The sequence below is a fragment of the Janthinobacterium sp. Mn2066 genome, from assembly GCF_049319705.1.
Taxonomy (GTDB): domain Bacteria; phylum Pseudomonadota; class Gammaproteobacteria; order Burkholderiales; family Burkholderiaceae_D; genus Janthinobacterium.
Genome location: NZ_JBMOUF010000011.1, coordinates 1 through 112,012 on the forward strand (window position 1 = coordinate 1; position 112,012 = coordinate 112,012).

At 61.7% G+C, this 112,012-nt stretch carries 104 protein-coding genes and 2 pseudogenes (1 of these 106 cut by a window edge); 53 read left to right on the top strand and 53 right to left on the bottom strand.

What is annotated here, in order from left to right; all coding sequences use genetic code 11:
• Nucleotides 1-102, top strand: a pseudogene (locus ACL9RI_RS20660) (IS1595 family transposase); the annotation flags it as partial.
• An 8-nt stretch (nucleotides 103-110) separates the two neighbouring features.
• Here the strand turns inward: ACL9RI_RS20660 and ACL9RI_RS20665 are convergent.
• Nucleotides 111-1,232 carry a metallophosphoesterase gene (locus ACL9RI_RS20665; RefSeq protein WP_422728369.1) on the bottom strand — a complete coding sequence of 374 codons (1,122 nt, stop codon included), beginning with the start codon at nucleotides 1,230-1,232 and terminating at the stop codon, nucleotides 111-113.
• A 4-nt stretch (nucleotides 1,233-1,236) separates the two neighbouring features.
• Nucleotides 1,237-2,055 carry a substrate-binding periplasmic protein gene (locus tag ACL9RI_RS20670; RefSeq protein WP_422728370.1) on the bottom strand — a complete coding sequence of 273 codons (819 nt, stop codon included), beginning with the start codon at nucleotides 2,053-2,055 and terminating at the stop codon, nucleotides 1,237-1,239.
• Nucleotides 2,056-2,342: 287 nt separating this feature from the next.
• Here ACL9RI_RS20670 and hmpA point away from each other — a divergent pair, with 287 nt between their 5' ends.
• The 3 genes from hmpA (at nucleotide 2,343) to ACL9RI_RS20685 (ending at nucleotide 5,629) form a co-directional block, all read left to right on the top strand.
• Nucleotides 2,343-3,524: an NO-inducible flavohemoprotein gene (gene hmpA / locus ACL9RI_RS20675; RefSeq protein WP_422728371.1), complete on the top strand. Its 1,182-nt coding sequence runs from the start codon at nucleotides 2,343-2,345 to the stop codon at nucleotides 3,522-3,524.
• Between the two features lie 126 nt (nucleotides 3,525-3,650).
• Nucleotides 3,651-3,959 (top strand): DUF485 domain-containing protein, encoded by a 309-nt coding sequence (locus ACL9RI_RS20680; protein WP_422728372.1) that lies wholly within the window; start codon nucleotides 3,651-3,653, stop codon nucleotides 3,957-3,959.
• Complete coding sequence (locus ACL9RI_RS20685) at nucleotides 3,956-5,629, top strand: cation acetate symporter (RefSeq protein WP_422728373.1); 1,674 nt, start codon at nucleotides 3,956-3,958, stop codon at nucleotides 5,627-5,629. The genes ACL9RI_RS20680 and ACL9RI_RS20685 overlap by 4 nt, the downstream gene beginning before the upstream one ends.
• A gap of 71 nt (nucleotides 5,630-5,700) precedes the next feature.
• Here ACL9RI_RS20685 and ACL9RI_RS20690 read toward each other — a convergent pair whose 3' ends face one another.
• Nucleotides 5,701-6,150, bottom strand: coding sequence for an RrF2 family transcriptional regulator (locus ACL9RI_RS20690; RefSeq protein ID WP_422728374.1), 450 nt, complete (start codon nucleotides 6,148-6,150; stop codon nucleotides 5,701-5,703).
• Between the two features lie 420 nt (nucleotides 6,151-6,570).
• Between ACL9RI_RS20690 and ppc the strand changes: the two genes are divergently transcribed.
• The 4 genes from ppc to ACL9RI_RS20710 all read left to right on the top strand — a co-directional run bounded on the left by ppc (nucleotide 6,571) and on the right by ACL9RI_RS20710 (nucleotide 12,513).
• Nucleotides 6,571-9,324 carry a phosphoenolpyruvate carboxylase gene (gene ppc / locus ACL9RI_RS20695; protein ID WP_422728375.1) on the top strand — a complete coding sequence of 918 codons (2,754 nt, stop codon included), beginning with the start codon at nucleotides 6,571-6,573 and terminating at the stop codon, nucleotides 9,322-9,324.
• 65 nt (nucleotides 9,325-9,389) lie between these two features.
• Nucleotides 9,390-10,400: a type I glyceraldehyde-3-phosphate dehydrogenase gene (gene gap, locus ACL9RI_RS20700; RefSeq protein WP_422728376.1), complete on the top strand. Its 1,011-nt coding sequence runs from the start codon at nucleotides 9,390-9,392 to the stop codon at nucleotides 10,398-10,400.
• A 99-nt stretch (nucleotides 10,401-10,499) separates the two neighbouring features.
• Nucleotides 10,500-11,960: a pyruvate kinase gene (pyk, locus tag ACL9RI_RS20705; protein WP_422728377.1), complete on the top strand. Its 1,461-nt coding sequence runs from the start codon at nucleotides 10,500-10,502 to the stop codon at nucleotides 11,958-11,960.
• Nucleotides 11,961-12,042: 82 nt separating this feature from the next.
• A complete protein-coding gene (locus ACL9RI_RS20710) occupies nucleotides 12,043-12,513 on the top strand; it encodes a nuclear transport factor 2 family protein (protein WP_422728378.1) in 471 nt (156 codons plus the stop codon).
• A 15-nt stretch (nucleotides 12,514-12,528) separates the two neighbouring features.
• Here ACL9RI_RS20710 and ACL9RI_RS20715 read toward each other — a convergent pair whose 3' ends face one another.
• On the bottom strand, nucleotides 12,529-13,380 hold the full coding sequence (locus tag ACL9RI_RS20715) for an oxidoreductase (protein WP_422728379.1): 852 nt from the start codon (nucleotides 13,378-13,380) through the stop codon (nucleotides 12,529-12,531).
• A 109-nt stretch (nucleotides 13,381-13,489) separates the two neighbouring features.
• Between ACL9RI_RS20715 and ACL9RI_RS20720 the strand changes: the two genes are divergently transcribed.
• On the top strand, nucleotides 13,490-14,425 hold the full coding sequence (locus tag ACL9RI_RS20720) for a LysR family transcriptional regulator (protein WP_422728380.1): 936 nt from the start codon (nucleotides 13,490-13,492) through the stop codon (nucleotides 14,423-14,425).
• A gap of 20 nt (nucleotides 14,426-14,445) precedes the next feature.
• Here ACL9RI_RS20720 and ACL9RI_RS20725 read toward each other — a convergent pair.
• Nucleotides 14,446-14,694 (bottom strand): annotated as a pseudogene (locus tag ACL9RI_RS20725) (IS1595 family transposase); the annotation flags it as partial.
• A 371-nt stretch (nucleotides 14,695-15,065) separates the two neighbouring features.
• Here ACL9RI_RS20725 and ACL9RI_RS20730 point away from each other — a divergent pair.
• Together ACL9RI_RS20730 and ACL9RI_RS20735 are read left to right on the top strand one after the other, a co-directional pair.
• Nucleotides 15,066-18,785: a PAS domain S-box protein gene (locus ACL9RI_RS20730; RefSeq protein ID WP_422728381.1), complete on the top strand. Its 3,720-nt coding sequence runs from the start codon at nucleotides 15,066-15,068 to the stop codon at nucleotides 18,783-18,785.
• A 25-nt stretch (nucleotides 18,786-18,810) separates the two neighbouring features.
• Nucleotides 18,811-19,806 (top strand): HD domain-containing phosphohydrolase, encoded by a 996-nt coding sequence (locus tag ACL9RI_RS20735; protein WP_422728382.1) that lies wholly within the window; start codon nucleotides 18,811-18,813, stop codon nucleotides 19,804-19,806.
• A gap of 18 nt (nucleotides 19,807-19,824) precedes the next feature.
• Here ACL9RI_RS20735 and ACL9RI_RS20740 read toward each other — a convergent pair whose 3' ends face one another.
• The 4 genes from ACL9RI_RS20740 to ACL9RI_RS20755 all read right to left on the bottom strand — a co-directional run bounded on the left by ACL9RI_RS20740 (nucleotide 19,825) and on the right by ACL9RI_RS20755 (nucleotide 23,971).
• Nucleotides 19,825-20,382: an RES family NAD+ phosphorylase gene (locus ACL9RI_RS20740; protein ID WP_422728591.1), complete on the bottom strand. Its 558-nt coding sequence runs from the start codon at nucleotides 20,380-20,382 to the stop codon at nucleotides 19,825-19,827.
• Between the two features lie 124 nt (nucleotides 20,383-20,506).
• Nucleotides 20,507-21,151: a hypothetical protein gene (locus ACL9RI_RS20745; protein WP_422728383.1), complete on the bottom strand. Its 645-nt coding sequence runs from the start codon at nucleotides 21,149-21,151 to the stop codon at nucleotides 20,507-20,509.
• 118 nt (nucleotides 21,152-21,269) lie between these two features.
• Nucleotides 21,270-23,153 carry an esterase/lipase family protein gene (locus ACL9RI_RS20750; RefSeq protein ID WP_422728384.1) on the bottom strand — a complete coding sequence of 628 codons (1,884 nt, stop codon included), beginning with the start codon at nucleotides 23,151-23,153 and terminating at the stop codon, nucleotides 21,270-21,272.
• A gap of 14 nt (nucleotides 23,154-23,167) precedes the next feature.
• A complete protein-coding gene (locus tag ACL9RI_RS20755; RefSeq protein WP_422728385.1) occupies nucleotides 23,168-23,971 on the bottom strand; it encodes a DUF481 domain-containing protein in 804 nt (267 codons plus the stop codon).
• A 244-nt stretch (nucleotides 23,972-24,215) separates the two neighbouring features.
• Between ACL9RI_RS20755 and ACL9RI_RS20760 the strand changes: the two genes are divergently transcribed.
• Nucleotides 24,216-24,590, top strand: a complete 375-nt coding sequence (locus ACL9RI_RS20760) for a hypothetical protein (RefSeq protein WP_422728386.1) — start codon at nucleotides 24,216-24,218, stop codon at nucleotides 24,588-24,590.
• Here ACL9RI_RS20760 and leuD read toward each other — a convergent pair whose 3' ends face one another.
• The 3 genes from leuD to ACL9RI_RS20775 are packed head-to-tail and all read right to left on the bottom strand — an operon-like array spanning nucleotide 24,591 to nucleotide 27,540.
• Complete coding sequence (leuD, locus tag ACL9RI_RS20765; protein ID WP_422728387.1) at nucleotides 24,591-25,208, bottom strand: 3-isopropylmalate dehydratase small subunit; 618 nt, start codon at nucleotides 25,206-25,208, stop codon at nucleotides 24,591-24,593.
• A complete protein-coding gene (gene leuC, locus ACL9RI_RS20770; protein WP_422728388.1) occupies nucleotides 25,205-26,641 on the bottom strand; it encodes a 3-isopropylmalate dehydratase large subunit in 1,437 nt (478 codons plus the stop codon). The genes leuD and leuC overlap by 4 nt, the downstream gene beginning before the upstream one ends.
• Nucleotides 26,638-27,540, bottom strand: a complete 903-nt coding sequence (locus ACL9RI_RS20775; RefSeq protein WP_422728389.1) for an alpha/beta fold hydrolase — start codon at nucleotides 27,538-27,540, stop codon at nucleotides 26,638-26,640. The genes leuC and ACL9RI_RS20775 overlap by 4 nt, the downstream gene beginning before the upstream one ends.
• A 103-nt stretch (nucleotides 27,541-27,643) precedes the next feature.
• Between ACL9RI_RS20775 and ACL9RI_RS20780 the strand changes: the two genes are divergently transcribed.
• From ACL9RI_RS20780 to hmgA, 8 genes are all read left to right on the top strand, one after another.
• Nucleotides 27,644-28,549, top strand: a complete 906-nt coding sequence (locus ACL9RI_RS20780) for a LysR family transcriptional regulator (protein ID WP_422728390.1) — start codon at nucleotides 27,644-27,646, stop codon at nucleotides 28,547-28,549.
• A 200-nt stretch (nucleotides 28,550-28,749) separates the two neighbouring features.
• On the top strand, nucleotides 28,750-29,436 hold the full coding sequence (locus tag ACL9RI_RS20785; protein ID WP_422728592.1) for a winged helix-turn-helix domain-containing protein: 687 nt from the start codon (nucleotides 28,750-28,752) through the stop codon (nucleotides 29,434-29,436).
• Nucleotides 29,437-29,461: 25 nt separating this feature from the next.
• Nucleotides 29,462-30,832, top strand: a complete 1,371-nt coding sequence (locus tag ACL9RI_RS20790; protein ID WP_422728391.1) for an ATP-binding protein — start codon at nucleotides 29,462-29,464, stop codon at nucleotides 30,830-30,832.
• Between the two features lie 193 nt (nucleotides 30,833-31,025).
• On the top strand, nucleotides 31,026-32,000 hold the full coding sequence (gene hemB / locus ACL9RI_RS20795) for a porphobilinogen synthase (RefSeq protein ID WP_422728392.1): 975 nt from the start codon (nucleotides 31,026-31,028) through the stop codon (nucleotides 31,998-32,000).
• Nucleotides 32,001-32,187: 187 nt separating this feature from the next.
• Nucleotides 32,188-33,561: an MBL fold metallo-hydrolase gene (locus ACL9RI_RS20800; RefSeq protein WP_422728393.1), complete on the top strand. Its 1,374-nt coding sequence runs from the start codon at nucleotides 32,188-32,190 to the stop codon at nucleotides 33,559-33,561.
• A 41-nt stretch (nucleotides 33,562-33,602) separates the two neighbouring features.
• Complete coding sequence (gene msrA / locus ACL9RI_RS20805) at nucleotides 33,603-34,115, top strand: peptide-methionine (S)-S-oxide reductase MsrA (protein ID WP_422728394.1); 513 nt, start codon at nucleotides 33,603-33,605, stop codon at nucleotides 34,113-34,115.
• A 315-nt stretch (nucleotides 34,116-34,430) separates the two neighbouring features.
• On the top strand, nucleotides 34,431-34,826 hold the full coding sequence (locus ACL9RI_RS20810) for a DUF1842 domain-containing protein (protein ID WP_422728395.1): 396 nt from the start codon (nucleotides 34,431-34,433) through the stop codon (nucleotides 34,824-34,826).
• Between the two features lie 163 nt (nucleotides 34,827-34,989).
• Nucleotides 34,990-36,285 (top strand): homogentisate 1,2-dioxygenase, encoded by a 1,296-nt coding sequence (gene hmgA / locus ACL9RI_RS20815; protein ID WP_422728396.1) that lies wholly within the window; start codon nucleotides 34,990-34,992, stop codon nucleotides 36,283-36,285.
• Here the strand turns inward: hmgA and ACL9RI_RS20820 are convergent.
• Nucleotides 36,282-36,410: a hypothetical protein gene (locus ACL9RI_RS20820; RefSeq protein ID WP_422728397.1), complete on the bottom strand. Its 129-nt coding sequence runs from the start codon at nucleotides 36,408-36,410 to the stop codon at nucleotides 36,282-36,284. The two genes, hmgA and ACL9RI_RS20820, sit on opposite strands and share 4 nt — an antisense overlap.
• 173 nt (nucleotides 36,411-36,583) lie before the next feature.
• Between ACL9RI_RS20820 and ACL9RI_RS20825 the strand changes: the two genes are divergently transcribed.
• Nucleotides 36,584-39,277, top strand: a complete 2,694-nt coding sequence (locus tag ACL9RI_RS20825; RefSeq protein WP_422728398.1) for a polysaccharide deacetylase family protein — start codon at nucleotides 36,584-36,586, stop codon at nucleotides 39,275-39,277.
• Nucleotides 39,278-39,316: 39 nt separating this feature from the next.
• Here the strand turns inward: ACL9RI_RS20825 and ACL9RI_RS20830 are convergent, their stop codons facing one another.
• On the bottom strand, nucleotides 39,317-40,489 hold the full coding sequence (locus ACL9RI_RS20830) for a response regulator (RefSeq protein WP_422728399.1): 1,173 nt from the start codon (nucleotides 40,487-40,489) through the stop codon (nucleotides 39,317-39,319).
• A gap of 106 nt (nucleotides 40,490-40,595) precedes the next feature.
• On the opposite strand from ACL9RI_RS20830, the gene ACL9RI_RS20835 reads away from it, so the two are divergent.
• A complete protein-coding gene (locus tag ACL9RI_RS20835) occupies nucleotides 40,596-42,662 on the top strand; it encodes a TonB-dependent receptor (RefSeq protein ID WP_422728400.1) in 2,067 nt (688 codons plus the stop codon).
• A 9-nt stretch (nucleotides 42,663-42,671) separates the two neighbouring features.
• Here the strand turns inward: ACL9RI_RS20835 and ACL9RI_RS20840 are convergent, their stop codons facing one another.
• From ACL9RI_RS20840 to ACL9RI_RS20890, 11 genes are all read right to left on the bottom strand, one after another.
• A complete protein-coding gene (locus tag ACL9RI_RS20840) occupies nucleotides 42,672-43,865 on the bottom strand; it encodes a PepSY-associated TM helix domain-containing protein (protein WP_422728401.1) in 1,194 nt (397 codons plus the stop codon).
• Nucleotides 43,865-45,151, bottom strand: a complete 1,287-nt coding sequence (locus ACL9RI_RS20845; RefSeq protein ID WP_422728402.1) for a TonB-dependent siderophore receptor — start codon at nucleotides 45,149-45,151, stop codon at nucleotides 43,865-43,867. Before ACL9RI_RS20845 ends, ACL9RI_RS20840 begins: the two co-directional genes overlap by 1 nt.
• Complete coding sequence (locus ACL9RI_RS20850; protein ID WP_422728403.1) at nucleotides 45,151-45,840, bottom strand: TonB-dependent receptor plug domain-containing protein; 690 nt, start codon at nucleotides 45,838-45,840, stop codon at nucleotides 45,151-45,153. The genes ACL9RI_RS20845 and ACL9RI_RS20850 overlap by 1 nt, the downstream gene beginning before the upstream one ends.
• A gap of 101 nt (nucleotides 45,841-45,941) precedes the next feature.
• Complete coding sequence (locus tag ACL9RI_RS20855) at nucleotides 45,942-46,931, bottom strand: FecR domain-containing protein (RefSeq protein ID WP_422728404.1); 990 nt, start codon at nucleotides 46,929-46,931, stop codon at nucleotides 45,942-45,944.
• Complete coding sequence (locus ACL9RI_RS20860; RefSeq protein WP_422728405.1) at nucleotides 46,928-47,434, bottom strand: sigma-70 family RNA polymerase sigma factor; 507 nt, start codon at nucleotides 47,432-47,434, stop codon at nucleotides 46,928-46,930. Before ACL9RI_RS20860 ends, ACL9RI_RS20855 begins: the two co-directional genes overlap by 4 nt.
• A 94-nt stretch (nucleotides 47,435-47,528) precedes the next feature.
• The gene (locus ACL9RI_RS20865) at nucleotides 47,529-48,647 is read right to left on the bottom strand and encodes a HupE/UreJ family protein (protein WP_422728406.1); all 1,119 of its coding nucleotides are present in this window, start codon (nucleotides 48,645-48,647) and stop codon (nucleotides 47,529-47,531) included.
• On the bottom strand, nucleotides 48,644-49,855 hold the full coding sequence (locus ACL9RI_RS20870) for a hypothetical protein (RefSeq protein WP_422728407.1): 1,212 nt from the start codon (nucleotides 49,853-49,855) through the stop codon (nucleotides 48,644-48,646). The genes ACL9RI_RS20865 and ACL9RI_RS20870 overlap by 4 nt, the downstream gene beginning before the upstream one ends.
• Nucleotides 49,856-49,925: 70 nt before the next feature.
• Nucleotides 49,926-50,174, bottom strand: coding sequence for a hypothetical protein (locus tag ACL9RI_RS20875; RefSeq protein ID WP_422728408.1), 249 nt, complete (start codon nucleotides 50,172-50,174; stop codon nucleotides 49,926-49,928).
• Nucleotides 50,175-50,198: 24 nt separating this feature from the next.
• Nucleotides 50,199-51,698, bottom strand: a complete 1,500-nt coding sequence (locus ACL9RI_RS20880; RefSeq protein ID WP_422728409.1) for a DUF4331 domain-containing protein — start codon at nucleotides 51,696-51,698, stop codon at nucleotides 50,199-50,201.
• A gap of 358 nt (nucleotides 51,699-52,056) precedes the next feature.
• On the bottom strand, nucleotides 52,057-52,698 hold the full coding sequence (locus ACL9RI_RS20885) for an NrsF family protein (protein WP_422728410.1): 642 nt from the start codon (nucleotides 52,696-52,698) through the stop codon (nucleotides 52,057-52,059).
• Complete coding sequence (locus ACL9RI_RS20890; RefSeq protein WP_422728411.1) at nucleotides 52,695-53,276, bottom strand: sigma-70 family RNA polymerase sigma factor; 582 nt, start codon at nucleotides 53,274-53,276, stop codon at nucleotides 52,695-52,697. The genes ACL9RI_RS20885 and ACL9RI_RS20890 overlap by 4 nt, the downstream gene beginning before the upstream one ends.
• Nucleotides 53,277-53,452: 176 nt before the next feature.
• Between ACL9RI_RS20890 and ACL9RI_RS20895 the strand changes: the two genes are divergently transcribed.
• The 4 genes from ACL9RI_RS20895 (at nucleotide 53,453) to ACL9RI_RS20910 (ending at nucleotide 56,161) form a co-directional block, all read left to right on the top strand.
• Nucleotides 53,453-54,256 carry a DUF1223 domain-containing protein gene (locus tag ACL9RI_RS20895; RefSeq protein ID WP_422728412.1) on the top strand — a complete coding sequence of 268 codons (804 nt, stop codon included), beginning with the start codon at nucleotides 53,453-53,455 and terminating at the stop codon, nucleotides 54,254-54,256.
• Nucleotides 54,256-54,861 (top strand): cytochrome b/b6 domain-containing protein, encoded by a 606-nt coding sequence (locus ACL9RI_RS20900; RefSeq protein ID WP_422728413.1) that lies wholly within the window; start codon nucleotides 54,256-54,258, stop codon nucleotides 54,859-54,861. The genes ACL9RI_RS20895 and ACL9RI_RS20900 overlap by 1 nt, the downstream gene beginning before the upstream one ends.
• A gap of 12 nt (nucleotides 54,862-54,873) precedes the next feature.
• The gene (locus tag ACL9RI_RS20905) at nucleotides 54,874-55,644 is read left to right on the top strand and encodes a molybdopterin-dependent oxidoreductase (RefSeq protein WP_422728414.1); all 771 of its coding nucleotides are present in this window, start codon (nucleotides 54,874-54,876) and stop codon (nucleotides 55,642-55,644) included.
• 205 nt (nucleotides 55,645-55,849) lie between these two features.
• Nucleotides 55,850-56,161 carry a pentapeptide MXKDX repeat protein gene (locus ACL9RI_RS20910; protein WP_422728415.1) on the top strand — a complete coding sequence of 104 codons (312 nt, stop codon included), beginning with the start codon at nucleotides 55,850-55,852 and terminating at the stop codon, nucleotides 56,159-56,161.
• A 148-nt stretch (nucleotides 56,162-56,309) separates the two neighbouring features.
• On the opposite strand, the gene ACL9RI_RS20915 is transcribed toward ACL9RI_RS20910, so the two are convergent.
• Together ACL9RI_RS20915 and ACL9RI_RS20920 are read right to left on the bottom strand one after the other, a co-directional pair.
• Complete coding sequence (locus ACL9RI_RS20915) at nucleotides 56,310-56,903, bottom strand: hypothetical protein (protein ID WP_422728416.1); 594 nt, start codon at nucleotides 56,901-56,903, stop codon at nucleotides 56,310-56,312.
• 57 nt (nucleotides 56,904-56,960) lie between these two features.
• On the bottom strand, nucleotides 56,961-57,437 hold the full coding sequence (locus ACL9RI_RS20920) for a GNAT family N-acetyltransferase (protein WP_422728417.1): 477 nt from the start codon (nucleotides 57,435-57,437) through the stop codon (nucleotides 56,961-56,963).
• Nucleotides 57,438-57,585: 148 nt separating this feature from the next.
• Between ACL9RI_RS20920 and ACL9RI_RS20925 the strand changes: the two genes are divergently transcribed.
• Nucleotides 57,586-58,794, top strand: a complete 1,209-nt coding sequence (locus ACL9RI_RS20925) for an MFS transporter (RefSeq protein WP_422728418.1) — start codon at nucleotides 57,586-57,588, stop codon at nucleotides 58,792-58,794.
• Nucleotides 58,795-58,796: 2 nt separating this feature from the next.
• Here the strand turns inward: ACL9RI_RS20925 and ACL9RI_RS20930 are convergent, their stop codons facing one another.
• Entirely contained in the window at nucleotides 58,797-60,617 is a 1,821-nt protein-coding gene (locus tag ACL9RI_RS20930) for a hypothetical protein (protein WP_422728419.1), read from the bottom strand.
• Nucleotides 60,618-60,820: 203 nt separating this feature from the next.
• Here ACL9RI_RS20930 and ACL9RI_RS20935 point away from each other — a divergent pair, with 203 nt between their 5' ends.
• Nucleotides 60,821-61,462: a CatA-like O-acetyltransferase gene (locus ACL9RI_RS20935; protein ID WP_422728420.1), complete on the top strand. Its 642-nt coding sequence runs from the start codon at nucleotides 60,821-60,823 to the stop codon at nucleotides 61,460-61,462.
• A gap of 26 nt (nucleotides 61,463-61,488) precedes the next feature.
• Here ACL9RI_RS20935 and ACL9RI_RS20940 read toward each other — a convergent pair whose 3' ends face one another.
• Nucleotides 61,489-63,057: a metallophosphoesterase family protein gene (locus tag ACL9RI_RS20940; protein WP_422728421.1), complete on the bottom strand. Its 1,569-nt coding sequence runs from the start codon at nucleotides 63,055-63,057 to the stop codon at nucleotides 61,489-61,491.
• A 126-nt stretch (nucleotides 63,058-63,183) separates the two neighbouring features.
• A complete protein-coding gene (locus tag ACL9RI_RS20945) occupies nucleotides 63,184-63,957 on the bottom strand; it encodes an AraC family transcriptional regulator (RefSeq protein WP_422728422.1) in 774 nt (257 codons plus the stop codon).
• 90 nt (nucleotides 63,958-64,047) lie between these two features.
• Between ACL9RI_RS20945 and ACL9RI_RS20950 the strand changes: the two genes are divergently transcribed.
• On the top strand, nucleotides 64,048-64,842 hold the full coding sequence (locus ACL9RI_RS20950) for an alpha/beta fold hydrolase (RefSeq protein ID WP_422728423.1): 795 nt from the start codon (nucleotides 64,048-64,050) through the stop codon (nucleotides 64,840-64,842).
• Here ACL9RI_RS20950 and ACL9RI_RS20955 read toward each other — a convergent pair.
• Together ACL9RI_RS20955 and ACL9RI_RS20960 are read right to left on the bottom strand one after the other, a co-directional pair.
• Nucleotides 64,798-65,439: a LysE family translocator gene (locus ACL9RI_RS20955; RefSeq protein WP_422728424.1), complete on the bottom strand. Its 642-nt coding sequence runs from the start codon at nucleotides 65,437-65,439 to the stop codon at nucleotides 64,798-64,800. The two genes, ACL9RI_RS20950 and ACL9RI_RS20955, sit on opposite strands and share 45 nt — an antisense overlap.
• Nucleotides 65,440-65,493: 54 nt before the next feature.
• Nucleotides 65,494-66,576 (bottom strand): YeiH family protein, encoded by a 1,083-nt coding sequence (locus ACL9RI_RS20960; protein ID WP_422728425.1) that lies wholly within the window; start codon nucleotides 66,574-66,576, stop codon nucleotides 65,494-65,496.
• Between the two features lie 108 nt (nucleotides 66,577-66,684).
• Here ACL9RI_RS20960 and ACL9RI_RS20965 point away from each other — a divergent pair, with 108 nt between their 5' ends.
• From ACL9RI_RS20965 to ACL9RI_RS20985, 5 genes are all read left to right on the top strand, one after another.
• Entirely contained in the window at nucleotides 66,685-67,587 is a 903-nt protein-coding gene (locus tag ACL9RI_RS20965) for a LysR family transcriptional regulator (protein ID WP_422728426.1), read from the top strand.
• A gap of 43 nt (nucleotides 67,588-67,630) precedes the next feature.
• Nucleotides 67,631-68,203 carry a helix-turn-helix domain-containing protein gene (locus ACL9RI_RS20970; RefSeq protein ID WP_422728427.1) on the top strand — a complete coding sequence of 191 codons (573 nt, stop codon included), beginning with the start codon at nucleotides 67,631-67,633 and terminating at the stop codon, nucleotides 68,201-68,203.
• Nucleotides 68,204-68,210: 7 nt separating this feature from the next.
• Nucleotides 68,211-68,747, top strand: a complete 537-nt coding sequence (locus ACL9RI_RS20975) for a GNAT family N-acetyltransferase (RefSeq protein ID WP_422728428.1) — start codon at nucleotides 68,211-68,213, stop codon at nucleotides 68,745-68,747.
• A 168-nt stretch (nucleotides 68,748-68,915) separates the two neighbouring features.
• Nucleotides 68,916-69,179, top strand: coding sequence for a DUF378 domain-containing protein (locus ACL9RI_RS20980; RefSeq protein ID WP_422728429.1), 264 nt, complete (start codon nucleotides 68,916-68,918; stop codon nucleotides 69,177-69,179).
• Between the two features lie 37 nt (nucleotides 69,180-69,216).
• Nucleotides 69,217-69,561 carry a hypothetical protein gene (locus ACL9RI_RS20985; RefSeq protein ID WP_422728430.1) on the top strand — a complete coding sequence of 115 codons (345 nt, stop codon included), beginning with the start codon at nucleotides 69,217-69,219 and terminating at the stop codon, nucleotides 69,559-69,561.
• Nucleotides 69,562-69,570: 9 nt separating this feature from the next.
• Here the strand turns inward: ACL9RI_RS20985 and ACL9RI_RS20990 are convergent, their stop codons facing one another.
• The 3 genes from ACL9RI_RS20990 to ACL9RI_RS21000 form a co-directional block, all read right to left on the bottom strand.
• Nucleotides 69,571-69,879, bottom strand: coding sequence for a hypothetical protein (locus ACL9RI_RS20990; protein WP_422728431.1), 309 nt, complete (start codon nucleotides 69,877-69,879; stop codon nucleotides 69,571-69,573).
• A gap of 138 nt (nucleotides 69,880-70,017) precedes the next feature.
• Entirely contained in the window at nucleotides 70,018-70,449 is a 432-nt protein-coding gene (locus ACL9RI_RS20995) for a c-type cytochrome (RefSeq protein ID WP_422728432.1), read from the bottom strand.
• Nucleotides 70,450-70,571: 122 nt separating this feature from the next.
• Nucleotides 70,572-71,450, bottom strand: coding sequence for an EamA family transporter (locus ACL9RI_RS21000; protein ID WP_422728433.1), 879 nt, complete (start codon nucleotides 71,448-71,450; stop codon nucleotides 70,572-70,574).
• Nucleotides 71,451-71,667: 217 nt separating this feature from the next.
• Between ACL9RI_RS21000 and ACL9RI_RS21005 the strand changes: the two genes are divergently transcribed.
• A complete protein-coding gene (locus ACL9RI_RS21005) occupies nucleotides 71,668-71,883 on the top strand; it encodes a hypothetical protein (protein WP_422728434.1) in 216 nt (71 codons plus the stop codon).
• Nucleotides 71,884-72,103: 220 nt separating this feature from the next.
• On the opposite strand, the gene ACL9RI_RS21010 is transcribed toward ACL9RI_RS21005, so the two are convergent.
• From ACL9RI_RS21010 to ACL9RI_RS21020, 3 genes are all read right to left on the bottom strand, one after another.
• Nucleotides 72,104-72,382, bottom strand: coding sequence for a hypothetical protein (locus ACL9RI_RS21010; protein WP_422728435.1), 279 nt, complete (start codon nucleotides 72,380-72,382; stop codon nucleotides 72,104-72,106).
• Entirely contained in the window at nucleotides 72,379-73,401 is a 1,023-nt protein-coding gene (locus ACL9RI_RS21015; protein WP_422728436.1) for an alpha/beta hydrolase family protein, read from the bottom strand. Before ACL9RI_RS21015 ends, ACL9RI_RS21010 begins: the two co-directional genes overlap by 4 nt.
• 173 nt (nucleotides 73,402-73,574) lie before the next feature.
• Nucleotides 73,575-74,387, bottom strand: a complete 813-nt coding sequence (locus ACL9RI_RS21020) for an APH(3')-I family aminoglycoside O-phosphotransferase (RefSeq protein ID WP_422728437.1) — start codon at nucleotides 74,385-74,387, stop codon at nucleotides 73,575-73,577.
• Nucleotides 74,388-74,545: 158 nt separating this feature from the next.
• Between ACL9RI_RS21020 and ACL9RI_RS21025 the strand changes: the two genes are divergently transcribed.
• Entirely contained in the window at nucleotides 74,546-76,087 is a 1,542-nt protein-coding gene (locus ACL9RI_RS21025; protein WP_422728438.1) for a cryptochrome/photolyase family protein, read from the top strand.
• A 47-nt stretch (nucleotides 76,088-76,134) separates the two neighbouring features.
• On the opposite strand, the gene ACL9RI_RS21030 is transcribed toward ACL9RI_RS21025, so the two are convergent.
• Nucleotides 76,135-77,973, bottom strand: coding sequence for a phytase (locus tag ACL9RI_RS21030; RefSeq protein WP_422728439.1), 1,839 nt, complete (start codon nucleotides 77,971-77,973; stop codon nucleotides 76,135-76,137).
• Nucleotides 77,974-77,990: 17 nt separating this feature from the next.
• Nucleotides 77,991-80,507, bottom strand: a complete 2,517-nt coding sequence (locus ACL9RI_RS21035; protein WP_422728440.1) for a TonB-dependent receptor — start codon at nucleotides 80,505-80,507, stop codon at nucleotides 77,991-77,993.
• Nucleotides 80,508-80,820: 313 nt separating this feature from the next.
• Between ACL9RI_RS21035 and ACL9RI_RS21040 the strand changes: the two genes are divergently transcribed.
• From ACL9RI_RS21040 to ACL9RI_RS21065, 6 genes are all read left to right on the top strand, one after another.
• Nucleotides 80,821-81,714: a GGDEF domain-containing protein gene (locus ACL9RI_RS21040; protein WP_422728441.1), complete on the top strand. Its 894-nt coding sequence runs from the start codon at nucleotides 80,821-80,823 to the stop codon at nucleotides 81,712-81,714.
• An 11-nt stretch (nucleotides 81,715-81,725) separates the two neighbouring features.
• The gene (locus tag ACL9RI_RS21045; RefSeq protein ID WP_422728442.1) at nucleotides 81,726-82,751 is read left to right on the top strand and encodes an AraC family transcriptional regulator ligand-binding domain-containing protein; all 1,026 of its coding nucleotides are present in this window, start codon (nucleotides 81,726-81,728) and stop codon (nucleotides 82,749-82,751) included.
• 279 nt (nucleotides 82,752-83,030) lie between these two features.
• The gene (locus ACL9RI_RS21050; RefSeq protein ID WP_422728443.1) at nucleotides 83,031-84,425 is read left to right on the top strand and encodes a class I SAM-dependent methyltransferase; all 1,395 of its coding nucleotides are present in this window, start codon (nucleotides 83,031-83,033) and stop codon (nucleotides 84,423-84,425) included.
• Nucleotides 84,425-85,777 (top strand): sensor histidine kinase, encoded by a 1,353-nt coding sequence (locus ACL9RI_RS21055; protein ID WP_422728593.1) that lies wholly within the window; start codon nucleotides 84,425-84,427, stop codon nucleotides 85,775-85,777. The genes ACL9RI_RS21050 and ACL9RI_RS21055 overlap by 1 nt, the downstream gene beginning before the upstream one ends.
• A complete protein-coding gene (locus ACL9RI_RS21060) occupies nucleotides 85,770-86,876 on the top strand; it encodes a response regulator (RefSeq protein ID WP_422728444.1) in 1,107 nt (368 codons plus the stop codon). Before ACL9RI_RS21055 ends, ACL9RI_RS21060 begins: the two co-directional genes overlap by 8 nt.
• Complete coding sequence (locus tag ACL9RI_RS21065) at nucleotides 86,869-87,882, top strand: response regulator (RefSeq protein ID WP_422728445.1); 1,014 nt, start codon at nucleotides 86,869-86,871, stop codon at nucleotides 87,880-87,882. The genes ACL9RI_RS21060 and ACL9RI_RS21065 overlap by 8 nt, the downstream gene beginning before the upstream one ends.
• A gap of 61 nt (nucleotides 87,883-87,943) precedes the next feature.
• Here ACL9RI_RS21065 and ACL9RI_RS21070 read toward each other — a convergent pair whose 3' ends face one another.
• Nucleotides 87,944-88,471 (bottom strand): SRPBCC family protein, encoded by a 528-nt coding sequence (locus tag ACL9RI_RS21070; protein ID WP_422728446.1) that lies wholly within the window; start codon nucleotides 88,469-88,471, stop codon nucleotides 87,944-87,946.
• Between the two features lie 189 nt (nucleotides 88,472-88,660).
• Here ACL9RI_RS21070 and ACL9RI_RS21075 point away from each other — a divergent pair, with 189 nt between their 5' ends.
• A complete protein-coding gene (locus ACL9RI_RS21075; RefSeq protein ID WP_422728447.1) occupies nucleotides 88,661-89,446 on the top strand; it encodes a DNA/RNA non-specific endonuclease in 786 nt (261 codons plus the stop codon).
• Nucleotides 89,447-89,473: 27 nt separating this feature from the next.
• The gene (locus ACL9RI_RS21080; protein WP_422728448.1) at nucleotides 89,474-89,728 is read left to right on the top strand and encodes a hypothetical protein; all 255 of its coding nucleotides are present in this window, start codon (nucleotides 89,474-89,476) and stop codon (nucleotides 89,726-89,728) included.
• A 29-nt stretch (nucleotides 89,729-89,757) separates the two neighbouring features.
• Here the strand turns inward: ACL9RI_RS21080 and ACL9RI_RS21085 are convergent, their stop codons facing one another.
• The 7 genes from ACL9RI_RS21085 to ACL9RI_RS21115 form a co-directional block, all read right to left on the bottom strand.
• A complete protein-coding gene (locus tag ACL9RI_RS21085) occupies nucleotides 89,758-90,780 on the bottom strand; it encodes a TraB/GumN family protein (protein WP_422728449.1) in 1,023 nt (340 codons plus the stop codon).
• 119 nt (nucleotides 90,781-90,899) lie between these two features.
• The gene (locus tag ACL9RI_RS21090) at nucleotides 90,900-93,779 is read right to left on the bottom strand and encodes a TonB-dependent receptor plug domain-containing protein (protein ID WP_422728450.1); all 2,880 of its coding nucleotides are present in this window, start codon (nucleotides 93,777-93,779) and stop codon (nucleotides 90,900-90,902) included.
• 525 nt (nucleotides 93,780-94,304) lie between these two features.
• Nucleotides 94,305-97,193 (bottom strand): M16 family metallopeptidase, encoded by a 2,889-nt coding sequence (locus tag ACL9RI_RS21095; RefSeq protein ID WP_422728451.1) that lies wholly within the window; start codon nucleotides 97,191-97,193, stop codon nucleotides 94,305-94,307.
• Between the two features lie 105 nt (nucleotides 97,194-97,298).
• Entirely contained in the window at nucleotides 97,299-97,775 is a 477-nt protein-coding gene (locus ACL9RI_RS21100) for a DUF1348 family protein (RefSeq protein ID WP_422728452.1), read from the bottom strand.
• Complete coding sequence (locus ACL9RI_RS21105; protein ID WP_422728453.1) at nucleotides 97,772-98,368, bottom strand: TetR/AcrR family transcriptional regulator; 597 nt, start codon at nucleotides 98,366-98,368, stop codon at nucleotides 97,772-97,774. Before ACL9RI_RS21105 ends, ACL9RI_RS21100 begins: the two co-directional genes overlap by 4 nt.
• Before the next feature lie 31 nt (nucleotides 98,369-98,399).
• A complete protein-coding gene (locus tag ACL9RI_RS21110; protein WP_422728454.1) occupies nucleotides 98,400-99,410 on the bottom strand; it encodes a diguanylate cyclase in 1,011 nt (336 codons plus the stop codon).
• Between the two features lie 98 nt (nucleotides 99,411-99,508).
• Complete coding sequence (locus ACL9RI_RS21115) at nucleotides 99,509-100,435, bottom strand: sensor histidine kinase (protein ID WP_422728455.1); 927 nt, start codon at nucleotides 100,433-100,435, stop codon at nucleotides 99,509-99,511.
• A 291-nt stretch (nucleotides 100,436-100,726) separates the two neighbouring features.
• Between ACL9RI_RS21115 and queE the strand changes: the two genes are divergently transcribed.
• The 8 genes from queE (at nucleotide 100,727) to ACL9RI_RS21155 (ending at nucleotide 109,291) form a co-directional block, all read left to right on the top strand.
• Nucleotides 100,727-101,362 carry a 7-carboxy-7-deazaguanine synthase gene (gene queE / locus ACL9RI_RS21120; RefSeq protein WP_422728456.1) on the top strand — a complete coding sequence of 212 codons (636 nt, stop codon included), beginning with the start codon at nucleotides 100,727-100,729 and terminating at the stop codon, nucleotides 101,360-101,362.
• A gap of 10 nt (nucleotides 101,363-101,372) precedes the next feature.
• Complete coding sequence (gene queD / locus ACL9RI_RS21125) at nucleotides 101,373-101,819, top strand: 6-carboxytetrahydropterin synthase QueD (protein WP_183677786.1); 447 nt, start codon at nucleotides 101,373-101,375, stop codon at nucleotides 101,817-101,819.
• Nucleotides 101,812-102,312 carry a tRNA adenosine(34) deaminase TadA gene (tadA, locus tag ACL9RI_RS21130; protein ID WP_422728457.1) on the top strand — a complete coding sequence of 167 codons (501 nt, stop codon included), beginning with the start codon at nucleotides 101,812-101,814 and terminating at the stop codon, nucleotides 102,310-102,312. Before queD ends, tadA begins: the two co-directional genes overlap by 8 nt.
• A 190-nt stretch (nucleotides 102,313-102,502) precedes the next feature.
• Nucleotides 102,503-104,875, top strand: a complete 2,373-nt coding sequence (locus ACL9RI_RS21135) for a TonB-dependent hemoglobin/transferrin/lactoferrin family receptor (RefSeq protein ID WP_422728458.1) — start codon at nucleotides 102,503-102,505, stop codon at nucleotides 104,873-104,875.
• Between the two features lie 55 nt (nucleotides 104,876-104,930).
• Complete coding sequence (locus ACL9RI_RS21140) at nucleotides 104,931-106,097, top strand: hemin-degrading factor (protein ID WP_422728459.1); 1,167 nt, start codon at nucleotides 104,931-104,933, stop codon at nucleotides 106,095-106,097.
• Nucleotides 106,098-106,214: 117 nt separating this feature from the next.
• Nucleotides 106,215-107,132 (top strand): alpha/beta fold hydrolase, encoded by a 918-nt coding sequence (locus ACL9RI_RS21145; protein ID WP_422728460.1) that lies wholly within the window; start codon nucleotides 106,215-106,217, stop codon nucleotides 107,130-107,132.
• Between the two features lie 35 nt (nucleotides 107,133-107,167).
• Nucleotides 107,168-108,082, top strand: a complete 915-nt coding sequence (gene ldcA / locus ACL9RI_RS21150) for a muramoyltetrapeptide carboxypeptidase (RefSeq protein WP_422728461.1) — start codon at nucleotides 107,168-107,170, stop codon at nucleotides 108,080-108,082.
• A 3-nt stretch (nucleotides 108,083-108,085) separates the two neighbouring features.
• Nucleotides 108,086-109,291, top strand: a complete 1,206-nt coding sequence (locus ACL9RI_RS21155; RefSeq protein WP_422728462.1) for a DUF418 domain-containing protein — start codon at nucleotides 108,086-108,088, stop codon at nucleotides 109,289-109,291.
• On the opposite strand, the gene ACL9RI_RS21160 is transcribed toward ACL9RI_RS21155, so the two are convergent.
• A complete protein-coding gene (locus tag ACL9RI_RS21160) occupies nucleotides 109,261-109,977 on the bottom strand; it encodes an SOS response-associated peptidase (RefSeq protein ID WP_422728463.1) in 717 nt (238 codons plus the stop codon). The genes ACL9RI_RS21155 and ACL9RI_RS21160 overlap by 31 nt on opposite strands.
• A gap of 144 nt (nucleotides 109,978-110,121) precedes the next feature.
• On the opposite strand from ACL9RI_RS21160, the gene ACL9RI_RS21165 reads away from it, so the two are divergent.
• Nucleotides 110,122-110,343: a hypothetical protein gene (locus ACL9RI_RS21165; RefSeq protein ID WP_422728464.1), complete on the top strand. Its 222-nt coding sequence runs from the start codon at nucleotides 110,122-110,124 to the stop codon at nucleotides 110,341-110,343.
• A gap of 21 nt (nucleotides 110,344-110,364) precedes the next feature.
• Here ACL9RI_RS21165 and ACL9RI_RS21170 read toward each other — a convergent pair whose 3' ends face one another.
• The 4 genes from ACL9RI_RS21170 to ACL9RI_RS21185 all read right to left on the bottom strand — a co-directional run.
• Entirely contained in the window at nucleotides 110,365-110,619 is a 255-nt protein-coding gene (locus tag ACL9RI_RS21170; protein WP_422728465.1) for a hypothetical protein, read from the bottom strand.
• Between the two features lie 110 nt (nucleotides 110,620-110,729).
• Nucleotides 110,730-111,038, bottom strand: a complete 309-nt coding sequence (locus ACL9RI_RS21175) for a hypothetical protein (RefSeq protein ID WP_422728466.1) — start codon at nucleotides 111,036-111,038, stop codon at nucleotides 110,730-110,732.
• 217 nt (nucleotides 111,039-111,255) lie between these two features.
• On the bottom strand, nucleotides 111,256-111,462 hold the full coding sequence (locus ACL9RI_RS21180; protein ID WP_422728467.1) for a hypothetical protein: 207 nt from the start codon (nucleotides 111,460-111,462) through the stop codon (nucleotides 111,256-111,258).
• 88 nt (nucleotides 111,463-111,550) lie between these two features.
• A protein-coding gene (locus ACL9RI_RS21185) for a manganese efflux pump MntP family protein (protein ID WP_422728468.1) crosses the window boundary here: on the bottom strand, nucleotides 111,551-112,012 show its 3' portion. It continues 108 nt past the right edge of the window; only the last 462 of its 570 coding nucleotides appear in the window; the start codon falls outside the window, past its right edge; it ends in the stop codon at nucleotides 111,551-111,553.

Here is a 112,012-nt window from a genome sequence, read left to right on the forward strand (position 1 = left end):
TACCTGGGCTGGCGCTGGATACTCGACGCCAGGCGCATCCTGTCCGCTGAAACATTATTGAAGGCAACCTTGGGAGAGTTCCCACACCTGACGGTGACATAGCCATTAAGCTAGGCGGCGACGAGCCGCAAGCGTGTAATTTCGGCTGGTGCGCCGATGCGTTTCGGCGGGCCCCAGTAGCCGGTGCCGCGGCTGACGTAAATCCATAGCTTGCCGCGCCGGTGCAAGCCGGCTACATACGGCTGCTGCAGCGGCACGAACAGATTCCACGGCCAGAACTGGCCGCCGTGGGTGTGGCCGGACAATTGCAGGTCATAGCCCGCCTGTTCGGCCGCTTCGGCGCTGCGCGGCTGGTGCGCCAGCAGGATGCGGGGTATGCCGGCCGGCGCGCCGGCGATGGCTGCCTGCGGATCGCTCGCTTGCGCGGCGTCAAAGTGGCCCGCGCTGTAATCGGTGACGCCGGCCAGCACCAGGCGCGCGCCATCGTGTTCGATGACGACGTGTTCATTCATCAGCGCCTGCATGCCCAGGCGGCGAAATTGCGCTACCCACGGTGCGGCGCCCGAGTAGTATTCATGGTTGCCGGTCACGAAAAAAGTGCCATGGCGCGAGCGCAATTCGCCCAGCGGCGCCGTATGCGCATGCAATTGCTCCACCGTGCCATCGACCACGTCGCCGGTGATGGCAATCAGGTCGGCATTGAGTGCATTGGCGCGCGCCACGATGGCGTCGACATAGGCGCGCTTGATGGTGGCGCCCACGTGGATATCGCTCAATTGCACGATGGTGACGCCCTGCAGCGCTTTCGGCAAGCCGGCGATCGGCACGTCGATCTCGCGCACGCGGGCCACGCGGCGCGCATTGATGAAGCCTACCAGGGTGGCAAGCAGGGCCAGCACCAGCACGGCCACCGAGGACGCTTCTGCGTGCGGGCGCGCCGGTGGATAAATCAAGACGATTTCACGCAGCAGTGTCAGCACGAACAGCGAGGAAAAAAATCCCATGCACAGCGAACCGGCCCAAGCCAGGCGGTCGGCCAGATGATGATCATTGGTGACGGCGCGCGCAAAGATCGTCATCGGCATCAGCATGGTCGAGGCCAGCAAGACCAGTGCGCCGAAGATCCAGCCGGCCGGACCGACGGGCAGGGCGGGCAGCAATAGCCATCCCAGCAGGGCGTGCAGGGCGCCCAGTATCATGGTGATGCGTAGCAAAGGTGTGCGTGTTTTCATGTGATTATTCCAGTGTTGGGACGCCCAGGTAGGTGGCGCTGATGCGCGCGAAAGTACCGTCCTGGCGCATGCGTTTCAGTTCCCGGTCAAAGGCCGCGGCCAGTGCCGGTGAAGCGGCGTTCTTGCGAAAGACGATGTAGGTATCGAAGCGCGCCAAAGGCGGCGCCAGCCTGCGGATATCGGCCAGTTTCAATTGTTTGAGCGTGTACAGGCCCACCGAGCTGTCGGCCAGCACGGCGTCGATGCGGCGCAGCGCCAGTTTCTGGAAGTTGGCCGTATCGGTAGGCACTTCGGCCAGCGTCCAGCGGCCTTGTGCGGCACCAATTGCGATGGCGTCGGGCAGGCGAAAACCCGCACGCACGCCGATGACTTTACCTGCCAGGTCGTCCAGTTTCGCGATGGTGGCGGCCTTGCCTTCCGGCTGGCGCACGAACAGTGCATATTCAGTCGGCTGCAGGGGCACTTTGCCAAACTCCAGGTATTGCTCGCGCGGCGACGTGCGGCTCATGGCAAACGCGCAGTCGACGCTGCCCTGGGGCTGGGCCAGTTCATTTTCCAGACGCCGCCAGGGCATGACGCGAAACTCGATGGCGATGCCCAGCCGCGTGGCCGCCTCGCGCAGGATATCGACGTTCAAGCCTTCGATATGGCCCTGGTTCAGCATCACATAGGGCACGAACACGTCGTCATGGCAGACCAGCCTGGCCGGCAGCGCTTCAGATATGGGCGCGGGCGCCGTCGCAGGTACCGGCACCGGCACGGTGGCCATCCTGGCCATGGCTGCCGGCGCCATGCCTGCGGCCAGCGCGGCGCAGGCCAGCACAGTCCTGATGCAAGAAAAGACAGGCGGATGTCCGCCTTTGATCAACGTTTGAAGCCGCAAAATAATCATCCCAGGTGGCTCGAAACGTTATCGTTTCGTACGCGCCGATTATAGCCGAAGCCTTATTTGGACAGGTTTATACGATGCTTATCTGGGGCTCCGGCATGAAATTTAAAGATGTAGATGTTTTGCATGTTTAAATAAATTCCTTTACACTGGGCGGGTCCACAAAGGCTGGCGGCCATCTTGCCGCAGCTTTCCATCACCGTTGTTTACAGGAGTTGCCCATGCTTAGCCCATCACATCGCGCCATCATCACCGCCACCGTTCCCATCCTTGAGCAGGGCGGCGAAACCCTGACGCGCCATTTCTATCAGAACCTGTTCCGCGACCATCCCGAAGTGCTGCCGTATTTCAATCAGGCACACCAGCACAGCGGCGAGCAGCAGCGCGCGCTGGCCAATGGCGTGCTGATGTATGCGCGCCATATCGACCAGCTCGAAGCGTTGGGCGGCCTGGTTTCCACCATCGTCAACAAGCACGTGGCCCTGCAGATACGCGCCGAACACTATCCGCTGGTAGGCGCCAGCCTGTTGCAGGCGATCCGCGAAGTGCTGGGGACTGAAATTGCCACCGATGCCGTGATCGAGGCCTGGGGGGCGGCGTATGGCCAGCTGGCCGATATCCTGGCCGGCGAAGAAGGGCGCATTTATGCAGCCCAGGCGGCAGCGCCGGGCGGCTGGCGCGGCGCGCGCGACTTCACGGTGGTGAGCAAGGTGGAGGAAAGCGCGGAAATCACCTCCTTCCTGCTGGCGCCCGTGGATGGCCAGGCCGTGCTCGATTTCAAGCCGGGCCAATATATCGGCGTGGTGGTGACGGTCGATGGTGTTCCCATGCGCCGCCAGTATTCGCTGTCGGCCGCCAGCAATGGCGAAACCTACCGCATCAGCGTCAAGCGCGAGCAGGGCGGCAAGGTATCGAACTATTTCCACGACAGCGTGCAGGCGGGCGACACGGTGCAACTGACGCCGCCTTCGGGTCAGTTCGTGCTGCGCGATAGCGACAAGCCGCTGGTGTTGATCAGCGGCGGCGTTGGCATTACTCCCGCGCTGGCCATGCTGACGGCAGCCCTGCGCGGCAAGCGCCCGGTACACTTCATCCACGCGGCGCGCCACCATGGCGTACATGCCTTCCGGGCGCAGGTCGATGCGCTGGCCGCCCGGCATCCGCAGCTCAAGCGCTTTTACTGTTATGCCGAACATGGCGAGGAAGGCGTGGCGCCCGATGCCGTCGGCTTGCTGGGTACGGAGTTGCTGGGGCAATGGCTGCCAGCCACGCGCGACGTCGACGCGTATTTCCTCGGGCCGCAGCCGTTCATGCGCGCCGTAAAGGCTTCCCTGCGTGAACTGGGCGTGCCGGAACAGCAAACGCACCATGAGTTTTTTGGCCCGGCGTCTGCCTTGAACTGACGCCACGTCGCCGCTCTTCCTTGCGCTGGAGAAAAATATTCGGCGTAAGGGGCGGGTAAGCCTTGCCCTGTAATGTGAAAACAAGCTCGCAAAAGAGCACGTTTTTTCATAACAGGAGACAACACGATGCAGGACGATCTGGTGCAACAAATCAAGGGCGACCCCAACTACCATCAACTGGTCAAGCTGCGTTCCCGCTTCGGCTGGGCGCTGACGGGACTGATGCTGCTGGTGTATTACGGTTATATCCTGCTGATTGCTTTTAACAAGGAATTTCTCGCCAGCAGGACCGGCGAAGGCGTGATGACGTGGGGCATGCCGATCGGCTTGTTCGTGATCGTGTTTACGGTGGTGATCACCGGCATTTATGTGCGTCGCGCCAACAAGCAGTTCGACGACCTGACCAGCGCCATCCAGGCACGGGTGCAGGCATGAGCGCCCGTCCGCAAGTGAAATACGGCCTGCCGCTTGCCGCCTTGCTCGCTGCCAGCGGCGCAGTGTGGGCGGCTGGTCCCGACCTGGGCCAGGCGCACCAGCAACCGACCAACTGGACGGCGATCATCATGTTCGCCATTTTCGTCATCTTTACCTTGTTTATTACCAAGTGGGCGGCCGCCAAGACCAAGTCGGCGTCCGACTTTTATACGGCCGGCGGCGGCATCACGGGTTTCCAGAATGGATTGGCGATTGCCGGCGACTATATGTCGGCTGCATCGTTCCTCGGCATTTCCGCCGCCGTGTTCCTGAACGGCTACGATGGCTTGATCTACGCGATCGGTTTCCTGGTCGGCTGGCCCATCATCACCTTTTTGATGGCCGAGCGCCTGCGCAACCTGGGCCGCTACACCTTTGCCGACGTGGCCGCCTACCGCTTCAAGCAGGCGCCGATCCGCATCTTTTCCGCCTCCGGCACCCTGGTGGTGGTGGCGTTTTACCTGATCGCGCAAATGGTGGGGGCAGGACAGTTGATCAAGCTGCTGTTTGGCCTGGAATACTGGATCGCCGTGGTGCTGGTCGGCACCCTGATGATGATTTATGTCTTGTTTGGCGGCATGACAGCCACCACCTGGGTGCAAATCATCAAGGCAGTGATGTTGCTGGGCGGCGCCAGTTTCATGGCCATTGCCGTGCTGGCACAATTCAATTTCAGCCCGGAAGCGCTGTTTTCCAAGTCGGTGGACGTGCACGCCACCAAGGAAGCCATCATGGGACCAGGTTCCTTCATCAAGGATCCGATCTCGGCCATCTCGTTCGGCATGGCGCTGATGTTCGGCACGGCCGGCTTGCCGCATATCCTGATGCGCTTTTTCACGGTGCCGAGTGCCAAGGAAGCGCGCAAATCCGTGTTCTGGGCCACCACCTGGATTGCCTATTTCTATATTTTGACCTTTATCATCGGCTTTGGCGCCATCGTGCTGGTCAGCACCAATCCCGACTTCAAGGATGCAGCCGGCAAACTGTTGGGCGGCAATAATATGGCGGCCGTGCACCTGGCCAAGGCCGTGGGCGGCAACGTTTTCCTCGGTTTCATGTCGGCCGTGGCGTTTGCCACCATCCTGGCCGTGGTGGCCGGCCTGACCTTGTCGGGCGCTTCGGCCGTCTCGCACGACCTGTACGCCACCGTCTTCAAGAAAGGCAAGGCGACCGGCGCCAACGAGCTGAAAGTATCGCGTTTGACCACTGTGGCGCTGGGCATTATTGCCGTGGTGCTGGGGATTGCATTTGAAAAGCAGAATATCGCCTTCATGGTCTCGCTGGCCTTTGCGATTGCCGCCTCGGCCAACTTCCCCGTCTTGTTCATGTCGGTGCTGTGGAAGGATTGCACCACGCGCGGCGCCACCATCGGCGGTTTCCTGGGCCTGATCACGGCCGTGGGCTTGACGGTGGTATCGAAATCGGTCTGGGTCGACGTACTGGGCCATGGCGAAGCATTATTTCCTTACGCTTCGCCGGCGCTGTTCTCGATGACGGCCGGTTTTGTCGGTATCTGGCTGTTCTCGATACTGGACCGCAGCCCCCGCGCCCGTATCGACCGGGCAGGGTACGAAGCACAGCAGATGCGTTCGGAGACGGGCATCGGTGCGGCGGGCGCGACCGCGCATTAAATTTCACCCAAAGCAATGACCGCGGTCGGACCTTAAGGTCCGACCCCGGTATTTTGCAGTTGGGGTAAGAATTACTTTTCCATGCGCAAAGGAATGACTCCGGGCGCCAGCGCAAGCGGCCTGGGTTCCAGGATCGACGCCAGGGTCACCTTGTCCAGCACGGCCAGGTAAGCCGCCGTGGCCTGTCCCAGCGCCGACTTCAGCTGGCAGCCCGGCGTGAGCGGGCAGGTATTGCTGTCTGGATTGAAACATTCCGCCATATAAAAATCACTTTCCGTTTCGCGCACCACGGTGCCGATATTGATCTCGGCCGGGTCGCGCGCCAGGCGCAGGCCGCCGTTGCGGCCGCGCACGGTTTCCACGATGCCGGACAAGCCCAACTGGTGGACTACCTTCATCAAGTGATTTTTCGAGATCGTGTGCAGGTCGGCGATGTCCTGGATCGTCACGAGCCGGTCGCGGTGCGTGCCCAGATACATCAGGGTGCGCAGGGTGTAATCGGTATAGGCGGTCAATCGCATGGGTGTTCCAGGGCGGTAAAGATGTGGATGACATCTTTGTTCAGGGCGCCAGCATACAGCAAAAGCAAGCCATGGCGTGACGGCGGCAGCGCGTCAGCGCCTCTTTTTCCGTCTTTTCCTTATCTGATTCATGCACACTGTCCTACGCAAAAAATGAAAAGACGATTGCTTTTCGCTCAGATGCGTAGTAAATTTTCATATTGTTGTAGTCATGAATCGATAGCCAGCCCAGTAATGTTGCTTTTCACTCGGTTGTCTTGATGAAAATCAAGGAGATTGCCAAACATTGAGGTAAATTTACTACATTGCGATGTCGATGACTCAAGGATGGGCGTTTTTCGTGACGAGAAGCGCGTGTGATGCAATCTGTGCGGTGCTGCTGTGGCTGCAAATGGGCGTTGTGCCCGTGGAATAAAACCGATGCAAATGAATGAAGTGAAAGACGAGCTGCTCAGCAGCGATATCCGTCAACTGGGCCGGCTGCTGGGCGACGCCATCCGCAGCCACCTGGGCGATCCCGCCTTCGACCGTATCGAGCATGTGCGCCAGCTGGCCATCCGCTTCCGCCGCGACCATGACGAAGCGGCCCGCGTGCAACTGTCGGATGCGCTGCAAGCGCTGTCGCAGGAGGAAACCACGCAACTGATACGCGCTTTCAGCTTTTTCTCGCTGCTGGCCAATATTGCCGAAGACCAGCACCACATCCGCCGCACGCGCGCCCACCTGATCGCCGGCTCGCCGCCGCGCCAGGGTAGCCTCAGCCATGCGGTTGGCAATGTGTTCGATGCGGGCCAGGCCGATGCGCTGGAAGCGTTTTTTAAAGACGCCTTCGTCAGCCCCGTGTTTACGGCGCACCCGACGGAAGTGCAGCGCAAGAGCATCCAGAATTGCCAGATGGCTATCGCCCGCCTGTTGAACGAGCGCGACCGCGTGCAAATGACGCCCGACGAGGCGCAGCAAAATGAAGAAGCGCTGGGACGCGGCATCGTGACCCTGTGGCAAACCCGTCTGTTGCGCACGACCAAATTGTCCGTGCTGGACGAAGTGGAAAACGGCCTGTCTTTCTACGATCACACGATTCTGAGCGAATTGCCGCAGCTGTATTCCTCGCTGGAAACCATGCTGGCCCAGCGCGATGCCCGCTGGGAAGATGCAGAATTACCTAATTTTATGAAAGCGGGCAGCTGGATAGGCGGCGACCGCGACGGCAATCCGTTCGTCACGGCCGATATCCTGCGCGCCACCCTGGCACGCCAGGCCGACAAGGTACTGGACTTTTACCTCGGTGAATTGCGCAAGCTGGCTTCGCAGTTATCCCTGGCGCAAAAACTCAATGGCGGCAGCGATGCGCTGCGCGCGCTGGCCGAAAGCTCGGCCGATACCTCGCCGCACCACGCCGACGAGCCGTACCGCCGCGCCTTGCACGGCATCCATGCGCGCCTGGAAGCGGCCCGTTTTGTCCTGTGTGCCAAGGGGAAATCACAAGAGGCGGTGGCGGCCTATGCGTCGGCCGCCGATTTGCTGGCAGACCTGGACGTGGTGCATCAGTCGCTGGTGGGCAGCGGCCTGCGTTCGCTGGCGCGTGGCCGCTTGCGCCAGCTGCGCCGCGCCGTGAAAGTGTTCGGTTTTTCGCTGGCGCCGCTGGACTTGCGCCAGAATTCGGACGTGCATGAGCGCGTCGTGGGCGAATTGTTTGCTGGCGTGCAACCTGGCCTGGTCTACACGGACCTGGATGAAGAGCAACGTATCAGCTTGCTGCTGACGGAACTGAGTTCGCCGCGCCTGCTGGTGTCGCCGTATGCGCAGTACTCTGAAGAAACCACCTCGGAACTCGACATCTTCCGCGCCATTCGTGAAGCGCACAGCCTGTATGGCCGCGAATCAGTGCCGAACTGCATTATTTCCAAGGCGGCCAGCGTGTCCGACTTGCTGGAAGTCGCATTGCTGCTGAAAGAAGTGGGCCTGCTGCGCCAGGACGCGCTGGAAGTCGATGTCAACATCATTCCTTTGTTTGAAACCATCGACGACTTGCGCGCCGGCCCTGCCATCATGGCGCGGGCCTTCGGCTTGCCGTTTTACCGTGGTTTGCTCGCGTCGCGCGCGGACCAGCAGGAAGTCATGCTTGGTTATTCGGACAGCAACAAGGATGGCGGTTTCCTCACTTCCGGCTGGGAACTGTACAAGGCCGAGATCGAACTGGTGTCGGTGTTCAAGGAACACCAGATCAAGCTGCGCCTGTTCCATGGCCGCGGCGGTTCGGTCGGTCGTGGCGGCGGCCCAAGCTATGAAGCCATCCTGGCCCAGCCGGCAGGCGCCGTACAAGGCCAGATCCGTTTGACGGAGCAGGGTGAAGTCATCACGGCCAAGTATGCGAACCCGGAAGTAGGGCGCCGCAACCTGGAAGTGCTGGTCGCCGCCACCATCCAGTCGACCTTGCTGCCGCAAGCGCAGTTGCAGCCGAGCGCATCCGCCAGCGCCGGCCACCTGGCGGCGATGGAAGAATTGTCGGGCACGGCCCTGAGCGCTTACCGTGCGCTGGTGTATGGCACGGCAGGTTTCGAGCAATATTTCTGGGAATCGACCGTGATCGCCGAGATTGCCGCCTTGAATATCGGCAGCCGCCCGGCCTCGCGCAAGAAATCGACTTCGATTGAAGATTTACGGGCCATTCCCTGGGTCCTGAGCTGGGCGCAATGCCGCTTGATGCTGCCGGGCTGGTTCGGTTTCGGTTCCGCCGTGCAAGCTTACCTGGCTGCCCATCCTGCGGACGGCGCAGAAGTGCTGCGCGGCATGTACCAGGATTGGCCATTCTTCACGTCCCTGCTGTCGAATATGGACATGGTGCTGGCCAAGAGCGATATCGCGATTGCCGGCAAGTATGCGGAACTGGTCAAGGATGAAGCCTTGCGCGTAGCCATCTTTACCCGTATCCGCGCCGAATACACGGCCACCCTGGAAGCCTTGAAACTGATCACGGGCCAGGAAGAATTACAGCAAGCCAACCCGCTGATGCAGCGTTCCATCCGCAACCGTTTCCCCTACATCGACCCGCTGAACCACGTGCAGGTGGAATTGCTGCAACGCTTCCGCGAAGGCAAGCAGGATGCGGCGGCACGCACGGGTATTCATTTGTCGATCAACGGGATTGCGGCAGGGTTGCGCAATAGTGGTTGATACTTTTACGTTTAACTAAGAATGGGGTCAGACCCGACGGGTCTGACCCCGGAAAAGGAGACAGCATGACCATCAAAGTTGCCATCAATGGCTATGGCCGTATCGGCCGCAATGTCTTGCGCGCTTTCTACGAAGGCGGCAAGCAGCAGGATATCCAGATCGTCGCCATCAATGACCTGGGCGACGCCAAGGCGAATGCGCATCTGACGCGCCACGACACCGTGCACGGCAAGTTTCCTGGCACCGTCACGGTGGAAGGCGAGCATATGATCGTCAATGGCGACCCTATCCGTGTGTTCGCGCAGCGCAACCCGGCGGAAATTCCATGGGGCGAATTGGGGGTGGACGTGGTGCTGGAATGCACGGGTTTCTTCACGACCAAGGAAAAAGCCTCGGCCCATTTGAAGGGCGGAGCGAAAAAAGTCATCATTTCCGCACCGGGCGGCAAGGATGTGGACGCCACCATCGTGTTTGGCGTGAACCAGCATGTGTTGAAAGCCACGGACACCGTGATTTCCAACGCGTCCTGCACCACCAATTGCCTGGCGCCACTGGTCAAGCCGCTCAACGACGCCATCGGCATCGAATCGGGCCTGATGACCACCGTGCACGCCTACACCAATGACCAGGTCTTGTCGGACGTGATGCATGAAGACTTGCGCCGCGCCCGTTCGGCCACGCATTCGATGATCCCGACCAAGACGGGCGCCGCCGCCGCCGTGGGCCTGGTCTTGCCGGAATTGAATGGCAAGCTCGATGGCTTTGCCGTGCGCGTGCCGGTCATCAACGTATCGCTGGTCGACTTGTCCTTCATCGCCAAGCGCGATACCACCGTCGAAGAAGTCAATGCCTTGCTGAAAGCAGCCTCCGAAGGCCCGCTGGCCGGCATCCTGACGTACCAGACGGAACCGCTGGTTTCCATCGATTTCAACCACAACCCGGCGTCGTCGAATTTCGATGCCACCCTGACCAAGGTCTCGGGCCGCCTGGTGAAAGTATCGTCGTGGTACGACAACGAGTGGGGTTTCTCGAACCGCATGCTCGACACCACGGTTGCCTTGATGGCAGCCAAGTAATTCGGCCTGAATGCAGGCAGCGCTGATCCAGCGCAACAGAACGGCTGGCCCACAAGGCCGGCCCTTGTAGCACGACTTATTAATAGAAAGCAGCACACCATGAGCACGCAAGTACAACAACGCGCCACCAAGATCGTTTCCACCATCGGCCCCGCTTCCAACGATATCGACACCCTGGTGCGCATGTTCAAGGCCGGCGTTGACGTCGTGCGCCTGAACTTTTCGCACGGCAAGGCGCAAGACCATATCGACCGCGCGCGCATGGTGCGCGAAGCGGCTGCCCTGTGCGGCCGCGAAGTGGCCATCATGGCCGACTTGCAAGGCCCGAAGATTCGCGTCGGCAAGTTTGAAGAAGGCAAGATTTTCCTGGAAAACGGCGACAAATTCATCCTCGACTCGAAATGGGGCGAGAACGGCGAGCTGGGCAACCAGGAACGCTGCGGTCTCGATTACAAGGAATTGCCACGCGACTTGCATGCCGCCGATGTGCTGTTGCTGAACGATGGCTTGATCGTGCTGGTGGTCGATAAAGTCATCGGCAGCGAAATCCACACGACCGTGAAAATCGGCGGCGAGTTGTCGAACAACAAGGGCATCAACCGCCAGGGCGGCGGCTTGACGGCGCCTGCGCTGACGGCCAAGGACATGGAAGACGTAAAAACGGCGATGAGCTTCCAGGCCGATTACGTGGCCGTATCGTTCCCGAAAAACGCCACCGACATGATCATGGCGCGCCAGCTGGCCAATATCGCCGGCGAAGCGTGGGACCATAAGCCGATGATGATCGCCAAGATCGAGCGCGCGGAAGCCATTCCTGCACTGCAGGAAATCCTCGACGCCTCCGACGGCATCATGGTGGCGCGTGGCGACCTGGCCGTGGAAGTGGGCAATGCGGCCGTGCCGGCCCTGCAAAAGCGCATGATCAAGATGGCGCGCGCCTCGAACAAGCTGGCGATCACGGCCACGCAAATGATGGAATCGATGATCGTCAACGCCGTGCCGACCCGCGCCGAAGTGTCCGACGTGGCCAACGCCGTGCTCGATGGCACGGACGCCGTGATGACCTCGGCGGAAACGGCGTCGGGCAAGTACCCGGTAGAAACCGTGGAAGCGATGGCGGCGATTTGCCTGGATGCTGAAAAATGGGATATCTGCAAGCTCGACGCCGATTTCCTGAACTCCACCTTCACGCGCATCGACCAGTCGATCGCCTACGGCGCGCTGTTTACGGCCCACCATCTGCGCGTCAAAGCGATTGCCACCCTGACGGAATCGGGTTCCACGGCATTGTGGATGAGCCGCTATAACATCGACATTCCGATCGTTGCCCTGACGCCGAGCATTGCCACGCGCCGCAAGCTGGCCCTGTACCGCAACGTCAGCACGGTGGAGCTGGGTTCCGGCACCGACCGCGACAAGGTATTGAAACAGGCCGAAGAACTGCTGCTGGAGCACAAGGTGGTCGAGAGGGGCGACACCATCGTGCTGACCTGGGGCGAGCCGATGGGCAAGGTGGGCGGTACCAATTCGCTGAAAATCACCAAGATCGGCCAGCACTGATCGATTGGGATGGGATTGCGCATGGCGTTCTGCTAAGATCGTCATGCGCCGGACCCTGCCTGCCGGCAGGAGAGTGTCCATCATGATGTTGCGTACTTTTTTAGCTGTCAGCTTTTTGGCGGTGACCGCCAATGCCGCCGCCGAAGCGACCCTGGAGCAAACCATCGTGGCGCTCGACGCCCAGGCCTTCGATGCTTTCAATCACTGCGCCGAACCGGGGCGCTTGCAGCAACATGCGAGCTTCTTTGCGCCCGATGTCGAGTTTTATCATGACCAGGGCGGCGTGACATGGAACCGCGACGCCATGCTGGCCAATACCCAGAAATATGTCTGTGGAAAATTTCGCCGCGAAGTCATCGCGCAGTCCCAGCGCGTTTATCCCATCAAGGATTTCGGCGCCATCGAGCAGGGCACGCACCGTTTTTGCCAGTTCGACACGGGCAAGTGTGACGGCCTGGCGGACTTCACGATCGTCTGGAAACAAAGCTCCGCCGGCTGGCAAATGACGCGCGTACTCAGTTACGGCCACCGCGAAAACACAGCGCAAAATTGAGTGGCGCAGGCGGGCCTACTGAGGTTCAGGAAAATCCGCCGATTCCGTTACATCGGCCCAGGCATCGAAGTTGCTGGTCAGCATATCGATTTTCTTGCGGGCGCCGGCCAGGGCGGCCTTGCCCAGCAGCAGGCGCAGCGGCGTATGCTCGGCCTCGACCGCCTTGACGATGGCGGCCGCCGCGCGCAGCGGGTCGCCGGGCTGCTTGCCGCTGTAGCCGCGCATCATGTCGATGCGGGCCTTGGCGCTGGCATGGTAATCGGCTATCGCTTGCGGTGCTTGGTTGGCGGAGCGGCCGGCCCAGTCGGTGCGGAAAGGCCCCGGTTCGACCAGCATGACTTTCAAGCCCATCGGCGCGACTTCCTGTGACAGCGATTCCGACAGGGCTTCTACGGCAAACTTGCTGGCGTTGTAGAAACTCAAGGCAGGGAAGGCTGCAAGGCCGCCCACCGAAGACAGGTTGACGATGGCGCCCGAGCGGCGTTCGCGCATTTGCGGCAAGACGGCGCGCGTCATGTTGGCCAGGCCCCACACATTAATTTCGAACATCTTGCGCACTTCATCGATGTCGCTTTCCTCCAGCGAACCGAAATAGCCGATACCGGCATTGTTGACCAGCACGTCGATATGGCCGAAACGGGCCTGTGCGGCCGCCACGGCGCTGGCAATCTGCTCGGGCCGGGTTACATCGAGTTCCAGCAGCAGAACCTGTTCTTCGTGGCCTGTTTGCAAATCTTCAATTTGCGCGCGGTTGCGCGCGGTGATCACGGTTGGGTAGCCGAGGGCCAGCACATGGCTGGCGATGGCGCGCCCGAAGCCGGTGGAGCAGCCGGTAATGAACCAGACTGGTTTGTTGTTGGTAGTCATGCAGATCCTTTGAATGGTGGGACGCCGAGCGTCATGTCATTATTGTGGGCGCCGCGATTACAAAGAACAATCTGTATAATCGGCACACCCTTTGAAATGAGATTGCATAATGACGCCCGACAGCCTCGACCGCCTGGGCCTGTTTATCCAGGTTGCACAAACGCGCAGTTTCAGCGCCGTGGCCAAGGCGGCCGGCATTTCGCCGTCGGCCGTCAGCTATGCCATCCGGCAGCTGGAAGCGAGCCTGGACTTGCGGCTATTTAACCGCACCACGCGCAGCGTCAGCCTGACGGAGGCGGGCGCGGATCTGTTGACGCGCCTGGAGCCTTTGCTGGGTGGCATCAATAGTGTCATGGCCGAGGCCAGGAAATCGGCGCATGAAGTGGCAGGGTTGCTGCGCATCAATGTGCCGCGCAGCGCAAGCCTTATGCTGGTCGAGCCCGTGCTGCGTGCTTTTCTGGATGCTTATCCGCAAGTGAGCCTGGAAATCATCATCGACAATGGCTTGACCGATATCACTGGCCAGGGTTGTGATGCGGGCATCCGTTTTGGCGATGTACTGGAAAAGGATATGCATGTGGTGCCGCTCAAGAGCGACCTGAAAGTGGCCATCGTCGCCAGCCCCGATTATTTGCGGCGGCACGGCACACCCCTGCATCCGGTTGACCTGGAACAGCACGAATGCATCCATTTTCGCCATGTTTCCTCGGGAACCTTGTATGCGTGGCGGCTGGAAAAGGACGGCGAGCAGCATCAACTGGCCGTCACGGGGCGCTTGATCAGCAATGATTCCATCCTGGTGCTGCAAGCGGCGCTCGATGGCGTGGGCCTGGCCTACCTGTACGAGGATTATGTTGTCCGCCACGTGGCCAATGGCCATCTGGTGCAAGTGTTGCAGGACTGGAGTCCATCGGAAGGCTTGTACCTGTACTACTTTAATCACCGCGGCATGCCACCCAAGCTGAGGGTGTTTATCGAGTTTCTGAAAAACGCCCACTTGCCCGGGCAGCTTGCCGCGCCGCGCGCCCAGGTTGTTGCTTCATGAATCAATGGCGTTATTGTTGGCTATGTCACCGTCAGATGTGGGAGCTCTCCCAAGGTTGCCTTCAATAATGTTTCAGCAGACAGGATGCGCCTGGCGTCGAGTATCCAGCGCCAGCCCAGGTAATTGGGCAGATAACGCGTGGCCACGCCATGAAAGATGCTGAGCCATCCTCGCAAGCGGCTGTGATACGCGTTGACGTTCTGTACGTGAACCGCGCCGCGTACGCGGATGCCAGCGCGCAAGTTGACGGCTTGATGGCTGATGCCCATCAGTCAGACCTCAGCTTTGCAGGCAGGTTCCCCTATTTAATGAGGACAGAACCTTATTTTTCGGATAATGGTCTTGCTGAAGTCCTATGAATATTTTCGTAAAGCAACTATACTCACGAGTTCTTGAAAAATCCTTGTCACGCTGGCCGCCCGTAACACGCGCCAGGGTTTGTATGCATTCCGCTTTTTCTGTCTGAAGAAGCCTACCCCGCGCGCCAGGCGAGGGCGTGATGACCGAGTCATCATCCGGTCGATTCTTTCCGTTGTTATTTTCGCTGTTTTGCCGCTTAGCTAATCAAGTGTGCAGGGCACCTGTGCCTGGTGGCACGTTCATCATCACGCTCACGCGTTACGACATTATGCTCAGTTCCATGTTTGAAGCTCCTTCCGCGACGTTGCCCACGATTTATGGCAGCCACGATCACATGCTGGTGCTGTTTTCCATCGCGATCGCCATCTTTGCTTCCTTCATGGCCTTGCAGATTGCCGGCATGGCGCGCAGCAGCGAACGCGGTTTCCAGCGCCAGACGGCCATCATCACGGGCGCCGTGGCGCTCGGTGGCGGCATCTGGTCCATGCATTTCATCGGCATGCTGGCCTTCGATATTTGCACGCGCGTCTCGTTTGACCCCAGCCTGACCCTGCTGTCGATGCTGCCGGGCATGGCCGCTTCCTGGGTGGCGCTGCACTTGCTGGCGCGGCCGCACATCAACGGGCGGCAACTGGTGGTGGGCGGCGTGCTGGTGGGCATGGGCATCGGTTCCATGCATTACAGCGGCATGGCTGCCATGCAGACCTCGCTGGCGCTGCATTATGATCCCGTTTTGTTCGCGTTGTCGCTGGTGGTGGCGATCGCCATGGCCATGCTGGCCCTGTGGATACGCTTCGGCTTGAATGCCCTGTGCCGCCGCCTGCCGCCGCTGACCTCTTTGCTGCTCAGCAGCGTGGTGATGGGCCTGGCTATTTCCGGCATGCACTACACGGGCATGCTGGCGGCGCGCTTTTCCGGCACGCCGGTGATGGGCGACAATACCTTTACCGTGCACGCTTCGTTCGTGGCGCTGGCCGTGGCCCTGATCACGGTGACCCTCACGGTCTTCGTGGCCGCCGCCAATGGCTTGCTGCGCTACCGCCAGTTGCTGCGCCACGCCAATGCCAGCGAATCGCGTTTGCGCGCCATCGTCGATACGGCCGCCGATGGCCTGATCACGATTGATGGACAGGGCAAGGTGCGCTCCTTCAATCCGGCGGCGGAAAAGCTGTTCGGCTGGCCTGAAGCCGATATTGTGGGACGCGAAGCGAGCTTGCTGCTGCAAGATGCCGACGCGGTGCGCTACCAGGGGTATCTGCGCGATTACCTGGCGACCGGGGTCTCGCATATCCTCGATAGCGGACGTGAACTGGAAGGGCGCCACCGCGATGGCGCCATGCTGCCGATACGCGTCGCCATCGGCAAGATCGATATGCCAGGCAAGCCCCTGTTCGTGGCCTTTGTCACCGACATGCGCTCTTCGCGCGACATGGCGCAGGCGCTGCAGGACAGCGAACGCCAGTACCGCACCCTGATCCGCAATATTCCAGGCGTCTCCTTCCACTGCAATTTTGCCCCCGACTGGCGCATGCTGTTCATCAGCGACGCCGTCTACAACCTGACGGGCTGGATGCCGGAAGACTTCATCGCCGGCCGGGTCGACATGTTCGACCTGGTGCATCCGGACGACCGCCAGCGCGTCAGCGACAACTGTCTGCAGGCGGCCAGCGAGAAACGCGATTTCGAAAACGTCTACCGCATCATGCACCGCGATGGCCGCGAGCGCTGGGTGCGCGAAAGCAGCGGCCCCGTGCTCGACAAGGACGGCGTGGTGCGCTGGATCGATGGCGTGATCCTCGATATCACGGAAAGCGAATTGCGCAATGCCGAATACGAGGGCAAGGTGACGGCCATCTCGCGCGCGCTGGCCGTCATCGAATTCGACCTGCATGGACAGGTGCTGGCCGCCAACGAGAACTTCCTTGAACTGGTCGGCTACAATCTTGATGAAGTGCTGGGGCAGCACCACAGCATGTTCTGTGAAGCCGCCTATGTCGCCACGCCCGCCTACCCGGCGTTCTGGCAGCGCCTGGCCAATGGCGAATTCGACGCGGCCGAGTACAAGCGCATCGGCAAGGGCGGCAAGCCGCTGTGGATACAGGCGTCCTACAACCCCATCTTCAATACGGACGGCAAACCTTTCAAAGTGGTGAAATTCGCCACCGACGTCAGCGACCGGCGCGCGATGCAGGAAAACCTGCGCGCCGCGAAAGACCGGGCCGAACTGGCGGCCGAGTCGAAGACCAGCTTCCTGGCCAACATGAGCCATGAAATCCGCACGCCGATGAATGCCATCATCGGCTTTACGGAAGTGTTGCTGGGTACTGCGCTCGACACCTTGCAGCGGCGCCACCTGACCACGGTGCGCCAGTCGGCCCGTTCGCTGCTGGAACTGCTGAACGATATCCTCGACACGGCCAAGCTGGAAAAAGGCGCGACCGAGCTGGAACTGGTGGACTTTTCGCTGCCGGACCTGGTCGACCACGTGGCCGCTTCGCTGCGCATCACGGCGCAGGCGCGCAACCTGGCGCTGCATGTCGACTACGATCCCGGCATCGGCCAGTTCTTCCTCGGCGACGCGCGGCGCATCCAGCAGGTGCTGACGAATCTGATCGGCAACGCCGTCAAGTTCACCGAAGCGGGCCATGTGCGCGTGGCGGTCGACATGCAGGGCAGCCTGGTGCATATCGCCGTGCACGACACGGGCATCGGCATACCGGCTGACCGCCTGGAAAAAATCTTCGCGCCGTTCACGCAAGCCGATTCCTCGATGAGCCGCCGCTTTGGCGGCACAGGGCTGGGCACGACGATTTCGCGCCAGCTGGTCGAACTGATGAAAGGCACCATCACGGTGGAAAGTACCCTGGGCGAGGGGAGCGTGTTCCACGTGCTGCTGCCGCTGGCGGCGGGCAAATCGGTCCTGCGCCGCAGCGAACAGCCGGTGGTGGCCCTGCCGCCGCTGCGCATTTTGGCCGCCGATGACGTGCCGCAGAACGTCGAACTGCTGCTGATCAGCCTGGGCGCGGCCGGACACCAGGTGATCGCCGCCAGCGATGGCGAAAGCGCCGTGCGCGAATACCGCACGGGCAGTTTCGACATCGTGCTGATGGACGTGCAGATGCCGCGCATGGATGGCCTGGAAGCGACCCGTTTGATACGCGTGCATGAACGCGAACAGGGCTTGAAGACGACGCCGATCATCGCCCTGACGGCCAGCGTGCTGGAACAGGACCGGCGCGCGGCGCAGACAGCGGGCATGAATGGTTTTGCCTCGAAACCGCTGGAAATGCACAAGCTGACGGCGGAGATCGCGCGCCTGCTCGATATCACCGTGCCGGCGCCGCAATTGCAGGCCAGCGCTGCAGCAGGCGCAGCAGCGGGAACGGGAACGGAGCAGATCGACTGGCCGCGCGGCGTTGCCCTGTGGGGCAGCCATGAAGCGTTGCGGCGCGCCATCTTGCGCTTCGTGCAGGCCAACGGCGACTGCGCGCGCCTGCTGGCGGCTGAACTGGCGCGCGGCGACACCAGCGTGGCGGGCCACTTGCTGCACCGCGTAAAAGGCGCAGCCGCCAACCTGTGCCTGCCGCAGCTGGGCAGCATCCTGGCGCGGCTGGAACAGGCCATTTCGCGCGAGAACGATGTGGCCGGATTGCTGGCACAGCTGACGGCGGCCTTCCTGGCGCTGGGGGCGGAGCTGGCAGACGGAGAAAACCATGAGGCCATGCTCGAACTGCCGCAGGCGGATGCGCCGGTACTGGACCGCGTGGCCGCCGATGGCCTGCTGCGCCTGGCCATCGCCAGCCTGGAAGGCGGGCAGCTGGACGACGCCCTGATGACGCAAATTGCCGCCTTGCTGGCGCCGCATGGCCAGCAGCGCCAGTTGCAGGCGCTGGGCACGGCCGTCGATGATTTTGAATTCGCGCGTGCCGTGGCCGTGCTGCAGGACATGCAGGCATGGCTGCGGGAACAGGCGCCGGCGCAGGGCACCCTGGCTGACTGAATATGGTAACAACAAGATAATGACGATGAAATTACCCGAACAAAAACCAACCTTGCTGCTGGTCGATGATGAAGCGACCAACCTGCAGGTGCTGCGCCAGATCCTGCAGGACGACTACCGACTGCTGTATGCCAAGGATGGCGCCAAGGCGCTGGAACTGGCGCAAAACAATGCCGTTGAACTGATCCTGCTCGACATCATGATGCCCGACATGACGGGCTATGACGTGTGCCGCCGCCTGAAGGCGATACCGCTGACGGCCGCCATTCCCGTCATTTTCGTCACCGCCCTGTGCGACGTGAAGGATGAGGCGGACGGTTTCGAGGCGGGCGCCGTCGATTACATCACCAAGCCGGTCAGCCCGCCCATCGTGCGCGCCCGCGTGCGTACGCACCTGTCGCTGGTCGACGCCGAAGAATTGCGCCGCTCGCGCCTGCAAGTGATCCAGACGCTGGGCCAGGCGGCCGAGTACAAGGATAACGAGACGGGCATGCACGTCATCCGCATGAGCTATTACGCGCGCCAGCTGGCGCTGGCGGCCGGCTACAGCGCGGCGCAGGCCGAGGATTTGCTGAACGCGGCGCCCATGCACGACGTGGGCAAGATCGGCATCCCCGACGCCATCCTGCAAAAGCCGGGCAAGCTCGATGCCGAGGAGTGGAAGATCATGCGCAGCCATGCCGAGATCGGCGCCGCCATCATCGGCGAGCACGCGCATGGCTTGCTGAAGATGGCGCGCACCATCGCCCTGACGCACCATGAAAAATGGGACGGCAGCGGTTATCCGCACGGCTTGAAGGGCGAGGAAATCCCCCACGAAGGCCGCATCGTGGCGATTGCCGACGTGTTCGACGCGCTCACCAGCGAGCGCCCGTACAAGCGCGCCTGGACAGTCGAGGAAGCCATCGCCGCCATGCAGCGCGACAGCGGCACGCACTTCGATCCCGAGCTGCTGGCCTTGTTTGTCGAGCAGTTACCGGCAATGCTGGAAATCAAGGATAAGTGGCGCGAGCCGGCTTGATATCTTGCCGGCCTCATTTCAGGGCGGAGCTACGCGCAACTGATCGGTCAGCAACTGCGCATAGGCCTGGCTATCGCAGAACGCCAGGAATGAGTGCGTCATTTGTTTGCCCAGCGATTCCATGTGGCGCGAGGAAATGGCATAGGCAAGTTTGCCCGGCTGGCGGCGTGACGGATACACGAAGCCATGAATTGGTTCTTCTTCCTGCGCAATGATCTGGTCAAGCTGCCAGCCCAGCCACTGGCACCAGGAGTGATCGGGATTGCGCAGTTGATCGTAGATGCCCAGTCGGCTGGCGGCCAGCCCGGTCAGGTCGAGCAAGTGCAAGGACTCGCTGAATGACAGGGTCACCATCAGGGCTTGCTCCGCACCGTAGTCGATGTAAAACGTGCCGGGACGCGTGACGTCGTTACGGCAAAGCTGTGCTTCCCAGATTGCTGTGCAGGCATCGTCCGCAAGATACACCCAGTGATAAGGAAAACCATGCAAGCCGGCCAGCTCAGCAGGCGGGCCGAAGCGGTAGGTCCGTTCGACTTTCAATGGCCAGATCGATGCCTTGTTCCAGGCTGCGCGCACCAAGGCTTGGTTTGCTTGAAGGGTAATAACATTGCTCCATAATTCAGCGCGCAGCAAGGCAAGCGATGGAAGTTGTGCCGCCACCCCGGGCGGGATGGGCGTTTCCTTGAGCTGATATAGCATGCTAGCCTATGATATCGGCCATGCCCCTTTGCTGCCACTGTGCCGCCGTTATCACCTTGCGTAGTCGTTCGCGTGCCGGCAGATCCAGCAGCGCTTGCTGGCTGGAGTGAATCTCGGCACGTGTTTCGAACGATTTTCCTGCTAGCATTTCCGCAGGTGAAAGGTCGTTAAGTTCCTCGGCACTGCTTACCCAGAAGGCATGAATTTCACTACTCGGCTGGCCGGTAAATATGGCCAGTACGGGTGCTATCAGTTCTGGTACCGGCTGGATAAATTGCCAGGCCGGAAATTCCTTGCCGATACTGCGGCCCTTGGGTGTCACGCAATAAAACCGCTTGTTGTCGACCGCGCGATACAGCGACGCCTGAGACAGCTCCACCCATCCTTGTTCGACTACCTCTGACACCTTGAGCTTTGATACTGGAAGCCGCGCTTGCGTGGACGGCAAGTCCGTACCCAGCGCGATGCGCGCCTCATTGAGTGCGCGCGTGGCCAGATCGAGCAATCGGCTACGGTCAGGGCCTTGCGCCAGTATGTCGAGGCGCGCGCTGACCAGTCTTGAGAATTGTTCAATTAGCCGCAAGTCGCTACCGGATAATTCCTGATGGCCGGGTAGCAGAGCGTGGTGGTTTACATGCGGTGTCATATTGATTCCTCAGGTAAATGTATACATCGACTGCTTCGGGCAGGCTAGAAGTCACAGTCCACTATATGCAAATTTCTCGAGTTTCGCAAGTTTATCATCGCATGAGCTTGCTACAGGCCTAATCAGCCAGCCGCAAAATCCGCCGTATCTCCAGGATCGCCTGCGGGCTTTCCTGCACGCTGTGCCAGGAGGGAATGACTTTCTCGGATTGCGCGCCGTCCAGGTGGGCGCTGGCGTAGGGCACCACGCCGTCGCTCGAATCTTGCAGCGGCAGGTCTGGCGTGTCGTTGCCCATGATCGAGTAGTAGCGCACTCGTGGACTGATCGGCAGGTCGGCTACCAGGCGCACGAACGGGTCCTTGTCGCTGAGGTTATCGATGCTGTTGGGGATGCGCAGCGGTTCGCTGCTGCCCGTGTCGAGCTGTGCCAGGCTGCCGGCGGCGTCTGATAACTGGTCCAGCATGGTGATCGGCAGGGTGATCAGGTTGGCGATCCAGCGCGCCACCTTGTGGTTGGCGAACGAGGTGCCGCGGTGCGGTGCGGCGATGAAGATGGCGCGGTTCACCTGCGGCATGGCGCCAAATTCCAGGTACGGCGCCAGGCCGGCACGCACTTTTTCCGCTTTCTTGCCCTTCAAATTGTATTCTTCGGTGATGGCGTCGAGCAGGGTCGTGTTCGCATCCGATACCATCAGGCGCGACAGCACGCCACCCATGCTGTGGCCGATCAAGGCCATGTCGTTCGAGGCCGCCGCCCTGGCCGACGGGTCGAAGTGGGCCAGGGTGGCGTCGAGCGCCTGGCGGATGGCCAGGTTGTTGGCGGCCAGCGGCGCATTGCTGGGGTAATACACTTGCCAGATCTGGTAGCGGCGGCGCAGCTGCTCGTCGCCCATCAGTTCATTGGCGACATTGATCCACGCTTCCGGGCTGCTGGCCAGGCCATGCAGCATGACGATGGTGCGCTTGTCCGGGTCGTAGGGCTGCATCAGGTGCACCTGCGGGCGCGCGATGCCTTCGGCGCGGCCAAACAGGGTGCGCAGCGCCTGCACGCCGAAGCCGGAGCGGGCCAGCCACAAGCCATATCCGGCCGTGAAGTTGGCGGCCACCGGCAGCTCGCGGCCGGCCATATTGATGGTGCTGTTACGGTAAGGGTCGGCCAGCACGATCATCAACTGCTGCGTGGCCAGCACTTCGGTGAGGGTTTTGCCTTCGAAGCGGATCAGCGCCGTGACGACCGGGAAGCGCGTTTCCTGGTACGGTACTTCCGCGCCAGCTGCCTGCGCGGGCTTGGGCATGACGGCCACCAGGTCGGCGCCGAAGCCGTCGCGCCGGTAGACATTGCGCAGGCCGGAAAATTTCAATGAGGTGGCCGGCAGCAGTTCTTCCGGCAGGGTGCCGTCGTGCGGCAGGCGCAGGGCCGACAACTCGCTGTCGATGTCCCAGCCGGCCACGCGGATCACCTTGCCATCGGGGCGGTATTCCCCGCGATGGTGGAACAGGTTGCCGACGGCTTTTTGCACGGCATAGTTATAGTAGTCGCGAATTTGCGTCTGGCGTTCTTCGAACGCGCGTTCACCGGGCGAGCGGGCCGTGTAAAACAGGTAGGCGTAGGCGTAGCGGGCCGATTCCAGCCAGGCGGCCAGCACTTCGGCATTGTTCTTTGCCTCCCGTTTCTCTTCGGCCAGTGCGCTTTCCAGCCATAGTTCGGACAGGGTAGCCAGGCGCTGCTCGTCGCTGAGCAATTCGGAGCGGGCCAGGTCGGCGCGGCAGGAGCCGGCATTGGCTTCACAGGCGGAGATGTCGCTGCCGATAATGCGCAGCACTTCGCTTGCCGAGGCGCTCAGCTTGCCGGTGGTGAGGATATCGCCGCGCCGCTGCTGCAGGTAGTCGGCGGGCGAGATCGAGCTGACGGTGACGGCCGCGCAGCCGCTCAGCATCAGCGCGGCGCACAGCAGCAGGCTGCTTTTCAGCCCATTTCCCAAGCCGCGGGTGCGCATCAGCATGCGTGTCTGCTGCCTCAGAACGAGTACACCAGCGTCAGCGAAGTCTGGGTATCGGTGTTCTTCTTGTCTTCAGGGACGTGCGTATCGCTGCGGGCGCTGAAGGCCGCCTTCATCTGCATGGTGCCGTTGATCTTGGTGCTGAGCGCCGTCTCGGCGATCGAGTGGGTGTTCGAGGTGCCGCGTTCGACGCTGACCGTTTGCGTGAACAGGGCCGACTGGCTGATTTTCCATTTCATGGCGGCCGCGCCACGTATCGTCAGCCCGTGTTCCGATTCGCCGGTTTCCGAGGTGCCGTTGAAGTAGCCTGGACCGACTTCCACGTCCAGGCTCTTGTCGTCCGACTGGTACCAGCGCGAGCCATGACCGACTGCCAGGGTCGAGTATCTGGTGTAGGCGCCGAAGCGGTCGTTGACGTGCGAGGCCAGCACGAACAGTTTTTCATTTTCCGTTGTCAGCTTGTAGGCTGCCTTGGCCGAGGCCGAGAAGCGTTCAGCCGAGCGTTCGCGGATCTTCTGGCCTGCATCGTTGGTGGTTTCGTCTTCCTTGAAATAACCGCTGAAAATGTACTCGTTACTCCAGTTGTCGAGCTCCTGGCGCGCATCGATCTTGCCAGTCACCGAAGTGCCCACGGTATTGCCGGTGGTGGTGATGGCGCCCAGTTCGGCCGAGGTGGCCCAGCTGCCAATCGGGATTTGATCGAACAGCACGGTTTGTTTGATCGGTTTGCTGTCTTTGGGATCTTTGGCGTCAATGGCGTAGGCGCCGCCGTGAGCGATGGACAATGCCAGCGCCAGTGCGAGAGTAGTGGTCGATTTCATGGCTATAAGCGTGTCTTTGGCCAGTGCGCCTGCGGCGGCGCACTGCCTGCGGTTCGTCAATTGGTTAGCGGTGACGCAGAGGGCCGCCGGCACGGGGCATCAACACCGTGTGCGCGGGCGCGGCCTATCATTGTCGAGGCCGTATTGTACCTGAGCCTGTCCGCTATCCGCTGATCGCCTGCCATCTTGCCTGGCGCGGGAATGCTGGTATAGTGATTATTACCTTGATACTGGATAATCACCGATGAAAACGCTGGTCTGCAGCCTGGCCTTGCTGGGCGCTGGTTTTGCCGGGGCACAAACGCCCGCGCCGGTAGCGGCAGCACAGGCTCCTTCCGTTGCGCCGGCACTGACGCAGACGATGATACGCGACGCCGTGCACGCCGTGCTGGCAGAGGAGGCCAAGGCGGCCGAGGGGCAGCCCGCCATGCAGCAGGTGACGATACGCGGCGACAAATATGAGAAATTTGGCGCCGCCTTCAGTGAAGCGCAAGTGCCCGATTGCCTGCATGAAGACGGTTTGAAGCGCCAGCCGACCAACCTCGGGCCGATCGGCCTTGGCGGCATCCTGGCGCTGCCGTTCGTGGCGGTGGCCAAGCTGCGCGGCAAATGTAATTAGCTACAAGACCCGCATCCACGGTTGCGCCGCCACATGGCGCTGCTCGAAGACTTCAATCTGCGGTAGTGATTGCAGGGTCAGGGCGACCATGTCCATGCCGTCGACCAGCATGCGCCTGCTGCGCGGCGCCAGCGTAAATGGCGTGAGCGCGCCGTCTGGCGCGCGTATCGTCAGCGCCAGCAGGTCGATTTCCAGCGTTGGCTGGCTGGCCTGCGCCAGGGCGCCGACCAGCGCATCGATGGCCGATTGTTCCAGCATGATGGGCAGCAGGCGGTTGTTGAGCGCATTGCCATAGAAAATTTCACCATAGCTGGGCGCGATCACGGCGGCGATGCCGAATTGCTGCAAGCCCCATACGGCGTGTTCGCGGCTGGAACCGCAGCCGAAATTCGAGCCGGCGATCAATATCCGCGTGCTCTCATAGCCGGGCTGGTTCAGGATGCAGTCTGGACGCGGCTGGCCATCGCCATCGAAGCGCAAATCGTACAGCAAGCCTTTATCGAGTCCCTCCTTGCTGATGGTGCGCAGGAATTGCTTGGGCATGATCTGGTCGGTGTCCAGGTTATCGATCAGCAGCGGCGCGGCCAGTCCTGCGATCTTCGTCAGTTGTTCAGTCATTGTGCTTGCTCCAGTGTGCGGACGTCGGTGATGGCGCCGGTGATCGCGGCGGCCGCCGCCATGGCCGGGCTCATCAGGTGGGTGCGGCTGGCGCGCCCTTGCCGTCCTTCGAAATTGCGGTTGGTGGTCGAGGCGCAGCGCTCCAGCGGCGACAGCACGTCGTCGTTCATGGCCAGGCACATCGAGCAGCCAGGCTGGCGCCACTCGAAGCCGGCGGCGATGAAGATGTCGGCCAGGCCTTCCGCCTCGGCCTGGCGGCGCACGGCGCCCGAACCCGGCACCACCATGGCGCGCACGGTGGGCGCCACCTTGTGCGTGCCGACGATGGCGGCGGCGGCGCGCAGGTCTTCGATGCGGCTATTCGTGCATGAACCGATGAACACGCGGTCGATCGGCAGGCCCGTGATGGACTCGCCGGCCCGCAGCCCCATGTAGGCCAGCGCCTTGCTCGCCATGGCCGGCGCATGCGGGTCGGCGCTGCCCGACTGCGCATCGGGAGCGGGAATGCGGGCATTGACGGGCATGCCCTGGTCCGGGCTGGTGCCCCAGGTAACGTAGGGCGCCACTGCGCTGGCGTCGAATACGTGTTCCAGGTCGAACACGGCGCCCGCGTCGCTATGCAGTGCGTCCCACAGCGCGGGCAGCGCACCGTCGTGGAAGGGCGCCGCGTGGCTGCGCAGGTAGGCGCGGGTGGCCGCGTCGGGCGCGATCAGCGCAGCGCGGGCGCCTGCCTCCACCGCCATATTACACAGGGTCATGCGCGCCTCGACGGTCAGCGCGGCGATGGCCGTGCCGCAAAACTCCACCGCATAACCGCGCGCGCCCTGGGCGCCCAGGCTGCTGATCAGGTACAAGGTCAGGTCCTTGACGGAGGTGCCGCGCGCCAGCTGCCCATCGATGCGGACGCGCATGCCTTGCGCCACCCGGTAGACCAGCGTCTGCGTGGCCAGGATATGCTCGACTTCGGAAGTGCCCACGCCGAAGCCCAGCGCGCCCAGGGCGCCATAGGTGGTGGTATGGCTGTCGCCGCACAGGATCACCATGCCGGGGCGCACCAGGCCCTGTTCCGGCGCGATGATGTGCTCTATGCCCTGGTCGATGTCATTGGTGTCGAACAGGCGGATGCTGTGGCGCTCGCAGTTGCGGCGCAAGTTGAGCGCCAGCAGGCTCGATGCAGGATCGCCGATCACGCGCTGGCCGACGGCCAGCGGCGCCGTGGGAATGATGTGCGACACGACAGCCAGTTGCTGGGCGGGGCGCAGCACGGCGCGCCCTTTGTCATGCAGGCTGCTGAAGGCTTGCGGGCTGGTGTACTCGTTCATGATGTGCAGGTCGGCGTACAACAGCACATGGTCTGCATCGAGACGTTCGACGGTGTGGCTATCGACCAGTTTCTGGTAGAGCGTGGCCGGGGCGGCTGGCTGGTGGGTCATGGCTGGCTTTCAAGAGATGTTTGGCCCAGCAGGAAGGGCAGGGTGGCGGCCAGCAGGCCGGCCGGATTTTCTTCGGGGATGTAATGGCCGCAGGGCAGTGCATGCCCTTCTACCTGTTCGGCCAGTCGCTGCCATTCGGCCAGCGGGTCGAAGCAGCGCCCGACCACGCCGTCGGCGCCCCACAGGGCCAGCATGGGACAAGTGATGCGCCGGCCGGCGGCCAGGTCGGCCCGTTCATGTTCCAGGTCGATGCTGGCGCTGGCCCGGTAGTCTTCGCAGATGCCGTGGATGGTGGCCGGGTCGCGCAGGCAGCGCAGGTATTCGGCATACGCTTCCGGCGTGAACGGCGCCAGTCCGGCCGAACGTCCGCCTATCGTGTATTGCAGGTAGGCGTCCGGGTTGCCGCTCACCAGCAGCTCGGGGAACGGCGCCGGGCGGATCAGGAAAAACCAGTGGAAGTAGCTGGTGGCGAACTCGCGGTCGGTTTGTTCATACATGGCCAGGGTGGGGGCGATGTCGAGCACCACCAGGCGCGTGATGCGTTCAGGGTGGTCGAGCGCCATGCGGTAGGCGACGCGGCCGCCGCGGTCATGCGCCATCACCAGGAAGCGCTCAAAGCCCAGCAGCTGCATCAGCCGCAGCTGTTCATTGCCCATCTCGCGTTTCGAATAATTGCTGTGGTCAGGCAGGCCGGCCGGCTTGGCGCTGTCGCCATAACCGCGCAGGTCGGCGGCGATCACCGTGAAATGGCGCGCCAGCTGGGCCGCCACCTTGTGCCAGATGACGTGGGTTTGCGGGTGGCCATGCAAGAGCAGCAGGGCGGGGCCGGAACCGCCGCGCACATAGTGCACGGGCGAGCCGTCGACCTCTAGGGTGTAGGAAGTGAAATGCTCGAACATGGTGTCTCCTGCAAAGTCAAAGTAGCGGTATGCCTGTATTCTAGGATAGTTTTTATCTATATAATTCGCTCAAGATTAAGTCATTATTTCTTTGGAGTGAAGAATGAGTGCCGTTTCGGACCTGGCTTTCTTTGCCATGCTGGTCAAGCATGGCAGCATGGCGGCGGTAGCGCGCGAAATGGGCGTCACGCCGCCCGTGATCAGCAAGACCCTGGCCAGCCTGGAAGCGCGGCTGGGCGTGCGCCTGCTCAACCGCAGCACGCGGCGCATGAGCGTGACGCAGGAAGGCGAGCTGTATTTTGCGCAAGGGACGCGCATCCTGGCCGAAATCGAAGAGCTGGAAAGCACGGTGGCGGCCAGCCGCGCCGTGCCGCGCGGCCTGTTGCGCGTGAATGCCAGCATCGGCTTCGGACGGCGCCATATCGGCCCGGCGATCGCTGCCTTTGCCCGCGAATACCCGGAAGTGGAAGTGCAATTGCAGGTCAGCGACCGGCCCGCCAACCTGGCTGACACGGCGTTTGACGTGGGCATCCGTATCGGCGCGCTGCCCGACGCCCGCCTGTATGCGCGCCGTATCGCGGCCAATGAGCGCTGGCTGTGCGCGGCGCCCCAGTATTTAAGGGGGCGGCCGCCGCTGGCCGTGCCGCGCGACCTGGCCCGCCACCAGTGCATCGTGCTGCGTGAAAATGACGCTGCCTATGGCCACTGGACCTTGTACCAGGGGCGGACCCAGGAAAGTGTCAAGGTGCGCGGCAAGCTCAGTACCAACCATGGTGAAATCGCGCTCGACTGGGCGCTGGACGGGCAGGGCATCGTGCAGCGCTCGCAGTGGGACGTGGCGCCCTACCTGCGTTCGGGTCGGCTGGTGCGCGTGCTGCCCGAGTGGAGCCTGGCGCCGGCCGACATTTTTGCCGTGTACCCGGAAAAGCTGAACCTGTCGGCGCGGGTGACGGCGTTTATCGATTTCCTGCAGCGCCATTTCGCCACCACCGCACGGCAGGACTGGTAAGTAGACGCTGCCTGGCGTATGCTGCGCGTATTCACCCATTTAGAAAACCCGACATAACCACTGCGCGTCACGATTTGCGGTCCGCGATGCTCACTGCCTCGGCGGCCCCGTGCCTGGTACAGCTCCGCTTCGCAGCCACAACTCTCATCCGCTCGCGACGGTTTTGTCAGGTGTTATTGATTTTTTACAAGGAATACCCCGTGCGCTGCCTGGTCATTGAAGACGAAGCCGATACATCCCGTTATATCTGCGCCGGCTTGCGCGAGGCGGGCCACGACGTCACTGCCTGCGACAACGGCATCGACGGCATGCGCCTGGCCTGCGGCGAAGAGTGGGACGCCCTGATACTGGACCGATTGCTGCCCGGCGAACTCGATGGCCTGGCCATCGTCGCGCGCCTGCGCGGCCTGGGCCGCAATACGCCGGTGCTGGTGCTGTCGGCATTATCGAGCGTCGACGAGCGCGTGCGCGGCCTGCGCAGCGGCGGCGACGATTATCTGTCGAAACCGTTCGCCATCGCCGAACTGCTGGCGCGCATCGAGGCGCTGCTGCGCCGCGCGGCTCCCGTGCCGGACGCCACCCAATTGCAGGTGGCCGACCTGGTGCTCGACATGCGCACCATGCGCGTGACGCGCGCCAACCGCCAGATTGCGCTGCAGCCGCGTGAATTCCGTTTGCTGGAATACCTGATGCGCCACCAGGGCCAGTCGGTCACGCGCGCCATGCTGCTCGAAGCCGTGTGGGATTACCATTTTGACCCGCAGACCAACGTCATCGACGTGCAGGTCAGCCGCCTGCGCACCAAGATTGACAAGGAATTCTCTCCGCCGCTGATCCACACGGTGCGCGGCGTGGGGTATACGCTGGGCGTGCTCGATGGCGCCTGATGAGGATGCGTGACGGCGATGTTGAATGAATATGCTTAATATCCACCGCTCCATCGCGGCCCGCCTGGCGCTCGGCTATGGCTTGCTGACGGCGCTGTCGATCGCCGTTGTCTGCGGCGTGTTCTATGTCGGCACCATCGGCGTGCTGGACCGCAGCGTGGACCACAAGCTGGTGGTGCTGTCCGGCCGCCTGGCCTCGCTGTACGATGTGAGCGACGGCGGCGCGGCCGTTTCCGCTGAAATTGCCCATTTGCTCACCGACCGCACCGACAGCGACACCGAGATTTTTTTGCTGGTGGGCGCCAATGGCAAGCGCATCTCGGGCAATCTGTCGGACTGGCCGGACCCTGCCAGTCCCGTGGGCCGGCTGCTGCACCGCGACGTGACGCGCGAAGGCCGGCGCGTGCCGGCGCGTTTGCTGATACGCGACCTCGATGGCGGTGCGCGCCTGTTCGTGGGGCGCGACATGGAAGAGGGCGAATCGATCCGCAGCCTGGTGGTGCGCTCGCTGGCCTTCGGCGGCGGCGCGGCCGTGCTGCTGGCGGTGGCCGGTGCGCTGCTGTTCCGGCGCCAGCTGGAAGCGCGTATCGGCCGCATCCGCCGCACGGCGGCCGAAATCGAGGCCGGTGATCTGAGCCGGCGCATTCCGGTGACCAGCGATGATGAATTCGGCTTGCTGAGCCGCGACATCAACCGCATGCTGGACCGCATCGAGCACTTGATGGAGGGTGTGCGCCACGTGTCGAACGCGATTGCGCACGACTTGCGTACGCCGCTGGGGCGTATCCGCAACAAGCTCGATGGCGCCTTGCGGGTCGCCGCCGAAGTGCAGACGCGGGAAGGCCATGCGCAGGCGGCGCAGGCGGCCATCGACGATATCGATGAACTGACGCGCGTGTTCGACAAGCTGCTGCAGATCGCCGCCGCCGAATCGGGCATGCGGCCCGAGAACTTCAGCGACATCGACCTGCACCAGATCGGCGCCGACATCGTGGAAATGTACGAAGCCACGGCCGACGAGCGGGGCGTGCTGCTGGTGCAGATGTATGGACAGGACGTGCCGGCGCGCGGCGACCGCAATCTGCTGGGCAGCGCGCTGGCCAGCCTGGTCGACAACGCCATCAAGTATGCGGGCTCCGGTGCGACGGTGGAAGTGTCGGCCGGCGCGGATGAAAGCGGCAGCTGGCTGGCCGTGCGCGACAACGGTCCCGGCGTGCCGCCGGAAGAACTGCCGAAACTGACGCAGCGCTTTTATCGTCTCGACAAGAGCCGCCACCTGCCCGGCAATGGCCTGGGGCTGTCCATCGTGGCCGCCATCGCTGCCCTGCATGGCGGCAGCCTGGTGATCGAGGATGCGGCGCCGGGCCTGTGCATACGTTTGCGCCTGGTACGGTAAGCATGGGCCGGCATTTGCCGGACTTGCCCAGTACGGGCGGTGCCAGCCAGGCCAAACCTGCTACGGCCAGTCCCGCGCAGCCACGCCTTGCCGGCGTTTTTTGACTTGGGCGCCATTTTCATCGCGGCGCCAGGCAAAAGCGCCGCGATGGGCGTATACTTGTCGGCGTTCTTAACCTGAAGCCAGTCACCCCATGCCAGCAACATTCCCTACTTCGCGTATGCGCCGCCTGCGCGCAACGCCCCAACTGCGCGAATTGTTCCGCGAAACCGAGATCAATGCGCGCGACCTGGTCCTGCCGATCTTCGTCGATGAAGGCAGCAGCGACTTTATCGAGATCGCCTCCATGCCCGGCGTGCGCCGCATCCCAGAAGCGAAGCTGGCGCAGGAAGTCGAGCGCTATGCGCGCGCAGGCCTGCGCTCGGTCATGACCTTCGGCATTTCGCACCACAAGGATAGCCACGGCAGCGACACCCTGAACCCGGACGGCCTGGTGGCGCGCATGTCGCGCATCATCAAGGATGCCGTGCCCGAGATGGTGGTCATGTCCGACACCTGCTTCTGCGAATACACGGACCATGGCCATTGCGGCATCCTGCATGGCGATACGGTCGACAACGACAGCACGGTACTGAACCTGGGCAAGCAAGCCGTGATCGCCGCGCAGGCCGGCGCCGACATCATCGCGCCATCGGCGGCGATGGATGGCCAGGTGGCCGCCATCCGCAGCGCCCTCGATGCAGCCGGTTTCCACGACACCCCGGTGATGGCGTATTCGACCAAGTTCGCCTCGGGCCTGTATGGCCCGTTCCGCGACGCGGCCGGCAGCAGCCTGAAGGGCGACCGCAAGACCTACCAGATGGACCCGATGAACCGCCGCGAAGCGATCCGCGAATCGTTGATCGACGAAGCCGAAGGCGCCGACGCGCTGATGGTCAAGCCGGCCGGCGCCTACCTGGACATCATCCGCGACCTGCGCGAAGCGACGCGTCTGCCGATCGGCGCCTACCAGGTCAGCGGCGAATACGCGATGATCAAGTTTGCCGCACAGGCAGGCGCCATCGACGAGCGCCGCGTGGTGCAGGAAACCCTGGGCGCCATCAAGCGCGCAGGCGCCGACATGATTTTTACCTATTTTGCGATGGATGTGCTGAACAACCCATATTAAACACCCATCAAAACCTACTGCGCGTCGAGATTTGCGGCCTGCGATGCTCACCGTGCATGCGCACGGCTCCGCTTCTCAGCCACAACTCTCTTCCGCTCGCTACGGTTTTGTTGGGTGTTCTAAGCCTGGATAGGGGCAGGGCGCGCCATTTCCGCTATGATGGCGCGCTGTTGATAATGAGTTGCCCATGTCCCTGAAAATCTCCCGCATCCTGCACGCCGGTTATGTCTTCGAAAGCGGTGGCACGTCCATCGCTTTCGATCCCATCGTGGAAAATCCGTTCAGCCGCAACTGCCACGCGTTTCCATCCGTGCGCTTCGAGCCGGAACAGGTGCGCCACCTGCGCCTCGATGCGATCTTCATCTCGCACCTGCACGACGACCATCTGTCGCTCGACAGCCTCGACCATTTCGACCGTGCCACCCCCATCTACCTGTATTGCGTCTTCGACGAGCTGTTCGCGATGCTGCGCGCGCTGGGCTTTGCGCAGGTACACCGCCTGCAGGTCGATCTGCCGGTGCAGGTGGGCAGCATCGAGATCATCCCGCGCCGCGCCCTGGATGATGATGTCGATTCGCTGTTCCAGGTGCGGGCGGGTGGCCTGAATGTATTGAACGTGGTCGATTCCTGGATCGGCCCCGACACCATCGCGCAACTGGCGCAATTTGCGCCGTGGGACATGGTCTTGTGGCCATTCCAGACCATGCGCGAAATCGCCGTGATCGCACCGTCGCGCGCTGGCACGGATGCCGGCCCGGTGGAATTGCCCGACGACTGGGTGCCGCAGCTGCGCGCGCTGGCGCCGCGCTACATCGTGCCCAGCTCCTGCCAGTTCGTGCAGGAAGACTGGTCCTGGTATAACCACGCCATGTTCCCCGTCACCTATCGCCAGTTTGCGCAGGAAATCGGCGCTGCGCTGCCCGATGCGCATATACTCAGGCTCGATCCTTCCACCTCCGTGCTGCTCGATGGCGAGGGCTTGACACCAGCCGCACCGCTGCCGTGGGTGATCCCCGTGGGGCCGCAGGATGTCGACTTCGATTACCGGCCAGGCTTGACCCCGCCCGCCACGGCGGATATCGCGCGACGTTTTGCGCCCTTGAGCGGGCCTGACGCCGCGCTGGTGCTCGATTTTTGCCGTGACGGCCTGCTGCAGCGCTACCGCGACATGGAGCTGGCCGAGGACAGCTATTTCCAGGCCCCGCGGCTGTGGCGCCTGTCCTTGTACGGCCATGACGGCACAGTCACTATGCTGCACTACCGCACGCATGGCGACCAGATTGCGCTGGTGGAACAGGCGGACGAGGCGCCAGGCTGGACCACCGAAGTGCCGCTGGTGAAGTGCCATGCGGCGCTGGTGCTGGGCGAATCGCTGACGTCGATGTACATGCGCATCAACGATCATGCCTTCGATGCGGCCACCCAGGCGCTGCTCGACGAAGCCGATATCGTCGACGATCCTTTGATACGCTGCCTGTTCAACGACGCCATCGGCGCTTATCAGGCAGCGCAACTCAGGCGTTTGCTGGCACGGCCTGACGAAAAACCGGCGACGCGGTAAGATGGCTGTTTTACGCATTGTTGAACAAGGAATTGACTACCATGGCACATGACAACAACACTGAAACTGCCATCCTGGCAGGCGGCTGCTTCTGGGGCGTGCAGGACTTGCTGCGCCGTTATCCGGGCGTGCTGGCCACGCGCGTGGGCTACAGCGGCGGCGACGTGGCCAACGCCACCTACCGCAACCATGGCACGCATGCCGAAGCGATTGAAATCGTTTTCGATCCAGCCGTCATCAGCTATCGCAAGATCCTCGAATTCTTCTTCCAGATCCACGACCCCAGCACGGAAAATCGCCAGGGCAATGATTTGGGCACCAGCTACCGCTCGGCCATTTTCTATACCAGCGAAGCGCAAAAGCAGGTGGCGCTGGACACCATCCGTGACGTTGACGCTTCCGGCCTGTGGCCGGGCAAGGTTGTGACGCAAGTGGAAGCGGCCGGCCCGTTCTGGCAAGCGGAACCCGAGCACCAGGATTACCTGGAGCGCTTGCCAAATGGCTATACCTGCCATTTCGTGCGCCCGGACTGGGTGTTGCCGCAGCGCGGCTGATCCAACCTGCCCGTTGTATCCAGACGCCCGCTTAGCCGGGCGTTTTTATTTTTGATCTGCATCAACATAATCTTTGCGCCAGATCTAGGGGCATCGTTACGTTTGGTGATAGCCAATTGCGGTAATAGGGGGCTGCATAAAATAGCTGGAATTCAAGGCAATAATGTGAGTATATTGACATCAAAATTAACTCTATGATGGCTGGGAGTGCCGAATGCATGCCATCATCGGCAAGGCTGATAGCCAGCGCCTGTCGCAATCCGCGATCTCCTCACGGCTCAGGAATCATCCCTCCCCCAAAAAAAGGAGTAGATAATGGCATCAAATGAATTGAATGAGATCGAACACCTGTATCTGGTCGCAGGCAATCTTGGCTCGCCCGGCGCCCCCATCCTGAATCTGGCCTTGCTCTTCAACTCGGCCGATGGCGCCCTGAGCGGCGAAGCGCTGGTTGCGCAGGCGATTGCTCCGCCAAACGGACGCGTGGTGATTCGTCCCATTAGCGGCGAAGTGCACGGCCTGGGCCTGCAACACTATACCCGCGCGTTCACGCTGAGCGGCGAATACACGGTGTCCGTGCCGCCGCCTGCCATCGGCACCTACCTGGCCAAGTTCACGGCAACCTTCGTCACCGATAATGACTGGGTAGGCCAAGGCAGCTTCACCTACGGCAATCAGACGGTCAAGGATGTGCCGATCAGGCCACGCTGATCACTGCAGCATTGATACCTTGCTAATTTGACCGCCGGCGGCGGCGCCCCTGACAGGGCGCCGCCGTTTTCACGTCTGCTCTGCTGCCGGAAAAGCGGCGTATCATGGGCGAAAAAGCGCGTGCAGGAGACCATATGCAGCATCGGCAAGACAGGGCCGTGGCATGACCACGGCACGTTATCAAAGCGGCTTTGGCAATGAATTTGCCACCGAAGCACTCCCCGGCGCCTTGCCGCAGGGGCAGAATGCGCCCCAGCGCGCGCCCCTGGGGCTGTATGCGGAACAGTTGTCGGGCACGGCGTTCACGGCGCCGCGTGCGCAGAACCGGCGTTCCTGGCTATACCGCATCCGCCCCGCCAGCCAGCACCGGCCGTTCACCTTGCTGGACAATACGCGCATCGCCAGCGATTTTCACCTGATGCCGCCCACGCCGCCTAACCAGCTGCGCTGGGATCCGCTGCCACTGCCGCCGGTGCACGCTGAAACGGACTTCATCGATGGCCTGGTGACGATGGCCGGCAATGGCAGCGCCGAGGCCATGAGCGGCTGCGCGATACACCTGTATGCAGCCAACCGCGCTATGCAGCGGTGTTTTTATTCGGCCGATGGCGAATGGCTGGTCGTGCCGCAGCAGGGCCGGCTGCTGATTGCCACCGAGCTGGGAGTGATCGAACTGGAACCGCAGGAAATCGCCGTCATCCCGCGTGGCGTGCGCTTTCGCGTCAGCCTGCCCGATGGCCAGGCGCGCGGTTATATCTGTGAAAATTTTGGCCCCGCTTTCCGCCTGCCGGAGCTGGGGCCGATCGGCTCGAACGGCCTGGCCAATGCGCGCGACTTTTTAACGCCGCATGCAGCGTATGAGGATGTCGATGGCGAATGTGAACTGGTGGCCAAGTTCGGCGGCCATCTGTGGCGCACCACGCTTGATCATTCACCGCTGGACGTGGTGGCCTGGCATGGCAATTACGCGCCGTATAAATATGATCTGCGCCGCTTCAATACGATCGGCTCGATCAGCTATGACCATCCCGATCCATCGATTTTCCTGGTGCTGCAGGCCCCCGGCGACAACCCGCAACTGGGCGCGATCGATTTTGCGATCTTTCCGCCGCGCTGGCTGGCCGCCGAACACACTTTTCGCCCACCGTGGTTTCACCGCAACGTGGCCAGCGAATTCATGGGCCTGATCCATGGTGTATATGACGCCAAGGCCGCCGGTTTCATGCCGGGCGGCGCCAGCCTGCACAATTGCATGTCGGGCCATGGCCCCGATGCGTTAACGTTTGAAAAAGCCTCGCACAGCGATACGGCCACGCCGGTGAAAGTGGGCGAGACCATGGCTTTCATGTTTGAAACCCGCACCATGCTCCGGCCCACGCCGTTTGCGCTCGATGGCGGCCTGCTGCAAACCGATTATTTCGAATGCTGGCAGGGGCTGCGCAAGCATTTCCGTCCTTAGTCTTCTTCCCAGGCAATAACCGACGCGGCGCCTGACGCTACCCCATTGCCCGCATGTGCGCGCAGTTGCAGCAGCATCAGCGCCATGCCCAGCATCAGCGCACCTGCGCAAAGTTTCTTTTTCATCGTCTGTCCTGTCCCAGAGTGTTGGTGTTGCAGTGCGGCATACATCTTCTATTATATTGCTACTTCAATCAGAGCGGGCTGATCAAATTGCCAAGCGTGCTCTACAATAATGAGCCTTGTGCATTTGCACGGATTTAATTTGCTCAATAGTATGTGAAGGGAATGACTAGCCTGTGACTTCCAAGCCGATCAAGATTGCCGCCACCGTGGTCGTGGCGCTGGCCGCCGGTGCCGGCATCTACACGTTCATGCGTCCTGCCGCGACCGGCACCCCTGTCGCACCGCATGCCGGCGCTCCCGCCACCACGCCGCAAGGCGCCGTGGATGCGGCGGCCATTGCGGCGCAACTGCGCGACTTGCTGGCCAATTTCCGCAAGATTATCGTCTTGCTGGCCGATGAGCAATCGCTGCCGGAGGGCGCCCGCGACCAGGCGCGCAAGGTGGGGCAGAGCCTGTTCCATGAAAACCAGGAACGCATCGCCAAACTGGACGCCATGCTGGACCAGTTGATGGCGTCCGGCAATCCGGGCCGCTTCGAGTCGCTCGACAGTCTGTTAACCTATATCGAGTCGGATCCTGGCCTGTACGATGCCGACCGCCTGGCTTTCCGCGAACTGCTGCAAAGCATGCTGGCCGACGTGGCCAGGGATGGTTCCTTGCCGGCGATCAAGGTGCACAAGCGCATTTCGGAAGACCTCGACGCACTGGGCGAGATCGAGCGCAATTATGAAAAGGAAATCCGCCAGATCTTCGGCAACCTGGGCCAGCGCGCCATCGAGCTCAAGCGCGAACGCTGGGACGATTATGTGGCGCACCTGAAAAAACTGTATAACCGCGAGCAAATCCTCAAGGAAAACGGCATTGTCGTGCCATATGCCGTGCCACCGGGTGGCGCCGTGCCGGACAGCAAAGCGGAAGTAAAAAAGGATGAAGCGGAAATCTTCGGCCTGGGCTTGCCGAAGAAAACCATCGTGCTGAGCTTTGACGACGGCCCGCACCGCCGCTACACGGAAGAAATCAGCGCGATCCTGAAGCAATATGGCGTGCCGGCCGTGTTCTTCAACGTGGGCCGCAACCTGGGCGCCATCGATGCCGAAGGCCACGCCAGGCTGGGGGCGAACGCGGAAGTCGCCCGCAAGTTGATGGCCGAAGGTTATGCCGTGGGCAACCATAGTTTCAGCCATGCGCAATTATCGAAGGAAACGGGCGACAAGCTGAAAGGCGAAATCCTCGGCACCGACACTTTATTGAAAGCCATCAGCCCGGACCGTGCCGCCTTGTTCCGTTTTCCGTACGGTGCGCGCAACAGCGAAGGCATGGCCGCGCTGGCCAGCGCCCACCTGAAATCGGTGATGTGGAATATCGATTCGCTGGACTGGGCCGACCCCGTGCCCAGCTCGATTACAAACCGGGTGCTGGCCTCCGTCGACAAGGCGGGGCGCGGCATCATCCTGTTCCACGACATCCACGAACGCACGGTGAAAGCCTTGCCGGCCGTGCTCGATCGCCTGGTGGCGGAAGGCTATCAATTCGCGGGCTGGGATGGCACCAGTTTCCAGGTGGCAAAAAGCACGGCGCCCGCCGCTGAAAAAGTGCCTGTCAGCACCGGTTACGCCAATTCCTGGGCGGTAGTGATCGGCATCGACGACTACGCCCGCTGGCCCAAGCTGCAATATGCGGTGCGCGACGCCCAGAGCGTGCGCGAAACCCTGATCGAGAAGTTCGGCTTTGCGGCCGAGCGCGTGGTCACCCTGAAGAACGCCGAAGCGACCCGCAACAACATCCTGGCCGCCTTCCACGACAAGCTGGCCCATGGCGGCGTGCAAAGGAATGACCGCATCTTCGTCTTCTTTGCCGGCCACGGCGCCACGCGCAAGCTCAGTTCGGGGCGCGACCTGGGCTATATCGTGCCCGTCGATTCCGACCCGGCGCAGTTTGCCACCGATGCAATCCCGATGACGGAAATCCAGAATATCGCGGAAAGCCTGACGGCCAAGCACGCCTTTTTTGTGATGGACGCCTGTTACAGCGGCCTGGGCCTGACGCGCGGCGCCGGTTCCAGCAACTTTTTGCGTGACAATGCCAGGCGCATCGGCCGGCAAATGCTGACGGCGGGCGGCGGCGACCAGCTGGTGGCCGATGGCGGCCCGAATGGCCACTCGGTGTTTACGTGGACCTTGCTGCAAGGACTGGCGGGCAAGGCCGACCTGAATGGCGATGGCCTGATTACGGCCACGGAACTGGCCGCCTACGTGGCGCCCGCGGTCTCCAGTGTATCGAACCAGACGCCGGCCTTTGGCAGCCTGCCCGGCTCGGAAGGGGGCGACTTCGTGTTTGAATTGCCGGCCGAAACGGAATTCCTCAGCCCGAACACGACCCAGCTGTCGACGGAAGCGATTGCCCTGAACAGCAAGCTGGACGCCAAGCCGGCGGCAGCCAGCGTGACGGTCAAGGATTTGCAGGGCGGCGAGCAAAAGATCGTCACGCCGAGCGCCGTGCCGACCTCGGCGCGCCAGCTGGCGCAGCGGGCCAACGACCGTGGCTTGCAGCTGTACAAGGAAAAACAGTATGCACAGGCGGAAGCGCAATTTACGGAGGCGTTGAAACTGCGGCCTGACTTCGCGCTGGCGGCCAACAACCTGGGTTTTGTGTTCTACAAGCAGGAAAAATACCGGGAAGCGGCCCGCTGGTTTGAAAATACGGTCAAGATGGACCCGTCGCGCGCGATCGCCTATCTGAACCTGGGCGATGCCTACGCCAAGGCGGGCGATGCGGCCAAGGCCAGAACGGCGTATCAGACCTATCTGGAACTGGCGCCCACCTCGGCCACGGCGCCGGCCGTGCGGCAAAAGATGGAGAAGCTCTAGTCTCGTCGGGCTCAGGACTCAGGACTCAGGACTCAGGACTCAGGGCTCAGTGCGCAGCAGCCTGTTGATGGCTGCCAATAAGCTGGTACCGGAGGTGGTGATGAAGCGCGCGCCGGCCGCTTCCGCCTCCGTGCTGTAGAGGGGCGCCGTATCCTTGTTGCAATAGATGATGACGGGCAGCTCGGGTTTCAGCTGGCGCGCCTCGCGCACCGTGTGCACGCCAGCATCCCTGATCGCGCTGCCATTTTCCAGGCGGGCCATGTCCGTGATCATCAGGTCATAGGCCTTCTTTTGCAGCATGGCCAGCGCCTGCCGGCTCGCCACGGCCTGGTCGACCTTGATATTGTCGCGTTCCAGCTGTTCCACCAGCAAGGTGTTCTTGCCCGGATGGTCGTCCACCCACAGCAGATTGTTCAAGGGCTTGACGGCGGCGGGCAGGCTGGCCATGGCGGACACGGCGCTGACGCCACCTGCGCCACCGGGCGGCGTCGCCAGCATCAGCCGCGTCACCGCTTCCTGCAAATCGTCGAGCGATTTCTGCTGCAGGCGGCTCAGTTCGGCCACGTCGATTTCCTTGCCGCTTTCCAGGCGGACCGACTCATTCTTGACGATGCTGTCGGCCCGCTTGATGATGATGGACAGGTATATGCGCGTGAGCAGATAGCCGATCAGGAAACCATGCACGGAAAAAAACAGCATGATGCCGCCCACCACGGCCATGCCTGTCGGCACATCGACTCCCAGGCTGGGGGCAATGAAGGCGGCGATGCTGCGGGCGGTGGCCGGCAGCGATTTGAGCTCGATCAAGCCCACGCCGACGATGATCTTGGTCAGCCAGTCCGATACTTCCACCAGGTTGGAATTGATTTCCATCGGCGTGGGCGTGCCGAGAAACAGGGTATTGCTGGTATTGCCGGGGCCAGTACTGGTGGCCGGCGCCCCGTCGCTGGTCCGCGCCTCGGGTGGCGCGACATTGACCGTGCCCGACGGCAAGGTGCGGGGAATGCCGAACAAGAATCCCAGCAGCATGCCACTGACGCAAAAGCCCAGGCTCCACAGCAGGGCGGGCACGGCCCGGTATTGTGGCGCCAGTGCCGCGCCTGCGATCACGGCCGCGACTCCCGCCAGCAGGATCGATAACAGGATCAATGGCAGCACGTCTTTTTTGCGGGGCGTGCTGTCCTGCCCGCGGATCTTGCCGTTGGTGTCCACAAAAGCTCCTGAATGTACTGAATTTGCTGACAATGTTGAATCCAGATAACACCGCACTCCGTATATAGTTGGGGTGGCTGGTTTCATCATAAAAACTGGGGGCGCAATGCGATTGATAAAAAGCAAACTGGCGACAGCTTTTGGCCTGGCCCTGCTGGCCATGGCCGCTGATGCGGTCGCTGAGGCCGATGCAGTGGACGATGCCGCGCGCACGGTCAGGGTCACAGGCCACTACGACAATGCCGTCGGCACCTCGGATGCGGCCAGCCAGGGCGTCATCACTACTGATCTGATCGTCAATCGGCCCGCCTTGCGCACCGGGGAATTGCTGGAATTCGTGCCTGGCCTGATCGTTACCCAGCATAGCGGCGACGGCAAGGCCAACCAGTATTTCCTGCGCGGCTTCAATCTCGACCACGGCACCGATTTCGCCACCTACATCGATGGCATGCCCGTCAATATGCGCACGCATGCACATGGGCAAGGTTATTCCGATCTCAATTTCCTGATTCCCGAACTGGTGCAGCGCATCGATTACAAGAAGGGGCCGTATTTTGCCTCCGAAGGTGATTTCGCCTCGGCCGGCAGCGCGCATATCCGCCTGGCCGATAAATTGCCGCAAGGACAGGCCAGCATTTCCGCTGGCCAGCACGGCTATCTGCGCGGCGTGGTGGCCGATTCCGGCGATGCGGGGCCGGGCACCTTGCTGTATGGCCTGGAAGTGAACCGCAACAATGGCCCCTGGGATAGCCCGGAGCAGGTGCGCAAATACAGCGGTGTGCTGCGCTACAGCCAGGGCACGCAGGATGACGGCTTCAACGTGACGGCCATGGCGTATAAAAACAGCTGGAATTCCACCGACCAGATACCGCAGCGGGCGGTAGACGCCGGCTTGATCGGCCGCTTTGGCGCGCTCGACCCCAGCGATGGCGGCAATACGGCGCGCTACAGCCTGTCCTACGCCCTGCGCAAGCGCACCGATAACCGGTTGTTCGAGTTCGATGCCTATCTGATCCGTTCGCGGCTGGACCTGTACAGCAATTTCACCTATTTTCTCGATCACCCGGAACAGGGCGACCAGTTCCAGCAAAGCGAACGGCGCACGGTGGCCGGCTTCAATATGAGCGAAAGCTGGAACACGCAGCTGGCGGGACTGTCCATGCGCAACAAGCTGGGCCTGCAAGGCCGCTACGACTGGCTCTCGCCGGTCGGCCTGTACGACACGCTGGACAGGGTGCGGCAAAGTACGGTGCGCGAAGACACGGTGCGCGAGGGTAGCCTGGGCCTGTATGGCGAAAGCACGGTGTCATGGCTGCCGTGGCTGCGTTCGGTAGCAGCTGTGCGCTATGACGCCTACCGCTTCAAGGTGAACAGCAGCATCGACGGCGATAGCGGCACGGCCAATGACCATGTGGTCTCGCCCAAGCTGTCCCTGATCTTCGGTCCCTGGAGCAAGACAGAATTTTTTGCCAACTATGGCAAGGGTTTTCACAGCAATGACGCGCGCGGCACCACGCAAACGCGCCTGTCCGACGGCAGCGCCTCGTCGCCCGTCACGCCGCTGGTGCCGACCAAGGGCATGGAACTGGGGGCGCGCACGGAATGGCTGCCTGGCCTGCAAAGCTCGCTGGCGCTGTGGCGCCTCGATATCGCCTCGGAACTGCTGTTCGTGGGCGACGCGGGCGAAACGGAACCGAGCCGCGCCAGCCGCCGCCACGGCATCGAGTGGAACAACCACTATATTGCCGCGCCGTGGCTGCTGTTCGACCTGGACCTGGCCGCCTCGCGCTCGCGCTATACGCAGGACGACCCGGCCGGCAACTACATTCCGGGTGCTATCGACAAGGTGGCCTCGTTTGGCGTGACGGTGAGCGACCAGGGCCCGTGGTCGGGCGCCTTCCAGCTGCGCTACTTCGGTCCGCGTCCGCTGATCGAAGACAACTCCGTGCGCTCGGCCTCGACCACCCTGGCGTATGCGAGAGTAGGCTACCAGCTCAACCGCAAGACGCGCATCTCGCTCGACGTTTTTAATCTGTTCGACAAGCGGGCCAGCGACATCGATTACTACTACGCCTCGCGCCTGCCCGGCGAAGCGGTCGAAGGCGTCAACGACCGGCATTTTCATCCGGTCGAACCGAGGTCGGTGCGCTTGAGCCTGGCGTATGCTTTTTAAGTCCGGGTTTCAAGCCCGTTTGGCCTTGGCTTGCCCCTGGCGCTTGCGGCGCCAGACCAGCACGCCCGTCACGCTCAGGCCCGCCACGGCCATGCCCATGGCGCAGATCAACAGTTTGAAGGGCCAGCCCCACATCGACGCCATGTGCAGCGCGCTGATCCAGCTGCGGATGGTGTCGCCGCTGGCCGTGCCGGTCGGCAGCCAGGTGGCCAGCTGTTTACCGCTGACGGCGTCAAAGATCACGGTGGTCAGTCCCTTCTGTTCGCGCACGTCGCGGCTGCTGCGCACCTTGTAGCTGTACACCCCCAGGCTGCGTTCATGGGACAGGGCGTTTTCCTCGATAATCAAAAAATGCTGCTGGTCCGCCAGGCCGGCCATCAGCACGCGTCCCCGCGCGCGCGCCGCAGGCCAGTCCAAGTGGGGCGCCGATGACGGGCTATGCGCGGCCAGCACTTCCTCGACCGGCTGGTGGGGGAAAATCGGCTTCATCACGGCCGCATAGACGTCATACAGATTGAATGCCACGCCGCTCCAGGCGAATACCAGCAGCATGGCCCACAGCCACAAGCCGCCCGCGCGGTGCAGGTCGAACACCAGTTTATAGCGGCCGCCGTGGCGGCGCAGCAGCCAGGAAGGACGCCAGCGCCGCAGCCAGGGTTTGGCGCCCGGACTGCGTTGCTTCAGCCGCGCAGGGAAGGTCAGGGCGGCGCCGATAAAGCAGTCTACCGTCCACAACATGGCGATCAGGCCAAACACCAGCAAACCCGTATCGCCCAGCGCCAGCGCGTCATGCAGGCGTTCGATAAAGGGCAGCAGGTTGATCAGCCCTTCGCTGATCTCGCCCCAGCGCCGCTGGCCCAAAATCGCGCCCGTGTACGGGTCGACAAACACTTCATCGCTGGCCAGCGGGGCATCGTCGCGGTGGGGCAGGTAAAACTGCATGCTGTGGCCGGCCGGCGCCGACAGCGGTGCGTAGCTGATCTGCGCCTGCGGGAAGTGCGTCGCTACCCGCTCGCGCAGCAGCAGGGCGTCCAGCGGCGCCGCGCCCGGCGCAGGCGGCGTGACGCGAAAGACGCCCGGCAGCAGCGCGCCTTCCAATTCATCCTTCCACGCCAGCAGGCTGCCCGTCAGGCCGGCCACGATCAAAAAGCCGGCCATCAGCAGGCCGGCATAGCGGTGCAGCGCTGCCAAGAATGGACGCATTAGAACCGGTACATGGCGCTGACGTTGGCGGTGCGCTCCGCATTGCGGTAGCACAGGCCGGGCAGGTAGCCGCAGTCATACAGCGATTGCTTGTTCAGCAGGTTGTTGAGGTTCAGGGAAAACTGCCATGGTCCGCGCGTGACACCGAGTGCCGCGTCCCACTGCGTGATGCCGCCATTGCGGAGATTGAGGTTGTCGCCGTCGGAATTGGAGCGCATGGCGCCCAGGAAGCGCATGCCCAGCGCCGCGTAGGCGGGCAGCGTATCGGCTACATTAAATGCCTGCCGGGCCCAGGCCGACGCGCTGTGGCGCGGTGCGCCTGCTTGCTGCAAGCCCTGGTCGCCATTCGTGCTTTTATTGATGTTGGTGTCCAGGTAGGTGTACTGGGCGATCAGGCTCAGATGGCTGGCGAACTCGGTGCGCGCTTCCAGTTCCAGCCCGCGGGAGGTGACTTGCCCTGTCTGCAGCAGGAAACCCGGATTGCCGATGGCGGCGGTGGAGACGTTGTTGCGCACCAGGTCGAACACGGCCGCCGTGTAGCTGGCGCGCTGGCCCACCGGTTCGTAACGCACCCCGGCCTCCACTTGCTTGCCGCGCGACGGTTTCAGGGGGCCGCCATCGGCTGCCTTGCCCAGTTCAGGCGAAAACGAACTGGCATAGCTGACGTAAGGCGCCCAGCCATTGTCGAACAGGTAGACGGCGCCCAGACGGCCGGTGGTGGCCGATGGCGACAGTGCGTAGTCGGGCTGCACCGCGCCGGTCAGCACATTGGTGGTGGTTTGCGATTGCGTGGCCTTGTCGCGGCGCAGGCCTGCCGTGACCACCCAGCGGTCCCATTTCAGCTGGTCTTGCGCATACAGGCCCAGCTGGCGCGCAGGCGCGTAGACGATGGTGGGTTTGGTCGAGGGCCGCTTGATCTGCTTTGCATATACGGGATGGTAGAGGTCGAGCGGCGCGATAAAGCCGACCTGGTAAATATAATCGTCGGTATTGCGGAAGTTTGCATAGTCCGCACCCAGCAAGACATGGTGGCGCAGGGCGCCGCTGGCGAAATGGCCTTGCAGCTGGGTGTCGGCCAGCACGCTGGTCGATTCCGTGTCGACCGGACGGAAATAGCGTTTGACGATGCCATCGTCGCTCAGGCCCAGCGGGAACATGTCGGTGCGCTCGTTGTTCAGGCGTGTGTAGCGCAGGTTCTGGTGCAAGGTCCAGGTGTCGTTGAATTTGTGTTCGAACTCGTAGCCCAGCATGGTATTGCTGCGCTTGAAGCGGTTGTCGTAGCCCATCAGGTTGACGTGCGGGTCGACCTGGCCGTGTGGACCCGGCCCAGCGGGCGCTGGTTGGGCGTCACGCCGGCCGTGTAGCGCAGGGTTTCATCGAGCGATTCGGCATGGCGGTCGCTGATTTCATCGGCCGTGACGACGGAGACCGATTGCGGATTTTCATTCAGCGCCGTATCGGTCTTGGTGGCCGAACTGCTGCGCCGCGCCACATAGCCACGCACGGGGCCGGTGGCCGTCTCGCGCTCCAGCGCGGCGTTGACGGTGATGGCGGGCAGGGTGGCGGCAGCCGTATCGCCTGACGCCGTGCTGGCCGTCGATGCGGCTTGCGCGCGCAGCGCATAGGCGCCATTCGCGCCAGCTACCAGGCGCAGGCCCTGGCCGCGCAACAAGGCCTCAAAACCCTGGCGCACCGTGTAGCTGCCGCTTAAGCCCTGGCTGCTTTTACCCTGCAGCAGCGCCGCATCGGCCGACAGTTCCACCCCGGCCGCGCTGGCAAAGCGGGTCAACGTCCGTTCCAGCGAGCCGGCCGGTATCGCGTAAGTGCGCCTGGCTTCGGCGCTGTCCAATGTTTGTGCGCGGGCGCCGGACGCCGTGAACGCCAGGGCGCCATAGGCGGCGCCGGCCAGGAACAGGGCCTGGATGGCAATGGCAGATGGTCGCAGATTGGTCGGCGCGGGTGGGCGAGCGGTCATGGGGTGTCCTTATACGGTGAGAAGAAATGTTTGTTCTTCCCGTATTCCGAACGAGACAAGAAAACCCTCAACTTATTTTGAATTTATTTTGAATTTATTTTTCAGGCAGCCGGGCGCGCACCCAGCGTGACCCAGAAGCGCGTGCGGTAGCGCAGTTGTACGGGCAGGCTCAGTGCCAGGTTGTCCAGCGAGCGGTCGGTATCGCGCAAGGAATACACGCCCGTCACGCGCAGATCGGCGACGTCTTCATCGCAGCGCAGCACGCCGTGGCGGTAGCGGCCGAATTCCGCGACCAGGTCGGCCAGGCGCATGCGTTCGGCCACCAGCCTGCCTTGGGTCCAGGCCGCAGCGCTGTCTTCGACGGCGGCCACCTCGTGCACGGCATGGATGCCGTACGTGCCGCGCTGGCCCGCCTGCAGGCGTACGCCGGCCATATTGGCTTGTGCCGGCCACAGTTCGACCAGCCCCTGGAACACGGCCACCGTGCTCAGGCCATCGCCGGCACGCACGCTGAAGCGCGTGCCCAGCGCGGTGGCGGTGCCCTGGTCGGTTTGTACCAGCAGCGGCCGGTGGATGGCCGCCGTATCGGGCGCGCTGGTCACCAGGATGGTCCCGCTGCGCAGCACGATGCGCCGTTCGCCGTCGCTGTAGCGCACATCGATGGCGCTGGCCGTGTCGAGCACCACGCGCGTGCCGTCGACCAGCAGCACTTCGCGCACCTCGCCCAAGGCCGTGCGGTAATCGGCGGTACTGCGCTGCCACATGCCCGATTCGTGCAGCAGGAAGGCCGAGCCGCCACTGGCGATCACCAGGCCGAGCAGCTGCAGCGCGCGGCGGCGGTCAACACCGGTACGGCGCGGGGTAGTCGATAGCGCGCCTTGTGCCACCGTACGAGGGATAGCGTCAAATTGCTGCGTGAAGCGTTGCAGCCGGTCCCAGGCCCGTTCGTGTTCAGGGTGGGCGGCGCGCCACCCGGCGCAGGCGGCGGCGTCAGCTTCGCTGGCGTCTTCAGCCCACAAGCGCGCCATCCATTCGGCGGCGCGCTGCATGATGGCTGGAGGGATGGGCGTATTGTCCACCAGACTATTCATGGCTGCGCTGCACAGCAGGCCAGCAGCGCGCGCACCATGTATTTTTCCACCGACGATACGGAGACATCGAGGCGCAGCGCAATTTCGCGGTAGTCCAGGCCATCGACCTTGCACAGCAAGAAAGCCTGGCGTACCTTGGCCGGCAGGCGCGCCAGGATGGTGTCGATTTCCACCAGCGCTTCGATGATCAGCGCATGCATTTCGGGCGAGGGGACGGCGGTTTCCGGCATGGCGCGCACCGCCTCCAGGTAGGCCGCTTCGATATGCCGGCGCCGGAACAGGTCGACCACCAGGCCGTTGGCGATCTGCGCCAGCTGCTGGCGCGACTCTTCAGGCTGGGGCGTGCTGCCGCGCGTGATGATGCGCAAATAGGTGTCATGCGCCAGGTCGGCCGCATCGAAGGCATTGCCCAATTTGCGGCGCAGCCAGCCCTGCAGCCAGCCATGGTGGTCGCTATACAGCACCTTGATTTGCTGATGCAGTTCCAATTCGGGGTGAACCATGCAAGCTTTCTGTGCCATGGTCCGGCTGGACGGATGGACTTCGATGCAATTGAGAATGATTCGTATTGTATCCTGAAAGCGCGGTGATGGGAGATCAGCTTGAGATCAGTTTCATGTCGGCCACCCGCTCCAGCAGCCAGATGGCGGCGATGATGGCGATCAGCAGGGAACCCACCGTCATCAGCTGGCGGTAAAACCAGGTCTTGCGCAGCAGCCAGGCGAGGGGCAGGAAGACGGCGACGATGGCCAGCTGGCCGATTTCCACGCCCACATTGAAGCCGAACAGGCTGGCCACCAGCGACGATTGCGGCAAGCCCAGGTCCAGCAGCACGCTGGCAAACCCAAAACCGTGGATCAGGCCGAAGACAAAGGCGGCCACCGGACGCCGGCCCCGAAATAGCGGGAACAGGTTGTTCAGGGCGGCCAGCACCACGGAAGCGGCAATCGCCGACTCCACCCAGCGCGAAGGCAGCGAAATGACGGACAGGCTGGCCAGGGTCAGGGTGATCGAGTGGGCCAGGGTGAAGGCGGTGACGACCTTCAATACATCGAAAAAGGCGGCTTTCAAGCCTTGCTGCTGCTCGCGGGCTGCCGGCAGCAGCACCGCCGGCAGCAGCAGGGACAGCAAGAATAAAATGTGGTCATAGCCTATCCAGATATGCCAGATGCCGTGTTTCACGTAGGCGCCGAACTGGGCCAGGCGGTCGGGCGTGGTCAGCGACAGGGTCTGGCGGGGGCTGTCCGGGTCGAAGATGGCCGTTTGCGTGTGGCCGCCGCTGCGCAGTTTCAGCAAGCCCTTGTGCTGCGGGTCGAGGTCGGCAAACAGGGTGTAGCCGATGGACAGGCTGGTGGGCGTGGCGCCCGGACACAGGCCATGAAAGCGCAGCACGTTATACGCGCCATCGGTATGCTCGTCGATCAGTTGCTGCGTGACTTGCAGCGGGCACGCGCCCTGGCTGCTGGCCACTTGCAGCCGCTGCAGCGCATACGCGGCGATGGCGGCGTGGCGGGCGCGGATTTCATCCCAGGTCAGCTCGCCGTCGCCATTGCCATCGAGGCCGATGGCGAAATCGAGGTCGCGCAAGGCGATATCCCATTGGCCGTCGATCTGCTGGCCGTGGACATCGATGCCCAGGTAGCTGTCGCTGGGCTTGTGCGCCTGCGCGCAATTGAGGCAGCTGAAGAACGCCAGGCAAAGCAGGAATTTCTTCATGCCGCACCCCGCTGGCTGGCCGAACCGAGCTTTTGCCCATCCTGTGCGCCCAGTTTTTTCACCAGCGCCTGCAAGGCCACGTCTTCCACCTGATGGAGGTTGATCCATTCCAGCACGGGCGCGGCGGCCGGGTAGTCGCGCGCGGCCAGCGCGGCTTCGAGCAGGATGCGCATATCGGGCACTTCCTTCTGGATAGCCCAGTTCTTTTGCGCCAGTTGCACGGCGCCGTGTGGATCGTGCTGCAGCAATAGCGCAAAACGCGCCTGTTCGCGCTGGTGCACGGTATCGCCGCGCTGCATGGCGGCGTTGAAGCGGGCTGTCAATTCATCGGTCGCCGTTGCCAGGGCCGCGGCTTGCCCGGGCACCGCCTGCAGCGCCAGGGCATAGCGCAGCAGCAGGGCGTCGATGCGCTGCTGGTCTTTCAGCAGCTTGATCACTTCCAGCGGCCGCTGCTGGTCGAGCAAAAAGTCGCTGTAGGCGCCCAGCAGATAGCTGTCGCGCGGGTGCTGGGCCAGCGCCTGGCGGTAGCGGGTCTCGGCCAGCGCCGTTTCACCGCGCCGCGTGGCCATTTCGGCCAGCAGGGTCAGGGCCCAGCTTTCCATTTCGGGTGCGGCGCCCGTGCTGCGGCGCAGGGTCAGATCCAGCAATTGCTCGCTCTTGGCGGCGCGGCCCGTCACGCCGGCCACATTGGCGATGCAGGTCACGGTGACCAGTTGCGCGGTGAAGGCCGATAAACGGGCGCAATCGGCGGTGGCCTTGCTGTAATTGCCTTGCACGGTCAGCACGGTGGCGCGCGTCAGCCAGGCCTGGCCATTGGCGGGTTCCTGCGCAATGACGGCGTCCAGGTCTTGCAGGGCGGCGTCAAACTGGTGGGTGCTTTGCAAAATCGTCGCGCGCAGCAGGCGCACGGGTGCGGGCGGCGCCGTTTGCCGCCACCACGGCGCCAGCGCCGCCTGCGCATAACCGAGGTAGCGCGGATCGGTTTCGCTGCGGGCCAGGCCGATATAACGCTGCGCCAGGCTGGTCGCCAGCGCCATGTCTTGCGGCGTGGCGCTCAGGCGCGCGCGCAAGGCCCGCAATTCGATCTGCGTGGCGTCGGCGCGGCGTGGCAAGTGTTCGATGACGGCGCTGCCATCTTTCGGTATATAGGGCGCAGCTTGTACTGCACTGGCCAGTCCAGCACAGAACATGAATACGGGTATTCTCATCGCGGACGCTTTCGGGCGAGCGGTGGAGGGCACAGGCATCGGGACGTATATTCCCGATGCCTGCTACGGCTTACAGTGGCACCGGCTCGGTATTGTCGGGCGCGGTGGCGACGATGGCGTCGATGCTGACCGGTTCCTGGTCGTCGCTGGTGGTCAGGATCAGGTTGCTGACGGCGACAAAGAAAGTGTCCAGCAAGACCACGGGCGGCGGGTTGGTGCCGCCGTTGCCGCTGCCATTGTCGCTACTGCTGCTACCACCGCCGCAACCTGCCACCAGCGCCGCCGTGACGATAACGCCTGTCATCAAGAGCTTTTTCATGATCTACTCCTTATGCAAAGACGATTATTGCTGCGGCGAACCAGCGACAGGGGTTTTCAGGTAGGGGAAACCTGCCGTGAAAAACGTCTCGTCGAGGTAGGCGCCGTCGGTAAAGTGCAGGCCGCCGGCTGGGGCATCGCTGGGGGCGCAGCCGATATTGAGCGTGCACAGCTTGCCCATGGCGACGCGCAGCACCACGTCGACCACGTCGTCGCCGGGACGGCGGCCATTCGGGAAGCCGGCATTGTCGCCGCCGATCACGCCCAGACGGTTTTGCGAACCGACGGCCGTGGGCGCGATCGAGGTATTCAGGCGCAGCATTTCCGACGCCACCACCGTGACAGGCTGGTTCACGCCCTTGATGCCGGTCAAAAAGGCCGCCACCAGGTCATTGCGGGGGAAGTTGGTGGGCGCCTTGGCGCCGGCCGAGCCGTACAGCACTTCCACCAGCGCCGGCGCGGTCGGGTTGGTCACATAGTCGGCAAACTGGGCGTCGTTGACGGGTTTGCTGGCATTGAAACGGTCCTTGTCCTTCAGGCCGATCACCAGTTCATTCACCAGCGGCATGCCCAGACGCGAGACCTGCACCCAGGCGCCGCCTTCCTTCGAGGCGCTGGTGGCGGTGTTCGGCGTAGGGTTGAGCAGGCGGCCCTGGCGCAGGCTGGCCGTGGTCCAGCCGCCTATCACCGGGTCGGCGCCGGCCGTCAGGCAGGCGGTCGGCACTTCCATTTCGATCGCGGTGACGTTTTTCAGGGCCAGGTCATCCTTGGCCGCCGACTCCGCATTGGCCGCAAATTCCGTGGCCGGCGCCTTGATGTTGATCAAGTCAAAGGTTTCGCCCAGGTTCACCACGAAAGGGTCCTTGCGCTGGCCGACGAACATGCGCGCCGGCGTGGCGCAGCCGGGAATGTTGACGGTATACACATGGTGCGCGGCATAGGCGGCGTAGTTGGGTATAGATTTATTGCCGATATTGTCGACCGGCTTGTCGAACACGGCGCCGCCGCCGCTGGCATTGGTGACGGCGCTCCTGGTGCCGCTGCGGCGGTCGCCCCGCACCACGGTCACGCTATAGGTTTCGCGCACATTCAGGCCGGCCGGGTTGACGCTGTCGATGGGGCCGCCATTGATCACCAGCGGGATCGACACTTTTTTGCCGCCCACCGTGAATTGGCCATCCTTGTTGGTATTGCTGAAACGGAACTGGAAGGTGATGTCTTCCTTGCCGTCGCCATTGTTATCGATATGGATTTCATACAGGGCGTTTGGATCCAGCGCGAAGTAGTTCGGCCCGCCATACGCGTCCTGCAGCGGCACATAGTCGGCCACCAGGGTGGTGTAGGCGCTGCGGCCCGCTTCGTAGCTGCGGAACATATAGAAGTCGGTGGCGTCGACTTTGGGGTTCTGGGTGATGAATGGCGCCTCGCGATGGCTGGAGGCAAAGGCGGTGGGTGTGAAGGCGAGAGCCAGAAGATTGCCCAGTATGGCGGCGCCCAGTGCGGTTTTCGAGCGTAACAAAGACATGTCGATTCTCCCTGAATTGTTGTTTGTGTAACATGGCTACAAGGAATTACGGGCTGCATGACTTGTACGGACGGCAAGCAAGATCAGATTCAATTGCTTACATTTTTTTTGGTGGCAGATTGAATGTTCCTGATCGGAACGGTTGACGCGCGCAGCTTGAATCTACGCCTGCCTTGGGTGTTGGCAGAAATAAATCTTTTGTGGATGGGAAGAGACACACTGCAGACAGCGCTGTCTGCGCTGTTGCCGGGCATGCTGGCAGGAAAGGAGGGGCCGCACAGGGGGCCGGCCGCCGTGAGTATGTGTGAGCTTGAGGGTACGGCATCGATAGGCGGCAAGGCGCCGCCCAGCTTTCAGCTTACCAGGCCAGCACTTTCGGCCCGATCAAGGCGCCGATGATGGTCGGCACCAGCATGCCCAGCACATACCAGAAGCCGATAAAGCTGGCTGCCATTTCCGGGCAATGCAGGCAATACACGAGGGCCGCCGCGCTGCCGGAAGCAAAACCGGCTGCCGCACCGGCCAGGCGCAAGCGGGTAGGGGCCATCTGGCGCATCAGGCGCAGCACGGCCACCATGATGGGCAGCGACAGCATGGCGATCAGGAAGGGACAGGCGCGCCAGGTGGTGCCCCAGAACAGTTCCGCCCGTTGTTCCGCTGGCGCTTCCATCATGATGATGGCGCCCAGCGCCCACATCAGCAGCAGGGGCACGGCGATCAGCAGCGGCTGCGCATGGGCGCCCGGCAAGCCGGCGCGGCGGCCGACATAGGCGCCCGCCAGCGTGACCGACAGCACGAAGCCGACCTTGATCCAGAAATCCGGTAAAAAGATCAGCTGGCCCAGGTTCGGGCGCACGCCCAGCAGGGTGGCCATCAGGGCCACGCTGACACCGATGCCGGCCGCCAGGGTGGCGGCCATGCGCCAGTGCGCGCCCGGTGGCGGGGCGGGCGCCACGTCTGGCCCGCTGGCCAGCATGGCGATCAAATCGTCTGTCTTCATGATGATGTCCTTAAATTGGCCGCCAGTGCCTTCAGGCCGCGGTGCACGGCCACTTTGACGCTGGCTTCCGAAATATTCATTGCACTGGCCGTGTCGCGCACGGACCAGCCATCGAGCTTGGTATGCACGATGGCGTCGCGCTGCTGGGCCGGCAGGGTGGCCAGCAGCTGGCCCAGGTCGCGGCTCGCTTCGGCCGCCTCCGCATCGGCGCTGGAAAACAAGTCCTGCGTTTCATCGTCCTCGTCATATGGCGTATGCAGCGCATCGCGCCGCGCATGGCGCCGCAGCCAGTCGATCAGCTTATACCTGGCGATCGCGTGTATCCACGACGTCAGTGGCACGCCCGTATCGTACGTCAGGCGCTGGTTGTGGATGGCCAGCAGGCATTCCTGCACCAGGTCTTCCACGTCATCGGGCCAGCGTTGCAAACGCCGCCGCAGGAAGGCGCGCAAATGCGAAGCCGTTGCCTGCAAGAAACTACGGTATGCCGTTGCATCGCCATCGAGCCCGCGCAGCATCAGCCCGTGCAGGCGCAGCTCGGTGCCGTGCAGATGCTCGCTTACAGGTATTCGTTGCATGCCAGCCTTTGGTGACAGGTGTTTAAAAATAAATTCACGGAAAAAATATTTGATGGTGGCTGTAACCAATCCGCGCCAGGGGGCGAATTGACCAGTGTCGCTAGCATGATTTCATAGTTTGCTTATGACGTTTTCATCTACTTCACTTTACCGAACCACTATAACGGGTAGTCACCATGAACATCAAGTGCCTCAGTACCGCCAGTATCATTTCCGTGCTCATGCTGGGCCAGGCCGGGCCAGCGTTCGCGCAACTGGCGGCCCCGCGCTGCGAAGCGAAGAGCGGCGCGAAGACGGCCGCCCTGGTGGAGCTGTATAGCAGCGAAGGCTGTTCCAGCTGCCCGCCGGCAGACCAGCGCCTGAGCGCCCTGCACCGGGAAGCGGGTGCTGACGCCCTGATCGTGCCGCTGGCCTTGCATGTGACTTACTGGGACCAGATCGGCTGGGCCGACCGCCTGGCGCAAAAGCCATTCGACGCCCGCCAGGCCGAGTTGCTTTCCTACCAGCCGCGCCACGTCGCCTACACGCCACAATTCTTCGTCAGCGGCAGCGAGTTGCGCGGCTGGGACACACAACTACCTGCCGCCATCCGCCGCATCAACGCCGTCACGGCGCCGGTCAATATCAGCGTGTCGGCGGCGGGCGGCCCCGATGGCAAGCTGCAGCTGGCGGCCGACGCCAGCGCAGCCGATGGCCGCACGGGCGGCATGCTGTACCTGGCGCTCAGCGAGAACGCGCTGTCGTCGACCGTGCTGCGCGGTGAAAACCAGGGCGCCACCCTGCACCATGACGCGGCAGTGCGCGTCTGGCTGGGACCAGTTCCCCTGCAACAGGGGCATGCCAGCCTGCACCGCGAACTGAGCATCCCGGCCGGCTGGCGCCGCGACCATCTGCAGGTCGCCGCTTTTGTGCAGCAGGCAGGCGGCGGCGCCATTTTACAAGCCGTCAGCACGCCCCAATGTGAAAAAGGAGTACTGTGATGCGATCCCCATCCTTGAAAACAGACATCGTCCACCCGGCCTGGCTGCGCCTGACGCACTGGCTCAACGCCGTGGCCGTGGTGGTGCTGGCCACCAGTGGCTGGCGCATTTATAACGCGTCGCCGTTTTTCCCCTTCAGCCTGCCGAGCGGCCTGACCCTGGGCGGCTGGCTCGGTGGCGCGCTGCAATGGCATTTTGCCGCCATGTGGCTGCTGCTGGCCAATGGCTTGCTGTATCTGGGCATCAATATTGCCACGGGACGCCTGCGCCGCCAGTTCTTCCCGCTGTCGCCCCGCGCCATCTTGCAGGATTTGCTGGCGGCCCTGAAAGGCAAGCTGGCCCATGCTGACCCGCGCCACTACAACATGGTGCAGCGCGCCGCCTACCTGTTCGTGATGCTCGACTGCATCGTGCTGGTGATGTCCGGCCTGGTGCTGTGGAAGTCGGTGCAATTCCCCATCCTGCGTGAATTGCTGGGAGGCTACGACAGCGCGCGCCGCGTGCACTTCATCGCCATGGCTGGCCTGGTGGGTTTCGTCGGCATTCACCTGGTGATGGTGGCACTGGTGCCGAAAACCCTGATCGCCATGCTGCGCGGCCGCTAAACGGAGAACAACATGAAAAAAACCATTATCGTGCAAGAGCAGGGACAAGCCATGCTGGCCGACGCCTTGCGCAAGATCAAAGAACCATCGCGCCGCCAGTTTTTGCAGCGCAGCCTGACCCTGGGCGGCCTGGCTTTGCTGACCGGTTGCGACGTCAGCGATCAGTCCAGCATCGAGGCGGGTTTGAACAAGGTATCGCGCTTCAACGACAAGGTGCAGGGTTTGCTGTTCAGCCCGAACAGGCTGGCGCCGACTTACCCCGATTCCATGATCACCAGGCCGTTTCCGTTCAATGCCTTTTATGGCGAAGACGAGGTCAAGCAGATCGATGGCGATAGCTGGCGGCTGGAACTGAGCGGCCTGGTAACGCGCCGCACGCCCTGGAGCCTGGCGCAACTGCGTGCCTTGCCGCAAGAGTCGCAAGTGACGCGCCATATCTGCGTGGAAGGCTGGAGCGCCATCGGCAAGTGGGGCGGCGTGCCGTTCGCGCATTTCCTGACCCTGATCGGCGCCGACAAGACGGCCAAATACGTGGGCTTCAAGTGCGATGACGATTATTTCACCAGCATCGACATGGCTACTGCGCTGCATCCGCAAACCATCATGGCGCTGACCTACGACGGCCAGGAATTGCCGCCGAAATACGGCTACCCCATGAAGCTGCGCATGCCGACCAAGCTGGGCTACAAGAATCCCAAGCATATCCGGGCCATTTACGTGACCAATACCTATACGGGCGGGTATTGGGAAGACCAGGGATACAACTGGTTTGGCGGCTCGTAGTGGCGGCTGGAATAACCGGCTGCGCGGCGCGCTTTGCGGCCGGCGATGCTCGCTGTGCTCCAGCACAGCTGCGCTTCTCGGCCACAAATCATCGCCGCTCGCTTCGGTTCTTCCTGCCGCCGTGACGTTATTTGTTTGATAGAAAACTTATTTTTTAATCGCAGTACCGGGCAATTTCGCCCATCTCTTTCTAAGGAAAACCACCATGAAAACCACGATCACCGCCATCATCGCTTCCGCCATCCTCATGTCGGGCGCTGCTTTTGCTCAGGATGCAATGAAGAAAGACGCGATGGCTGCACCGGCCAGTGCCATGCAGAAAGATGCCATGGGCAAGGATGCCATGGCTAAAGATGGCATGGCCAAGGATGGCATGGCCAAGCCGACGGTCAAGAATCATATGAAAAAAGATGCGATGGCCAAGGATGGCATGTCGAAAGATGCCATGGCCAAGGACGGCATGAAGAAGGATGAAATGAAGAAGGATGGCATGGCCAAGGATGCGATGGCCAAGTAATTCCGGCTGCTATCGGCTGGAACTGCCTTGCGCCGCCGGGACGGGACGCAAGGACTATTTTAATGCACGCATGATGCGTTCTTGATCAGCAGAGCAGGGCAATCGCTGCATAATTGCAAATTGAGAATGTTGTATTTTGCATCAAATTTCAATGTTGGGCCGGTGCTTGCGAAGGTGCATGGACCGGGATGTCTTTGCTGCCTGCGACCACCACCTGTCCCGTTAAATCTGCCATATACGGCGATAATCCCCGTTCTATCAGCACACAGGCGACGGCGCTCCTGTAGCGGCGCCCTGCATAAGGCGTGTCACGGTCGGTCCATGGATGCGCGCCGGCCATCAACTCCTGGTTCGACACGGGCGCCAGCCATGTGCGCACGTCCCGCAGATCCTGTGGCGTAAATTCGATAGACACATTATTCAATGCTGCCTGTTTTGTGAAAACAAAGCGATGGCTGGTATTCGATAATGCCAGCTCCGTGGCACGTTTAAGTCCCGCATGGTCATACCCCAGGCCGTATTCGAAGTGAATGGCGCCTGCCAGGAAATTGGCTGTGGTGCAGGTTTGCCGTTCCAGTCCCGTATTGGCATCGGCTATCGTCACCATCACATAGGACGGTGCAGTGCTGAGATTGCCGATTGCCGCTTCATAACTGGCTGTCGATTGAACATGTTCAGCTGCCATGGCGGGCAGGGCGATGGCATACAAGAAAAGTGCTTTCAAGATTCGGGCTGTCAACATGCAGGCAGATTCCAGGTGAGTGTCATGGTGGGGGGCTGAGGTGGCGTTCCTGCTGCGTCACTCATGCGCCTCGCCGCAGGGGCGCAGATAATAATTGTCGAATTCCTGCTGCCCGACCAGCGTAAAACCATGGCGGAGATAAAAGCGGTTGGAATCGCTGCCGCGCAAGGCGCCTACGCGGACCGGCAAGCCCTGGCTGTTTGCCTCTTCAATGATGCGGGCAAGCACCAGGCTGCCGATATGCCGGCCCTGGCTGCCAGGGCGGATGTACAGGTGGTCCAGCAGCAAGGTATCGGCTTGCGGCTGGACGACGACGAAGCCGACGCGTTTGCCGTCCGTGTCGATATGGCGCGTCCGCTCCGGGCAAAAGCCTGACAGGAACCTGGCCCTGGCGCGATCCGGATCGAACCTGTCTATCTGCATCAGGCTGTCGCGCATGGCCTCGATGCGCAGTGCGACCAGTTCTTCCGCATCGTTTTCGTGCACCGGCGTGAGCGATACACGTTCTTGCTTTGGTGGCGATATGGTAGGCATGGATGTTGTCATTTGCTGTCTGGGTGAGGCGCTGCGGTGCTATCTTACTCTAATGAATTTGTTGCGTATCGGATAATCCATAAAATTTGATAATAGGGCAGTTGCTTGTAGTAAAGTGGCATCCTGTTGATTTTACGTATGCAGAGCAATGACTGTTCCTGATACTTCCGCCGCCGTGCTCGCCCTTGACCCCGCCGACCAATCCACCCGCCGCCGCTCCCTGATCGCTGCCTGCAGCGCGCATGCCGTGCACGATGGCTTGACTGATGTGATCTATGTGTTGCTGCCGATCTGGCAGGCGCAATTTGCCATCAGTTACGCCATGGTGGGGCTGTTGCGCGGATCGTATTCGGGCATGATGGCCGGTTTCCAGTTGCTGGCCAGCCGTATGGCCAAGCGCTGGGGACGCGAGCGTATGCTGATAGGAGGCACGGCGCTGGCCGGTGTTGCGTATCTGGTGGCGGGGCAGGCCGGTGGTTTGGGCGTCTTGCTATTCGCCTTGTTGCTCGGTGGCCTGGGCGCCAGCAGCCAGCATCCGCTGGCCTCATCCATCGTCACCGATACGCATGAGGCGGGCGGCGGCGTGAAGGAAGCCTTGTCGCAATACAATTTTGCCGGCGATATCGGCAAGACCCTGATCCCCGCACTGGTGGGCTTGCTACTGCTGGTATGCAGCTGGCAAGCCAGCGTCAGCCTGATCGGACTGCTGGGCCTGGCGGCGGCCGGTTTGCTGTGTTGGCTATTGCCCAGGAAAGGTGAGTTGCAGGCTGGTCAGAAAAAGGCAGGCAAGACTATCGTCGGTAATGGCAGCAAGGGTGGTTTCCGTGCGCTGCTGGCGACCGGTACCTTGGACAGTGCCGTGCGCATGGGATTTTTGACTTTTTTACCGTTCCTGCTGAAAAGCAAAGGCGCTGGCACGGCAGGCATCGGTGTCGCCTTGTCGCTGCTATTCGTGGGCGGCGCGTTTGGCAAGCTGCTGTGCGGTTATCTGGGCGTGCGCATCGGCATGATGAAAACCGTGTGGATCACGGAAAGCATGACGTCCTTGCTGATCGTTCTGGTTTTATGCTTGCCCTTATTGGGCGTGATGGCCATGCTGCCCCTGCTGGGTCTGGCCCTGAATGGCACCTCGTCCGTGCTGTATGGCGTGGTGCCGGAACTGGCGGAACCGGGCAAGCGCGAACACGCATTTGCGCTGTTTTATACAGGCACCATTGGCGGCGGCGCCTTGTCGCCCATGCTGTTCGGTGCGCTCGGCGATGCCGCCAGCGTGCCCATCGCGTTGATGGCGCTGGCGGCGATCTTGCTGCTGACTTTGCCCCTGGCATGGAAAGTGCAGAAGGGCATAGCCAGCTGAGGTTACCAGTTGTTGCCGCTCAAGGTAGCCTGGTAGCCCGTGGAGTAGTTGGCGAACGGAACTTTACCCGCGCTGACGCCGCCCACCGTATTGTTGCTGATGGTCGCACTACCCGTGGGCGCCGGGTAGAACGGGGCGCCGATCACCACGCCGTTGCGCCATGGGCTAGTCACGGTATTTTGTTCCAGGCGGATATTGGTCGAGGTCGAGAAGCCGATGGCGTCATACAAGGAAGCGACGATGGTATTGTTGCTGACTTCAATATCATCGACGATGCCCACGTTCTGGCCATCGCTGCCATTGCCGATATGCAGCGCCGGCTGGCCCTGGTCGAAACCATTGCCGCCAGCGCGCACGATGGTGTTGCCGGTGATACGCGACGAGTGCAGGTCGCTGCCATTGACGCCAAAGCGGCCGACGCCCAGGCCCGTATAGCGTGCCGTGTCGGCAATGTAGTTATTCGCCACCAGGTGGCCGCTGCCGCCATACACGCCCAGCGCCTTGCCATTCCAGGCGCCGATGATGGTGTTGTTGGTCTGGGTGATATTGCTCATCGGCGAGTAAAACACGCGGCCGTGGTCGGTATCGTTGTAGTTGACCGAGTTGATCGCCATGCCATCGTCGCCGGTGCCGCGGATGAAATTATTGGTGGCCGTCAGGTAATTGCCGACCGTGGCGTCGAGCGCCACGTTGTTGAGGTTGCAGCCGTCGGCCCAGATCGAGGTCAGCCGGTTATTGCGCACGGTGCCGCCAGTGCCCGAGGCCCAGAAACCGGACAGCACGTGCTGGGTCCAGATGTTTTCCGCCAGCCAATTGGTGCCGGTGGTATCCATCGCGCCGCCCGCGCCATCGACCGGTTCGCGGCTGCGCGAATTGGAATCGACGTGGAAATTACGCACCGTCGACGACGTTACCTGGAAGATCGCGCCCAGGCCGTTGGCGTTTGGCAGCGGCACGTCACGGTAAATCGTGCTGTACCACATGCCCGCGCCTTCGATGGTGATGCCCTTGGCGACCAGGCCATTCGTGCCTTTCAGGTAAAACGTGCCTTGAGGTATCCACAAACTCTTGTTTTGCGACTGCGCCTGGTTGATGCAATTCTGGATCGCGCTGGTGCTGTCTACTGCGTTCGGGTTGCCCATGCCATTGGTGGGCGCCGTGTCGGCGATCGCGCCGCAACTGGTGATCGAGATGGAATTGGCAGGCTGGGCCAGCGGCGCCGGCGGGTTTTCAACGTCGATCACATCGATATTGTAAAAGGCAGCCGTGTTGTCGCTATCCTTGCGCAGCGAAAAGGTGCTGCCCGGACCAATCGGGTCGCCGACGATGAAGGCATGGCTTTCGTCGAAGAAGGCGCGCGGCTTGCCCGCAGCCGGGTTCTGGTCGCTGGCCTGGTAGTCCTGGCCTTCATAAATCCAGCTTTGGCGCGAGTTCAGGTTCAGGTGCTGGCGGAACACGCCGTTGACGTACAGGTTCAGCGTGGCCGTGATGCCGCCGCCGCCCGGCGCGTCGGGGATGCTGGCGCGCACGTTGATAAAGCTGATCGGCTGGCCCGTATTATTGGTCCACCACACTTCCTGGTTATTGCCCGTCAATGCGACATAGGCATGGCCCGACGATTCGAGTTCCGGACTGGCGAAGCGCGTGGTCGGCGCCGCTGTCACGGACACGACCTTGGCGCCGTTGACCAGGGTGCCGGCTTCCGCTTCATAGCTGGTGAACGGCGTGGTGGCACCCACGCCGGCGTGGGCATGGGAGGCGGCCAGCAGGCTGGCGGCGATGGCCAGTGCAGTCATGGTCATGGTCTGTTTGCGTTGATTCATGGAGTCGCTGGTCCTTATAGAGAAGTAACAGAGAAGTAACAGGTCGCCGGAATGCTGTCCGGGTGTCATTTGATTAATTTCAATATAGCATGAAATCCCGCATGGTTTCCTTGGAAATCATTACGTATTGGAAATTTATTTCAACGATACACTGTACCCGCATGCTCTTGCCTGTGACCTTGCCCATCGTCTACACTCGCGCCATGAAAAATTTTGAAAAGCGGCGCGACCGCTATGAACTGTTCCGGACATTCGACAATCCCCTCGTCAACATCGTGTTCCAGCTGGACGTGCCGGACTTCAGGCCATATTGCAAGGCGCGCCAGATTCCCGTATTCCACTTTTTTCTGTTTTGCGTGCTGAACACGGTCAAGCAAAGCGACAACTTCATGTACCGCATCTACCGCGATGACGTTATCAGGATCGACGATTTTCCGGCGTCCTACACGGTCATCAATTGCGACGGCAACCTCAATTTCACGCGCTTTCCCATGACGGACCAGCTCGATGTGTTTATCGCACGCAGCCTGGAAGCGAAGCGGATTGCCGAAGCCAGTTCGGACATGATCAACAACGGCGACGATATGGATGAACGCGAGCGGCGCAACAGTGTGTTCATCACCAGCCTGCCGTGGCTGGACATGACGGCCATCGACCATCCCGTGTATTGCCACCGCGACGCCGATATCCCGACTTTTACCTGGGGCAAGTTTGGCCCTGCGCAAGAAGATGGCCGTATGAAAATACCGTTTTCCGTGCAGGCGCATCACGGTTTTGTCGATGGTTACCATATTCAGAAGCTGGCGCAAGACCTGGCGCAGCGGATCGCCAGCATGATTGCGTGATGTCAGGCATGACGCCAGGCCATCCATCACCCGGCGCGAAGGCGTAACTCGCTTTCCCGTAGCAGATGGACTGACTGGAGTGTTTCCTTGCTTGTTGTGATGACATATGCGGAAGGCTCAAGCGCGAGACTGGCATAAGGTCCCTCCGGCAGGTGATGGGTGGAGCCGCAGGAAATGATCAGCGGCGCTTCCTGTTCAGGACTGCACGCAGTGTATGGCATATGCTTGTGTCCATGGATAATGGCGGCAGCTCCCGCCTGGCAGGCAAACTCATACATTGCATTGGCATCCAGGCAGCGCAGGTACATGCCTTGCGGGGAAAATGCAGGGCTGAGGATATGATGGTGCAGGACGATGAGCACGATGTCGCCAGCTTGCCGGATTGCGGCCAGTTTTTCCCTGGCACTCTGGATCTGCGTCTGCCCGACTAATCCGATCGCATTGGTCAGTGGCGTGCCAGGCGGTCTTGAATTGCTGTTGAAGCCGATGACGACGAGCGACAAGCCAGCATATCTGCGCAACTGGGGAAAGTGTGAAACGGTATTGCCTTGCAGCGTACTGATTTGCTTCAGTATGCCTTCCATGGGCACTGACAGGGAGCCAAAATGTTGCAGGAAAAAGTTGCGCTTGAAATGCACGTCATGATTGCCTGGGACGGCGAAAATCTTTTCATGCCCTATTGGAGAGAGTAAATCGTGAGCACTTTCCCACGCACCTGGCTCTCCTGTATCGGTGATGTCACCCGCAATGATCAACAGGTCTGGCCGGACATGCTCCAACAGCGAGCATATAAAGGCATGCGAGTCATCGCTTCGCCTTCGGCTGTGGATAGGCCGGTCTCCTCCGTTCGTCAGATGCAGGTCCGAGATGAGCAATATCCTGCTGGTATGGGCGGCATTGCGCTGCGCGCGCCATTCCAGGTGGACGACAAATTTTTTCAGTAGCAAGTGACTATTCAGCAGGTAAGGACTCAGCAGGCGAAAGAAAAACACCATGGGGCGGCACAGTTCCAGGATGGCTGAACTGATGCCTGCCATGATGACGGTACCGCAGAACAGCAGAACAGGCACGATCAACAGACCACTCAGGCGCCAGGTGAAAACGAAAATGCCTGGAATCGAGTCAGCATCGCCGAACCAGATGTCGTAGATGGTCGATAGCCCTAGCCATACCACCTGCAGCGAGAAGATGCCGATCAGCGGGATCAAGGCGATGATCAGAAGCTTTTCGAGCGTGGTAGCGATCATTTGGGCGTACACATTGGGCCGCGACGCCGTGTATGCCGCAATGATTTCCACCGCCAGCAGCGGCACGCCAGAGAGGAGGTAATGCCGATAGCTGATCCACGATGCCTGTCGCCAATGCCACGCCAGGGCGCTGAGCCAGTTTTCCGCGGGGCTCCACAGGATGGTCGCCCACCATATGATCGCCGTGGCATGGAGAAAGCCAAGCAAGGCCGTGACAAACTGGGTATCCGGTTGCAGCTTGAGGGCAGGGTGGCTTGCCGGCACTGTAATAAGGTGCGTCAAGAGTGCCCTCATCAAGGAGAAGAAGAGGAAACCCAGGAAAAAAATCATCCACTTCAAAACACCCATTGCCGTCCCCGCTTCGGTTCCCCCTCGCTGTCCAGGCATATGCCGGCTTGGCTCCCACGGCGAGGAAATGCCGGGAACCGTGCGCACTGGCCGCATGGTAGTGCGTTTGCCGGAACTGGCTTTGTCTTAGCGCAAATAGCCACTGGGCGGCTTGCCCAATACCTTGCGAAATGCCGCCGTAAAAGCGCTGGCGCTGCCATAACCGAGATCGAACGCCACGCGGGTGACAGCCTGGCCTTCTGCCAGCCGCGTGATGGCGTTCAGCAAGCAAGCCTGTTGCCGCCATTGCGCAAAGCCCAGCCCCGTCTGCTGGCGAAACAGCCGCGTAAAGGTGCGGCGGCTCATGCCGGCCCTGGCCGCCATCGTGTCCACGTCGATGTCCAGGCCCGGTTGCAGCAATAATTCTGTGCACAGGCAAGCCAGCCTGGGCTCCTGCGGCAGCGGCGCATTGAGCGCCAGCGGCGCCATGAGCCCGATTTCATCGAGCAGCAAAGCCATCAGCCTGCCTTCGCGCGAGTTTTTTGCATATAAAGAGTCCAGCTTGACAGCCTCGGCCAGCAACTGACGCAGCAGCGGCGAGGTATCGAGCACGCTGCAATGGACAGGCAGGCCGCCGTTTGCCACGGCTTGCGCGCTGATAAAGAGGTTGAGCATCGTTACATCACCATGCATCTGCATGCCATGTTCCAGGCCGGCGGGCAGCCAGCAGGCGCGCTGCGGCGGCACCAGCCAATTGCCTTGTGGCGTCAGCACGCTGATGGCGCCCGTGGCGGCATAGGCAAACTGGCCACGCGGATGACTGTGCAGCGGAAAATGCAAGCCGGCCGCATAGCTGCGGGCAGTGGCAATCAGCGGGCGCGGCAGTTCCGTATAGAAATGAGGGTGGTCGGGTTCCGGCATGGCCTGAACTCTATACTATTTGACCTGTCATCGAAAGCGGGTAGTTTGGCGCAGTTCTACCATGTGCTTTTAATTTACGCAGGAACTGTCATGCTCAATACCTTTCACCGCGTGGGCCATGGCCCCCATGCTGTCCTCGTGCTGCACGGCTGGTTTGGCGATGCGCGCTCGTTTGCCCCCATGGAAGCATGGCTCGATGGGGAGTCTTTCAGTTATGTCTTCATGGATCAGCGCGGCTATGGCGGCATGCGCGGCGTGGCTGGCAATTACAGCATCGATGAGGTGGCTGTTGATGCGCTGGCGCTGGCCGATCACCTGGGTTTCGAGCGTTTCAGCGTGATCGGCCATTCGATGGGGGGCATGGTGGCGGAAAAGATCGCCTTGCTGGCGCCGCAGCGCTTGCGCGCGCTGGTGGCCGTGGCGCCCGTACCCAGTTGCGGCGTGGTGATGGATGCGGCAGCCCGCGAGCTGTTCCTGGGCGCCGCGAACAGTCTGGCTGCGCGGCGCAGCATCATCGAGCGCAGCACGGGTGGCCGCCTGCCTGGCAAATGGCTGGACTGGAAGGCGGCGTATTCCTGGGAATGTTGTGACAAGGCGGCGTTTGCCGCCTATTTCCTGGCCTGGAGCGGGACGGATTTCAGTGCCGAGGTGCGGGCGCGGCGATCGTCGTTGACCATGCTGGTGCTGGCCGGTCAACACGATCCCCGCTTCGACCGCACCTTGATGGAGCAGACTTATCTGGCCTGCTACCCGCAAGCCAGGCTGGAAGTGCTGGCCAATGCGGGGCATTATCCGATCAATGAAACCCCGTTGGCGCTGGTGGCTAGCCTGGAGCGGTTTTTAAGCGGCCTTGGCGCGCAGGCGCAGCAGGCTCAAGCCCAATAAAACGAAGCCGCCGCCCGAAATGCGGTTGAACAGGCGCGCGCGCGTCGGGTTGGCCAGCTGGCTTTTCAGCAAGCGTGCCAGCAGGGCGTAAAACAGATGGGCCGCCATCGCGCAAGCGACAAAGGTGGTGGTCAGCACGGTGAATTGCATCGCCACCGGCTGGCCTTGCACGATGAATTGCGGAAACAGCGCCGAAAAGAACAGGATGGCCTTGGGATTGGTCAAGGCCACCATCATGCCCTGGCGATACAGCTTGCCATTGGAATTGGGATTGGCCGCGCCCGGCTGTTGCGGCACATTGGCGACGATGCTGGTCTTGCTGCGCCATTGCTTGACGCCCAGATAGACCAGGTACAGGGCGCCAGCCAGCTTCAGCAGCATGAAGGCGGTGGCGGAAGTCGCCAGCACCACGCCCATGCCCGCCATGGCGATGCCGGAAATAATGAACAGCCCGGTGCCATTGCCCATGCTGCTGATCATGGCGCGGCGCGGGCCGACGGCGATGGAATTCGAAATGGCCAGCAAGACGGCCGGGCCGGGTGAAAACGTGACTAGCAGGGAGACGCTGCAAAACAGCAGCCAATTCGAAATGTGCATGGTATTTCCTGAAGGGCAATGGAGGCAAGAACACAGCCCTTCATTGTAGCGCGCTTAGGCAACTAGCGTGAACAGGGCAGCGACCAGATGATTGATCACGGCGCCGCCCACGATCAGCCAGGCAAACAGCAGGCCGCCCAGCAGCAGCGGTTTGAAGCCGGCGCGGCGGATGGCCGACAGGTGCGTGGTCAAGCCCAGGGCCGCCATGGCCATCGCCAGCAAGGCCGTGTCGATATCGGTGATGGACGCCACCAATTTGCCGGGCATCAAGTTCATCGAATTGAAGGCCACGACCAGGATAAAGATAAAGGCAAACCAGGGAATCGCCAGCCTGGCGGCAGGCTGGCTTGCGCTGGCGCCTTTGCTGCGGGCCAGCACGCCCGACAGGATCACCAGGAAGGGCGCCAGCATCATCACGCGCACCATCTTGGCGATCACCGCCGCGTTGGCCGTATCCTGGCTGATCGATTTGCCGGCCGCTACTACTTGCGCCACTTCATGCACGGTCGACCCGATATACACGCCGAAGGCGGATGGCGTCGCGCCCAGCAACTGCCAGTGCAGATTCGCCTGATACAGCAAGGGATAGACAAAGATCGCCAGGGTGCCGAACACCACCACCGTCGACACGGCCACCGTCACTTCTTCCGCACGCCCCTTGAGCACCGGTTCGGTGGCCATCACGGCTGCCGCGCCGCAAATCGAGCTGCCCGCGCCGATCAGGATGGCGCTATTGCGCTCCAGCTTGAATACCCTGGTGCCCAGCACGATGGCCAGGCCAAAGGTGGAGCTCAAGACCAGCGCATCGATGGCGATGCCGGCCAGGCCCACCTGGCCGATGTCCTGGAAAGTCAGGCGGAAACCGTACAGGATGATGCCCAGGCGCAGCAGGCTTTGCTTGGAAAAAGTCACGCCGGCTTCACCTGCGGGCGCCAGCCTGGCATAGGCGGTGTTGCCCAGGATGATGCCGACGATGATGGCCAGGGTGAGGGCGCTCATGCCGTGCGTTTGCATCCATTCCAGCTTGCCCAGCTGTATCGCCGCACAGGCGATGACGGCGCTCAATAGCAAGCCGGGCAGGAGGCGGGCGCAGCGGTCGTAAAAGCGGTTGCTGCCAGTGGTCGATAGGGATGACATGTTGTGCTCCATTACTTTGTATGCGTATGGCATCACTGTACAGAGCGCTTATTAAATGGTAAAACGGATTGTTTATGTATATTCAACCTAAAAAATAGGTAATGAGCCATGTCACTGACTTTGCGGCAATTACAAATCTTCCTGGCCGTGGCCGACACGGGCAGCACCAGCGCGGCGGCCGGCTTGATCGCCCTATCGCAGTCGGCCACCAGCGCCGCCTTGAACGAGCTGGAAACCCTGCTGGGCGCGCAACTGTTCGACCGGGTCGGCAAGCGCCTGGTGCTCAACGACAATGGCCGCCTGCTGTTGCCGCAGGCACGGCAGATGCGCGACGCGGCGGCCGGCATCGAGCGCCAGTTCGCGGGCGCCGACCCGTCCGTGCCGGTCAGCCTGCAAATCGGCGCCAGCACCACCATCGGCATCTACCTGCTGCCGCAGATCCTGGCCCAGGCCGCGCGCCTGCATGGCCCCAGCATCCCGCAAGTGACGATTGCCAATACAGCCGATATTGCCGCTGCGGTCGCGGAATTTCGCGTCGATATCGGGCTGATCGAAGGGCCATGCCATGAGGCGGGATTGCTGGTCGAACCGTGGCTGGCCGACCAGATGCTGGTCGTGGCCGCGCCCACGCACCCCCTGGCGCAACTGCGGCATTTGCTCAGTTTTGCCGAACTGAACCAGGCCGGCTGGCTGTTGCGCGAAGCGGGCTCGGGCACGCGGGAAGCGGTGGAGCAGGCGCTGGTGCCGTACCTGCATTATCTGCGGCCGGCCGGTGAATTCTCGAATTCGGAAGCGATCAAATACGGCGCCGCAGCCGGCCTGGGCATTGCCTGCCTGTCGCGCGTGGTGGTGGCCGACTTGCTGGCCAGCGGACAACTGGTGGCGCTGGACACCATGCTGCCGCCGCTGGAGCGCAATTTTTATTTGATACGGCAGGCCAAGAAAGTGTTGTCGCCGAGACTGTCGGGTTTCCTGGAGCTATGCCGACAGGCAATACACGCGCCGGCGTAAACCGTGCTTGCTGAAATCCCATATTTGGAATATATTCCCATATATGGAAAATAATGTTCAACAAGATGAGACTACCGAACAGCGCCTGGCCCAGCGCCTCAAGCAGTTGCGCGTGGAACAGGGCTGGTCGCTGGACCAGCTGGCTACGCTAAGCCAGGTCAGCCGCGCTACCTTGTCGCGTTTGGAAAATGCGGAAGTCAGTCCCACCACCAGCGTGCTGGGCCGGCTGTGCGCCGTATATGGCCTGAGCATGTCGCGCTTGATGCGCATGGTAGAAGACGATTTTCCGCCGCTGCTGCGGCGTGCAGAGCAAGTAGTCTGGAACGATCCGCAAGCGGGATTCCAGCGCCGCTCCGTATCGCCGCCATCGCATGCGCTGGCCGGCGAGGCGCTGGAGTGTCTGTTGGCTCCTGGCGCGCATATCGCTTACGCGGCCTCGCCCCGGCCCGGCATGGAACACCATTTATTGCTGCAGGAAGGCGTGTTGACGGTGACGGTGGAGGGCAAGAGCCATGTCCTGCGCGCCGGCGACTGCCTGCGTTACCAGTTGTCCGGCCCCAGCGCTTTTGACGCCGGGTCAGAGACGGGCGCCCGCTACTTTTTATTTATCGTGTGAGAGTGTGATGACCACCGTTAGCCCTATTCATATCCATTCCTGCACTGTGCCTGAGATCGAGCGGCAACTGCCGCAACTGGCCCAGCTGCTGTTAGCCTGCGTGCACGATGGCGCCAGCATAGGCTTTATCCTGCCATTCAAGGAGCCTGAAAGCACGGCTTTCTGGACGCAAAACGTGTTGCCGGCCGTGCAAGGTGGCCGGCGCCTGCTGCTGGTGGCTGAGCAAGAGGGCCAGATTGTGGGCGCCGTACAACTGGACTGGGATAGTCCCGCCAACCAGCAGCACCGGGCCGAAGTGCGCAAACTGATGGTGGATCCCGCCTTTCGCCGGCGCGGCATCGCGCGGCTGCTGATGCAGGCAGTGGAAGCCCGGGCGCGCCAGCTGCCGCGCAGCCTGCTGACCCTCGATACGCGCACGCATGACCATGCCGAACCGCTGTATATATCGCTCGGTTATACGGTGGCGGGCGTGATTCCCGGCTATGCGCTGTCGGCCGACCATAGCGGACTGGACGCCACCACCATCCTGTACAAGCAGCTGTAGCCGGGCTCGCTGCCATGCTGTTGCCGGATAAAATCACCTGATCAATTCCAGATTCCTCCTACGCAGACACCCGGCATCCTCCGACTGGTGTCTCTACCCAGCACGCCTACACTGTGATCTCGACGCGCCTGGCGACAGGCTTTCTTTTATGATTTTCAGGAGGGCAAGATGGCGAATCTTCAAGCGGGAACGGATGGCATAGTCAGCACAGAGCGGGTGGCGCGGCGCATGAATGCACTGGACTGGATCGCCATGGTGCTGTTGATCATAGGCGGCTTGAACTGGGCGCTGGTGGGCTTGTTCGATATCGATATCGTGGCCCGCATCCTGGGCGTCATGAGCACAGCCTCGCGCGGCGTGTATGTGCTGGTGGGGCTGGCGGCGGTCTATTCGATTTATCTGTGCGTGAAAAAGCTGCCCGCCACGCCGTGATTTGAGTGGCCATCCCATCTTGAGACTGGAGGACGGCATGCCTGCAGGCGCCAATCCCAAACGCGAGCGCGAGTTCAAGCAGCTGGAAAAAAGCTTCAGGCAGGAGGGGCGCTACCGTGGCCGCGAAGAAGAAGTTGCGGCCCGCATCGTCAACAAGCAGCGAGCTGAACAGGGCGAAACCCAGGCTGAGCGCAATGCCGAAAAGGCTGGCAAGGCGCCTGACCGCGACTTGCCCATCGACGGTTACCAGCACCTGACGGTGGCGCAGATCCGCAAGAAGCTCGATGGCTTGAGCGCTGCACAGTTAAAGCGGGTGCGTGATTACGAAACACTGCACAAGAAGCGCAAAGGCATACTCGATGCGCTGGACAACCAGGGGTAGCCGGGCCGTTTAAATGAACTGGAAGTAATGTGCAGCAGGCAGTGCCAGCAGGACAGCGGCAAAGGCGACGATAAAGCCTCCCCGCATTGCGCCGCTACGCCATGCCACGCACAAGAGTGCGAACAAACAAGCCATTGCGCCGACTGCGCTTGCTGCAGCAAACCACGTGGGAAGCGTGGCGATGCCGGCCCTGGGCGCTAAGCAGATGAGCAGCAAGGGCAAGAAGATCATGCAGTACAGGGCGATGATCAGCTTGCGATGGGCGGCCAGCTTGCTTGCTGTGGAATCAGGGTTCACGATCTTTGTTGCAGCCTGCATCGGCTATTCCAGTCATCCAGGGTGTGGTTCGGTACAGGTGAACGCGGTTCGGCATAGGCCAGCATCTGCATTGCCGCGTATTACCGCGTATCGCCGCTTGGTTCAATGCTGCGATTCTACATTGCCATTATGACAGGATCATTGCGTGCGCAGATAGGCCAGCAGGTCTGCCACCTGCTGCCGGTCGCTGATACCCCAGAAGCGCATGTTATTGCCGGGGACGAAGTCGCTGGGCGCTTTCAGGAAATTGGCCAGGTTTTGCTCGCTCCAGGCGAAGTTGGCATTCTTCATCGCGGGCGAATATTTGTAATCGGTGGTCGAGCCAGCCTTGCGGCCGATCACGCCCGTCAGCTTTGGCCCGAAGCCGCCGCGCGCCGATGGTCCTACCTGATGGCAGGAGGCGCACTTGCGAAATGCCGTTTTGCCTGCTTCGACATTGCCTTTGAGGGCAGGTGCCGGCGCCGGAGCAGCGCGGGCGACGGCACAGTAGGCCGTCAATAGCGCGGTGGCCAGTGACAGCAGCAGGCGGGAAGGGCGAGTCCGGAAGGATTGATTCAGAAAGCTTTTCATGGTTGCAGCAAAATAGTGCTTGAGTGATAAGCAGTTATTTTACAGGGCAGGGCATATACCTGCCTGGGCCTTGATGGCGTGGACAGGCATGGATGAAACGTTGCTGGCTTTGCTTTTTAGTACTAGCGCTTGCTGTTCTGCGCCCCTAATGCCGCCATGGCCGACGCAAACACAATACAAGCTATCGCCAGCCACTGGATCAGGCTCAGGTGTTCGCCCAATACCAGCATGGCGGCCAGTGCGCTGATGGCGGGCGCGGCGCTGCTGAACATGCCGAACACCCCTTGCGGCAAGCGGCGCAAGGCAAAGATTTCCAGCGAATACGGCAGGGCGCTGGACAGCATGGCAATCGCCAGCCCCATCAAGGCAATCGAGGGCATCAGCAAGGCCGTGCCGGAATAGCTTATGCCGATTGGCACCATCAGCACGGCGGCCACCGTCATGCCCCAGGCCACCGCCTGGCCACCTTGCAAGCTCGAGGCGCGTTTGCCGAAGATGATATACAGCGCCCAGCACAGCGCTGCGCCCAGCGCATAAGCCACGCCCACAGGGTTCAGCCCGCCGGCACCGCCCTGCAGCGGCAGCAGCAGATACAGGCCAAACACGGCGCACGCCACCGCCAGCAAGTCGCGCGGCTTGCGCGACGACAGCATGGCGACTGCCAGCGGCCCCGTCACCTCGATGGCCACCGCAATGCCGATCGGTATCAGCGCAAACGCCCGGTAAATCAGCAGATTCATCAGCCCCAGCACTGAACCATACACCAGCAGATTGAATACATCCTTGCGCTCCAGCCGGAACCGCCACGGCCGCACGATCGCCAGCAAGATCAGCGCCGAAAATCCCACCCGGTAAGCCGTCAGGCCTTCCACCCCTATCACCGGAAACAGATGCTTGGCCATCGCCGCCCCCAGATTGACGGAAATCTGCCCTCCCAAAACGGCCAGGGAAGGCAGCAGAAGGCTGTCGGGAACGGGGGAAGTCGTGGTGGTAGGGGTCATGGGGGATATTTTAATATGCAAAAGGCATAGCGGTTGACTGCATGGAGGATAAGGGAGATTTATCCCGGGAGTCACGCTTTTGACGGGTTATAGTTTTCTTGATGTTATATTGTTAAATTCGCTAGAGTTGCAGGTGTGTCTAGAGCTAGAGATCGCATCAACGTAACAATGCGTGTGGTTTTCTTTTTGGTAATTAACTAATGGAGGAAAGAAATTGATGAGAAATAATTTATGGTTGGGTGTCGGAGTTTTAGCATCTTTAATGTCAGGATGCACCCAATCCTCTCCCGAGAAGAGCGCAGAAGAAATTGAAAAAATTGCGTTTGATTGTGGGGCGACCAAACCACAAATTGAGGCATGGTTTGCAACGCATAAAACAGGTTGGGCGGAGCATGTTGCCGAGGGAGTAAAGTGTATTCAGGATCACCCGTAAGCTGCGAGAGAAAATTGCCACGTCCTGTGTGCTAGCCATCATTTCTATTGTCTATCGGACGATGAAATAAGAAGGTGATTGGTGGCGAAACCAGGTTCCGCCAGCACCCTTATTTATCTGCATGATGGCAAGGCGCTCTGGCAGCAGCAAGGTGATTGAAAGATGCAATAGGCAGCTGCAAAGCGCAACAGCCCTGGTACCGTTAGCATAACGCTAAAGCTTATTTACGGTAGGCCCTGCCATAAGTACCATCCAGCTTGCCCTTGGCCCAATCGGCCATCAAGTCATAAAACCCCGGCGCGATGTTGGTGTACTTGCGCGTGCCATCGGCTGCCACGGTGTAATTGCGCATGCCGTGGTCGGTATCGGGGAATAGATACATCGTAATATCCTGGCCTTGCTTGCGCAGCGAAGACAGGCGCTCCACCGTCAGCGCTACGGGCGCCTGGCGGTCTTCGGCGGCCAGGGCCCACAGCTGCGGTACCCTGACATTACTCAAGACTTGCATAGGTTTGAGCGACCAGTCGATATCGTATTTGTCGAAGCGTGGTATGCCTTGCTGCGCAGCTCATCGACAGGCATGCTCAGCAGCACGCCCGTATAGCCGCCCTTGATTGCTGCAAACCAGGGTTCCTTGCCATATTGTCCCTGCACTCTGGCCAGATCGTCCAGTCCATCCTTGTAAGCGCTTTTCACCACCCTGGCCGTGATGTCGGTGATGGTCTTGCCGTGGACAACAATGTCTTCGCCATACCCCTGGTCGCGCAATTGCTTGGCAACCTGCGCTGCATCCTGCTCCGCGATATCGACCACCAGGCCGAAGCCGATGCCCAGAAATTCTGCCTTGGCGGGCGCTGCCGCGAGCGGCGCGATCCAGCCGCCCTGGCTGAGGCCAAACAGGCCGAAACGGCCATAGCGCCCCTCGGCCAGTTTTTTGGCGGTCAGCGAGGCGGCTACCAGGTCGTCGGCCAGGCGGGGCAGGTTTTGCGTGTACTCGCCTTCGGACAGTCCGGTGCCGCGCTTGTCGTAGACAAACACCGATACCCCACGGCCTACCATCTGGTAAGGATCGCGTGCACGGTCTATCCAACCGCTTTCCTCCGAGCCATGCGCATAGATGACCAGCGGCGTCTGCTTCCCTGCGCCTGGCGCTTCCATCAGACGGCCTGCCAGCAGTATGCCATGCGATGCAAAGCGCGTATTCGTCTCGGCAATGGCCACTTTGGGCCAGACTTCCCGGCCCCGGACCTGTACGGTGCCGTTTCCGCAGACCACCAGTGTTTCGGCATTTTGCGTGTTGCCGACCAGGCCATCGCTAAAGGTGTAGCCAAAACCCTGGCCTGCTTTCGTGATGCTGAGGAAAGCCGATTGATCCTTGCGATAAATTCCCGTTTCACAGGGCGCGGCGACAAACGCGGTGGTGGCCACCGTTGTTGGTTCCGCGCCGATCGACGGGCCGGCAGCCGTGAGCGCAAACGCGAGGAGGGGAAGGGCAGGCAGGAGTGGGTAAGATGTCATGAAACAATAGTAACGCAAGGCACTGTCGCTTTGTTAAGGAAATAATGAAGCGCAGATGAAGAGGATGCCGCTGCGTCGATCCGCGAGTGCCTGCCATTACAGTTTCAGTGCACTCAGCTGTCAAACAAGATGAAACCGGATCGTTTTCCATGGCTTGCTGATGCAGGAGCAGATCAGAACAGCTCGTCCAGCAGCAAATGAAATTGCAGCTTGTCTTGATCTGGCTCAGGCAATCCATATTGCTGGAATAGCCTTTGCTGTAGCGGCCGGCCAAACTCGCCGAGGCAGTTGTGGAGTATGGCCAGGTCCTGGTAGCGGTCAGCAATGCCTAGCCGCGCTACATCGATGCAGCCAGTTATTTCGCCGTCATGCATCAGAAGGTTATCGAGTGAAAAATCGCCATGCGTAATGATGTGGTCTGGCGTGAAAGGCAGATGTTGCTGCAGGGCTAGCCATACTTGCTCCGCCGTCCAGCCTTGCCGCTCATCATCGAAATCATCGGTATCGATGAGGTCGGCGGCGATGCGCTGCCTTGCCAGGGCTAGCCTGGCTACATGATCGCTGCTGTAGGGGCAGGCGTTCAGCGGAATGGCGTGCAGGCGGCGCAGGAAGGCTGCCAGGGCATCGACAACGGCAGGGCCCAGTTCGGGATGCGACGCCAGCAGCTGGTAAGCCGTTTTCCCCTTGAGCGCAGTCATCAACAGCCATGCCTGATTTCCTGTGCGGACAAATTGCATTAGCTGCGGCACAGGCAAGTACTGCGCCAGCCAGCGTAGCCTGTTCGCTTCGTCGGTGATCGTAGCGGCAATGGCGTCCGTGCCATGTTTCAGAAACAAGTCCGGCGCACCGGGCTTGCCATGCAGGCGATAGATGTCTGCGCCGGACTGGCCGATCTGGTCACGTGTCCACAGATAGTCTTTCAGCTGGGCGGACAGGGTTGCGGGTATCGGCATTGCCGCGCAAGCGCGTTCTCTTTTTCTACTCATCTGATGTAGTTCCTTCCTATCCTATTTCCTGAAGTCTGGCATGGTGTAGTATATTGCCTTAATAATAACTTCAACACAAAAAACGGCCACGCTCCCCAGCTTGCGCGGTAAAGTCCGGCATCGGAATAACCTTGTGGCCTGAGCCACAGCACATCGTCATGACTGCATCCAAACACACCCTGCGCCTGATCCTCGGCGACCAGCTCAATCTGCAGCATCGCTGGTTCAGCGAAGTGGACGACGCCACCACCTATATCCTGATGGAAGTGCGGCAAGAAACGGATTATGTGCTGCACCATGCGCAAAAAATCCTGGCGATTTTTGCGGCCATGCGCGAGATGGCGCGGCAGTTGCACGCGGCCGGGCACCGCGTGCATTACATCACGATCGACGATGCGGAGAGCCGCCGCTCCATACCCGAGAATATCGAAGCGCTGATTGTCCATTATCGCGCCAGTGCGTTTGAATACCAGGCGCCCGACGAGTGGCGTCTCGATGAACAGTTGTACCAGCATGGGCGCCGCTCGCGCATACCGTGGCTGATGGTCGACAGCGACCATTTTTATACCAGCCGTAATGAAGCGGCCGATATTTTCGCCGGGCGCAAGCAATGGCTGATGGAGTTTTTTTATCGCCAGATGCGCGTGGCGCACGGCGTGCTGATGGCCGAAGCAAAGAAGCCGGTGGGTGATCAATGGAACTTTGACCACGATAACCGCAAGCCCTGGCGCGGCACGCCGGCCGAACCTGTTGACCCGCGTACCCTGCACGACCACTCTCTGTTGTGGAACACCATCGTGGCGGCCGGCGTCAACAGCTTTGGCGCACCGAAGGCCGATTGCCTGCCGTGGGCCCTGAACCGCGAAGAGGCCTTGTTGCAGCTTGACGCGTTTATCAGCAACGCATTGCCGCATTTCGGCGACTTCCAGGACGCCATGAGCAGCCAGGCCTGGCGTTTGTTTCATTCCCTCCTGTCGTTTGCGCTGAATGTGAAAATGCTCAACCCGCGCGAAGTGGTGGACAGGGCGCAAGCGGCTTACCATGCGGGGCATGCGCCATTGGCCGCGGTGGAAGGCTTTATACGGCAGATTCTGGGGTGGCGCGAATATGTGCGCGGCGTGTACTGGGCCCATATGCCCGGTTATGAGCGCAAGAATTTCTTTGGCCATACGCGCCCGTTGCCGTCCTGGTTCTGGGATGGCAAAACGAAGATGCATTGCCTGTCGCAAGCGATTACCCAGTCGCTGGAACAGGCGCACGCCCACCATATCCAGCGCCTGATGGTGATCGGTAACTTTGCCTTGCTGGCCGGCCTGGATCCGGCCGAAGTGCATCACTGGTACCTGGGCATCTATATCGATGCCTTTGAATGGGTGGAACTGCCCAATACCGTGGGCATGAGCCAGTTTGGCGATGGCGGCTTATTGGCGACCAAGCCATATGTCTCCAGCGCGGCCTATATCGACCGCATGAGCGATTATTGCAAGGGCTGCCATTACGATAAAAAGGCACGCATCGGTGACAATGCCTGCCCCTTCAATGCCCTGTACTGGGACTTTTTCCAGCGTAATGCGCATGTGCTGGAGCGCAATCCCCGCATCGGCATGGCGTACCGCCAGCTGGAAAAAATGGAGGATACGGCGATTCTTGACTTCAAACAGCAGGCGGCGAAGATGCTGGGCAATGTAAATGCCTTGTGATGCATGATGGCCGGGGCAGCCATGCCCCAGCCATCATAGGGCCATGCTTATTCCAGCTTCAAGGCCTTTGCCACATCTTCCCACGCCACATACTTGAAGTTTTGCGGGCCATCCGGCAAGCGCTTGTAGCCATCCTGGATCACCAGCATGCCTTGCCCATAGGCGCCGCCCAGGTTGGCCGACGTGACTTCGATGCCGTCCGTCTCCGACGTGCCGTCGATCCCGGCGGCGATATTGAAACCGACCCGGAAGCGGCCGCGCACCTTGTACGGGGCGGCCGCGTCGAGCACGACGTAGCTGCTGTCGCCCTGGCTGGAGACGAGCAGGTAGTCGCCCTTGCCATCCGGATGGCGGTAGATGGCCATGCCTTCCACGTCGGCTGCCAGCTGCGGGCCGACGGGCAAGACCATGCTCATCGCATCCGGTTTGCCGGCGTCGGCCGAGGTGGTCCACACGCCGCGCCGCTCTTCACCCAGGAACAGCCTGCCCGTGCGGTCGTCGGCCACGCAGCCTTCCGGTTGCGTCGCGACCTTGAAGCTGCGCAGCAGGGTGGCCGTGAAATTGTTGTCATGCCTGCCGATGCGGTACTGCTGGAAGGTGCCGTCCTTGTCGTTGATAAACGCTTCCAGGCCGCCGCTGGCCGGCTGGTACAAGCACATGCCGTAAATGCTGTGCAAGCCGGTGGGGAAGCGGGCCGCTTCGGCCACGACACCATCGGCATTGATGGTAAATAGCATCATGCTATTGTCATCGCGTTGGGTGGCCACGGCCAGGTCGAACTTGCTGCCGCTCAATGTGATGTCCTGGCGTACGTCCACATTGTTCAAGCGTCCCACTTCCAGCAGCTGGGTTTGCTTGCCTTGCAGGTCATACACCAGCAAGCCCTGCTTCTTGTTGGTGCCCAGCACGCGCGAGTCGGTGCGCTTAGCCGCCAGCCAGATGGCGGGATCGTCGGCGGCGTCGCCCACCCGGTCCATCGGTTCGGTCTGGCCGCGCGGCATGACGATGGTTGTTGGCGGCAGGCTTTCCGCCTTGCCCTGCCAGCGCAAGGCTTGCGTCTGCCAGCCATTTTTTCCGCGAAGCAGCATCGAGCCTGCATCCCACAGCAGCTGGCTGTCGCCCTTGCGCACGTCCAGCATGACCTTGTGCGGCGGCAAGGCCGTCCACTTGCCGGCCTGGTGCGACAGGGTGTGCAAGTTTTCCGCCTTGGCGTCGAGCACGACCACGCCACCGGGCAGCACGGCCAGCGCGCCGGCGCCGCCAGCCAGCGGGCCGTAGGGTTTGCGCAGGGCAACGATCTCGCGGCTACCCATGCCTTCCGCTTCGGCGTCGTAGGCCCATACGCCCACAGTGGCTTCGCTGGCATACAGGCGCTGGGCGCCATCGTCCACGCGGCAATGCTTGACGTGTGGCGGCATGGCCAGCTTGCGCACCAGCCGGCGCTGCTCGCCTTGCATCACCCATTGTTCGGACTGGCCATCCTTGCCGATCAGGAACAGATGATCGAGTTGCTGGGCGTCGCGGTACAGGCACGAGGCTTCCACGGAAAAGCCGGGGACGGGAAACGGCGTCTGGCGCAGCAGCTTGCCGGACTGCACATCCACGCTGACGGGGATGGGGCGCTGCGTGCCCGCTTCCAGGAAGACGGCCAGCAGTTGATTGCCATCACCTCGGGTATCGAGCTGCCTGGCGCGCACCTGGACGCTGTCCTGTTGCTGACCATCGGCGTTGTACAGGTGCAAGCCATGCTTGTCCAGGGTCAGCCAGCCGCCGCCGGGCAGGTGCACCAGTTCTTCCGCCTGCGCCGTCAGGGCGGGCAGGGCGGCAGCGTAACTGGTGAGGGAAACGGCGGCCAGCAAGGCGCCGCACAACAAGGTTTTTTTCATGCGGAATGCAGTCATCATCAGAAGGCGCTCGCTTTCAGGCTCAACTTGTAGGTGCGGCCATACTGTTCGTTCTGCACGTTGTAGGCTTTCGTTCCCTGGTAGACATAGTATTTTTCATTGTTCAGGTTAGCGGCCTCGAACGTCAGCTGGAACTGTTTGCTGAGCTGATACGAGATGGAAAAATCGAGCTGCTTCTGGCTGTCGACGATGCGGTCCTGGCTTTGCTGCAGGATATCGCTGCCCATTTCCAGCAGGTAAGGTGATTTATAGTTGAGCGCCAGGCGCGTGCTGACGGGGCCGGTTTCATAACCGAGCATCAGATTCATCACCTGGTTCGACTGGCCCGGCAAACGGATAGCGCGGTTCAGCTGCCTGCCGGCTGCCTTGTCGAAGCGGCCGACCTGCGCGCTGGACGTGCTCAGGGTGCCATTGACGCCGATCAGCAATTGATTGAAAGGTGCGGGCAGCATGCGCAGCGGCTGCATATACGCCAGTTCGATACCCTTGACCTTGGCCGTATCGCCATTCGCATACGAGGTGGCCGTGCTGTAGCCCGTCCAGGCGCCCGTACCGGCCAGGTTGGTGGTGTAGGTGAAATTCTTGATGTCCTTGTAGTAACCGTAGGCGGACATCACGCCATCGTTGCCCAGCACGCGCTCGATGCCCAGGTCCAGGTTGTTGGCTTTCAAGGGCTGGAGGTCAGGATTGCCGATCACCGCTTCCGTATTGCTGGCGAGATTGACGCCGGGCGCCAGCTGGCTGAAATTGGCGCGCACCACCGCCTGCGTCCAGGCGGCGCGCACGCTGGTCTTGTGGTCCAGGTCATAGCGTGCCTGCAGGTTTGGCAGCCAGTTGGTATAGGACCGTTCGCGCGTCAGCGGCGTGGCGGCGCCAGCGCTGTCCACTTGCGCACCGGCGGCCTGGAAACGGGTGCGCTCGGCGCGCACGCCGCCCAGGATATGCCAGCTGTCGAAGTCATAGCTGTTCTGCACATACAGGGAATTGATGTCTTCCTGCATGCGGTAATCGTTGATGGCGGACTCGGTGGCCAGGCGCGCCTTGTCGCGGTCCAGGCCTGCCACCCTGGCGCGTATCAGGGCCGGGTCCAGCGCCAGGCCGATCCTGCCCAGGTCGTAGTCCAGATTGCGGTTCTGCACGAAGTCGCTCATGGCGGTGGAACCCGCACCCCAGTAATTGCCGCTGCTGGCCTTGCTGCTGTTATAGGCCCATTGATCCGTGTCATTGTTCTTGTCGCGGCGGCTGATTTTGGCGCCGAACTTCAGGGTGGCCAGGTCGAACTTGCGCGCCAGGTCGATGCGCGCATGGTGTTCATTGTCCTTCGAGTAGCGTTTCTGCAAGGTAATAGCATTGAGTGTGTAGCTGGCCGGGTCGTACAGCGAGGCCGGGCCGCTCAACAGGGGCTGCTCGGTACCGCTGAAGCTGATGCCGGGAATATTGCTGGTGCTGCGGAAACGGCCATCGTTCAGCGCTTCGGGCGTGTCTTCCGTGGCGCGGCTGGTCCCGCCTTTGACGTCCAGCGTCCAGTCGCCCGATTTTTGCTGCGTGCCCAGCACCAGCGAGCCTACCTGCTGCGTGTATTTGCGCTGGCGGATGCGGCGCTCGGCGCGCGCCCCCGCCGTCTCGCCCTCGGCCAGGTTGCCGCCGGCGATATTGCTGATGGTCAGCCGGTCGCGCACTTCATTGTCGGAAAATTCGCTGAGGAAAGAGCGCAAGAACCAGCTATTGTCCGCTTGCGGGCGGTAATCGAGGTTGACGGCGAGGGCGTTGCGCTTGCGCACCGGCAGGTAGTCGCGCAGTTCCAGGGTGCTCAGGCGGCCATTGTTCCAGGCGCCGCCCGTTTCCACGTCATCCGAGCCGAACGAGCGCTTCTCGGCGCTGGCGCCAACGGCGACACCGAGCTTGCCGTCCAGCAAGCGCTGCGCCCACAGTACGCCGCCGTTCGGGCTGGTCTTGCCGGTCTTTTCATCGTGGCTGGCGCCGATATTGGCCGACAGCAGCCTGCCCGGCAAATCGAAGGCCGACAGCGACTTGACTTCGACGGTGGCGCCCAGCGAGTTGGCGTCCATTTCCGGCAGCAGGGTTTTCGATACTTCCAACGTGCGGATCAGGCCGGCAGGCAGGATATCCAGCGCCACGGCGCGGCGGCCCGCTTCCGGTGACGGCACCAGCGCGCCATTGATGGTGACGGCGTTCAGGTCGGGTCCCAGGCCGCGCACGCTGATGTAGCGGCCTTCGCCCTGGTCGCGCTGCACCGACACGCCCGGCAGGCGCGCCAGCGCTTCGGCGGCGTTCTTGTCGGGCAAGCCGCCGATATCGTCGCTGCTGACGACGCTGATGATGTTGTCGGCTTTTTCTTGCGCGGCAATCGCGTTGCGCAGGCTGGCGCGCTGGCCTTTGATGGCCACGGTGGCGGCATCGTCATTGCCGCTCTGTTGCGCCTGGGCGCTGAAGGCGGCCAGGATGCCGAAGGCCAACGCGCTCAGGCGCAGTGGGGAAGAAGTGGATGGTTGCATGTTGATATCGATTATTGTTTTCATGAAAGGCCCGCTGGGGGAGGGAACGGGGCGGATGGTAGACAGACAATATGACGCTTGCATGACAGGCAAGCCTGCAAAGCCGCATGCACAGCGGCTTGCAGTCCTTTTTGAGCTGAAATGACCTGCCACGGCAGGGCGCAAGCAGTACCGCCAGCGCTATTTGCAGGGCGCCAGGCAATCATCGTGAGCCGTTTGGACCTGCCGCCCGCTGCGCACGGCTGACGGCCATGTCATCGTGCCGTCATCGGCGACCGCTATCGTGGCGGCAGCCTGACTTTGAGGAACGCCCATGCTGCAACTCCACCGCAACAGCCTGATCACCGCCGCGCTGGCGCTGCCCCTGTTTTTCGTGCTGTATGCCACCTTGGGCGTCGCCAAACCATGGCATGCGTGGAAGTGGATGGACATCGTTTCCGAAGGCGGCACGGCTGTGATGGCCGGCGTGTGGTTCCTGTTTACGCTCAGCAGCCGGCCGCGGGGACTGGTGACGCGGCTGATCGCGGGAGGCCTGTGCGCCATCATGCTGGGTTCCTGGGCCGATTGCCTGGACGAATTCTTCGCCATCGACAAGCGCGCCGTGTGGGACAACTGGCTCGAAGCGCTGGTGCCGTTCGGCATGCTGATGCTGACCATCGGCATGTATTACTGGCGCCAGGAGCAGTTCCGCCTGAACGAGCACCTGCAAAAGCGCGAGCGTTTGTTCCGCGACCACCGCGCCTTCGACCGCATCACGCAGCTGGCCGACGCCAGCTATCTGCGCACGCAGATGCGGCTGGAGCAGGAACGCCGCCCCGGATTCGATTGCGCGCTGGTCTTGCTCGATATCGACAGCTTTCATTTGATTAACCGCGAATACGGCCACCGCGAAGGCGACCGCGTGCTGCAGGCCGTGGGGCATATGCTGTTGCTGAACTTGCGCAACGATGACTTGCTGTGCCGCTATGCGGGCGACCGCTTTGCCGTGCTGATGCCCGGCGTGTCGCGTGAAGATGCCGCCCTGGCGGCGCGCCATCTGTGTGCTATGGTGGGCCAGATGCGCCACCATGCGAATGACAACCGCGTCATCCGCCTGAGCTTGCGCCATGCCTGTTCGCTGGCCGACGGCGTGCCGGAAGTGGTGTTGGCCGAATTGAGCCGTGCAGTCGGGACGCCGCCTGTAGCGCCCAGCGCCGCAGCGGCCTGACGTTGCCGGCCATGTTGTGGACACCGGCGGGCGAGCCCAGCATCGCGGCGCGCCATCAGCCGGCACTGGTGCTCGACTACGCGCATAGCCGCGAACTGGCGAGGCCGCCATTGCTCAAGGGCACCGGCCTGGATGATGGCGCGCTGCCGGCCGAAGACAGCCTGCTCAGTGCCACGCAATACCTGCAATTGCTGGCCAATCTGGCGCGCGGACTGGACAGCGCCGACACCAGTTTCATGCTGGGCCAGCAAATGCTGCCCGGCCACTACGGCGCCGTCAGCCATGCCTTGCTGCAGGCGCAGCATTTACGCCAGGCACTGGCGATCCTGTGCGATTTTCATACGAGCTTGTGTCCGTTGCTGCAGCCCCGGCTGCGCGCAGCGGGGCCGTTGCACGTGCTGTACTGGACCGATGCGTTCGGCGCGCCCAGCCAGCGGCCTTTCCTGGTCGAGATGCACATGACGGCGGTCACGTCGATGTGCCGCTGGCTGGCCGGTGAAGCGCTGCCATGGCGCTACTGTTTTAACCGCGCCCGGCCACGCCATGTGGAGCAGCACGAAGTGCATCTGGGGCACGGCTTGCGTTTTGATTGCCAGGTGGACGCCATGCTGATCGACAGCGCCTGGCTGGATAAACCCTGGCCGCGAGGCAATGCCACGGCGGCTGCACTGGCCTTGCGCGGCGCGGCGCTGGATGCGGCGCCTGCCCCCAGCCTGCCCGGCGTGCTGTATGACTATCTGCTGCAGCATATCCGTTGCGCTCCGACATTGGAACGCACGGCGCAGGATTTCGGCGTCAGTCCCGCCACCCTCAAGCGCCATCTTGCCCGCCACGGCAGCCATTTCCAGGCCGAGCTCGATCTCGTGCGCGCGCACAAAGCCATCTACCTGTTTCAGGCGCATGGTTATGATAATGAAGCCGTGGCCGATTATCTGGGCTTTCACGACGCCACCAATTTTCGCCGCTCCTTCAAGCGCTGGACGGGGCAGACGCCCCAGTTGCTGCGCCATGCGCTGGCGCTGTTCGGCGCCGTGTGAAGAGGGGCAAATGGCGCTGGTGTGGCGTTTGCGCACGGGGAATGCCTTCCTTTCAGCAACGATTGCCCGTGCTGTTACATCCAGTGTACACTCGGCAAGAGATACTGCAACGACGCGTAGTGGCGTCGCGCCCTGAAATGGTTTATATGGTTTAGCTCGATTCAAAGGATGGCGCTCTGGCGGCTGCCGCCCCGCGTGCCTTGCCCTCAACCCGTTTGGCCCCAGGCGCGCCCATGCAGCCAGTGCGTCCGGAACCAGGCATCTTGACCATGTCCTATCGTGTATTCACAATCGCAAATCGATCCAGTCGTCAGTTTTCGCACTACCCAAGGTGAGGTAATCCGCGGCACTATCTTCAATCTGCAGCGTAATTCGATGGTGATGGAGATTTACAATCCCGAAGCCATCGTGCAGGTCAGCGAAGTGCTCAGCGAACTGACGGTACGCATGGGGGCAAAGAACGCCTACGTCGGCAAGGCGGTAGTGATCAGCAGCGTCAATACGGGCTTGACGGCAATTATTTCGGTCACCCTGATCGACGAATGGCGTGCCCTGAGCGACGTGGTGCTGGTAAAGGGCGCGGTGGCGCGCGAAGCCATGGCCTTCGTATCGGGCTGGGGCGAGCGCTTTCGCATCCGCAGCGATTACCAGATCGTGGTCAACGAGATGCGCGCCTTTTTGTCGGAAGTGGCGCGCTGGGTCGAGCAGGTCGACCTGTCCGATGCTTTGCCCAAGGAAAATGGCCGCCTGCGCGCCGATATTTTCGATGAACTGGCGCTGCCGCTGATGGAGCAGACCCAGCTTTATTTGCGCCAGCTGGAAGCGGCGGCGGCCCTGGTCGAGGCCGAACATGCGCCGGCCCACCGGGCCTTTGCCCAGGCGGCCTTGCATCCCTTGATCCTGCGCGCGCCGTTTGTGTTTCGCACCTTTACCAAGCCGCTCGGCTATGCCGGCGACTACCAGATGGTCAACCAGTTGCTGGACGATCCGCGCCAGGGGCCGAGCACCTATTTTCAGATCGTCAATGCGGCCTTCCTGCAGGCGGCGGTGGCCATCGCGCACCGCAACCGCATCGATATCCTGACCGATTTCCTGGTGCACAAGGCCGCCCTGGCGCGCGCGGCCGGGCGTGTCTACAAGGTGCTCAACGTGGGTTGCGGCCCCGCCATCGAGGTGCAGCGTTTCCTGGAGAACTGTCCCGATGCGCACTGGCTGAGCTTTGAACTGGTGGACTTCAGCGCCGAAACCCTGGAATGGACGCGCGCGCGCCTGACCGCCATCCTGGAGCGCACGGGACGTGCGGTGGAGATCCGCTATGTGCACGATTCCGTGCATAATCTGCTCAAGCGGCGCCGTGGCAACGCTGCGGCCCTCGAGTCCGACAACTGCGACGTGGTGTATTGCGCCGGCCTGTTCGATTATCTGTCCGACAAGGTCTGCATGCGCCTGCTGCAGCATTTCGCCGGCCGGGTCGGGGCCGGTGGGCGCTTGCTGGTGACGAATGTGCACGCCAGTAATCCCGGCAAGTTCGGCATGGAGCATTTGCTTGAATGGCATTTGATCTACCGCAATGAGGAGAGTTTGTCCGCCTTGCTGCCTGCGCAGGCGACAGCGCACCATATCTATGTCGACGCCACTGGCGTCAATGTCTTTGCCGAGGTGAGCATTGTATGATGGATAACGCAGGCTTGCTGGAGGCCTATGCGGCGACCCTGCGCAATTTTCGCCTGGAGTTCAGCCGCGGCGGCGCGTATACGGGCATCGTGCTGATCTTGCTGGGCATGGGGCTGGACTCGGCCCTGTATCCCGGCAAGCAGGCCGCCTTTACGGGCGCGCGCATCCTGGTGGCGGCCCTGATATTGTGCGTGGTGCTGGCCATGCGCACGCGCTGGGCGCAGGAACGCATACAGTGGCTGACGTTTATCTGGCTGCTGCTGCCGCAATTGATGATCGCCTGGATGATCGCCGTCACCGAAGGCGCTGCATCGATCTATTATGTCGGCATGACCCTGGCGATTTATTCCTCCGGCATCGTGCTGGCCTTTGGCCTGTGGCAAAACATGGTCTTTGGCGCGGTGTCGTGCCTGCTGTATGTCTGCGCCTGCGTCTGGTATGCGCGGGGCTTTGACTTGCGGGCTGCGTTTGTCGTCAACACCCTGTTCCTGATCATGTCGGCCAGCATCAGCACCGTGTTTACCTATTTTAACGAGCGCGCCCGCTTCATGCTGTTCCAGTTGAAGGCGGAAGTGGCGCAAAAGAATATGCAACTCGAGGAAACCAACCGCAACCTGGCCGATATCAAGGGGCAGATGCTGCAGCAGGAAAAGATGGCCGCCATCGGCACCCTGGCGGCGGGCTTGCTGCACGAAGTCAATAACCCCGTCAATTTCTGCATGATGGCCATCGAGGTCGCCATCGAGGACCCGGCCGCCAAGAAAAGCGCGCTGATCAGTGAATGCCTGGCCGACGCCAGGCAGGGCATGCAGCGCGTGCAGCACATCGTGTCAGACCTGAAGACCTTTGCCTATCGCAAGAATGGCAAGCAGCTGGAAAACGGGCATTTCCCGTTTGCCCGCGCGCTCGACGCGGCCATCCGCCTGGTGGGGCACGAAACGAAAGGCGTCAGCATCGTGCGCGAGTTGCCCGACGATAGCATGGTGCGCGGCGACGAGGCTGCCATCGTTGGCGTGCTGATCAATCTGCTGGGCAATGCTGCGCTGTCCATGCGCAAGCGCAATGTGCCGCCGTTCGAAATCCGCATCAGCGCCCGCTGGGATGTCGACCGGCTGCGGGTCAGCGTGCGCGACAATGGCCCCGGCATTGCGCCGGAAAACCTGGCGCGCGTGTTTGAACCATTTTTTACCACCCGCGAAGTGGGGCAGGGACTGGGCCTGGGCTTGAGCATCAGCTATGGCGTGATCGAGCGCCACGGCGGCACCCTGAGCGCCGAAAGTGAGTTCGGCGCCTGGGCCAGCATGAATTTCGACTTGCCGCGGCCGGATTGGGAGGGCCGTCAACATGCGTGATGATAGCCGCGCCACCGTGCTGTACGTCGATGACGAAGAACTGGCGTGCAAGTATTTCAGCCACGCGGTCGGCGCGCGCTACCGTGTGCTGACGGCGCACGGTGTCGATGCCGCGCTGGCCTTGCTCGCTGGCACCGGCGGCGAAGTCGATGTGCTGGTCACCGATTACCGCATGCCGGGCCGCCTGGGCAGCGAATTGCTGCAGGAAGTGGCGCGCCTGTATCCGCATGTCGTGTGCATGCTGGTGACGGCCTATGCCGACAAACAAGTGTTGCTTGAGCTGATCAATGGCGGCACCCTGTTCCGCCTGCTGGAAAAACCGTTCGACATGCCGTCCATGCTGAACGCACTGCAACTGGCCGTGCAGACGGGGCGCGAACGCGCGTTTCGCCGCCAGGGCCTGATGGCGATCGATGAATCGCTGGCCTTCCTGGCGCATGAATTGACTACCCCGCTGGGAGCGATCGCCAATTTCGCGCGCGGCATCGAGCGGCGCGCCGGCGTGGCCGACACGCCAGCGGCCGAGATCGTGGAAGCGGCGGCCCAGATGCATGAAAACGCCCGTTATTGCCTGGCGATCCTGGCCAGCTTTGTCGACACCGTGCGCCTGGCCAGTGCCGGGCCGGGCATGGGCGGCGGGCGCCGCGCCGCCAGCGCAGGGCAAGTGCTGGCGGGGCTGCTCGACAGCTATCCGCTTTCGGCCACCCAGCGCGCGGCCATCACGCTGGCGATCGACGACGATTTCGCCATCACCGAGTCGCCCAACTGCGTTGCCTTGATCCTGTCGTCGGTGCTGGGCCATGCCTTGCGCCGGCTGGCTGGCCACCCGCATCCGCTGCTGCTGTTCACGGTCGGCAAGCGCCACATCAGCCTGAGCGATAATGGCGCAGCCATCCTGCCCGATTTGCCCGAGCGTTTGTTGCATGATCCCATCGCGAACGATAGCGTAGCAGAGCCTGCCTGGAGTATGATTTTCTGTCAGCGCATGATGCATTCTTTTGGTGGCAATATCGATATCGGTATCGTCAGCAATGGCGCCGACAGCGAAACGACTGTCACCCTGAGTTTTCCAGTCCCTATAAGGAATGAGCATGATTGACGCCAAGCTGCCTTTGCCGCCCCAGCGTGCGCCGGAGCAGGAACTGCCGACGATACTGTATGTCGATGACGAAGCCAACGCCCTCAAATACTTTCAGCGCGCCATTGCGCCGATGGCCGAAGTCCTGACCGCCACCTCGGTGGAGGAGGGCAAGCGCATCCTTGACGAGCAGGCCGGACGGATCGCCGTGCTGGTGTCGGACCAGCGCATGCCGGGCGCCTACGGCAATGCGCTGCTGTCGTATGCCTGGGACCGTTACCCGCATATCGTGCGCATCCTGACCACCGCGTATTCCGAGCTGGAGCACACGGTGGAAGCCGTCAACCAGGGCCAGATACACCGCTATATCCAGAAACCGTGGGATATCGCCGCGCTGCGCATGGAACTGAAGCAGGCGCTGGACCTGGCCCAGCTGCGCAATGAACACGCGCAATTGCTGCGTGAAAAACTGCTGGTGCGCCAGCGCCAGGTGATCGCCAGCCGCATCGGCAGCCTGTACCTGCTGTGCGCCAGCCTGGCCGGGCCGGAGCAGCAATTGCCGGTGGAAGCGTATCTGTCGGCGGCGCTGACGGCGGGCGTGACGCCGCCCGAACCGGATTGGCTGGCGATGGACCATGCCGACCTGGTCAGCTCGGAAGCGTTCCGCAGCACTGCGTTTGCCGCCGCCGTGCGCCAGCAGCAGGACACGCTGGAGCGCGAGCATGCGGGTCCTGGCGTGGAGCAAGCCATCGAGCTGCTGCAAGCCGTGTTTGGCGCGGCCCTGCAAGACAGGGGCGGCACGGCGATCTTTCTCGAACCGCGCTTGCTGACGGAGTTCCTGGAAACCCCGACCGGCACGCCTGTCTCGGCCGTGCACGCGTTCTGGCTGGCCAGCCTGTTATGGCTGGCGCGGCGCGGCTGGTCGCTGCAACTGAATGCCACCGAGCAGGGTTTGCAGGGCAAGCTGGCGCAGGCCGAGCCGGCCCTGAAACCTGACCACCTGGCGGCCTGGATCGAGCAGTTTTAACAGAGGCCAGGCAAAGCTGCTGCACCGGCTTTGCCTGGCCTGCTTGCCTTGCCTGAGCGGCTCAGCGCTCTGAAACAGTCTTCAGATTGGCCAGGCCCTTGTCAAAATCCTTGCCGATCATGGTGTCCATGCTGACGAACACGTTCATGACCTTGCTGACGTAAGGGCTGGGGCCGGTCATGGTCCAGTTCACTTTCGTGTTGTCGCCATCGGGCGTCAGGGTAAAGATGGTGGTGTTGTGGCTCTCGAACGGCTTCAGGAAATCGAGCTTGATGACGGTGCGTTCTGGGGTTGCCGCCTCGGTGATTTCCATGCGCCCGGCGCCCACCTTGTCGTTGCCTTGCCAGGCATACTGTGCGCCCACGCCGCTGGTCGGGCCGCTGAACGTGCGGCGCATGGCCGGATCGAGTTTTTCCCACGGCGACCAGGCTGCCCAGTAGTGGAAGTCGGTGATCATGCCGGCGATTTTTTCGGGGGGCGCCTTGATGGACACTTCGCGCTGCACGCTGAAGGTATCGGGCTTGGTGGTGGCGTAGCCGAGGATGGCGGCGACGATGATGACGATGACTAGCAGGGTCTTCTTGATCATATGCTCTCCAGATTATAATAGTAGATACGATACGAACCAATCGGATCAATCTTAGCAGATATCAATCCGTGCGCGCCATTCGGCCGCTGCATTATTTGCGCCATCCCGGTGTCGCCTTGCACAGTGCGTTGCCGTGCGGCGCCATCGTCCGCTAGAATGCTGGCCCGGAAAGATTTCAACTAAGGATTTATGATTCAACGATCGATCGCCAGGCTGACCCTGGCGTGCGGCGTGCTGGCGTCTGCCTTTGCCGCGAACCTGGCGCACGCCGATGCCTGTCCCGCCATGTATGTCGATGGCCGCAAGCCGGAAATCACCAACCCCAAGATGGACGTGGCGACCACCGAACTGTGCTACACGGTGTTTGGCGTCATGCATTCGGGCCTGACGCGCACGCCGCTGTGGTCAGCCGAACATTTAACCGCCAGTAACGTGGCAGCGGCGCAGAATCTGTCGCGCGAAAACTCCTTCCATGCCGAACGCCGCTTGCCAGCCGGCCAGCGCGCCGAACTGAGCGACTATGCGCGCAGCGGCTTCGACCGTGGCCATATGGCGCCGAATGGCGACATGCCGGACCGCATCAGCCAGCAGGACAGTTTTACGCTGGCCAATATGGTGCCGCAAGACAGCGCCAATAACCGTTATATCTGGGCCGGCATCGAAGGCGCCGTGCGCAAGATGGCCAAGAAGGAAGGCGACCTGTATGTGATCACGGGACCGGCCTTTATCGGCGGCAACCTGCAGAAAGTCGGCCGCGTGCTGGTGCCCAGCCATTTGTACAAGGCCGTCTACAGCCCCCGCCAGCGGGCCGGGGCCGCCTATTTCATCGCCAACACGGATACCAAGGATTACGAGGTGCTGAGCATCGCGCAACTGGAAGACAGGATCGGCATCAATCTGTTACCGTCGCTGACGCGGCAGCAAAAAATGTCCATGTTGAGCTTGCCCAAGGTGAGCCGCAAGTCCAAGAAATAATCTGCTGGAATCTGGAGAAAGAAAACCATGAGTGCAAAGAAATTCATCCCCTACGCCAATGAAAGCGACGTGCTGTCCATCGGCGGCCTGTCGATCGAAAACCGCCTCGACCGCATCAGCATCAGCGGCGATATCGATTTGACCCGGGACAAGGCCGGCCTGGCGCTGGCCCTGCAGCTGCAGAAACTGCTGGGCGAGGTGGTGGCCCAGCTCGACAAAGCCGAATTGCCGGATCAGTTGGCGCCGCCGGTGGTGACGACGGTGGCCAATCCGTTTGAGTAACGCGAGTCGCAGGCTTTGACTAAGCGGGTTTAATACACTTCGCCATCCGGGTCTTCCACGCGATAACCCCTGGCCTTCAGCTGGTGCAAATAGCCGCGTGGGTCAAGGATATCGGCCAGGCGCAGCGAGGCGAAGCTGCTGTTGTTGCTTGCCAGCGCTTTTTCGGCGGCGGCCAGCCAGGACGCCTGCATGCGCTCCTTGATATTCTGGAAGCCAGGCTGGTTCCTGGCGAACTCGCCATTGCGCATGGCGTTGCTGCATTCGCTTTCCTGGTCGGCATAGTTCAGTTTCTGTATGCCTTCCAGGTCGCCCTTGGACCAGGCGTTGGCGCGCACGCGCATGGCGTCGATATCGCTTTCCAGCCGCGCCAGGGTCTTCGAGAAACACTGGGCATCGGCCAGTTGCGACTTCTTGAAATCCTTCAGCAGCTTTGAAGGATCGTCCATAGTCAGCTCGATGCCGGTCTGCGTCACCTTGAGCTTGTGCTGCTTGACGATGCTGTCGATCTTGCGGCTCACGTCATAACCCTTGGACAGTCCGGCTTGCTTTAATCCAGCGTCGAACAGGGTATCGGCCGCGAAAATGGGCCGCTCGCGTTCGATGCTGTCATCGTCGCCCAGATATTTGGCTTTCAGCGGCTGCCAGCGCGCGTAGACGTCGGGCGGCAGCACGTCGTGCAAGGTGGCGCCATCGGGATTTTTCTTCAAGCCGATCAGGCTCGGTAACAAGGTCAGGCCCCGAAAGAAGCCGACGTTCGCCGAGGCAGCTGGCGGCGTCAGGTATTCCTGCGATTTGGCCAGGATGGCTTCCACCTGCTGCGAACGCCACTCCATTTTTTCCGGCAGCGGCGAGTAAGTGCCGAACACCCACAGCACATGGTCGTCTTTCGTCACCTTCCACAATCCCGGCCCCGGCCGCTGGCCCACCACCAGGATTTGTTCGCCGGCCTCGGCGGCTTCAGGCTCGCTGGCGGCGGGCGGCGTATCGGCTTGCGCCCAGGCCGACGCGACAGCCAGGGACAGGCACAGGGCAGGCAGCAGGCGTTGCAGCATGTGGCGTATCTTTCAACAGTTTTAAAGTTGCAAGATAGCATGACTTGCTTTGAGAGCAAAATTTGTAGACAAGAAAAAACGCCTCCCGAAGGAGGCGTGGTGCTTGCGCGTGTTGAGATTTAGAAGGTATAGCGCGCGTTGAAGTTGAAGTAGCGGCCGTAGTTGTTATGCAGGCCTTCGTTATAGCCGACGGTCGAGTATCCCGGGTCGTACGGCGCCGCGCGGTCGAACAGGTTCTGGATGTTGACCGCCAGGCTCAGGTTCTTGAAGCCTGTGTAGGTATAGCCCAGCCCGATCGTGGTCCAGCTGGCGACCTTGCAATCCGGGAATGCATCTTCATAACCAGGATTGGAGGTGTTGCGGTCCGGCGCTGCGTCGGTGGGCTTTTTGGTGCCGTAGTAGCAGAAAGGCTGGGAGTAGATATTATCGCCATTACGGTTGCGCTTGAGGGAAACCGTGCCCACGTAATTGACGGAGGCGTTGATGCTGTGATCGCCCCGGCTCCAGCTGGTGGTCAGGGAAGCCTTGAGCTTGGGCATGTCGGTACCAGTGGACAATTGCCAGTCGTACAGTCCAGGACGCGTACCCGCCACGTTGCTGACAAAGTCACCTTCATGCTGTTCCAGTTTGTAGCTGTAGACGTAAGTGCCCCGCAGCGCCGTCGAGAGCGAACCCCATTCGCCCAGCTTGTTGCGCAAGCGGGTTTCAAAATCCACGCCGCGCAGTTCGGTCGACCCCTGGTTGGACCAGGGTGTCTTGACCGACAGCAATGGGCCTGTCCCCGGAATTGGCCGGCCATTCGCATCGGTGATGAAGTTGGCCGGGTTCTGGTCGCGGATCACGTTTTGCGGGGCGCGGTCTTCGTTTTTCAGCGCCTCGTCAGCCGTGCCCAGCGCCACTTCCTTTTCCTTGCGTACGCGATACACGTCCAGCACCAGATCGATGTCCGAGGTGGGCGAGTAAATCAGGCCCAGCGAGTAGCTTTTCGAGGTTTCCGGTTTCAAATCCGGGTTGGCGCCGCCGACGCCGGAAATCGATTTGCTGCAATCGGACGCCACGCCGCCCGGACGCGGCGTGCTTTCGTCTTCCTGGCAGCGCTTCGGATCCCACACGCCGTTGAGGAAGAATTGCGCGCCACCCGGTGTCACTTGCGATAATGCCGGTGCGCGAAAGCCTTCGGCATAGGTGCCGCGCAAGGCCAGCGTATCGGTCACGGTCCATTTGGTGCCCACTTTGGGGACAAAGTTGGTTTTAATGCCCGGATACTTGTCGACCCGGCCGGCGAAGTCCATTTCGAAGTTTTTGGTAAATGGCGTGCGCAGTTCGACGAAGGCCGATTTGACGTCGCGCTGGCCATCGATGATGGTGTTGGCGACGCCGTAGATCTGGCCGGTGGCGACCAGGTTGTCCGGGTCGATGCGGATTTTTTCCCGGCGCAGTTCGAAGCCCAGCGCCAGGCCGATCGCACCGCCGCCCAGTTTGCCGAATTCCGTGCTGGCCTTGCCATCGAGCTGGAAGATTTCTGCCGCGCCTACGCTTTGCGTATCGTAGCCGATGGTAGGGTCAGCAGCCAGTTGGGCCAGGGAAGTGCCGGTATTGAGCTTGCGCAAGGTCGGCAAATACAGACGGCCATATTGCGTTTCATCGCGTTTGGAACGGTTCCACAGCAAGCCCGTGTCCCAGCTCCAGCCGAAATGATCGCCTTGCAGGCCGGTCAGCAGGCGTGCATTCTGATTGATGGTTTCCGAACCGCCGCGCAAGTTCTCAAAACGGTAAGCCACGGAAGCACGGGCGTCCGTGTAGGGATTGTCTGGGTGGCCGATAGGCAAGATTGCCTGGAAAGGATCTGCCAGGCCCGTCGCCGTGTAGTTGGTGACGGAGGTGGTGCCGATGGTACTTGGTGCCCCGGTATAGGCACGTACCGAGCGTGTATAGGCTGCTTCTGCGTAGCCGGTGACCTTGTCGCTGATTTTTAAGGTGCCGCGGCTCAGCAGGCTGGTGTCGCGGCCTGCGCCCGTGCCTTCCAGGAACTGGTCGGCATTGTAGTTGCAGAAAGTACGCCCGATCAGCACGCTGGTCGGCAGCAAGCCATCCTTGACGCCGCCCGTGATCTGTTGCGCGGGATCGCAGCCCAGGTTAAAGGTCAGCCGCGCAGGCGCGTTTGCCTGTGTCACGCCAAAGTTGCGCGAGCCTGGCGACGATTCCCGGTACGCCGCGGCGTACTTCGAGACGGAGCTTGAATAGTCGGAGCGGAAGCGGCCGTTCAGGCGTTGATACGTATCATAGTCGATGTCCTTGACGTCGCGGCGTGCTACACGGTCGCGTTCGGAAAAGTCCAGTGCCAGGAAAACGTTGTAGCCGTCTGCATCGATATCACCCTTGCCAAAGAATCCGTTGATATTTTTACGGCGGAAACGGTCGTCGTCGTTGGCGCCCCGGTTGGCAGCGATTTGCGCACCCTGATAATTTGACTTGGTAATGAAGTTGATCACGCCACCGATAGCGTCGGAACCGTACACGGCCGAGGCGCCATCTTTCAGGATTTCAACGCGGTCCAGTGCGGACAGGGGAATGCTGTTCAAGTCATACAGCGTGGAATTGCCGTTGTTGGGGTCGGCATACGCGGATGGCGTCATGCGGCGGCCATTCAGCAGGATCAAGGTGGAACTTGAACCCAGGCCACGCAAGGAGGCCGTGGCGACGCCCCGGGCAAAGCCGGTGCCGCCGCCCTGGTCCTGGTTGGTATCGGTACCCATCGACGGCACCAGCTTCATCAACTCCGCTACGGTAGAGGCGCCACTTTCCTTGATGTCCTTGGCCGTGATGACATCGACCGGCGATGTCCCTTCCTTGTCCGCCCGTTTCAGGTTCGATCCGGTGACGAGGATTTTCTCCAGCACCGGTTCCTGGGGCGCCAGTTGGGCGTAGACTAATTGCGATGACACCAGGGTCATGGCGACGGCCACCACACTTTGTTTTAATACGATTTTCTTGAACAAGGCTTTCTCCATCGAATTGCTGTGCATATATGCCGATCCGCGCGGTGCACGAACGTGGTACGAACGTGGCGCGCAGATCAGCATTCCCGTCTAGTTGGTCGCTGATGCGATTTTTTTTCAAAACCATATAAATGATTTTGCCTAGACAGTGATCAAAACATTTCAAGAGAAAAGTTGCCAATTAAATGTTTCCAAATGTCACTGATTTACCACGAATAATAATAATATTTATGCATTTAATTATTTGGAAATAATATGTTGAAAGATTAAGTCGAGAAACACCTCTCAAGGCGGTTATTTGCTATGAAGATATAACATTGTTGCTCTTGTAAATGCAAAAATAGCACTTGTTTATTGTTGGTATTTGAGAGCCTGCCACGCGTGTTTTTCAAGGCTGGCATTGTTTGTTGCGGAAGGTGCGCAAGAGGACGCTGGAGAACGCTGGAAGAGGGCGCAAACGGCTGCCGTTTGCGCCCCGCACACTGCTCCGGCTGGCGGGAGCCGGGGCAATGCTGGTGCTGCGGATTACTGCGCGAACGCCGCGCCCGCTGGCGTGATGGTCACGGCTTCGGGCTTGATGTTCAGCTTCATGGCGCCGATGACCTTGTCTTCATCGAGCAGGGATTGCGGCTTGTTGCCGTCGTATTTGATCGGCGAGAAGGCATCGCTGACCAGCTTTTCCTTCAGGCCGGCCGCATCCTTGGCGATCACCACTACCGACAGGTTTTTCGCCGACAGGTGCTGCTTGATGGCGCGGTTCACGTCCGCGACCGTCAGTTTCGACAGGCCGTCACGCATCAGCTTGGTAAATTCCGGCGTGCCATACCATTGCGAGTCCAGCGCGTAGCCGAGCTGCTGGTCTTGCGTCGAGGTCATCACAAACACGTTCTTCATCAGGTAGTCGCGGGTGGTGGCGAAGTCGTCCTGCGTCAAGCCATGGTCGACCAGCTTGCCCAGTTCCGTCAGGGCCACGCGCAGGGCGAAGTGGGCGTTTTCCGGGGCGACCGGGCGGATCCAGATCTCGAACAGCTGCGCCTTGCGGCCCAGGTTAGGATTCGGGAAGAACTGGAACATGCCGCGCGGGAAGGCTTCGATATACGCGTAGTCGCCATAATTCATGCCGCGGATTTCACGGATGCGCTGGTACAGGTAGGAATTCGAGGCGCGGTGCTCGCCCAGCCAGGTTTTCGCCAGCCACAGGGCAGGGAAGTCCGGGTCGGTGCGGCTCACGTCCAGCGGCAAGCCGAACGAGATGGCCGTGGCGCGCGTGTTTTTCTCGATGATTTCCACTTCCAGGCCATTGGCCTTGTGGCCTGCCGGTTTGGCAATCGCCGGCAAGCCCGGGCCGGCTGGCAATGTGCCCAGCGCCTGGGTCAGCGAGGCCGTCATGGTCTCGGAAACGTCGCCGGAAATGCCGATTTTCACGGCGCCTTGCGTGTAAGCGGTTTTCCAGAACTGTTTCACGTCGTCCAGGGTGATCGCATCGATGCCGGCGACCGTGCCCAGCACGGGGTGGCCGTACGGCGTACCCGCGTAGACATTGGTTTGCAGGCGTTCCTTGGCGAATTCTTCTTCGTTATTGTCCTTCAGGTCCAGCAGCAGCGCGTTCTTTTGCGCATCCTTCAGGCGGCGGAAGTCGTCTTCGCGGAAACCGGGCGAGAGCAGCAGCGGCAAGGCGATCTGGTTGAACTGAGTCCAGTTATCCTTGTGGATGGAGCCCGTAAACGTGGTCATTTCCTTGTCCGTCTGCTGGCTGAAGCTGCCTGCCAGCGGGAACAGGGCTTGCTTGACTTCATCGATCTTGCGTTCGCTGGACCCGCCCGCCGTGACCATCGCCGCCGTCAGCGCGGCCAGGCCTTCCTTGCCTTGCGGATCTTGCGCCGAACCGACCGTGAACAGCAGCTTGTAGCGGATTTGCGGCAGGGCCGATTTTTGCACCAGCACGTCGAATTTGGTGGTGGACGCGGCTGGCAGCAGGCTGGCCAGTGTCGGCGTGGTGGCGATTGCAGAAGGTAAAGCCTGGTGCGACAGGGTGCTGACCACCAGGCCAGCGTCGTTCAGGTATTTTTGCGCTGCCGCCTGCAGGTCGGCTGGCGTGAGCGAGTCGATCAAACGGTAGTACTGGTTGATGGTGGCGTAGGAGCGGTCGAAATGCACGAAGGACGCCAGCGTGCCGGCGATTTGCTCGGTATTGTCCAGCGAGCGGATCAGGCCGTATTTTTCGGCCGACTTGGCGTCCGCCAGGTCTTTGTCGCTGACCGGGGTAGTGCGCAACTGGGCCACGGTTTTCAGGATGGCGTCGCGCACATACACGGCGTCCTCGCTGTTTTTCACGCGTGCGCCGATCACGGCCAGGGTCGGATCGACGCGGTCCGGCGTCATCTCGAACAGCTGGTCGACCTTTTGCTCGTTTTGCACCAGGCGCTTGTACAGCGGCGAGGTATTGCCAAACGACAGCGACAGCAGGGTCGCCAGCGCGGCCTGGTCCTTGTTTTTCACGGAAAACGCGGGCGCATGGAAGCCGACCGCCACCCATGGCAGGGTCGGCGTCGGCCAGGCCACGTGCGTGTAGACGGGGCCGTGCGGCGCCGGCTCGGCCGGCACGGCAGGCTGCGGCTTGCCGCGCTGCCACTGGCCCCAGTATTTTTCTACCAGCGCGATGGCTTTTTGCGGATCGACGTCGCCGGCGATGATCACGGTGGTGCGTTCCGGGCGATACCAGCGGTCGAAGAAGATCTTCGAATACGCGTACTGGTTGGGCATGTCTTCGATGTCCTTGATGAAGCCCATCGTCGTATGCTTGTAGGTATGCGTGGTGTAGGCGCTGTCGCGCATGACTTCGAACAGTTTCGAGACCGGATTGGCGCTGTTCTTGTTGTATTCGCCGAGCACGGCGCGCGACTCGGTCTTGAAGCCGTCTTCCGAATAGTCCAGGTGCTGGAAGCGGTCCGCTTCCACTTTTAATACCGTTTCCAGGTCGTCCTTGGCAAACGTGGTGTGGTAATTGGTCAGGTCGTCGCTGGTGTAGGCGTTCTGGCGCGCACCGGCCTTGGTGATGATTTCCTGGTATTTTTCTGGCGGGTACGCTTTGGTGCCGCGGAACATCATGTGTTCGAAGAAGTGCGCAAAACCGGACTTGCCTGGTTCCACTTCATTGCGCGAACCCGTCTGCACGGGAATCTGCAGCGAGACGATATTCGGGAAACCGGTCGGCACGATGATGATTTTCAAGCCGTTGGCCAGGGTCTTTTCAGTGGCCTTGAACGGCAGCAGGTCAGCCTTGGCGGCGCTGTTGGCGCTGCTTGCCTGCGGGGCTGGTGTGGCGGCAGCGGTTTGCTGGGCCAGGCTGGAAGACGCCATGGCAGAGATGGCCAGGGCGAACACGGGGATAAGAACCGGGTGAATTTTTGACACAGAGTCTCCTGTTGTTGAACGGGTTGCAACAAAGGAGCATAGAATATCTGCACGGCCGTGCATAGTGCAAGATGGCATGGCCGCCATCTTGCCGTGGTGTTCAGCTTACAGGCCCAGTGCCGAGAGGCCCGGATGGTCGTCGGGGCGGCGCCCCAGCGGCCAGTGGAACAGACGCTCGCTGGCCTGGATCGGCATGTCGTTGATCGATGCATGGCGGTTGGTCATCAGGCCGTCGGGGCCGAATTCCCAGTTTTCATTGCCATACGAGCGGTACCAGTTGCCGGCGTCGTCATGCCACTCATAAGCGTAGCGCACGGCGATGCGGTTATCCGTGTAGGCCCACAGTTCCTTGATCAGGCGGTAATCGAGTTCCTTGTTCCATTTGCGTTCCAGGAAGGCGCGCGCTTCATCGCGGTTGACGGCAAATTCGGCGCGGTTGCGCCAGCGGGTATCGAGGCTGTAGGCCAGCGCGACCCGCGCCGCATCGCGGCTGTTCCAGCCATCTTCGGCCAGGCGGACTTTTTCGATGGCGCTTTCGCGGGTAAACGGGGGCAGCGGCGGGCGCACGGTGAGGTCGTTCATGGGGATTCCTTGGTGGTGGGAGCAAAAAAGGTGGGCAGCAGGCCGCGTGCCATGGCGTGCGCGCGGCTGGCCGCCTGCAGGTCGCCCGTGACCAGCGCCACGCTGATGGCGCCGTCGATCAGGATCAGCCAGGCGTCGGCCAGTGCATCGGCCTGGGCTACGCCGGCTTCGATGGCCAACTGTAATAAAAAGGCGCGCAGGCTGGCCTTGTGTTCGCGCGCCACGATGCGGATCGGGTCGGCCGGGTCGCCGGTCTCGCCAGCCGCATTGATGAAGGCGCAGCCGCGAAAGCCGGGCGTGGCGAACCATTGCGCGAGCGCCTCAAAGGCGGCCAGCAAACGTGCTGTCCCCGGTGCGGTGCGGCAAGTTTCTTCGCTGAACCAGTGCATCCAGCGCACGTCGCGTTCGCGCAGCGCCTGCGCCACCAGCGCATCCTTGGTGCTGAAATGGCGGTAGATGGTCTTGCGGGCTACGCCGGACGCCTTGACGATGGCGTCCATGCCGGTGGCGTTGATGCCGCCGGCGTAGATCAGCGCTTCGGTTGCCGCCAGCAAGATCTGGCGTGAGGAAGAGGTGGGTTCTGTGGTATCCATGCCGAGATGGTAGAACGATCGTTCTCCGTCGTCAAGCACTTTCGGGTATGGCGGGCGTTTCCGGCAGGCTGATGCGGTTGCGGCCCAGGTGCTTGGCGCGGTAGAGCGCGCTGTCGGCCGTATGGATCAGCTGGCCCAGCTCGGTGCCGGGGCCGGGCAGGGCGGTGGCGGCGCCGATGCTGACGGTGACCGTGGCGCGGGGATCGCCGCCAGTGCCGCGCGGCAGTTGCAGCCGCTCCACGCGCAAGCGGATGCGTTCGGCGACGATGGCCGCTCCCTTGAGTGGCTGGTTGGGCAGGATCACGGCAAATTCTTCACCGCCATAGCGGGCCACCAGGTCGTTGGCGCGCATTTCGCCCGCGACGGCGCCAGCCACCTTGCGCAGGCACTGGTCGCCTTGCACATGGCCGTGGCTATCGTTGTATTGCTTGAAGTTGTCGACATCGACCATCAGCAGCGACAGCGGCTGCTGCTGGCGCAGGGCGCGCTGCCATTCGGCATGCAGGGTGTCGTCGAAGCAGCGCCGGTTGGCCAGGCCCGTCAGTCCGTCGCGCATGGCCAGCCGCTCCAGCGCCACCTGGGCGCGCTTTTCATCGGTCATGTCGCGCAGGGTTTCCACCACGGCCACCAGTGCGCCGCTGCTGTCCATGATGGGGCTGGCGTCGGCCGCCAGGTAGCGCCGCCGGCCCGTGCGCGGCATGTCGCACCAGTTTTCGGCGCACAGATTGTTGCCCGTGCTATTGCGGTATTGCTGCTGTTGATACAGGGCGTGCAAGTCGCTGGCGCGGCCCTGCAGCAGCAAGTCGGCCAGGGTCGGGCGTTCGCGCGCATAAAAGCAGCGCCAGTGCCGGTCCGTGCCCAGCACCTCGCTGGCGGGTACGCCGGTCAGCCGCTCGCAGGCGCGGTTCCAGAGCATCACCTTGCCGGATGCATCGAGCACAAAGGTGGGGACGACCAGCATTTCCATCATGTGCACGGCAAAACCATGTGCTGCGGCGTGCGGCGTAGCGGTTCCAGGCAGGGTCGCGTGGCTGTCCGGCATGAGCAGGTCCTTAATCGGCATTGGGCATTGGGTGTCGGGTGTGGAGCTGGGGCGGTGCTGGGAACGAGAGGGCCATGATGCAGTGCCGGCCGCATTTGTTATTGATAATGAGCAATATTTTCAACGATGGTCGATTTGCCGAGCGGCAAGGTCAAGTGGATATGCGTGCCACCGCCTGGCGGCATGCCGATCTCCAGCGTGCCGCCCGCCGCAGCCAGGCGCTCGCGCATGCCGGCCAGGCCGCAGCGCCCGTGTCCGGCAGCGGCGGGCATGCCGATGCCATTGTCTGCGATGTCGAGATGCAAGGCGTCGCCGCGCAGGCGTTCCAGCCTGACCTGGACGCGCGTGGCGCGGGCGTGGCGGGCGATATTGGCCAGCGCTTCCTGCAGCACGCGGTAGAGCAGGGCGTCATGCTGGCTGGCCAGGGACCGGGCCGGGTCTGCATCATGCTGGCCCAGCGCACAGTCGTGGCCGATGCCGCTGACGCGCGAAAACTCGGCCAGCAGGGCGCTGCAGGCCACGCTCAAGCCCTGCGTCAGCGCGGGCGGGCGCAAGTCGTCGATGACGCAGCGCAGCGAGGCGATGCTCAGGTCCACATTCTGCACCATCATGGCCAGTTGCCGCGCCAGCAGCGGATAGCTGAGGTGGGCGTTTTTTTGCAGCATCGCCAGATCCATCTTGAGGGTCAGCAAATGCTGGCCCAGGTCGTCGTGGATGTCGCGGCCGATGCGCCGCCGCTCCTGTTCGCGTTCCTGTTCGCCTAGCTGCTGCTGTTCGCGTTGTAAACGGCGCAGCCTGAGGTGGACGCTGCTGAACTGGCGCTGGCGCCATAGCAGCAGCAAGGCGAGCAGGCCCAGCAGGACGGCGCAGCCGGTGACGAGGTTCAACAGGTCGGCGTCGCTGGACGGCCACCGGGCGTCGGCATCGCCGGCCCGTCCGGTGGCGGTGGCGAAGACCAGGCCGGTAGCAGCCGCGCAGACGAAGAGGCAAAGGCGGCTGCTCAGCTGTGCCTTGCATGGCATCATGTTCTTGCTCCCTGATTGTTTTCCAACAGGAAATAACGTTACTTGAAAATATATTAACCAGAAGACATTTATATTGTCTAAACGCAAAAACTCCGGAATTATTCCCGTGTCTGTGGCGTGACCGGTACAGGCGCGCAGCCAGGCGGCAAGGCCAGATTTGCACGGGAAACCCTGTGCACGCTTATAATAGAGGGTTGTCAATCGGCTTTTGCGGCCCCGGCTTGCCCTGCGCGGCCCCCGTATCCATGTGCCCGCCCGCGCGGTGGCGCCAGCCAGCTCTTAGGAAATACAGTGACTTATAGCATCAAAGAGATTTTTTACACGCTGCAGGGCGAAGGCGCGCATGCGGGCCGGCCAGCCGTGTTTTGCCGCTTTTCCGGCTGTAATCTGTGGACGGGCCGCGAAAGCGACCGGTCCACGGCCGTGTGCCAGTTTTGCGATACCGATTTCGTCGGCACCGATGGTGAACGGGGCGGCAAGTTCAAGACGCCGCAGGAACTGGCCGCGCTGATCAACAGCCTGTGGCCGGAAAAATATACCGCCAGCAAATACGTGGTGTTTACGGGCGGCGAGCCGTTGCTGCAGCTCGACACGGCTTTAATCGATGCCATGCATGCGGTCGGTTTTACCATCGCCATCGAAACCAACGGTACCTTGCCGGTGCCGGCAGGCGTGGACTGGATCTGCGTCAGCCCGAAAATGGGTTCCACCCTGGTGGTGCACAAGGGTAACGAGATCAAGGTGGTGATCCCCCAATTCCAGCAAGACCTGGCCGCCTACGAAGGGCTCGATTTCGACAATTTCTTCGTGCAAGCCATGGACGGCCCGCTGGCCGCGCACAATATGCAGCTGGCCATCGAGACATGCAAAAGCAACCCGAAGTGGAAGCTGAGCCTGCAAACCCATAAACTTCTGCAAATTCCTTAATATAAAAATTATGCTCACTATCACACGCAAGCTCGAATTCGACGCGGGCCACCGCATTCCCGACCATAAAAGCCAGTGCCGCAACCTGCACGGCCATCGCTACACGGTGGAAATCACCCTGGTCGGCAATGTCATCGAAGCCGAAGGCAATTCCGACAACGGCATGATCATGGACTTTTCCGACGTGAAGACCCTGGCCAAGCAGCACCTGGTTGACGTCTGGGACCACGCCTTCCTGGTGTATGAAAAGGACGTGGCCGTGCGCGACTTCCTGGCCAGCCTGCCGGACCATAAAACGGTGGTGATCGACCGCATTCCCACCGTGGAAAACCTGGCCCGCATCGCTTTCGAGATCCTGAAAGCGGCGTTTACCGACCATTTCGGCACCGGTTTGCACCTGCATAAGCTGGTCTTGCATGAAACCCCGAATTGCTGGGCAGAAGTCACCAATGACTGAAATGCAGGATAATGGCGCCGATGCCGGCTTCATGCAGCTGGCGCTGGAGCAGGCGCAGCATGCGTGGGACCTCGGTGAAGTGCCGGTGGGCGCCGTGGTCGTCAAGGATGGGGTCGTCATCGCCACCGGCTACAACCAGCCGATCGGCCGCCACGACCCGACCGCGCATGCGGAAATCCAGGCCTTGCGCGCTGCCGCCGACAAGCTGGGCAACTATCGCTTGCCCGGCTGTGAACTGTATGTGACCCTGGAACCGTGCGTGATGTGTTCGGGCGCCATGCTGCATGCGCGCCTGTCGCGCGTGGTGTTTGGCGCCAGCGACCCGAAGACGGGCGCCTGCGGTTCCGTGCTCAATCTGTTCGAGCAGACCGCGCTGAACCACCAGACGGCGATCAGCGGCGGAGTCTTGGCCGACGAGTGCGGCGCCTTTCTGAAGCGTTTCTTTGTCGAGCGCCGCCGCGCGCAGGCGGCAGCCCGCCTGGCGGCAAAATAAGATTTTACGCCAGCCGTCCTGGCTGGCGGTTTCCACTGTCACTGTTGCTAAATAACATCTGAATAGACGATTTGCCCATTCTCAAATGAGAATGATTCGTGTTACAGTATTGTTTTGCCAGCAAACTTTCCTCGCGTCACTTCGTCGATCCGGGTTCAAGAGCCAGCCTTTACTCTTTTACCGGACCATCATGACACCAGTACATCTGCAGCTGATCGCTACCCCCGCTGCCCCCGCCATTTCCATCACACCCGCCCGCCGCCATAACCTGGTGCTGCGTGCCGCCTTGCTGGGCTTGTTTGCCGCTCCCTTGCTGCCAGTCCACGCCCAAACCACCGCCGCCGTTAACGCAGGCACGGCGGCCCAGGAGCCGGCCAAGCTGCCGACCTTCCCGGAAATCGTCGTCAGCGGCAAGCAGGAATACGAACGCCGCGCCGGCACCAAGACCGTCATCAGCAGCACCGACCTGGAACGCCAGGGCGTGACGGACATGGGCGGCGTGGTGCGGTATCTGCCCTTGATCAGCGCGCCAGCCGCGGCCTCGGGCAGCGGCAACGTGTGGGATGGTTCGGGCAATACCGGCTACAACGTGCGCGGCATGGAAGGCAACCGCGTCAGCCTGGACGTCGATGGCATTTCCTTGCCGGATGCGGCGCCCAAGCCGGACGGCACCACCCTGAACGCCTTCGCCACGGGCCGTGACTATTTTGATCCGGAAACTTTCCGCGAAGTGCGCATCGATTCGGGCACTACTTCCGTCGGCGCCGGCACGCCTGGCCTGGGCGGCAACGTGACGTTCATCACCAAGTCGCCCGAGGATTACCTGGGCGCAGGACAAGACTATTACGCCGGCTACAAATTCGGCCGCACCACCTCGAACCGCAGCAACGCCCACACCGTGACGGGCGCGGCCAAGGTCGGGGCCAGCCTGCAAGCGCTGGCCGTGTATGTGCGCCGCGATGGCGAGCAGACCGACAGCCGCGGCGACGCGCCCGTCAATCCGGACGACTGGCACTCGAACGCCTTGCTGTCCAAGCTGGTGTGGGCGTTGCCGGGCGAACAAAAGCTGGACCTGACCGTGGACATGTTCGAGCGCATCAACCAGCGCGAAGTCGACAACAAGGTCAGCGCCTCGTATCCGGAAGGCGTGAAGCAGGATTCCGTCACGCGCCGCACGCGTATCAGCCTGGGCCATGACATCGTCCTGAAGGACTTTGCCCTGTTCGACCGCCTGACGTCCAAAGTCTATACGCAGGACGCCAAGGTGCAGGATAAAACCCATGCCCGCTACATCACGGGCGGCAAGCCGTATTTCCGCAATATCGATACCAGCTTCAGCAACAACAGCGTGGGCGTCACTTCGGAAGCGTTTAAACAGGTCAATGCCGACAATGCCCTGGTGTATGGCTTGCAGCTGGAACAGACCCAGTCGCGCCGCCCCTGGCTGGAAGACCGGACCGTGATTGCCACCGGCGAGCATCAGATCACGCGCAAGAACCGCATGGCCGACCTGGACACCACCAAGCTGGCGCTGTACCTGCGCGACGACTACACCTTTAACCTGGGCGGCAAGAAAGCCACCCTGACGCCAGGCTTGCGCGGCGACTACCGCAAGCTGGAGCCGAAGAACCTGGACAATTACGTGATCGCCGTGCCGGGCGCCTCGAAAGAAGTGCGCAAGGAAAGCGAAAGCTACTTTACGCCCAGCCTGAGCCTGTCGGTGGAAGTGCTGCCGCAACTGGACGCCTACGCCACCGCCACCCGTGGCACGCGCCTGCCGACGGCCGCCGAACGCACGGGCACCTATGATTCCTTCAGCTACACGGGCACCGGCAATGGCTACGCCATCCTGGGCAATGCCGACTTGCGCAAGGAAACCAGCACCGCCTTCGAACTGGGCCTGAAAGGCGATGTCAGCAAGGGCTTGAGCATGAATCTGTCCGTTTACCAGACGGAATACAAGGACATGATCGAGTACGTGATCCAGCCGCCCGACCCGGTCAATTTCCCGACCATCACCTACGGCCTGTACCGTCCGGAAAACATCGGCAATGCGCGCACCTGGGGTGGCGAGCTGAACCTGCGTGCCGAGCTGGGCACCTGGCTGCCTGCTTTCCAGGGCTACCACGCCAACCTGGCCACCGGCATCGCCAAGGGCCGCGCCTACAATACCCTGACGGGCGAGACGGCTGGCCTGGCGTCGGTGGCGCCGGCCAAGACGGCCTTGTCGTTCGGCTACGACCACAGCAACCAGCTGTTCGGGGTGGAACTGGTGGCCTTGCACGCTGGTGAAAAACAGGCGCCGGACGATGTGATCTCGGGCGTGGCCACGCCGCGCTTCAAGGTGCCGTCGTACACGACCTTTGACTTGTCCAGCTACTGGAACATCAACAAGCACGCCAAGCTCATCTTCGGCGTGTACAACCTGACCGACCGCAAGTACTGGGATTACTCGGCCTCGCGTTCCTTGCCGGCCGGCACCACGGTGGCCACGCGCAGCGAAATCGAGCGCTACGCCAAGCCGGGCCGCAATATCGCCGCCAGCCTGAGCGTCAATTACTAATTTTTCCCACCGGGAGGCGCTGGCCGCCTCCCATGTTTTATTGAATGGACTGTCCATGAAGTTATCCAAACTCGTTCTTTCCCTGCTAGGCAGCCTGCTGATTGCAAACGCATACGCGGCCCCAGCCACCCTGGCAGAACGCTGGTCCACCCTGCGCACCGAGCAGCCCAAGCTGCAGATCCGCGATGCGGCGCGCGCACTGGGCGTGTCGGAAGCGCAATTGCTGGCGACCAATCTTGGTAATGGCGTCACGCGCCTGCAAGCCGATGGCAACCAGCCGCGCGAAATCATGCGCGCCGCGCTGGACCTGGGTGTGGTGCAGGCGATCACGCGCAATGAAAATGGCGTGATCGAAACCACGGGCACGGCCAGCAAGTTCAAGCAGGCGGGCGACAAGTCGGAGCAGGCGGACCAGGCTGGCAATCAGCAAGACCCTGAAAAAGAAGCGCGCCAGCGCAATATTGCCGGCGGCTACCTGGGCGGGGCGATCGACTTGCGTTTTCACTTTGAAAACTGGAAATATGCATTTGCCGTGGCCCAGCCTGGCCGCGACGGCAAACTGACGCGCAGCCTGCAATTCTTTGACGCCAACGGCATGGCCGTGCACAAGGTTTTCCTGCGTAACGAGCCTGGCGTGGCCGTATTTGAGCAGATCGTCGCCAAATTCCGTCTGCCGGAACAAAGCGCCGAGCTGAACGTGGTGGCAGCCGCGCCGAAAGCGGCGGAAAAGCCGGATAGCGAGATCGATGTGAAAGAATTCCAGCTGGCCTGGAAAGACATGACGGACGTGCATCAGTTTGCGCAAATCATGCGTGAATTCCACTTGTCGCGCGAACAAGCGTTGCGCCTGGCGCCAGCCGGTGCGGTCGAGCGCGTGATGCCGGAAGCGCTGCGCAGCCTGCTCGAAGGCGCGGCCAGGAACAAGGTCGCCATCATGGTATTCCTGGGCAATGAAGGCTTGACGCAGATTTACAGCGGCAAGGTGGAGAAAACCATGGCTGCCGGCGGCTTTTACAATGTGCTCGATCCGGACTTCAACCTGCACATCCGCGATACGGCGCTGCGCAGCGGCTGGCTTGTCAAGCGCGGCGGCGTGACCTCGGTCGAGTTCTTTGACAATGAAGGCACGCAGGTATTGTCCTTCTTTGGCGTGCGCGAGCGGGGCAAGGCCCAGCCGCAAGCATGGATGGACCTGGCGGAGAGCTTGCCTCGCGCCAAGTAATCGTAGTCAAGTTGCAACACCCCAGCCCGGCTGCCGCGTGCGGCGCCATGGCTGGGCCGCAATGGTGATATGCTGATTCCAGGGCCCTGACGGGCTATTCCTGGATGAAAGGCAAGCATGGCAACCATCATGGCCAATGGCCTCAATCTTGCCTACGAAACGCATGGCAAGCCGACCGATCCCTGCGTGCTGCTGGTGATGGGGCTGGGCATGCAATTGATCGCCTGGCCGGAAGACTTCGTCGAAGGACTGGTCGAACAAGGTTATTTTGTCGTGTGCTTTGACAACCGCGATGCCGGCCTGTCGAGCAAGATGAGGCAGGCGGGCAAGCCGCACCTGCCGCTGGCCTACCTGAAAAACCTGGTCGGCTGGCCTTTAAAAAGTGCCTATACCCTGGACGACATGGCGCAAGATGCGCTGGGCTTGCTGGATTCCTTGCGCATCGCGCAGGCGCACGTGATCGGCGTCTCGATGGGTGGCATGATCGCGCAAGTGATGGCGGCGCGCGCGCCCCGGCAAATACTGATCCTCACATCGATCATGTCGAGCAGCGGCCGGCGCGGCTTGCCCGGCCCCACGCGGGCAGCGCGGCTGGCCTTGCTGCAGGGCCCGAAACGCAAGGCCAGTCCCGACGAAGTGATGGCGCATATGGTGGCCACCGTGCGCGTGATCGGCAGTCCCTCCTATCCCACCGCTGAAAAAGTGTTGCGCCGGCGCATAGCCGCGGCGCTGGCGCGGGGGAGTTGTCCCGAGGGCATGGCGCGGCAGATGGTGGCGATCGTGGCTTCGGGCGAGCGCACAGAATTGTTGAAAAGCATATGCTGCCCGTCGCTGGTGATCCATGGCGCGGCCGATCCATTGATCCCCGTGGCCTGCGGCATCGACACGGCGGCGCTGATCCCGGGGGCGCGCCTGGAAGTGATCGAAGGCATGGGCCACGACCTGCCGCCGCAGCTGATCGAGCGCCTGCTTGCCTTGATCGATATGCATCTGCAAGGTAAGATGACCGAGCAATTGCGCTCCCAGCCCGCCTAGGCGCGCGGTCTTTTTTTCCACGCCCGGATTTTATTTTGACTACACCCAAGATTGGTATCGCCATCGTGGCGCCTGGCGGTTACGCGCCCGATGAAGCTGCACTGGAGCGCGGCATCGCCCGCCTGCAGGCGCAAGGCGCCACTATCCACAACTATTACGACCCGGCACAGAAATTCCAGCGCTTCGGCGGCACGGAAGCAGGGCGGCTGGCGCAGCTGAACGCTGCCGCTGCCGATCCCGACGTGCAGGTGGTGATTGCCTTGCGCGGCAGTTACGGCATCAGCCGCATCTTGCCCGAGATCGATTTCCAGGCCATGGCCGACAGCGGCAAGCTGTTTGTCGGGTATAGCGACTTCACCGCCTTCCATATGGGCTTGATGGCGAAAACGGGCCGCGCCAGTTTTGCCGGCCCCATGATCTGCGACGATTTTATCCGCGACGAACCGGTCGACTTTACCCAGCAGCAGCTGTGGGATTGCCTGGCCGGCCCCACGCATACGGTGACCGGTGTGGCCGAGGGCAATCCGCAGGTCGACCTGCAAGGCAAGCTGTGGGGCGGCAACCTGGCCATGCTGGTGCATCTGCTGGGCACGCCGTATTTCCCCGAGATCGACGGCGGCATCCTGTTCCTGGAAGACGTCAACGAACACCCGTACCGGGTCGAGCGCATGCTGCTGCAATTGCTGCACGCGGGCGTGATCGGCCGCCAGCAAGCCGTGCTGCTCGGTGATTTTTCTGCCTATAAATTGAGTCCGCTCGATAACGGCTACGATTTCGAGACCATGCTGGCCTATGTGCGCCAGCGCCTGCCCGTGCCCGTGCTGACGGGTCTGGAGTTTGGCCATGTCCGCCGCCGCGTCACGTTGCCGTTTGGCGGCCACGCGAGCTTGCGTTCGGAGGAGGCTGGCTTTAGCTTGCAAGTGGCGGATTACCCAACCTTGCGCGGCTGACCAGTGAGTAGCAAACCCGGCCGCCTGTTGCAGCTCGACGTGCTGCGCGGCCTGGCCGTGTTTGGCATCTTGCTGGTGAACGTCTGGGCCTTTGCCTGGGGCAGCTTGTCCTTGCGCTACGGCACCCTGGCGCCGGACGCGCCGTGGCTGGACCAGGCCGCCATCTTTTTCGTGGCGGCGTTCGCCGAACTGAAGTTTTATCCCATCTTTGCTTTCCTGTTCGGCGCCGGCTTTGCGCTGCAGACGCGCTCGCTCAAACGCCAGCTGGGAAGCTGGCAGGCGGCGCAGGCGGCATATCGCCGGCGCTTGCGCTGGCTGCTGGTGTTCGGCTTGCTGCATGGCTTCCTGATCTGGAGCGGCGACGTGCTCACCTCGTATGCGGTGGCCGGCATGCTGATCCTGCCGCTGGCGGCCGCTCGCCTGGGCCGCGTGCGCAACCGGGCCTGGCTGGTCGCGGGCGGTTTCCTTTTGTTTATCTGCCTGCTGTATCCGGTGGGCGCCACGCTCAGCCCGAAAGATATTGCCGAGGGTTTGCAAACCTTCGCCAGCCGCCATGCGACCTACACGCAAGGCGACCTGGCAGCGGTAGCGGCCCTGCGCGCGCGCGATTATGCGATGCAGCTGTTGTATGCCATCGTGATGTTGCCGCACATCATTGCGCTGTTCCTGCTGGGCATATTGGCCGTGCGTTTCGGCTGGTTGCTGCAGCCGCAGCGTCATCGCCAGCTATGGCGCTGGGTATTGCTGCTTGGACTGGGAGTCGGCTTGCCGTTCAACCTGCTGTCGGCCAGCGCCACCTTGTGGCAAACCCTGCATCCGTATCAGACGCTGTTCAACGAACCGCTATTGGGCATCCTGCTGTTTATCGGCGGTCCGCTGCTGGCGGCCGGCTACGTGGCGGCACTGATGCTGGCCGGCCCCTTCATGCTGCAATGGCTGGGTTCCTGGCTGGCGCCCGTGGGGCGCATGGCGCTGACGAATTATCTGCTGCAATCATTGATAGGCACCTGGCTGTTGCAAGGGCCGGGCCTGGGCTGGGCTGCCCGCCTGAGGCCGGTCGAGATGCTGGGCTTGACCGTGCTGATCATGGCAGGGCAGGTGGTGCTGAGCCGGTACTGGCTCAGGTATTTCAAGCAGGGGCCGTTCGAGGTCCTGTGGCGGCGCGTGGCGCGCCTGGATCAGTCTGCTCCCCAGTCGAAAGAAGCTTGACCTGAATCTGGCGGAGGTGGCTTGACTCGCGCCGCCGGCACCAGCGGATTGTCGACGATATGCCATGAAAACAATGCGGTGGCCAGCATGCAGGTGCGCGCCAGGTGCAGCGCCGCGTCCGGTGTCAAGCTGGGATCGAGCCAGCGCCAGGCGTCTTCCCGGCTGACGGCGACGGGGCGGCGGTCGTGGATATCGACCATGCCGCCCATGCTGTCGGCCGTGACCAGCACGAAACCGGCTTCCTCGCGATGGTGGACGTAGGGGCCGAAATGCCCCAGGGCCAGCAGGAACAGCGGTGCGCCGTCCTTGCGGTGGATATGCCAGGGCTGTTTCGCCCCTTTCTCCCCCGTCCATTCATACCAGCCGGACACGCAGACAATGCCGCGCCCCGCCCGCAGCAAGGGTTTCCAGTAGGCGCCACCCAGTTTCTCCAATCTTGCATTGATGGCAATCGGGATTTTCTTCTTGCCAGGCACGGCGGCTGCAGCAGCCGCCCAGGCGGGGCGGTAACCCCAGAACATATCGTCGATGCGGCGCACGCCATTGTCCACGTGCATGACAGGCCGGTAGGTGCCGGGCGCAACATTGAGATGCGGCTCGGCTTCGCTGTCGAACGCCGCGTCGCTCCAGTCCATCGCCGACGCCAGTTCACGCGCCGTCGTATTTTGATTGAGTCGTCCACACATGACGAAATCATACCTGATCGCGGGTGGCTTCAGGCATGTCGATGGCGCTTCGGCATGAGTGTGGTCAAGCGCACAGACTATCCACGCGGCAAGGTGCACACTGGACTTCTGTCAGGTGGCTGACGCTTTTTATGCGGAGGAATGATGACTTTGGAAAATCCCACCACCCACAAAGGTTTCACTATCAGTGCCACGGCCCGCCAGCGCCGCGATGGCCGCTGGGTAGGTTCGTTTGTCAGCCAAAACCTGGCCTGCGGCGCGTATGAAGATACCTGCGATTACGACGATTGCAGCAATGAACGCGAAGCGCAGCAAGTGGCGCTATCGGTTGGCTGGCGCCTGGCCGATGCCGGCCCGGCCCGCTAAGTATCGATTAAACAACCACGATCAGGGCTTGCGCGCCTTCTGGCGGAAACCCAGCACCAGGGCGATGGCGGGGCATACCAGCACCGTCGCCAGCCTCACGGTGGGCAGGGCAGAAATACTTTCGTCCAGCACATGTGGCAATAACAGCAACAGCGGCACGGAAGGCACGCTGGCGGCAAGGAAGAACAGATACCAGGAATGGCCATTCTTTTTGGCCAGCAAGGCCACCAGCGCGCAAATGATCAGGAAGGCCAGCGGCCAGTTTATTGTATCCATCAAGGCAAGTCTCATCGGGTCAGGGAAGGCTGGGGAGGGCGGTAAAGCGGCCCCGGCGGTGTGCACGATTATAACCGCGCAATTGCTGGCCTTCCTGGCCTTCTTGGCCTTCAGTGACCGGCCAGGTTCGATGCCTGTGGCGCGGGCTGTTCAGCACCAGGCGTATCGGCAGGTGGCAACAAGGTCTTGATGGCGCCATTAAAAATCAATTCCTGCGCGTACGCCGACGCCTCGATCAGCGCGGCATGCACGGATTTGAAACTGCTGTGCGTTTCGATCAGCACAGGCTTGGCATACACCTGCGCGGTATCGCCACGCCGGCTGAGCAATATCATCCCCCGGTAGCGCCCATCCTTCTCCAGCGCTCCCGTGACATGGAATTCATAACCCTTGATATGGTGTTTGTGTTCCTGATCCATAGTGTGACCCACAGAATGCTGTTGCCAGCCCTCATTGTCCCGATCTTGGCCCGCCATCCGATTCAAAACTGAAGAGTGCTTGATATTTATCAATATGAAATTATCAAATACACACTCCGTTGTGCGTTTTTTGATTGAAAAGTCGCAGCGCCGGACAAAACCGTCGCGAGCGGCAGGCCGCCGCTACCAACGCGCAGCAGGTTTGGTCCGGCGCCAGCTAACCTGCGCGGATGGCGCGTAGCTGCTGGGCGGTTTCCTCGATTTCCCGGTACGCTTCCTGCACATATCCCTCGATCGGATGCGCATCCATCCAGGCGTAATACGCCTGCTCATCCTGGCGTATGCCGAACGGCACGTGATGGTCGCGGATCGAGGCAGCGGTTTCGCGTACCAGTGAGGCAAACAGCAACTCCAGTGTTTCCATGAAGGTCACCTGTGTAGCGTGAGCGAAGAGATTTCAATGTAGCATAATGCGCGGCTGCGCAGCGCCGCTGTCTGCGGTGTACGCCTGTTCAGGCGGCGTGTCCGATATGTTCGTACAGGATCGCGCAGCCGATGATGATCAGGATGGCGCCGCCGACCAGTTCGGCGCGGCGGCCGGCCACGGTGCCCAGCACGCGCCCGAGCATGACGCCCAGGGTGACCATCACGAAAGTAGAAAAGCCGATGGCGGCGGCCGTCACCACGATATTGGCGCCGAGCAAGGCCAGGCCGGCGCCCACTACCATGGCGTCGATGCTGGTGGCAAAGCCGGTCACGGCCAGTACCCAGAAGGAGTGGGTTTGCGCGGGCGCTTCGTCCGCATCCGGGCTGGCCAGCGCGTTGCGTATCATCAGCAGGCCGATGATGGCCAGCAAGCCGAAGGCGATCCAGTGGTCCCAGGCTTCCACATACGGCGCGGCCACCCGGCCCAGGGCCCAGCCGATCACGGGCGTGATGGCTTCGATGACACCGAAGATAAGTCCGGTGCGCAA

What these genes read in the sequence shown, in the direction of transcription:
- ACL9RI_RS20665 (WP_422728369.1), bottom strand. Translation starts at nt 1,232, where the DNA reads ATGAAAACACGCACACCTTTGCTACGCATCACCATGATACTGGGCGCC.
- hmpA (WP_422728371.1), top strand. Translation starts at nt 2,343, where the DNA reads ATGCTTAGCCCATCACATCGCGCCATCATCACCGCCACCGTTCCCATC.
- ACL9RI_RS20680 (WP_422728372.1), top strand. Translation starts at nt 3,651, where the DNA reads ATGCAGGACGATCTGGTGCAACAAATCAAGGGCGACCCCAACTACCAT.
- ACL9RI_RS20685 (WP_422728373.1), top strand. Translation starts at nt 3,956, where the DNA reads ATGAGCGCCCGTCCGCAAGTGAAATACGGCCTGCCGCTTGCCGCCTTG.
- ACL9RI_RS20690 (WP_422728374.1), bottom strand. Translation starts at nt 6,150, where the DNA reads ATGCGATTGACCGCCTATACCGATTACACCCTGCGCACCCTGATGTAT.
- ppc (WP_422728375.1), top strand. Translation starts at nt 6,571, where the DNA reads ATGCAAATGAATGAAGTGAAAGACGAGCTGCTCAGCAGCGATATCCGT.
- gap (WP_422728376.1), top strand. Translation starts at nt 9,390, where the DNA reads ATGACCATCAAAGTTGCCATCAATGGCTATGGCCGTATCGGCCGCAAT.
- pyk (WP_422728377.1), top strand. Translation starts at nt 10,500, where the DNA reads ATGAGCACGCAAGTACAACAACGCGCCACCAAGATCGTTTCCACCATC.
- ACL9RI_RS20710 (WP_422728378.1), top strand. Translation starts at nt 12,043, where the DNA reads ATGATGTTGCGTACTTTTTTAGCTGTCAGCTTTTTGGCGGTGACCGCC.
- ACL9RI_RS20715 (WP_422728379.1), bottom strand. Translation starts at nt 13,380, where the DNA reads ATGACTACCAACAACAAACCAGTCTGGTTCATTACCGGCTGCTCCACC.
- ACL9RI_RS20720 (WP_422728380.1), top strand. Translation starts at nt 13,490, where the DNA reads ATGACGCCCGACAGCCTCGACCGCCTGGGCCTGTTTATCCAGGTTGCA.
- ACL9RI_RS20730 (WP_422728381.1), top strand. Translation starts at nt 15,066, where the DNA reads ATGTTTGAAGCTCCTTCCGCGACGTTGCCCACGATTTATGGCAGCCAC.
- ACL9RI_RS20735 (WP_422728382.1), top strand. Translation starts at nt 18,811, where the DNA reads ATGAAATTACCCGAACAAAAACCAACCTTGCTGCTGGTCGATGATGAA.
- ACL9RI_RS20745 (WP_422728383.1), bottom strand. Translation starts at nt 21,151, where the DNA reads ATGACACCGCATGTAAACCACCACGCTCTGCTACCCGGCCATCAGGAA.
- ACL9RI_RS20750 (WP_422728384.1), bottom strand. Translation starts at nt 23,153, where the DNA reads ATGCTGATGCGCACCCGCGGCTTGGGAAATGGGCTGAAAAGCAGCCTG.
- ACL9RI_RS20755 (WP_422728385.1), bottom strand. Translation starts at nt 23,971, where the DNA reads ATGAAATCGACCACTACTCTCGCACTGGCGCTGGCATTGTCCATCGCT.
- ACL9RI_RS20760 (WP_422728386.1), top strand. Translation starts at nt 24,216, where the DNA reads ATGAAAACGCTGGTCTGCAGCCTGGCCTTGCTGGGCGCTGGTTTTGCC.
- leuD (WP_422728387.1), bottom strand. Translation starts at nt 25,208, where the DNA reads ATGACTGAACAACTGACGAAGATCGCAGGACTGGCCGCGCCGCTGCTG.
- leuC (WP_422728388.1), bottom strand. Translation starts at nt 26,641, where the DNA reads ATGACCCACCAGCCAGCCGCCCCGGCCACGCTCTACCAGAAACTGGTC.
- ACL9RI_RS20775 (WP_422728389.1), bottom strand. Translation starts at nt 27,540, where the DNA reads ATGTTCGAGCATTTCACTTCCTACACCCTAGAGGTCGACGGCTCGCCC.
- ACL9RI_RS20780 (WP_422728390.1), top strand. Translation starts at nt 27,644, where the DNA reads ATGAGTGCCGTTTCGGACCTGGCTTTCTTTGCCATGCTGGTCAAGCAT.
- ACL9RI_RS20790 (WP_422728391.1), top strand. Translation starts at nt 29,462, where the DNA reads ATGAATATGCTTAATATCCACCGCTCCATCGCGGCCCGCCTGGCGCTC.
- hemB (WP_422728392.1), top strand. Translation starts at nt 31,026, where the DNA reads ATGCCAGCAACATTCCCTACTTCGCGTATGCGCCGCCTGCGCGCAACG.
- ACL9RI_RS20800 (WP_422728393.1), top strand. Translation starts at nt 32,188, where the DNA reads ATGTCCCTGAAAATCTCCCGCATCCTGCACGCCGGTTATGTCTTCGAA.
- msrA (WP_422728394.1), top strand. Translation starts at nt 33,603, where the DNA reads ATGGCACATGACAACAACACTGAAACTGCCATCCTGGCAGGCGGCTGC.
- ACL9RI_RS20810 (WP_422728395.1), top strand. Translation starts at nt 34,431, where the DNA reads ATGGCATCAAATGAATTGAATGAGATCGAACACCTGTATCTGGTCGCA.
- hmgA (WP_422728396.1), top strand. Translation starts at nt 34,990, where the DNA reads ATGACCACGGCACGTTATCAAAGCGGCTTTGGCAATGAATTTGCCACC.
- ACL9RI_RS20820 (WP_422728397.1), bottom strand. Translation starts at nt 36,410, where the DNA reads ATGAAAAAGAAACTTTGCGCAGGTGCGCTGATGCTGGGCATGGCGCTG.
- ACL9RI_RS20835 (WP_422728400.1), top strand. Translation starts at nt 40,596, where the DNA reads ATGCGATTGATAAAAAGCAAACTGGCGACAGCTTTTGGCCTGGCCCTG.
- ACL9RI_RS20840 (WP_422728401.1), bottom strand. Translation starts at nt 43,865, where the DNA reads ATGCGTCCATTCTTGGCAGCGCTGCACCGCTATGCCGGCCTGCTGATG.
- ACL9RI_RS20845 (WP_422728402.1), bottom strand. Translation starts at nt 45,151, where the DNA reads ATGGGCTACGACAACCGCTTCAAGCGCAGCAATACCATGCTGGGCTAC.
- ACL9RI_RS20850 (WP_422728403.1), bottom strand. Translation starts at nt 45,840, where the DNA reads ATGACCGCTCGCCCACCCGCGCCGACCAATCTGCGACCATCTGCCATT.
- ACL9RI_RS20855 (WP_422728404.1), bottom strand. Translation starts at nt 46,931, where the DNA reads ATGAATAGTCTGGTGGACAATACGCCCATCCCTCCAGCCATCATGCAG.
- ACL9RI_RS20860 (WP_422728405.1), bottom strand. Translation starts at nt 47,434, where the DNA reads ATGGTTCACCCCGAATTGGAACTGCATCAGCAAATCAAGGTGCTGTAT.
- ACL9RI_RS20865 (WP_422728406.1), bottom strand. Translation starts at nt 48,647, where the DNA reads ATGAAGAAATTCCTGCTTTGCCTGGCGTTCTTCAGCTGCCTCAATTGC.
- ACL9RI_RS20870 (WP_422728407.1), bottom strand. Translation starts at nt 49,855, where the DNA reads ATGAGAATACCCGTATTCATGTTCTGTGCTGGACTGGCCAGTGCAGTA.
- ACL9RI_RS20875 (WP_422728408.1), bottom strand. Translation starts at nt 50,174, where the DNA reads ATGAAAAAGCTCTTGATGACAGGCGTTATCGTCACGGCGGCGCTGGTG.
- ACL9RI_RS20880 (WP_422728409.1), bottom strand. Translation starts at nt 51,698, where the DNA reads ATGTCTTTGTTACGCTCGAAAACCGCACTGGGCGCCGCCATACTGGGC.
- ACL9RI_RS20885 (WP_422728410.1), bottom strand. Translation starts at nt 52,698, where the DNA reads ATGAAGACAGACGATTTGATCGCCATGCTGGCCAGCGGGCCAGACGTG.
- ACL9RI_RS20890 (WP_422728411.1), bottom strand. Translation starts at nt 53,276, where the DNA reads ATGCAACGAATACCTGTAAGCGAGCATCTGCACGGCACCGAGCTGCGC.
- ACL9RI_RS20895 (WP_422728412.1), top strand. Translation starts at nt 53,453, where the DNA reads ATGAACATCAAGTGCCTCAGTACCGCCAGTATCATTTCCGTGCTCATG.
- ACL9RI_RS20900 (WP_422728413.1), top strand. Translation starts at nt 54,256, where the DNA reads ATGCGATCCCCATCCTTGAAAACAGACATCGTCCACCCGGCCTGGCTG.
- ACL9RI_RS20905 (WP_422728414.1), top strand. Translation starts at nt 54,874, where the DNA reads ATGAAAAAAACCATTATCGTGCAAGAGCAGGGACAAGCCATGCTGGCC.
- ACL9RI_RS20910 (WP_422728415.1), top strand. Translation starts at nt 55,850, where the DNA reads ATGAAAACCACGATCACCGCCATCATCGCTTCCGCCATCCTCATGTCG.
- ACL9RI_RS20915 (WP_422728416.1), bottom strand. Translation starts at nt 56,903, where the DNA reads ATGTTGACAGCCCGAATCTTGAAAGCACTTTTCTTGTATGCCATCGCC.
- ACL9RI_RS20920 (WP_422728417.1), bottom strand. Translation starts at nt 57,437, where the DNA reads ATGCCTACCATATCGCCACCAAAGCAAGAACGTGTATCGCTCACGCCG.
- ACL9RI_RS20925 (WP_422728418.1), top strand. Translation starts at nt 57,586, where the DNA reads ATGACTGTTCCTGATACTTCCGCCGCCGTGCTCGCCCTTGACCCCGCC.
- ACL9RI_RS20930 (WP_422728419.1), bottom strand. Translation starts at nt 60,617, where the DNA reads ATGAATCAACGCAAACAGACCATGACCATGACTGCACTGGCCATCGCC.
- ACL9RI_RS20935 (WP_422728420.1), top strand. Translation starts at nt 60,821, where the DNA reads ATGAAAAATTTTGAAAAGCGGCGCGACCGCTATGAACTGTTCCGGACA.
- ACL9RI_RS20940 (WP_422728421.1), bottom strand. Translation starts at nt 63,057, where the DNA reads ATGGGTGTTTTGAAGTGGATGATTTTTTTCCTGGGTTTCCTCTTCTTC.
- ACL9RI_RS20945 (WP_422728422.1), bottom strand. Translation starts at nt 63,957, where the DNA reads ATGCCGGAACCCGACCACCCTCATTTCTATACGGAACTGCCGCGCCCG.
- ACL9RI_RS20950 (WP_422728423.1), top strand. Translation starts at nt 64,048, where the DNA reads ATGCTCAATACCTTTCACCGCGTGGGCCATGGCCCCCATGCTGTCCTC.
- ACL9RI_RS20955 (WP_422728424.1), bottom strand. Translation starts at nt 65,439, where the DNA reads ATGCACATTTCGAATTGGCTGCTGTTTTGCAGCGTCTCCCTGCTAGTC.
- ACL9RI_RS20960 (WP_422728425.1), bottom strand. Translation starts at nt 66,576, where the DNA reads ATGTCATCCCTATCGACCACTGGCAGCAACCGCTTTTACGACCGCTGC.
- ACL9RI_RS20965 (WP_422728426.1), top strand. Translation starts at nt 66,685, where the DNA reads ATGTCACTGACTTTGCGGCAATTACAAATCTTCCTGGCCGTGGCCGAC.
- ACL9RI_RS20970 (WP_422728427.1), top strand. Translation starts at nt 67,631, where the DNA reads ATGGAAAATAATGTTCAACAAGATGAGACTACCGAACAGCGCCTGGCC.
- ACL9RI_RS20975 (WP_422728428.1), top strand. Translation starts at nt 68,211, where the DNA reads ATGACCACCGTTAGCCCTATTCATATCCATTCCTGCACTGTGCCTGAG.
- ACL9RI_RS20980 (WP_422728429.1), top strand. Translation starts at nt 68,916, where the DNA reads ATGGCGAATCTTCAAGCGGGAACGGATGGCATAGTCAGCACAGAGCGG.
- ACL9RI_RS20985 (WP_422728430.1), top strand. Translation starts at nt 69,217, where the DNA reads ATGCCTGCAGGCGCCAATCCCAAACGCGAGCGCGAGTTCAAGCAGCTG.
- ACL9RI_RS20990 (WP_422728431.1), bottom strand. Translation starts at nt 69,879, where the DNA reads ATGCAGGCTGCAACAAAGATCGTGAACCCTGATTCCACAGCAAGCAAG.
- ACL9RI_RS20995 (WP_422728432.1), bottom strand. Translation starts at nt 70,449, where the DNA reads ATGAAAAGCTTTCTGAATCAATCCTTCCGGACTCGCCCTTCCCGCCTG.
- ACL9RI_RS21000 (WP_422728433.1), bottom strand. Translation starts at nt 71,450, where the DNA reads ATGACCCCTACCACCACGACTTCCCCCGTTCCCGACAGCCTTCTGCTG.
- ACL9RI_RS21005 (WP_422728434.1), top strand. Translation starts at nt 71,668, where the DNA reads ATGAGAAATAATTTATGGTTGGGTGTCGGAGTTTTAGCATCTTTAATG.
- ACL9RI_RS21015 (WP_422728436.1), bottom strand. Translation starts at nt 73,401, where the DNA reads ATGACATCTTACCCACTCCTGCCTGCCCTTCCCCTCCTCGCGTTTGCG.
- ACL9RI_RS21020 (WP_422728437.1), bottom strand. Translation starts at nt 74,387, where the DNA reads ATGAGTAGAAAAAGAGAACGCGCTTGCGCGGCAATGCCGATACCCGCA.
- ACL9RI_RS21025 (WP_422728438.1), top strand. Translation starts at nt 74,546, where the DNA reads ATGACTGCATCCAAACACACCCTGCGCCTGATCCTCGGCGACCAGCTC.
- ACL9RI_RS21030 (WP_422728439.1), bottom strand. Translation starts at nt 77,973, where the DNA reads ATGAAAAAAACCTTGTTGTGCGGCGCCTTGCTGGCCGCCGTTTCCCTC.
- ACL9RI_RS21035 (WP_422728440.1), bottom strand. Translation starts at nt 80,507, where the DNA reads ATGCAACCATCCACTTCTTCCCCACTGCGCCTGAGCGCGTTGGCCTTC.
- ACL9RI_RS21040 (WP_422728441.1), top strand. Translation starts at nt 80,821, where the DNA reads ATGCTGCAACTCCACCGCAACAGCCTGATCACCGCCGCGCTGGCGCTG.
- ACL9RI_RS21045 (WP_422728442.1), top strand. Translation starts at nt 81,726, where the DNA reads ATGTTGTGGACACCGGCGGGCGAGCCCAGCATCGCGGCGCGCCATCAG.
- ACL9RI_RS21055 (WP_422728593.1), top strand. Translation starts at nt 84,425, where the DNA reads ATGGATAACGCAGGCTTGCTGGAGGCCTATGCGGCGACCCTGCGCAAT.
- ACL9RI_RS21060 (WP_422728444.1), top strand. Translation starts at nt 85,770, where the DNA reads ATGCGTGATGATAGCCGCGCCACCGTGCTGTACGTCGATGACGAAGAA.
- ACL9RI_RS21065 (WP_422728445.1), top strand. Translation starts at nt 86,869, where the DNA reads ATGATTGACGCCAAGCTGCCTTTGCCGCCCCAGCGTGCGCCGGAGCAG.
- ACL9RI_RS21070 (WP_422728446.1), bottom strand. Translation starts at nt 88,471, where the DNA reads ATGATCAAGAAGACCCTGCTAGTCATCGTCATCATCGTCGCCGCCATC.
- ACL9RI_RS21075 (WP_422728447.1), top strand. Translation starts at nt 88,661, where the DNA reads ATGATTCAACGATCGATCGCCAGGCTGACCCTGGCGTGCGGCGTGCTG.
- ACL9RI_RS21080 (WP_422728448.1), top strand. Translation starts at nt 89,474, where the DNA reads ATGAGTGCAAAGAAATTCATCCCCTACGCCAATGAAAGCGACGTGCTG.
- ACL9RI_RS21085 (WP_422728449.1), bottom strand. Translation starts at nt 90,780, where the DNA reads ATGCTGCAACGCCTGCTGCCTGCCCTGTGCCTGTCCCTGGCTGTCGCG.
- ACL9RI_RS21100 (WP_422728452.1), bottom strand. Translation starts at nt 97,775, where the DNA reads ATGAACGACCTCACCGTGCGCCCGCCGCTGCCCCCGTTTACCCGCGAA.
- ACL9RI_RS21105 (WP_422728453.1), bottom strand. Translation starts at nt 98,368, where the DNA reads ATGGATACCACAGAACCCACCTCTTCCTCACGCCAGATCTTGCTGGCG.
- ACL9RI_RS21110 (WP_422728454.1), bottom strand. Translation starts at nt 99,410, where the DNA reads ATGCCGGACAGCCACGCGACCCTGCCTGGAACCGCTACGCCGCACGCC.
- ACL9RI_RS21115 (WP_422728455.1), bottom strand. Translation starts at nt 100,435, where the DNA reads ATGATGCCATGCAAGGCACAGCTGAGCAGCCGCCTTTGCCTCTTCGTC.
- queD (WP_183677786.1), top strand. Translation starts at nt 101,373, where the DNA reads ATGCTCACTATCACACGCAAGCTCGAATTCGACGCGGGCCACCGCATT.
- tadA (WP_422728457.1), top strand. Translation starts at nt 101,812, where the DNA reads ATGACTGAAATGCAGGATAATGGCGCCGATGCCGGCTTCATGCAGCTG.
- ACL9RI_RS21135 (WP_422728458.1), top strand. Translation starts at nt 102,503, where the DNA reads ATGACACCAGTACATCTGCAGCTGATCGCTACCCCCGCTGCCCCCGCC.
- ACL9RI_RS21140 (WP_422728459.1), top strand. Translation starts at nt 104,931, where the DNA reads ATGAAGTTATCCAAACTCGTTCTTTCCCTGCTAGGCAGCCTGCTGATT.
- ACL9RI_RS21145 (WP_422728460.1), top strand. Translation starts at nt 106,215, where the DNA reads ATGGCAACCATCATGGCCAATGGCCTCAATCTTGCCTACGAAACGCAT.
- ACL9RI_RS21160 (WP_422728463.1), bottom strand. Translation starts at nt 109,977, where the DNA reads ATGTGTGGACGACTCAATCAAAATACGACGGCGCGTGAACTGGCGTCG.
- ACL9RI_RS21165 (WP_422728464.1), top strand. Translation starts at nt 110,122, where the DNA reads ATGACTTTGGAAAATCCCACCACCCACAAAGGTTTCACTATCAGTGCC.
- ACL9RI_RS21170 (WP_422728465.1), bottom strand. Translation starts at nt 110,619, where the DNA reads ATGGATACAATAAACTGGCCGCTGGCCTTCCTGATCATTTGCGCGCTG.
- ACL9RI_RS21175 (WP_422728466.1), bottom strand. Translation starts at nt 111,038, where the DNA reads ATGGATCAGGAACACAAACACCATATCAAGGGTTATGAATTCCATGTC.
- ACL9RI_RS21180 (WP_422728467.1), bottom strand. Translation starts at nt 111,462, where the DNA reads ATGGAAACACTGGAGTTGCTGTTTGCCTCACTGGTACGCGAAACCGCT.